Origin of the sequence: Cellulosimicrobium sp. TH-20, from assembly GCF_002105775.1 — a bacterium.
Taxonomy (GTDB): Bacteria; Actinomycetota; Actinomycetes; order Actinomycetales; family Cellulomonadaceae; genus Cellulosimicrobium; species Cellulosimicrobium funkei.
The window spans coordinates 3,723,401-3,838,743 of record NZ_CP020857.1 but is presented as its reverse complement, the minus strand read 5'-3'; the positions used below and the strand labels follow the sequence as shown (position 1 = coordinate 3,838,743).

The window sequence follows — 115,343 nt, the reverse complement described above, 5'->3', positions numbered from 1 at the left end:
TGCGCACGAGCCTCGGGCAGTCGTTCGCGATCCGGCGCCTCGCCGAGCGGTCGGCCCAGGTGCACCGGAAGTTCGAGGCCGTGCTCGTCGTCGAGGCGCGCATGCTCCGCCGCGCCGGTCTCGTGCTCGCCTCGCTGCTCGCGGGCGTGGCCGTGGCGGGTGCCGCGCTCGCCGCGGACGGCGACCTGGGCGTCGACCGGCTCGTCACCCTGTTCCTCGTGACCGCGCTCTTCGTCGGGCAGGTGGACAACCTGGTCCACCACCTCCCGGACATCCAGGAGGGGCTGGGCGCGCTCACGCGCATCCGGCAGATGCTCGCCGTCGAGCCCGAGCCGACGGGCGGGCGCACGCTGCCCGCCGGGCCGGTCGGGATCGAGGTGCGCGACCTGCACTTCTCCTACGCCGAGGGCACGTTCGCGCTCGACGGGGTGGACCTGCACGTGCCCGCGGGGGAGACGGTCGCGCTCGTCGGGCGCACCGGCTCGGGCAAGTCGACCCTCGCGTCGCTGCTCTCGCGCGCGGTCGAGCCGCCGCGCGGCGCCGTGCTCGTCGGCGGCGTGGACGTGCGCGACCTCGACCTCCAGGCGCTGCGCGCGGCGGTCGGCGTCGTCACGCAGCGCACCGAGATCCTCGCGGGCACGCTCGCGGAGAACGTCGCGCTGTTCGCGGACGTCCCGCGGTCCGACGTCGAGGCGGCCGTGCGCGAGCTGCGGCTCGACGACTGGGTCGCGGGCCTGCCCGACGGCCTGGACACCCTGCTCGGTCCCGGCGGGACCTCGCTCTCCGCGGGGGAGGAGCAGCTCGTCGCGTTCGCGCGCCTGCTGGTGCGCGACGTGCAGGTCGTCGTGCTCGACGAGGCGACGGCGCGCATGGACCCGCTCACGGAGGCGCGCGTCGTCGCCGCGTCGGAGCGGCTGCTCGCGGGGCGCACGGGCGTGCTCGTGGCGCACCGGCTCACGACGATCGAGCGGGCCGGGCTGCTGGCCGTCCTCGACCACGGCCGGGTCGTGCAGCAGGGCGAGCGCGCCGCGCTCGCCCACGCCCCCGGTCCCTACCGCGACCTGCTCGTCGCGAGCGTCGCGCAGGACGGCGGACCGCGCGGCGACGACGTCGACGACCTCGCGCCCGGCGACCCGGCGCCCGCCGCGCCCGCGGCCGCGCAGGACGACGCGGGCGCCGAGGGCGAGACGCCCGCGGCCCGCGCCTCCGACGCGGTCGGCGGACGCCGACGGCGCGGCGAGCCGCCGGTCCTCGACGACCCGGGCGACGGGCCGAGCCTCGCGCGCGGCGTCGCGCACGCCCTGTTCGTCCGCCCGGCGTGGGGCGTGGTGGGCGCGGTCCTGTTCCTCGTCACGAGCCTCGTCTCGGCCCAGGGCGCCGTCACCGGCTTCCTCTGGGGACAGGCGGTCCAGGACCTCGGCTCCGGCTTCCCGGCGCGGCAGCTCGTGCCGCTCGCCGTGCTGCTCGTGGTCGCGCCCCTGTGCCTCGCGTGGGCGCTGTACGTCTACCCGCGCTGGTGGGTCGAGGTGCTGCTGCGCGTGCGCATGGCGGTCATGGCGGGCCAGACGCGTCAGCACCGGCTCACGGCCACGCCGCCCGGCGAGGTCGTCGCCCGTGCCATGGACGCCGACCGGTTCGTCCGGTACGCCGACCGCTGGGTCGACTTCGTCAACGGCCTCGTCATCGCGGGCGTCACCGCGCTGCTCAGCCGGTCGTGGCTCGCCGGCGCGGTGCTCCTCGCCGTCATGGTGGTGTCCGCGGCGGCGTCGGCGCTCGGGCGGCCGATCGCCGGGCGGTCGGCGACACGCTCGTCGGCCGCGCGCGCCCGGTTCGGCCGCGCGCTCGTCTCGGCGCTCGACTCCGCGCGGACGGTGAAGCTCGCCGCCCGCACGCCGCAGGTGCACGCGCACCTGCGCGAGGTGGACGCCGGGCGCGTGCGCGCCGCCGTCTTCGAGCACCGCGTGCAGGCCGCGCTCGACGGCGTCCCGCTCGTCATGATCCAGCTCGGCGTCGTCGCGGCGTGGGCCGGGCTGCTCACCGGGACGTGGGACCTCGCGACGGCGCTCCTCGTCGCCAACGCCGTGACCGGCTTCGGCTGGTTCGGGGTCGTCGCGGGCGCCGTCGTGACCGAGGCGCCCGGCACGCGCTCGTGGCAGCGCGCGACGAGCCGGTTCGCCGCCGGGACGGACCTCATGGACCTGCCGCCCGGCGTCGACCTCCTCACCGGCGCCGCCCCCACGCCCGACCCGGGCCCCCGGCGGCCGCTCGAGCGGATCGACCTGGACGGCGTGACGGCGCTGCACGACGACGGCACGATCGGCGTCCAGGACGTCGACCTGTCCGTCGGCCGCGGCGAGCTCGTCCTGCTGCTCGGGCAGGTCGGTGCGGGCAAGTCGAGCCTGCTCTCGGCGCTCGCGGGCCTCATGGAGCACACGGGCCGCATCCGCTGGAACGGCACGGACGTCGTCGACGCCCAGACGTTCCTGCGGCCGGGCCAGGTCGCGCACGTCGCGCAGGTGCCGCGCGTGCTGTCCGGGACGTTCGCGGACAACGTGCGGCTCGGCCACGAGCGCGACGTCCACGGGCCCGTCGCGGCCGCGCGGCTCGAGCGGGACGTCGTCGAGGCGGGCGGGCACGAGGCCCTCGTCGGGCACCGCGGCGTCCGGCTCTCGGGCGGCCAGGTCCAGCGGCTCGCCCTGGCCCGGGCGCTCGCGACCGACGCTGAGCTCCTGCTGGCCGACGACGTCTCCAGCGCGCTCGACGCGGCGACGGAGATCGAGCTGTGGGAGTCGCTGCGCGAGCGGGGCACCACGGTCGTCGGCGCGACGTCCAAGCGCGCCGCGCTCGCCCGGGCCGACCGCGTGGTCGTGCTCGACGAGGGCCGGGTCGCCGCCGTCGGGCCGTGGTCCGAGCTCGCCCCGCGCTGGGGCCATCTCGCGGGCTGACCACCGCGACCTCCCGGACCCGGGGCCGCCCCCGCCAGGACCTCCTGAGCGGGGCGACCCCGGGTTCGTCGTGTCCGGGCAGCGGCGTGGCGCGGCGCGGGCGCGGCGTTTGCCGAACCTTGCTGCAACTTTCTGCAACCAGTACAGTTCGGCTCAGCCGTACGCTGAGAAAGCCGCGGTCGACGTCGCCCGCTGCTGGTCCCGTCGTCCGCGTCCTTGCCGGCACCTGCCTGCTCACGCCTGCGGTCCCGCACCAGCCACCGGACGAGGGAGTCCTCATGACCTCCACGCCGCGACGTCGCCGCGTCCCGCGCACACCGTCGCCCCACCCATCCGACACCACGCCCCGCCGTACGCGCGGGGCCCGCACGACGGCGTCGGTCACCGCCGTCGCGCTCGCCACCTCCGGCCTGGCGGGCGTCACGCTCGCCGCGTTCGCCGCCCCCGCCGCGGGGGCCGACGAGCGCACGCTCGCCCTCGTGGGCGACCTCCAGTCCGAGCTCGGCTGCCCCGCCGACTGGGACCCCGCGTGCGCGGCGACCGAGCTCGCGCCCACCGACGCCGCCGGCGTCTGGTCCGCCGACTTCGAGGTGCCCGCGGGCACCTACGAGTACAAGGTCGCCTACGACGACGCGTGGGACGAGGCGTACGGGCGCGAGGGCGGCCAGGACAACGCGCCCCTCGTGCTCGGCGGCGACGCGACCGTGCGCGTCACGTTCGACGAGTCGACCCACCGCATCGCGCTCACGCCGCTCGGGCTCGCGGGCGGCTACGACGAGGCGCAGGACGCCGACCTCGTGGTGCCCCCCGTGCGCCAGCCCGGGTCGGACGAGCGCTTCTACTTCGTCATGACCGACCGGTTCGCGAACGGCGACCCGTCGAACGACACGGCGGGGCTCGGCGACGACCCGCTCGTCTCCGGGTTCGACCCGACGAACAAGGGCTTCTACCAGGGCGGCGACATCGCGGGCCTGCGGCAGAACCTCGACTACGTCGAGGGCCTCGGCACGACGGCGATCTGGCTCACGCCGTCGTTCAAGAACCAGCCGGTCCAGGGCACGGGCGCCGACGCGTCGGCGGGCTACCACGGCTACTGGATCACCGACTTCACGCAGATCGACCCGCACCTCGGCACGAACGCCGAGCTCGAGGCGCTCATCGACGAGGCGCACGACCGCGGGATCAAGGTCTACTTCGACATCATCACGAACCACACGGCCGACGTGATCGACTACGAGCAGAAGCAGTACTCGTACGTCGACCAGGCCACGTCGCCGTACCGCGACGCCGAGGGCACCGTGTTCGACCCGGCGGACCACGCGGGCACCGGCGACTTCCCGGCGCTGGACGCCGCGACGTCGTTCCCGTACACGCCGGTCGTCCCCGCGGGCAAGGAGGACCTCAAGGTCCCGGCCTGGCTCAACGACCCGACGCTCTACCACAACCGCGGCAACTCGACGTGGACCGGGGAGTCCGTGACGTACGGGGACTTCGACGGCCTCGACGACCTCATGACCGAGCACCCGACGGTCGTCGACGGGTTCGTCGACGTCTACCAGGACTGGATCGACCTCGGCATCGACGGCTTCCGCATCGACACCGTCAAGCACGTGAACTTCGAGTTCTGGGAGACGTGGACCACCGAGGTCCTCGACTACGCGCACGCGCAGGGCAAGGACGACTTCTTCATGTTCGGCGAGGTGTACGACGCCGACGCGGCGAAGCTCTCGCCCTACGTGCGCAAGACGGACATGAGCTCGACGCTGGACTTCACGTTCCAGTCCGCCGCGACGAGCTTCGCGAGCGGCAACAGCGCCAAGGGCCTGGCGTCGCTCTTCGCGAGCGACGACATGTACACGACGCCCACGACCAACGCGCAGGCGCTGCCGACGTTCCTCGGCAACCACGACATGGGCCGCGTCGGGTACATGCTCGCGAGCACCGACGACCCGCTCGCGCGCGACGAGCTCGCGCACGACCTCATGTACCTGACCCGCGGGCAGCCGGTCGTGTACTACGGCGACGAGCAGGGCTTCGCGGGGAAGGGCGGCGACAAGGACGCGCGCCAGACGCTGTTCGCGACCCAGGTCGACGAGTACGCCGACCAGCCGCTCGTCACCGGCGAGCAGGCGGGCAGCGTGGACCGCTTCGGCACCGACGCGCCGCTCTACGCGCACATCGCCGGGCTCGCCGCGCTGCGCGAGGCGCACCCGGCGCTGGCCGACGGCGCCCAGGTGGAGCGCTACGTCGAGAACGGCGCGGGCGTGTACGCGTTCAGCCGCGTCGACCGCGAGGAGAAGGTCGAGCACCTGGTCGCACTGAACAACGCGGCGCAGGAGCGGACGGCGACGTTCACGACCCTCACGCCCGGCGCCTCGTACGAGGTGCTCTACGGCGAGCAGGCCGCCCCCGTCACCGCCGATGCGGACGGCGTCGTCACGCTGACCGTCCCGGCGACGGGCACGGTCGTGCTGCGGGCCGACCGCGAGGTCGGCGCGGACTCGTCGGGCGACATCGCCCTCACCGTGCCGCAGGCCGGGGGAGCGGTCACGGGCGTCGCGCCGGTGACCGCCACCGTCGACCCGGACGCGTGGGCCGAGACGTCGTTCGCGTGGCGCGAGGTCGGGAGCGCCGAGTGGCACCCGCTCGGCACCGCGGAGGACACGGCACCGCGCGTCTTCCACGACGTCGCGGGCCTCGCCGACGGCACGCTCGTCGAGTACCGCGCGGTGACGACCGACGCCGACGGCGACCGTGCCGCCGCGTCCACGTTCGCGAGCGTCGGGGTCGACGTCAGCGGGGTCGTGGGCGAGGAGCCCGAGCCCGAGATCGACCTCGTGACCGTGCCCGGCAGCCACAACGCGGCCATGGGCTGCGCGGGCGACTGGGCCCCGGGCTGCGAGGCCGCGAAGCTCACGAAGCGCGCGGACGGCGTCTACGCGGGCACGTTCGACGTCCCCGCCGGGACGTACGAGTACAAGGTCGCGATCAACGGGTCGTGGACCGTGAACTACGGCGTCGGCGGTGTGCAGGACGGCACCAACGCGACGTACACGACGGCCGGCGGCCCGGTGACGTTCTACTGGGACCCGGTGAGCAAGGACTTCTCGAGCACCGCGCAGGGGCCGATCGTCACGCTCGCGGGCTCGTTCCAGGACCAGGTCGGCTGCCCCGGCTCGTGGGCGCCCGACTGCCTGGCGTCCTGGCTCAAGGACCCGGACGGCGACGGCGTCTACACCTGGTCGACCGACCGCCTCGCGGCCGGCGCGTACGAGGGCAAGGTCGCGCACGGCCTGAGCTGGGCCGAGAACTACGGCGTCGGCGGCGCGCGCGACGGGGCGAACTACCAGTTCTCCGTCGGCGACGGCGAGCTGGTCACGTTCTCCTACGACCTCGCGTCCCACGTCCTGACGATCGACGTCGCGAACCCGCCGCTCCCCGGCACCGGCCAGCAGGCCGCGCACTGGGTGCGCGAGGGCGTCGTCGCCTGGCCGGGCGACCTCGGCACGGGCGACGAGTGGACCCTGTGGTCCGCCCCCGAGGGCGGGCTCTCGGTCACCCCGGGCGGCGCCGACGGCGAGGTGCAGGCCCCGGAGGGCACGGCGTCGTACAGGCTCCAGGTCGACCCGTCGGGCCTGCCCGACGACGTCGCGGCCGAGTTCCCCGCGCTCGCCGGGCACACCGCGCTGCGCGTGCTCGACGACGGCGAGCCGCTCGACCGCGCGGAGGTCGAGGCGGCGCTCACGGGCCAGCTCCTCGTCACCCGGGCCGACGACGGCGCGCTCACGGCCGCGACCGGCGTCCAGGTGCCGGGCGTCGTCGACGACCTGTTCGCCGAGGACGCCGCCGAGCGCGAGCTCGGCGTCTCGTGGCACGCCAACGGCAAGTGGGCGTCGTTCGCGCTGTGGGCGCCGACGGCGAAGGCCGTCTCGGTGCTCGCGTGGCCCGCGGGGGCGTCGCTCGACGACGACCCGCGCCGGTTCGAGGCCGCGCGCCAGGCCGACGGCACGTGGACCCTCGACGGCAAGGCGGCCGACAAGAAGCTCGGCGGCGCGGCCGTCGGCTGGAAGGGCGCGCGCTACCTCTACGAGGTGCAGGTCTACGTCCCGAGCACGGGGAAGGTCGAGACGAACGTCGTCACCGACCCGTACTCGGTGGGCCTGACGCTCGACTCGACCCACTCGGTGGCCGTCGACCTCGACGACCCCGCGTTCCGCCCGAGCGCGTGGGAGGGCACGCCCGCCCCGGTCGTCGAGCGGTCGGTCGACCAGACGATCTACGAGCTCCACGTCCGGGACTTCTCGATCTCCGACGAGACGGTCCCGGCGGAGCGGCGCGGCACGTACCTCGCGTTCGCGGAGAAGGACTCGGCCGGCATGACGCACCTGCGCGAGCTCGCGGACGCGGGCGTCACCACGGTGCACCTGCTCCCGACGTTCGACATCGCGTCGATCCCCGAGGACCGCGAGGCCCAGGCCGCGACCGGCGACCTCACCGGGTTCGCGCCCGACTCGCCCGAGCAGCAGGCCGCCGTCGCGGCGGTGCAGGCGCAGGACGGCTTCAACTGGGGCTACGACCCGTGGCACTTCAGCACGCCCGAGGGGTCGTACGCGGTCGACGCGGACGGCGGCGCGCGCGTGGCCGAGTTCCGCACCATGGTCGGCTCGCTCCACGGTGCCGGGCTGCAGGTCGTGCTCGACCAGGTGTTCAACCACACCGCCGCGAGCGGGCAGGACGCGAAGTCCGTCCTCGACAAGGTCGTGCCGGGCTACTACCACCGGCAGAACCCGACCACCGGCTCCGTCGAGACGAGCACGTGCTGCCAGAACGTCGCGACCGAGCACGCGATGGCGGGCAAGCTCATGGTCGACTCGGTCGTCACGTGGGCGAAGGACTACCGCGTCGACGGGTTCCGCTTCGACCTCATGGGCCACCACTCGAAGCAGAACATGCTCGACGTCCGGGCCGCGCTCGACGAGCTCACGCTCGCCGAGGACGGCGTCGACGGGAAGTCCGTCTACCTGTACGGCGAGGGCTGGGACTTCGGCGAGGTCGCGGGCAACGCGCTGTTCGAGCAGGCCACGCAGGGCCAGCTCGGCGGCACGGGCATCGGGACCTTCTCCGACCGGCTGCGCGACGCCGTGCACGGCGGCTCGCCCGTCGACGGCGCCACGACGTTCACGCAGGGATTCGGCACGGGCCTCGCGACCGACCCGAACGGGCAGCCCGCCCGGGCGGGGGAGCCGGGGACCGTGAACGACGGGTCCGCGGACGAGCTCGCCGACCTCGGTCACCAGACCGACCTCGTGCGCCTCGGCCTCGCGGGCAACCTGCGCGACTACACGCTCGTCACGTCGACGGGCGAGGAGAAGCGCGGCGACGAGATCGACTACCGCGGGGCGCCGGCCGGCTACGCCGACTCGCCCGAGGAGGTCGTGACCTACGTCGACGCGCACGACAACGAGACGCTGTTCGACCTGCTCGCGCTCAAGCTCCCGGCCGACACGCCGATGGACGAGCGCGTGCGCATGAACACGGTCTCGCTCGCGACCGCGGCGCTCTCCCAGACGCCGTCGTTCTGGCACGCGGGCACGGACCTGCTGCGGTCGAAGTCGCTCGACCGCAACAGCTACGACTCGGGCGACTGGTTCAACGCGATCGACTGGACCGGTCAGGACAACGGGTTCGGCAAGGGCCTGCCGATGGCGGCCGACAACGAGGACAAGTGGCCGCTCATGGCCCCGCTCCTCGCGAACCCGGCGCTCAAGCCGTCGCCCGACGACATCGCCACCGCGTCGGCGCAGGCGCAGGACCTCCTGCGCCTGCGGCACTCGACCGGGCTGTTCCGGCTCGGCGACCCGGAGCTCATCCGGGAGAAGGTCACCTTCCCGGGTGCCGGGCCGGACCAGGTCCCGGGCGTCGTCGCGATGGCGGTGGACGACACCGTCGGCACCGACGTCGACCCCGCGCTCGACGGGCTCCTCGCCGTCTTCAACGCCTCCCCGGACGAGGTCACCGTCCCGCTGTCCGCGCTCGCGGGCCGCGAGTACGTGCTCTCGCCCGTGCAGCAGGAGGGGAGCGACGACGTCGTGCGCGGCACCACGTGGGACGCGGCCACCGGCACGGTGACCGTCCCCGGGCGGTCCGTCGCCGTCCTGGTGCAGCCGCAGGCCGGGGCGGAGCTGCCCGTGTCCGTCGACGTGCAGACGCGCTGCCTCGCGGGCAAGGCGTACGTCGCGGTCCGGGCGACGAACGACGGCGCCGTGCCGGTGGACGTCCGGCTCGCCACGCCGTTCGGAGAGAAGGCGGTCGCGGACGTCGCGCCCGGCAAGAACGCCTACCAGTCGTTCGCGACGCGCCAGAAGGCGGTCGCGGCCGGCGAGGCCACGGTGACCGCCACCGCGGTGGTCGACGGCGAGGAGGTCACCTCGACCTTCACCGTCGAGCACGAGGGAGCCACCTGCTCCTGAGCCGACCGCCGAGGTAGGACGACCCGCCGAGGGAGAGCCCTGGTCATCACCAGGGCTCTCCCTCGGCCTACCCGGGGTCTACCTCGGCGCACCCCGGTCGGCGTCGTTGTCTCCCGGGGGGCTGGTGCTAGCGTCGCGAGCCGTGACCACCTCGCCCTCGCCCGCCGTCCGCCCGACGGCGGGTCTCGTCTTCCGTCCGGCCGTCGCCGCCGACCTGCCCCGGGTGGTCGAGCTCATCGCCGACGACGCGATCGCGCGCGCCCGCACCGGCGAGGTCGGCCCGGAGCACGAGGCGGCGTTCGCCGCGATCGACGCGGACCCGAACAACGCCCTGGTGGTCGTGGAGCGCGACGGCGAGGTCGTGGGCACCATGCAGCTCACCGTGGTCCCCGGGATCTCCCGCGGCGGCGCGACGCGGCTGCTGGTCGAGGCCGTCCGTGTCGACCGGCGGCTGCGGGGCCAGGGCGTCGGTCGCGCGATGATGGCGTGGGCGCACGCGTGGGGCGTCGCGCGAGGCTGCGCGCTCGCCCAGCTCACGTCCGACAAGCGACGCACGGACGCCCACCGGTTGTACCGGTCGCTCGGCTACGAGCAGTCGCACGAGGGCTTCAAGCGCCCGCTCCCACCTCGCTAGGCCCGGACCGCCGGCACCGCCGCGGCCACCTCGGTGCACCCGCATGTCGGCAGCCCAGCGTGCGCCTCGCCTGAAAGCGCTCTCAAGCATTCATGTCCTGATCGCTTAGGTGAGATCGAGCGTGTTCGCGCTCACATCCGGGGCATATGTCTGCGCTGTCATAGGACCAAGGTCGCTATTCGATCACAGTTCGCCCTGGCCTTGCGTTCAGGAGTTGACGCCAAGAACACGACGGGCATAGCGTCGGGCCCGCTCGGACGGCGCTGAGGGTGTCCGGGTCCGCGGGGCACAGGTGCCCCGCGCGCTGTCCTCGGCAGGAGGAGGTCCGATGACGGACGAGCGCGTGATCCTCGAGATGCGGGGCATCACCAAGGAGTTCCCGGGCGTGCGCGCCCTCGACGACGTCAACCTGCGCGTCCGCGCAGGGGAGATCCACGCGATCTGCGGGGAGAACGGCGCCGGCAAGTCGACGCTCATGAAGGTGCTCTCGGGCGTGTACCCGCACGGCACGTACACGGGCGACATCTACTACGAGGCCGCCGAGGTCCGGTTCAAGGACATCCGCTCGAGCGAGCAGGCAGGCATCGTCATCATCCACCAGGAGCTTGCGCTCATCCCGGAGCTCTCGATCACCGAGAACATCTTCCTCGGCAACGAGGTCAAGGGGTCGTTCGGGATCGACTGGGGCGTGGCGCGGCGCCGGGCGGAGGAGCTCATGGCGCGCGTCGGGCTCCAGGAGTCGCCGGACGCGCAGATCAAGAACATCGGCGTCGGCAAGCAGCAGCTCGTGGAGATCGCCCGCGCGCTGGCGAAGGACGTGCGGCTGCTCATCCTCGACGAGCCGACGTCCGCGCTCAACGAGGAGGACTCGGAGCACCTGCTGGACCTGCTGCGCGGCCTGCGCGCCAAGGGCATGACGAGCATCATCATCTCGCACAAGCTCAACGAGATCGAGGCGATCGCCGACTCGATCACGATCATCCGCGACGGCCGCTCGATCGAGACGCTCGACGTGAAGGACGACGCCGTCGACGAGGACCGCATCATCCGCGGCATGGTCGGCCGTTCGCTCGAGTCGCGCTTCCCCGACCACACCCCGTCGGTCGGCGAAACCTTCTTCGAGGTCGAGGGGTGGACCGTCGAGCACCCCGAGGTGCCCGGCCGCCTCGTGTGCAAGGGCTCGACCTTCCACGTGCGGAGGGGAGAGATCGTCGGTTTCGCCGGGATCATGGGCGCGGGGCGCACCGAGCTCGCGCGCTCGATCTTCGGGCGCACCTACGGCCGCTACCTCTCCGGCATCGTCCGCATCGACGGGCGAGAGGTCTCCATGCCCACGGTGCTCTCGGCGATCGAGAACCGGATCGCGTACGTCCCCGAGGACCGCAAGTCGCTCGGCCTCAACCTGCTCGACACGATCCTGGGCACGATCCAGTCGGCGAACCTGCCGCGCATCGCGAAGGCCGGCGTCATCGACCGCGACGCGGCGTTCGTCGCGGCGGAGGGCTACCGCAAGGCGTTCTCCATCAAGGCGCCGAGCGTGCACGAGGGTGTCGCGAAGCTCTCCGGCGGCAACCAGCAGAAGGTGCTGCTCGCCAAGTGGATGTACACCGAGCCGGAGCTCCTCATCCTCGACGAGCCGACGCGCGGGATCGACGTCGGCGCCAAGTACGAGATCTACGGGCTCGTCCAGAAGCTCGCGGACGCGGGCCGCGGCGTCGTCGTCATCTCGTCGGAGCTGCCCGAGCTCCTCGGGCTGTGCGACCGCATCTACACCGTGTTCGAGGGGCGCATCACCGGTGAGGTGTCCCGGGCCGACGCGACCCAGGAGGGTCTCATGCGGCTCATGACCGGGACGCAGAGCGACGCGTCCGCCGACGCGGCCTGACCCGGCCGCCCCTCCACCCCCAGCCACCCCGTCTCGACCGAGAAGGAACCACCGACGATGTCGTCCATCAAGCAGCTGCTGAGCGGCGGAGCGCGCCAGTTCGGCATGCTCTTCGCGCTCCTCGCCCTGATCATCTTCTTCCAGATCGCGACCGGGGGGCGCGTCCTCACCCCGAGCAACGCGCAGAACCTGCTCAACGGCAACTCCTACATCCTCATCCTCGCGATCGGCATGGTGCTCGTGATCATCGCGGGCCACATCGACCTGTCCGTCGGGTCGGTCGCGGCGGTGACCGGCATCATCGTCGCCCTCGCGATCCGGGACTGGGGGATCCCGTGGTGGCTCGGCATCCTCCTGGGGCTGTGCGTCGGCGCGGTCATCGGCGCGTGGCAGGGCTTCTGGGTCGCGTACGTCGGCATCCCGGGCTTCATCACGACCCTCGCCGGGATGATGATCTTCCGCGGCCTCAACCAGTACATCGGCAAGTCCAACACCGTCCCCGTCCCGACCGAGATCCAGTGGATCGGCGGCGGCTACCTGCCCGAGTGGGGACCGGGCACCGGCCTCAACAACTCGACGCTCCTGCTCGGCGTCCTCGCGATCGCGGCGGTCGTGTGGTCGGAGCTCCGCCGCCGGGCCAGCGCCCGCAAGCTCGGCGCCGACCCGGTCCCGACGTCGGTCGCCGTGACGCGCGTCGTCCTCTTCAGCGCCGTCATCGCCTACCTCACGTACCTCTACGGCTCGGGCCGCGTCGGGACCTCGATCCCCGTGCCCGCGGTCATCCTGATCCTGCTCGTCATCGTCTACCAGTTCGTCGCGCAGCGGACCGTCGGCGGCCGCCACGTGTACGCCGTCGGCGGCAACCGGGCCGCCGCGGCGCTGTCCGGCGTCGACATCAAGCGCACGAACTTCTTCGTCATGATGAACATGTCGGTCCTCGCGGCGCTCGCGGGCATGATCTTCATCGGCCGCTCGACCGCGTCCGGCCCCTTCGACGGCAACATGTGGGAGCTCGACGCGATCGCGGCCGTCTTCATCGGCGGCGCCGCCGTCTCGGGCGGTGTCGGCACGGTCGTCGGCTCCGTCATCGGCGGGCTCGTCATGGCCGTGCTCAACAACGGCCTGCAGCTCATGGGCATCGGCTCGGACCGCACCCAGATCATCAAGGGCCTCGTGCTCCTCATCGCCGTCGCGTTCGACGTCTACAACAAGGTGCAGGGCCGCCCGTCGATCATCGGGCTGATCTTCCCGTCGCGACGCGACAAGGGCACCGGTGCCGTCACCGGCGCCGACGACCCGCAGCCCGAGGTCCCGGTCGAGGCAGGCGCCACGGCCGCCAAGGGCTGAGCCCTCCCGAACCTTCCCGCACGACCCCCGGACCGCATCCGACGACGGATGCCCGACAGAAAGTGGTACCCATGAAGAAGCTCACCACGACGCTCCTGGCGCTCACCGCCGCGAGCGCGCTCGTGCTCAGCGGCTGCTCCTCCGAGCGCGGGGGCGACAGCGGTGGCGGCGAGACGTCCGGCGGCGGCGAGTCCGCGGCGGCCGGCTTCGAGGAGGGCGCGACGATCGGCGTCGCGCTCCCGCAGAAGACGTCGGAGAACTGGGTCCTCGCCGAGAGCCTGTTCAACGACGGTCTCGAGGAGGCCGGCTTCAAGCCGATCGTCCAGTTCGCCAACGGCGGCGTCTCCGAGCAGCAGAGCCAGATCGACGCGATGGTCGAGCAGGGCGCGAAGGTGATCATCGTCGGCGCGATCGACGGGTCGCAGCTCGGCACCCAGCTCAAGAACGCCAAGGACAACGGCGCGACCGTCATCGCCTACGACCGTCTCGTGAAGAACACGGACGCCGTGGACGAGTACATCGCGTTCGACAACTTCAAGGTCGGCGAGCTCCAGGGCCAGGCTCTGCTCCAGGGCCTCGAGGAGCGCAAGGGCGAGGCGCCGTACAACGTCGAGCTCATCGCCGGCTCGCCCGACGACGCGAACTCGACGCCGTTCTTCGAGGGCGCCATGAGCGTCCTCCAGCCGAAGATCGACGACGGCACGCTCGTCATCCCGTCGGGCCAGACGTCGTTCGAGCAGGTCGCGACGCAGGGCTGGAAGGCCGAGAACGCCCAGAAGCGCATGGACACGGTGCTCTCGGGCAGCTACTCCGACAAGGAGATCGACGGCGTCCTGTCGCCGAACGACACCCTGGCGCGCGCCGCCCTGACGTCGGCGAAGCAGGCCGGCAAGGAGACCCCGGTCATCACCGGCCAGGACTCCGAGGTCGAGTCCGTGAAGTCGATCGTCGCGGGCGAGCAGTACTCGACGATCTACAAGGACACGCGCAAGCTCGTCGAGGAGTCGATCAACGCGGTCACGGCGCTCCAGGCGGGCGACGAGCCGGAGATCAACGACACCGAGTCGTACGACAACGGCGTGAAGGTCGTCCCGGCCTTCCTGCTCGAGCCCGTCATCGTCACGCAGGAGAACGCCGCCGAGGTCTACGCGGGCGACCCCACCCTGGAGGAGCTCACCAAGTGACCCGTTCGCGCTGAGCGACCGGGAGGCGGCGGCGAACCGGCACGCCGCCGCACGACGGCCCCTGTCACGTCCGAGACGTGGCGGGGGCCGTCGTCGTGCCGGGGAGAGCGGCGGGTGCGCGCCCGGGCTGCCGGGAGCGCGCCCGGCGGCTGCTCAGCGGAAGACGACGGTGCGGTGCCCGTCCAGGAGCACGCGGTGCTCCGCGTGCCAGCGGACGGCGCGCGCGAGCGTCTGGCGCTCGACGTCCTCGCCGATCGCCACGAGGTCCTCGACGCGGCGCGAGTGGTCGACGCGCTCGACGTCCTGCTCGATGATCGGGCCCTCGTCGAGGTCGCCCGTCACGTAGTGGGACGTCGCGCCGATGAGCTTGACGCCGCGGTCGTGCGCCTGGGCGTACGGGCGCGCGCCCTTGAAGCTCGGCAGGAACGAGTGGTGGATGTTGATGATGCGTCCCGGCATCTCGCGGCACAGCTCGTCCGAGAGGATCTGCATGTACCGGGCGAGCACGACGAGCTCGACGTCGAGCTTCTCGACGAGCTCGCGCAGGCGCGCCTCGGCGGCGGCCTTCGTGTCCCGCGTGATGGGCACGTGGTGGAAGGGCTTGCCGTAGAACGACGCGATGTCCTCGAGGTCGCGGTGGTTGCCGACGACGCCGACGACCTCGATCGGCATGCCCTGCGAGCGCTCGCGGTACAGGAGGTCGACGAGGCAGTGCGGGGCCTTCGAGACCATGAGCAGGGTGCGCACGCGCCGCCCGACCACGTCGAGCCGCCACGTCATGGCGAACCGTGCCGCGACCTGCTCGACGGCCCGCTCGAGCTCGGCGCGCTCCGCCGCGGCCTCGACCTGGACGCGCATGAAGAAGAGCCCCGAGAGCGGGTCGCCGAACTGCTGCGACTCGGTGATGTTGCCGCCCAGCCGCGCGAGGGCCCCGGCCACGGCGTGCACGATCCCCGGCCCGTCCGGGCACGAGAGCGTGAGGACCCAGTGCGTGGGTTCGCCGGTGGGGGACTGCGCGGTGCGGGTCGCCGTGACGTCGGTGACGTCGGCGCCGCGGGGATCTGTCGTGGACACCCCTCAGAGGGTAGCCGCGCCCGCGCCCGGCAGGGGCCGCGTCCTGCTCGCGGACACGACCGGTGGACGTGCCCGGTCCTGGTGCGCGATGTCTGACACGATGTCCCCATGAACGACGCGCAGATCACGACCCGCCTCGTCACCGACGCGGAGGCCGGTGAGCTCCTGACCCTGCGCCGGGCGGCGTTCGTCACCGAGGCGCAGCTCTACCAGGACCCGAACATCCCGCCGCTGACCCAGACGCTGCACGAGCTGCGCGAGGACCTCGCGCGCGAGGACGTCGTGACGATCGGCGCGTGGCTCGGCCCGCGCCTGGTCGGCTCCGTGCGGGTGGAGATCGAGGACAGCAAGGCGACGCTCGGCCGCCTCGCCGTCGCGCCGGACATGCAGGGCCGCGGCATCGGGACCCAGATGCTCTTCGAGGTGCTGCCGTACCTGCCCGAGCAGACGACGGAGATCTGGGTGTTCACGGGCAAGGACTCGAAGCAGAACCTCGCCATGTACACCAAGCACGGCTACGAGGAGCAGTACGACAAGGCGGCGGGCGACCTCACCTACACCTACCTCCGCCGCATCCTCGGCGAGGCCGAGGCGCGCAACGAGTCGGGCGCCGTCGGGCAGGAGTAGCCCGGGACCGCCCACGGGCCGTGCGCTAGGATCGACGCGTCGCGACTGGCGCCGCCCGGTGGAACTCCGCCCGGGCAGGGTGGATCACCACCGGGGAGCGGCACGCTGTGCAGACGACGGGTCGTTCGCCTGGGCCCCGGGTCACCCCCTGGTGGGGCGTACCCGGCGAGCCGGGAACGTGACCACCGACGACGAACTGCCAGACACCCGCGGAGGAGACGCCATGAGCGCCCAGCCAGCCGACAACGTCCTCGACACCCCGCTCGCCGAGCTCGACCCCGAGATCGCGGCCGTCCTCGACGGGGAGCTCGCGCGCCAGCGCGACACCCTCGAGATGATCGCGTCCGAGAACTTCGTCCCGCGCGCCGTCCTGCAGGCGCAGGGCTCCGTGCTCACCAACAAGTACGCCGAGGGCTACCCGGGCCGCCGCTACTACGGCGGCTGCGAGCAGGTCGACATCGCGGAGAACCTCGCGATCGCCCGCGCCAAGTCGCTGTTCGGCGCGGAGCACGTCAACGTCCAGCCGCACTCGGGCGCCCAGGCGAACGCCGCCGTCCTGCACGCGCTCATCAACAAGGGCGACCGGATCCTCGGCCTCGAGCTGGCGCACGGCGGCCACCTCACGCACGGCATGAAGATCAACTTCTCCGGCAAGCTCTACGACGTCTCCGCCTACGGCGTGGACCCGCAGTCGTACCGCGTCGAGATGGACGAGGTCCGCAAGCAGGCTCTCGAGACCCGTCCCGACGTCATCATCGCCGGCTGGTCCGCGTACCCGCGCCACCTCGACTTCGCGGCGTTCCGCGAGATCGCGGACGAGGCCGGCGCGAAGCTGTGGGTGGACATGGCGCACTTCGCGGGCCTCGTGGCCGCGGGCCTGCACCCGTCCCCGGTGCCGTACGCGGACGTCGTGTCCTCCACGGTCCACAAGACGATCGGCGGCCCGCGCTCCGGCTTCATCCTCAGCAAGGAGGAGTACGCCAAGAAGATCGACTCGGCCGTGTTCCCGGGCCAGCAGGGCGGCCCGCTCATGCACGTCGTCGCGGCCAAGGCCGTGTCGTTCAAGGTCGCGGCCACGGACGGCTTCCGCGACCGCCAGGAGCGCACCCTGCGCGGCGCGAGCATCATCGCGGACCGCCTGACCCAGGCCGACGTCGCCGAGGCCGGCGTCTCGGTCCTCACGGGCGGCACCGACGTCCACCTCGTCCTCGTCGACCTGCGCCACTCGGCGCTCGACGGCCAGCAGGCCGAGGACCTCCTGCACGAGGTCGGCATCACCGTGAACCGCAACGCCGTGCCGTTCGACCCGCGCCCGCCGCGCGTCACGTCCGGCCTGCGCATCGGCACGCCGGCGCTCGCGACCCGCGGCTTCGGCGACGCCGAGTTCACGGAGGTCGCCGAGATCATCGCGACCGCGCTGCGCGAGGGTGCCGCGACCGACGCCGAGGCGCTGCGCGCCCGCGTGCAGAAGCTCACGGCCGACTTCCCGCTGTACCCGGGCCTCCAGCAGTGACCGCCCGGATCCTCGACGGCAAGGCCACCGCCGCCGCGATCAAGGCGGAGCTCAAGGACCGCCTCGCGGTCCTCGCGGGGAAGGGCGTCGTGCCCGGTCTGGGCACGCTCCTCGTCGGCGACGACCCGGGCTCGCAGTGGTACGTCGCGGGCAAGCACCGCGACTGCGCGGAGGTCGGGCTCGCGTCGATCCGGGAGGACCTCCCGGGCGACGCGACGCAGGAGGAGATCGAGGCCGCCGTCCGGCGCCTCAACGACGACCCGGCCTGCACGGGGTACATCGTGCAGCTCCCGCTGCCGCGGGGCATCGACACCAACCGGGTGCTCGAGCTCATCGACCCGGCCAAGGACGCGGACGGGCTGCACCCGACCAACCTCGGCCGGCTCGTGCTGCGCGTCAACGAGGAGGTCACGTCGCCGCTCCCGTGCACGCCGCGCGGGATCATCGAGCTCGTCGAGCGGCACGGGATCTCCCTCGCGGGCAAGGAGGTCGTGGTCGTGGGGCGCGGCGTCACCGTCGGCCGCTCGATCGGCCTGCTGCTCACGCGGCGCGCGGTCAACGCGACCGTGACGCTCACGCACACCGGCACGACGGACCTCCCCGCGCTCGTGCGCCGCGCCGACGTCGTCGTCGCGGCCGCGGGGGTCCGCGGGATCGTCACGCGCGACATGGTGAAGCCGGGCGCCGTCGTGATCGACGTCGGCGTCTCGCGCGAGGTCGACCCGGAGACCGGCAAGAGCCGCGTCGTCGGGGATGCCGCGCCCGACGTCGCCGAGGTCGCGGGCTGGATCTCGCCGAACCCCGGCGGGGTCGGCCCGATGACGCGCGCGATGCTCCTCGCGAACGTCGTCGACGCGGCGGAGCGCGCCTCCGCCTGAGCTCGACGCAGGGCGCGGTCGCGGGTCACCCGCGGCCGCGCCCTGCGGCGTTCCCGGGACGGCGCGCGAGCGCTAGTCTGCGCGGGTGACGGAGCGCATCGCGACGACGGCGGCGTACGCCGTGCAGGGCTTCGGGTTCGCGGTGGTGCTCACGAGCATCCCCGGCTACAAGGACCGGCTCGGCATGGGCGACGACGTCGTGACGCTCGTCGTGCTGGGCGTGTGCGTCCTCGCCGGTCTGGGCAGCGCGCTGTCCGGCGTCGTGGCGGCGCTGCGCGGCGCACGGACCGTGGTGGTCGGTGGCCTGCTGCTCGCCGCAGCGGCGGTGGCGGGGATCGGCCTCGCGCCGTCGTGGCCGGTCTTCTTCGGGGCGATCGGCCTCTACGGGCTCGCGCTCGGCGCCGTCGACGCCGCGATGAACATGCTCGGGATCGACGTCGAGCGCGCGCACGGCCGCAGCCTGCTCGCGTCGTTCTACGCCGCGAACGCGGCCGGGGGAGTGCTCGGCGCGCTCGCGGTCTCGGGCGGCGCGCTGGCCGGTCTCGGCCAGCCGCTCGCGCTCCCGCTCGTGGCGCTGCTCGTCGCCGTGGGCGCGGCCTGGCTCGCCCTGCGCCTGCCCGACGGCGGTCGCCCGGCCCCGGGTGCCGTCGCCCCGGACGCCGTGGTCAGGGATGCCCAGGTCAGGGATGCCGTGGTCGGGGATGCCGGCGTGCGGGACGCCCCGGCCGGTCCGGGCGCCGTGGCGGCGCCCGGACCGGTGACGTGGGTCGCGGCGGGCACGATCGCGCTGCTCGGTGCAGGGATGCTCGCGTTCCCCGTCGCCGACTCCGCGGTGTCGAGCTGGAGCGCGACGTTCCTGCGCGACGTCCTCGCGGCGAGCGCGGCCGCCGCCCCGCTCGGGTACGCGGCGTACCAGGCGGCGCTCATCGTGTCGCGGCTCGTCGGGGACGGTCTCGTCGAGCGCCTCGGCCGGGTCCGGGTCGTGCGGCTGGGCGGCACGCTCGGCGCCCTGGGGTTCGTCGCGGTGGCGGCCGCCCCGGCGTGGCCCGTCGCCGTGCTGGGCCTCGCCGTGACCGGCCTCGGGCTCGGCGTCGTCGCCCCGCTCGCGTTCTCGGCGGTCGGGGACCGGGCCCGGGAGGCGGTCGCGTCGGGCCGGGCGGGAGCGGCGGGGGAGCCCGCCGCCGGGGTCGTGGCGACGGTCACCGACCGTGCGGTCGCGCGGCTCAACGTCTTCACCTACGCGGGCGCCGTGCTCGGCGGCGTCCTCACCGGCGTCTTCGCGACCGCCCACCACCTCCGGGTCGGCTTCGTGGTGCTGGCCGTGCTCGCCGCCGTCTCGGCGGTCCTCGCGAGCGCGTTCCGGCCGGCCCGCGTCGTCGCGGCGCCCGTGAGCGAGGCCACGCCGCCCGCCTGACGCCGGGGCCCGTCGTTGTCGGTGGCGTGTGATGGGATGGCCCGCGTGCTGACCCTCGCCACCGCCAACGTCAACGGAATCCGCGCCGCCTACCGCCGGGGGATGGACGCCTGGATCGCGTCCCGGACGCCCGACGTCCTGCTGCTCCAGGAGGTGCGCGCCCCCGACTCGGTCGTCAACGACCTGCTGGAGGGCTGGCACGTCGCCCACCAGGCGTGCGACATCAAGGGCCGCGCCGGGGTCGCGGTCGCGTCACGCCTGCCCGTGTCCGCGGTCCGCGTCGGCCTCGGGGCCGGCGAGCCCGAGCCGCCGGTCGACACCGGTCGCTGGGTCGAGGCCGACCTGGAGCTGCCCGACGGCGGCCGTCTCACCGTGGTCTCGGCGTACATCCACTCGGGCACCGTGAGCCAGCCGGAGACGATGGTCGCGAAGTACGCCTACCTGGAGAAGGTGACGGCGCGGCTGCGCGAGCTCGCGGCCACGGGCGAGAAGGTCGTCCTGGCGGGCGACCTCAACATCGCGCACCGCAACGTCGACATCAAGAACTGGAAGGGCAACCTCAAGAGCGCGGGGTTCCTCCCCGAGGAGCGCGCCTACGTCGACGTGTGGCTGGACCAGGTCGGGCTCGTGGACCTGGGCCGCGTCCACGGCGGCGAGGGCCCGGGCCCGTTCACCTGGTGGTCCTGGCGCGGGCGCGCGTTCGACAACGACTCGGGCTGGCGCATCGACTACCAGCTCGCGACGCCGTCGCTCGCGGAGCGCGCGGTCAAGGTCGAGGTCGACCGCGCGCCGTCGCACGAGGAGCGCTGGAGCGACCACGCGCCCCTCGTCGTCACCTACGACGTCTGAGCGGGAACGGTCAGGCGACGCGCTCGGCGGGCGCGGACGGCGTCGCGAGCAGGAAGCCCGGGGCGCCGAGCCCTTCGCGCTCGAACGCGGCGCGCACGGCGTCGGCGACGGTCTCGACCTGGTCCGCGCGCACGAGCGCGATGGCGGAGCCGCCGAACCCGCCGCCGGTCATCCGCGCACCGAGGGCGCCCGCGACGCGCGCCGCGTCGACCGCGACGTCGAGCTCGACGCTCGAGACCTCGTAGTCGTCGCGCAGCGACGCGTGCGACGCGTTCATCAGCGGCCCGACGGCGTCCGGCCGGCCCTCGCGCAGGAGCGCCACGAGCGCGCGGACGCGGCCGATCTCGGTGACGACGTGGCGCACGCGGCGGCGCGCGACGTCGTCGGGCAGCGCGTCGAGCGCGCGGGCGAGCGCGGCCGCCGGGTCGTCGCTCGCGTCCACCGCGTCGGCGAGCTCGCGCAGCGAGCCGATCCCGAGCGTGCGGGCGGCGTCCTCGCACGTGGCGCGGCGCTGCGCGTACTGGCCGTCGACGAGCTGGTGCTCCGCACGGGTGTCCACGACGAGCAGGGCGAGGCCCGCGGTGTCGAGGTCGAACGGCACCTGCGTGGCGGACTCGACCGGGTCGAGCCCGGGGCGGCAGTCGAGGAGGAGCGCGTGACCGGCCTGCGCGCGCAGCGCCGCCGACTGGTCCATGCCGCCCGTGGGTGCGCCCGCGATCTCGTTCTCGGCGCGGACGCTCGCGGTGGCGAGGACGGCGCGGCCCGCGTCGGTCGCCGCGAGGCCGAGCCCGGCGACGTCGTCGAGCGCGACGGCGACCGCGCACTCGAGGGCCGCGGACGACGAGAGCCCGGCGCCGAACGGGACGCTCGAGTCGACGGCCGCGTCGAACCCGGGGACGGCGGCGGGGTCCGCGCCCTGGGCGACGAGGTGCTCGCGCAGCGCCCACGCGACGCCCGCGACGTACGAGCCCCAGCCCGCGACCTCGCCCGGGCCGACGTCCTCGAGGCGGGCCGTCCACGTCTCGCCGGGCGCCTGCGCGGACGCGAGGCGGACGAGCGAGTCGGTGCGCGGCCGCAGCGCCACGTAGGTGCGGTGGGGCAGCGCGACCGGCAGGCACAGGCCCGCGTTGTAGTCGGTGTGCTCCCCGATGAGGTTGACGCGCCCGGGCGCGGCCCACACGCGGACCTCCTCGCCGGGCTCGTCCGCGCCGAACGCCTCGGCGAGCACGGCACGGGCGCGCGCGGCGCCGTCGTCGTCCGCCAGCGCGGGCACCCAGCCCCGGGCGGCGCTCGTCGGGGCGAGCTCCTGGAGGCGTGCGGCGATGCGCTCGGGCGTCGTGTCGCTGATCCACGCCCCCATGCCGGACTCCGAGCCCGCGAGGTACTTGAGCTTGCCCGGCGCGCGGAGGACGGAGAACACCTGCAGGTGCAGCCGAGCGAGGGTGACGTCGTCGGTGCCGCCGTCGGCGACCGAGCGGCCCTCGCGGGCCGGGGCCTGGTGCCACGCGGCGATGTACGGCAGGGGGATGGGCTCGCCGTCGGCGGTCTCGAAGAACCGGTCGAGGCGGCGCAGCAGCTCGAGGTAGGCGGTGGCCAGGTCGTCGCGCTCGGCGTCCGTGAGCGCGGGCAGGTCGGGCACGTCGCGCCGCGGCGCGAGGTGGACCTCGACGGGCCAGCGCGCCGCGTAGGGCACGTAGGCGACCCAGTGCTCCGTCTCGAGGACCACGCGGCGGCCGTCCGCGAGCTCGGACTCGAGCACGTCGCGCAGCAGGCTGCGGCCGGTGCGGCGGTGGTGCTCGCGCGCCTGGTCGAGCAGCGTGCGCGTGCGCGGCGTCACGTACGGGTAGCCGTAGATCTGGCCGTGCGGGTGGTGCAGGGTGACGCCGATCTCCTGGCCGCGGTTCTCGAAGCAGAAGACCTGCTCGACCCCGGGCTCGGCGCCGAGCGCGGCGGTGCGGTCCGCCCACGCGTCGATGATCGTGCGCACCCGCTGCGGCGGGAGCGCGCCGAAGGACGTGCGGTGGTCGCTCGAGAAGCACACGACCTCGCACCGGCCCGCCGCCGGGGCGTGGTGCTGGAGCGGCGCGTCCTCGACCACGGCGTCCGGGACGCCCGGCACGCGCTGGAGCGACGGGAAGCGGTTCTCGAAGACGACCACGTCGTAGTCCGTGTCGGGCACCTCTCCGTCCGAGTACGCGCTGCCGGGCCGTGCGGGGCACAGCGGGCACGAGTCCGCGGCGGGCAGGAACGTGCGGTTCATCCGGTGCGCGGCGAGCGGGACCCAGTCGCCGGTGAGCGGGTCCCGGCGCATCTCCGGGCCCACGTACGGGTGCGGGGTCCCGTCGGGGCCCGGCACCGGGGCGAAGCGGTCGGGCAGCGGGCGCGGGTCGTCGAGCCGTCGCGTGCGCTCGCCCGAGACGTACGCGGGGGAGTCGTCGAAGTAGACGAGCTCGCGGCCGTCGGCGAGCCGGGTCGAGGTGCGGCGCAGGTGCGGGTTCATGCGTGCGGTGTTCCGATCGCGGTGCGGTGGGGGAGGCGGGGAGCCGGCGCGGCGGTCGCCGGTCAGGCGACGACGAGCTGCTCGACGAGGTCCTGGACGCGCGCGCGCTCGTCCTCGGCGAGCCCGGCGTCGGTGACGAGGACGTCCACGTCGGCGAACGTCGCGAAGACGCGCAGGCCCGTCGTGTGCCACTTCGTGTGGTCCGCGAGGACGACGGTGCGCCCGGCGGACTCGATGAGCGCGCGGTTCGTCGCGGCCTCGTCGAGGTTCGGCGTCGTGAGCCCGATCTCCGGGTCGACGCCGTGCGCCCCGACGAACGCGAGGTCGACGCGCAGCCCCGACAGCGCGGCCTCGGCGAGCGGGCCGACGAGCGCGTCCGACGGCGTGCGGCTGCCACCGGTGAGGATCGTCTCCAGGCGCGGGTCGTTGGCCCGGTGCAGGATCTCGGCGACCGGGAGGGAGTTCGTCACGACCGTCAGGGGGCGCAGCGCGGGGTCCGCGGCGATGCGGGCGGCGAGCAGGTGGGTCGTCGTGCCGGCGCTCAGCGCGACCGACGCGTTCGCGGTGATGAGGCGGGCGGCGGCCGTCGCGATGGCCTCCTTCTCCGCGGCCTCGCGCGAGCTCTTCGCGGCGAACCCCGGCTCGTGCGCGGTCGTGTGCGGCGCGACGGCGCCGCCGTGCACCTTGCGGACCAGGCCCTGGTCGGCGAGCTCCACCAGGTCGCGGCGGATCGTCATGTCCGACACCCCGAGCTCCCGGGTCAGGTCACCGATGCGGACCGCGCCGTGGTCCCGGATCTCGGCGAGGATGCGCTCCTGGCGCTGTGAGGCGAGCATGCGGACAGTATTGTCCACATCGTCGAGAAATCCAACATGATCAAACACGACCGAACATCGCTCGGCCCGGCGACGAGGCCGGGCCGAGCGGGTCAGTAGCGGATCGCGTCGATCACCTTGACGCGCACCGCGACGAGCGCGGGAAGGAGCCCCGCCAGCGCCCCGATCCCGATGGCCGCGAGCATCCCGGTCACCGCGGCGGAGAACGGGAAGCCGGGCGCGTCCTGGACGGCCGAACCCATGAGCACGTCGAGCGGGACGTTGTGCAGCACGACGATCGCGACCGTCACGCCCAGCACGCCCGCGACGGTCGTCGCGACGACGCTCTCCATCATCACGGAGAAGAAGACGCGCCCGGAGCTCGCGCCGAAGCTGCGGCGGATCCCGATCTCGCGGATCCGGTACCGCACCGTGACGAGCGCGATGTTCACGAGGCCGAGCCCGCCGAGCAGCAGCGCGATCGCGCTCACGCCGAGCACGACCCACCGGATCGCGCCGTCGACGACCGACGCCGACGGCGAGTCGGACCGGTAGACGTCGGCCTGGACGCCCTGGAGCGCGCCCGCCACGTCGCGGCGCACCGTCTCGACGAGCGCGTCCGACAGGTCGTCGGGCACCCACAGCTCGAGCCGGGGCGGCCCCATCATCTCCATCGACTCGGGCGTGACCCACGTCGACTGGGCGTCGACCAGCGCGTACGCGACCGGGTCCATGTCGGGCCAGTCGTCGGGGAAGGCCCCGACGACGGTCGCGACGACCGGGTTGTCCCCGCCGATCGTCACCGTCGGGTGCTCGGCCACGGTCGTCCCGCCGAGCGCGTCGAGGAACGCCTGGTTGACGACGAGCGCCGGCGCGAGGCGGTCCGCGTCCGCCTCGGTGAACCAGCGACCCGACGTCACCTGGAAGCGGTGCATCGTGGCCCAGTCGGGCTCCACCCCGGTCGTGGTGATCTCGCGCGTGCCGTCGGGGAACCGCACCGGTGCGGGCGCGTCGCGCAGCATCGAGGAGTAGCCGATGCCATAGCGGTCGACGATCTCGTCGAACACCTGCTCGTACTCCTCCGACGTGGGCATGACGCTCCCGCCCTCGCCCGTGGGCCATGCCGAGACCTGGAGCGTCGCGGCGCGACCGCCCCAGCGTTCGTTCTGCTCGGCGGAGACCTGGCGCAGCATCTCCCCGGCCGCCGAGATCGCGGTGATCGCGCAGACCGCGACGGCGACGCCGACGAGCGCGAGCAGCACCCGGACCTTGTGGACGCGCAGCTCGTCCCAGGCCTCGAGGAGGGCGCCGACGACGCCGGTCATGCCGTGGCCCCCGCGTCGCGTGCGGTGTCCGGGGTCCCGGCCGCGGTGGCGGCGGACGCGCGAGCGGAGAGTGCGTGAGCGACCCCGACGAGCGGCCGGGCCACGTGCTCGGCCTGGTGGTCGTGGCTCGTCCCGGGGTCGGTCCCGGGATCGTGGTCGGTGCCTGGGGCGCCGAGCGCCCCGAGGGAACCGGCGCTGCGCGCGCTGATGGAGATCGGGGTGAGCACGCCGTCGGCGAGGCGGAACTGGCGGGCGGCGCGCGACGCGACGGCGAGGTCGTGCGTGATCGCGATGAGCGCGGACCCGTTCTCGCCGGCGATGGTGTCGAGCAGGTCCATGACCTCGCTGCCCGTGTCGACGTCGAGCGCCCCCGTGGGCTCGTCCGCGAGGATGACGCGCGGGACGCGCACCAGGGCGCGGGCGATCGCGACGCGCTGCTGCTCGCCGCCCGAGAGCTTCTCCGGGGTCGTGTCGAGCCGGTCGCCGAGGCCGACCCGCTCGAGCATCTGGGCGGCCAGCGTGCGCCGCTGCCAGAACTGCCGTCCGCGCGCGTACAGCAGCGGGGCGACGACGTTCTCGAGCGCGGTACGGCCCTGCAGCAGGTTGAACTGCTGGAAGACGAACCCGAAGTCCGTGCCGCGGCGTCGCGCCCGGGCGCGGCCGGAGAGCCGGCCGATCGGGACGCCGTCGAGCAGGTAGTCCCCGCTCGTCGGGCTGTCGAGCAGGCCGAGGATGTTGAGCAGGGTCGACTTGCCCGTCCCCGAGCGGCCCACGATCGAGACGTGCTCGCCCGCGCCGACCGTGAGGTCGATGCCGCGCAGGATCTCGAGCTCGCGGTCGTCGGGGAGCAGCACCGAGCGGGTGACCCCGCTGAGCTCCAGGAGGCTCATCAGTACGAGGCCTCGCTGTCGTCCATGACCATCATGTCGTCCATGACCGGCATGACGTCCTGGCCCGGCACGAACTCGAGGACCTCGTCGCCCTCGGCGAGGCCCTCGGTCACCTGGACGACCGAGCCGTCGGTGAGACCGAGCGTCACGGCGCGCTCCTCGGGCTCGCCTTCCGCGTCGACGACCCACACCTTGCCCTGCTCGACGCGTCCGAGGACCGCCGTCACGGGCACCACGAGGGCGCCCTCGACGGAGCCGGCGGTGATCTCGAGCTCGGCGGCGAGCCCGGCGAAGACGGTGACGTCGCCCGGGACGGCGCACGTCACGCTCGCGGACGACGCACCGCCCGCCGGGTCGGGTGCGCCCTCCTCGGGCGCGTTCTCGGGGGCGGCGGCGGCGCCCATGCGGAGGTTCGTGCACACGAACGGCGCGGGGCCGCCGGTGACCGTGACGGTCGCCTCGCCGGGGATCTGGAGGAGCCGGAACTGCTGCTCGGCGACCATGCTGGCCGTGACCGAGAGCGTGCCGGGCGAGACGGTCGCGAAGTCCTCGCCGACCGCCACATCCTGGTCCTTGAGCGCGGTGAACGTGGCGACCGTCCCGCCGATGGTGGCCTCGACGGTCTCCCGCGTGACCTTCGGTCGGCGCTCGGTGACCGTGACCTCGCCCGTCTCCGGGTCGGTCTCGGTGAGGGGCTCGCGGGGCTCCTCGAGGGTCACCTCGAGGAGGGGCGCGCCTGCCTCGACCACGTCGCCGGGCTTGGCGAGCACCGCCGTGACCACCCCGCGCTGCGTCACCTTCTGCGGAGCGGCCGGGTCGGCGACGACCTGCCCGGTCAGCTTCACGGTGTTGGTGACGTCTCCCGTGGAGACGGCCACGCGGGGTTCCACGAGCTCGGCCGTGGGGAACGCGGGGTCGGTCGCGGGCTCGGGTGCCGAGCGGAACGCGATCACGGCGAGAAGGGCGGCGATCGCCGCCCAGATGACGATGCGGAGGGCGGGGAAGACGATCCGGCGGGTGATACCCACGTGCGGGCTCCTGGGACGACGGTGGCGGGACGGCGAGCGGGCGCTGCTGGCGGGGCCGACGACGGCCCGGCCCGAGGCTAGGGCGGCGACACGGACGGCGTCGTCATCCCTGGGGAGGAGTTCTGTCGCGGCTTCGTCACCGGCGGGTCACCGACCGGTCAGGTCGACGTGACCACGTGGGACGGGCGTGCGCGCCCGGCGGACAGCAGCGCTCTGCCCGGGCGGCCGGAGCGGCGTCGCAGGTCAGAGGGATCGCGAGCGAGACGAGGGCAGGGCGGAGCGGCGGCGTTGCCACGACACGATCCCCCTCACCGGCCCGACGGCCGTCCCCCGGACGAGATGCGGGCGAGACTATACCGTGGCGCGCGGAAAAGACAGGAAAAGGACGGTGAAAGACCGGCCGACGTCCGGAGGCCGTCGCGTCAGACGACCGTGACCCCGAGCGACCGCCCCGCGAGCCCGCGGGGCCGGCGCGCGAGACCCGCGGCGACGTCGCGCAGCGCGGCGGCGGCGGGGGAGCCCGGGTCGGAGAGCACGACCGGGGTGCCGCCGTCGCCCGCCTCGCGCAGCGACACGTCGAGCGGCACCTGGCCGAGGAGGGGGACGGAGGTCCCCGTGGCGCGCGACAGGTTCGCCGCGACGCGCTCGCCGCCGCCCGCGCCGAACACCTCGAGGCGCGACCCGTCGGGCTGCTCGAGCCACGACATGTTCTCGACCACGCCGACGACGCCCTGCTGGGTCTGCGTCGCGACCGACCCGGCCCGCTCGGCGACCTCCGCGGCGGCGACCTGCGGCGTCGTGACGACGACGATCTCGCTGCCGGGCAGGAGCTGCGCGACCGAGATCGCGATGTCGCCCGTGCCGGGCGGGAGGTCGAGGAGCAGCACGTCGAGGTCGCCCCAGAACACGTCCGCGAGGAACTGCTGGAGCGCGCGGTGCAGCATCGGTCCGCGCCACACGACGGGCTGGCCCGGGGGCACGAACATGCCGATCGAGACGACCTTCACGCCGTGCGCGATCGGCGGCAGGAGCATGTTGTCGACGCGCGTGGGCTGCCGGTCGACGCCCAGCATGCGCGGGATCGAGAACCCGTAGATGTCCGCGTCGACGACGCCGACCTCGAGGCCCTGCGCGGCGAGCGCGACCGCGAGGTTCGCCGTGACCGACGACTTGCCCACCCCGCCCTTGCCCGACGCGATCGCGTACACCTTCGTCAGCGACCCGGGCTTGGCGAAGGGGATCTCGGGCTCGCCCACGCCGCCGCGCAGCATCGTGCGCAGCTCGGCGCGCTGCTCCGCGGTCATGACGCCGAGGTCGACCCGGACGTCCGCCACGCCCTCGACCGCGCGCACCGCGGCGTCGACGTCGCGCGCGAGCGTGTCGCGCATCGGGCACGTGGCGACCGTGAGGTCGACCCCCACCGTCACGACGGCGCCCGGCGCGCCGGGCTCGACGGCGACCGAGCGGATCATGCCGAGGTCCGTGACGGGGCGGCGGATCTCGGGGTCCAGGACCGTGGTGAGGGCCTGCCGGACGGCGTGCTCGAGCGGGTCTGCGGCGGGGTCGGGCATGCCCCCATCGTAGGCGCGGCCGGAGCCCGGTCGGCCGGGTCGGAGGTCCCGGACCGGACGTGAGCCCCGTCGCACGACGAGCGCCGCGGAACGGCGCTACCGTGCACGGATGGACGCCCTGGCCTCCCTCGCGCGGGACAGCGAGCTGTTCGGCGACGCCGTGCGCAGCGCCCCGCCCGACGCGCGCGTGCCCGCGTGCCCCGAGTGGACGGGCGCCGACCTGCTCTACCACCTCGCCGAGGTGCAGGACTTCTGGGCGCGCGTCGTCGGCCCGGCTCCCGGGGAGGGGATGGACGGCGACGAGGTCGAGCCGCTCGCGCGGCCGGCGTCCGACGCCGAGCTGCCCGCGCTGCTCCAGCGCTCGACGAGCCGGCTCGTCGCGGCGCTCACCGGTCGCGACCCCGACGAGCCGTGCTGGTCGTGGCACGACGACGGCCGGCACGTCGGCTGGGTGCTGCGACGCCAGGCGCACGAGGCGCTCGTCCACCGCGCCGACGCGGAGCTCACGGCCGGGCGTCAGGTCACGCCCGCCGACCCGGGCGTCGCGGCGGACGGCGTCGACGAGGTGCTGTCCGTCATGGTGGACGGGGTGCCCGGGTGGGGCGTCTTCACGCCCGACGGCGCGACGGTCTCCGTCGTCGTCGACGGGCCGGGGGAGCGGCCGCGGAGCTGGGAGCTCGCGTTCGGCCGCTTCACGGGGACCGGTCCGGAGTCGGGGACGGCGTACGACCTCGACGTCGCCCAGCTCGTCGACCTGCCCGGCTCGACGACCACGCAGGTGTCCGGCCCGGCCTGGGCGCTCGACCTGTGGCTCTGGGGCCGCGGCCCGGCGGACGGGCTCGTCGTCACGGGCGACCCCGCCCTCGCCGCGCGCCTGCGCCGGGTCGCGGCGGAGGGCACGCAGTAGGGCCCCAGGGTCAGCGGTCGGCGACCTCGTCGTCGGGCTGACGGGCCGTCTTCTCCTCCAGCTCCTCGAGCAGGTTGCGGATCTCGGACCGCACGAAGTCGCGCGTGGCGACCTCGCTCAGCGCGATGCGCAGCGCGGCCATCTCGCGCGCGAGGTACTCGGTGTCCGCGAGGTTGCGCTCCGCGCGCTGACGGTCCTGCTCCGCGGTGACGCGGTCGCGGTCGTCCTGACGGTTCTGGGCGAGCAGGATGAGCGGCGCGGCGTACGACGCCTGGAGCGAGAGCATGAGCGTGAGCGCGGTGAACCCGAACTCGGCGGAGTCGAACCGCAACCCCTCCGGGCCCCACGAGTTCCACGCGATCCACAGCGCGCAGAACACGGTGAGGTAGACGAGGAACCGCGGCGTGCCGAGGAAGCGTGCGATGCCCTCCGTCGAGCGGCCGACGGCGTCCTGGTCGACCTTGACGCGCGGGAAGAAGCTGCGGCGCGCGGTCTTCGGCGTGTCGAGGCGGTCAGCCACGGGCCACCCCCGCGGTGCCCGGCCGTCCGGGCGCGGCGGTGCGCGCGCGCCCGCTCGCGACGGCACGGCGCGCGGCCTCGGTGTCCTCGTCGTCGGTCTCGCGCCAGTCGTCGGGCAGCATGTGGTCGAGCACGTCGTCCACGCTGATCGCGCCGAGCAGGCGTTTCTCCGCGTCGAGCACGGGCACGCACAGCAGGTCGTAGGTCGCGAGGATGCGGGTCACGCGCCCGAGCGGCGCGTCGGGCGTCACGCCCTCGACGTCGGAGTCGAGCACCGAGCCGACGGCCGCGTGCGGGGGCTCGCGCAGCAGGCGCTGGAAGTGCGCGACGCCGAGGAACCGGCCCGTGGGCGTCTCGAGCGGCGGGCGCGCGACGAACACCATCGACGCGAGCGCGGGCGCGAGGTCCTTGCGGCGGATCTGCGCGAGCGCGGTCGCGATGGTGGTCTCCGGGCCGAGCACGACCGGGTCGGACGTCATGAGGCCGCCCGCGGTGTCCTCCGCGTAGGAGAGGAGGCGGCGCACGTCGCGCGCCTCGTCGGGCTCCATGAGCTCGAGGAGCTGGGCGGCCTGGGCCTCGGGGAGCTCGTGCAGGAGGTCGGCCGCGTCGTCGGGCTGCATCGCCTCCAGGACGTCGGCGGCGCGGTCGGTGTCGAGCCCGGAGAGGATCGCGACCTGGTCGTCCTCGGGCAGCTCCTCCAGGACGTCGGCGAGCCGCTCGTTGTCGAGCGCGCCCGCGACCTCGAGCCGGCGCGTGTCGCCGAGGTCGTGGATGACGTCGGCGAGGTCGGCGGGCTTGAGGTCGTCGTACGCGGCGAGGAGCATCGCGGCGCCCTGCGCCTCCGTGCTCCCGGCGAGCCCGGTCACGGCGTCGACGTCGACGACGAGCGCGTCGCCCCGCCGGCGCAGCCCGAGCGTGCCCTTGTGCTGCGCCTGCCGGCGCACGTACAGCTTGGTGACGAGCCAGTCGCCGGTGCGCTGGCGCTCGATCGCGAGGTCCTCGACGGTCGCCGAGCCCGACCCGTCGACGAACTGCACCGTGCGCTCCAGGAGCTCGCTCACGGCGAGCGTCTCCATCGCGCGCTGCTCGAACCGGCGCATGTTGACCAGCCCGGTGGAGATGACCTGCCCCGCGTCGATGCTCGTCACGCGGGTCAGAGGCAGGAAGACCCGACGCCGGCCGGGCACCTCGACGACCAGGCCCACCGCGCGCGGGGCTCCCTTGGGCCGGATGAGCACGACGACGTCCCGCACCCGCCCGACCTGGTCGCCGATGGGGTCGAACACGCTGGTCCCGGCCAGGCGCGCGACGAAGACGGTGGTGGCTGCACTCACGCCGCCAGCCTACGCACGCGCCCCCGTCGCCGCGCTCCGTCCCGGCAGGTGGTGGGCGTCCCGAGCCGTCTCCCGGCCGCCTCCCCGCCGTCGTCGGCCGGTCGGGGCGGGGAGCGGCCCTCGCGCGCTCCGCCCGGGTAGGACAGACTGGGCGAATGAGCATGTCACGCCCGGGTGCCGTCCCCCGTGTCCCCACCCCGCCGCGCGGCGAGGAGGTGGCGTCGTACGCGACCTACCTCGAGGCGCAGAAGGCGGTCGACTTCCTCTCGGACAACAAGTTCGCGGTCGAGCTCGTGACGATCGTCGGCACCGACCTCAAGATGGTCGAGCGCGTGACGGGCCGCCTCACCTACGGTCGCGTCGCGATCGCGGGCGCCGCGTCCGGCGCGTGGTTCGGCCTCTTCGTCGGCCTGCTGCTCTTCATGTTCTCCGGCCAGGGCGGGTTCGTGCTCACCGCCGTCGGGATCGGCGCCGGGTTCGGCCTGCTCTTCTCGGTGCTGTCGTACGCGCTGACGCAGGGCAAGCGCGACTTCACGTCGCAGAGCCAGATCGTCGCCTCGTCCTACGGCATCCTCTGCGCGCCCGAGCGCGCGGGCGAGGCACGCCAGCTCCTGGGCCGCATGCCCGAGGGCGCGGGCGGCGTCCGCGCGCCCGCCGCGCCGGCCAACCCCGGCTGGGGCACCCCCGGCACCACGCCCCCCGCCGCGCCGCCCGCCCCGGCCCCGGAGCCCTCGGCGGGCGTCCCCGCCGCGGCCCCTCCGGCCGCGCCCCCGGCCCGCACGCCCGACCCGCGCTGGACGACGCCGACCGGCGAGCCGCGCTACGGCGCCATGCGCCCGACGTCGGACCAGCCGACCGACGCGCCGGCACCCGACGCGGGCCCCGGGTCGGCGCCCGCCCCCGGCACGCACCCGGACCAGCCCGAGCGCCCTGCCTGACCGAGCAGGCGTCCCCGGACCGGTGGGACGACGAAGGCCGACCGTCGGACGTCGTCGTCCGTCGGCCGGCCCTCGGCGGAAGCGCCGCTAGCGCTTCCGCGACTTCACCGCGGTCTCGGCAGCCCTCTCGCGCTTCTGGGCGCGCTTCTCCTTGATGGACATCGACGCTTCCTTCTTGATGCTCTTCGCCACGTGAGTTCACCTCCCCTCACCGGTGGATGAACGGGCCACCATAGCCCAGTTCCTCCGCCGGTGAGCCGGGCGCGACTCAGCCGCGCAGCCGCGCCATCCAGGCCTCGACGTCCTCGGGCCGACGGGGCAGCGCGGCCGACAGGTTCTCGTTGCCGTCGGCCGTGACGAGGACGTCGTCCTCGATGCGGACGCCGATGCCGCGGTACTCCGCCGGGACGGCCAGGTCGTCCGCCTTGAAGTACAGACCCGGCTCGATCGTGAAGACCATGCCCGGCTCGAGCACCCCGTCGAGGTAGAGCTCGCGCCGCGCCTGCGCGCAGTCGTGCACGTCGAGGCCGAGGTGGTGGCTCGTGCCGTGCACCATCCAGCGGCGGTGCTGCTGCCCCTCGGGCGAGAGCGACTCGGCGGCGCTCACCGGGAGCAGACCCCACTCCTCGAGGCGCGCGGCGATGACCTCCATCGCGGCGGCGTGCACGTCGCGGAAGCGCGCGCCCGGCACCGCGACGGCGAACGCGGCGTCCGCGGCGTCGAGCACGGCCTGGTACACGCGGCGCTGGACGTCGGTGAACTCGCCGTCGACGGGCAGCGTGCGCGTCACGTCGGCCGTGTAGAGCGAGTCGACCTCGACGCCCGCGTCGAGCAGCACGAGCTCGCCGGTCCGCACGACGCCGTCGTTGCGGATCCAGTGCAGCGTCGTCGCGTGCTCGCCGGCTGCGGCGATCGTCTCGTAGCCGACCGTGTTGCCCTCGAGGCGCGCGTGGGCGTCGAACGTCGTCTCGATGACGCGCTCGCCGCGACGGTGCCCGAGGGCGCGCGGCAGGCTCCGCACGACCTCCTCGAAGCCCGCGATCGTCGCCGCGACGGCCTCGCGCATCTGCTCGACCTCGTGCGCGTCCTTGACCAGGCGCAGCTCGGAGACCGCCTCGACGAGCGCGGCGTCCGTGCGGCGGTACGCGGCCTCGGCGCGCGCGAGCCACTCGGCCTCGCTGAGCTGCTGGTCCTCGGCGGCCTCGTCGACGCCCGCCTCCGCGCGGATCGCCTCGACGAGCGCCTCGACGGCCTCGTCCGCGCCCGCGACGACGAGGAGCGTCACCCCGCCGGCGCCGACGTCCTTCGCGAGCGCGTCACGCAGCTCGTCGACGTGCCGCGCCTCCACGCCGGTCGCGGTCGTGACGTCGTCGAGCGACGGACGCGCGCCGACCCAGAACTCGCCGTACCGCGCGTCCGCGTAGAACTCCTCGGTGTCGCGCGCCGCGAGCGGGCGGACGTAGAGCACGGCGTGGTGGTCGGACCCGGCGTCCCCGGTCCCCGGCTCCACGGGGTGCAGCACGAGCACCGCGTCGGGCTCCTGGTCCGTGCCGTAGCCCGTGAGGTGCGCGAACGCCGAGTGCGGGCGGAAGCGGTAGTCCGTGTCGTTCGACCGCGTCTTGAGCGGGCCGGCGGGCACGACGAGGCGCGCGCCCGGGAACCGGGCCGACAGCGCGGCGCGGCGCGCGACGGTGAACGGGGCGGCCGGCAGCGGCTCGACGTCGAGCGCGGCGCGCGGCGCCCAGCCGCTCGTGATGAAGGCCTTGAACGCGTCGGAGTCCGGGCGCTGGGAGCGGTTGCTCCCGCGCGCGGCCAGGTCCTGGGTCTCGCCGGGACCGGCGTGCTCGGTGGCCTGGTCGGGCGTCTCGGACGGGGGCGCGGGCGTGACGGGGGTGGCGTCGGTCATGCCCCCAGTCTCGCACCGCGCACGCGGCCGAAGTCCGCGAGCGCGCGCCCGAGCACGCGGTTGAAGGCCTCGGGAGCCTCGCTGTTGACGTCGTGGCCGGCGCGCGGCACGACGACGAGCGCTGCGTCCGCGGCCGCCGCGAGGTAGCGCTGCTCGTCGAGGCGCATGTGGTCGCGCGCGCCGTTGACGAGCCACACCGGGACGTCGACGTCGCGCACGTGGGCGAGCCACGAGCGGCCCGCGAGCTGGGTGAGCGCGTCGGTGACGACGTGCCAGCCGGGCGCGACCGGCGTCGGGGGCCCGGCGTCGGCCGGCCCGGCCAGCGCGTACGACGACGCGGCACCGCCTGGCAGGCCGCGGCCGCCGCGGGCGATCGTGCCCCACGCGGTCGCGGTCGTGCGCGCGGCCCAGCGCGCGCCGCGTCCGACGGCGCCGCCCCCGGCGACGACGAGGCGCGCGACGTCGCGGTACAGCGCGACGGGCTTGCCCTTGGGGTCGGACGTGCAGGCCGCGGCCACCACGCCCGCGAGGTTCGCGGGACGTCGGGCCGCCCAGGCGATCGACGTGTAGCCGCCGAGCGAGAGGCCGACGAGCGCGACCCGGCGGTCGGGGCCGAACGACGCGGCCGCCTCGTCGAGCACCTCGAAGGAGCGGTCGAGCGTGAAGCGCTCGTGCGCGCGGGCGCCGTGCGCGGGCAGGTCGACCGCGACGGCGTCGTGGCCGAGGGCGCGCACGTGCTCGACCTGGTGGTCCCAGATCGCGCCCGAGGTGCGCATGCCGTGGACGAAGACCACCGCGGGCGGGGCCTGCGTGGGGTCGGGGGACGCCGGCGTCGAGGGGGTCGAGGGGGAGGTCGTCGCGAGGGCTGCCGTGGGGGGCGTCGTGAGGGTCATCGCTCCCGACTCTGGCACCCCAGCCTGGGACGACCGTGGGGAGGGGCCGCGCCCCGTGTGGACATCGTGTGGGGGTCCCGTGCCGCCGCCTCGGTGCGTCGTCACTATCCTGGTCCCGTGCGCATCGACCTCCACACCCACTCGACCGCGTCCGACGGCACGGACGCCCCGGGGGAGGTCGTCGAGGCGGCCGCCGCGGCCGGGCTCGACGTCGTCGCGCTGACCGACCATGACACGACGGCGGGCTGGGCGCAGGCGACGGACGCGGCGCTCGCGCACGGGGTCGCGCTCGTGCGCGGCGCGGAGATCTCGGCCCGCTCCGGCGGCATCAGCGTGCACGTGCTGTCCTACCTGCACGACCCGGCGCACGCCGCCCTCCTCGCCGAGCTGGACCGCACGCGCGACGCGCGCACGAGCCGGGCCCGGCGGATGGTCGACCTCATCGCCGAGGACTACCCGATCACGTGGGAGGATGTGCTCGCCCAGACCGTCGCGGGGACGACGATCGGGCGACCGCACATCGCCGACGCGCTCGTCGCGGCCGGGCTCGCGCCCGACCGCTCCGCCGCGTTCGCGACCATCCTCGCCACGGACACCCCGTACTACGTGCCCCACTACGCGCCCGACGCCGTCGTGGCCGTGCGCGGGATCCGCGCCGCGGGCGGCGTGCCCGTCTTCGCCCACCCGGGCGCGGACGGTCGCGGCCGCGTCGTGGCCGACGCCGTGATCGAGGAGATGGCCGAGGCGGGGCTCGCCGGGCTCGAGGTGTTCCACCGCGACCACGACGAGCGTCAGCGTGCACGGCTCGAGGACCTGGCCCGGACCCTGGGCCTGTTCGTCACCGGGTCGAGCGACTACCACGGGGCCGGCAAACCGAACCGGCTCGGGGAGAACACGACAGCACCGACCGTGCTGGAGCAGATCGAGGAGCTGGGACAGTTGGACGTGATCCGATGATCGGACGATGAGCGAGTTCTTCGACGTCCGGCTCTTCACGGAGGTCTTCGTCACCCTGTTCGTCATCATGGACCCGCCCGGCACGGTGCCGGTGTTCCTGGGCCTGACGAGCGCGATGGGCGCCAAGCAGCGCAACCAGGCGGCGCGCACCGCGATCCTCGTGGCGTTCGGCGTGATCGTCGCGTTCGCGGTGTTCGGCCAGCAGATCCTCAGCTACATGCACATCTCGCTGCCCGCGCTCCAGACGGCGGGCGGCCTGCTGCTGCTCCTCGTGGCGATGGAGCTGCTCACCGGGAAGATGGAGGAGCCGCAGCCGTCGGGCAACAAGGGCGTCAACGTCGCGCTCGTGCCGCTCGGGACGCCGCTGCTCGCCGGCCCGGGCGCGATCGTCGCGACGATGGTCTTCGTGCAGCGCGCGGGGGAGCGCGGCGGGGGCGTCGCCGAGTGGGTCGCCATCGCGGCGGGCGTCGTCGCGGTGCACGTGTGCCTGTGGCTCTCGATGCGCTTCGCGAACGTCATCAACCGCGTCCTCGGCGACTCGGGCACGATCCTCGTGACCCGGATCGCCGGTCTGCTGCTCGCGGCCATCGCCGTGCAGCTCGTCGCCGACGCCGTGATCGAGTTCGTCCAGACCGCCTGACCGCGTCCCGCCGTCGGAGGCGACCGGCGTCCGGGAGCGGGTTCCCGGACGCCGGTCGCGTGCGCGACCGTGACCCGCTCGTCAGGGCCAGTACGCGTCGAAGCTCCGGGAGAACTCCCCGCCGTTGAAGCGGTCCCAGTTGATCGACCACGTCATGAGGCCGCGCAGCCCCGGCCAGCGCCCGTGGGTCCGGTACGACCCGCAGCCCGTGCCCTTCGTGAGGCAGTCCAGGGCCTGGGCGACCTGCGCGGGCGGGGTGTGGCCGTTGCCCGCCTGCGTGCTGGCCGGGAGGCCGATCGCGACCTGCTCGGGGCGCAGCGGGGGGAACATCCGCGTCGTGTCGCGCGCGACCGGGAAGCCGGTGAGCAGCATGTCCGTCAGCGCGACGTGGAAGTCCGCGCCGCCCATCGAGTGGTACTGGTCGTCGAGCCCCATGATCGGCCCCGAGTTGTAGTGCTGGACGTGGAGCAGCGTCAGGTCGTCGCGCAGGGCGTGGATCACCGGCAGGTAGGCGCCGCAGCGCGGGTCCTGGCCGCCCCACGGGCCGGAGCCGTAGAACTGGTAGCCGTTCTGGACGAAGAAGGTCTCCGGCGCCATCGTCAGCACGAAGTCGTCGCCGTACCGCGCCGTGAGCGTCTTGAGCGCGGAGATGAGGTTGACGATCACGGGGGTGGTCGGGGAGCGGAAGTCCGTGTCTCCCGGGTTCAGGTACAGCGAGTGCCCCTCGAAGTCGATGTCGACCCCGTCCAGCCCGTAGGTGTCGATGATCGAGCTCACGGAGGCGACGAACGCGTCCCGCGCGGCGGTCGTCGTGAGCTGGACCTGACCGTTCTGCCCGCCGATCGACAGGAGCACCTTCTTCCCGGCCGCGCGCTTGGCGGCGACGGCGGCCTTGAACTCCGCGACCGACTCCACGTTCGGGCACTCTGCCCGCGGGCAGAGGCTGAACCGGATGTCGCCGGACGTGACGCTCGTCGGCTCGCCGAACGCGAGGTTGATGACGTCCCACGAGTCCGGGACGTCCGCCATCCGGACGTAGCCCGAGCCGTTGGCGAACGACGTGTGCAGGTAGCCGACGAGCGCGTGCGCCGGCAGCCCGGCGCCGGGTCCGCCCCCGGTGCCGCCGGTCGCCGTGGTGACGGCGACGGCGGCGGAGCGGGGCGACTCGCCCGCGCCGTTGGTCGCGGTGACCTGGAAGGAGTAGGCGGTGGCGGCGGTGAGCCCGGAGACGGTGGTGGACGGGGCCGTGGTCGTGGCGACGCGGGTGCCGTCGCGGTAGACGGCGTAGCCGGTGGCGCCGGCGACGGCGCCCCAGGTGAGGGGCACGCTGGTGGCGGTGGGCGTCCCGGCGGTGAGGCCGGTGGGGGTCGCGGGCGGCTGCGCCGTGCCGCCGCCCGGGCCCACGAGACTGACGTCGTCGACGACGTAGGCCGGCTGGCCGTACCAGCCGTGCACGAAGACGGTCGCGGACGTCGCCGTCGCGGTCGTCGTGAAGGTCACGCTGAGCCGCTGCCAGGTCGCGGCCGAGGGCGTCCAGGTGGTGACGTCCTGCGCCGTCGCGCCGCTCGCCCCGAGGTACGCGTAGGAGCCCTGGACCCACGCGCTGAGCGTGTAGGTCGACGAGGGTCGAACGGCGACGGTCTGCGAGCAGCGCGCGGTGTCGGTCCCGGCGGGCGTGCCCCGGAGCGCCCCGCTGCCGGTGCGGACCGGGCTCGTGACCTGCTGCCCCGTGGAGCCGGAGCACGTCCACCCGGACAGTCCGGACTCGAACCCGCCGTTGACGGCGAGCTCGGTGTCCGCGGCCGCGGCGGTCGTCGTGCCGGTGAGGAGTGTCCCGACGAGCGTGGCGGAGGCGACCAGGGCGAGGAGGCTGCGCAGTCGTCGTCGGCGTCGTGACGGGGTGGGGTCCATGGTGGTCTCGCTTTCGTCGTCGAAGGAGCGGTCCTGTCGCAAGGTCCTCGCGGTTGCGCGCGCTGGTCAACCCCCGTACGCGGGACCCCGTACGCCCGTCTCACCACCGAGCCAAACAGGGGATGTTAGGTTCTTTCGGTGAACCAGCCGATCAGTCCTCCCCGCAAGGTGTCGGAGCTCGTCGTCGAACGGCTCATGCAGCGCGTCGAGCGCGGGGAGTGGCCCGTCGGCACCCGCATCCCGCCCGAGCCCGAGCTCGTCGCCGAGCTCGGCGTCGGGCGCAACACGGTGCGCGAGGCCGTGCGCGCGCTCGAGCACGCCGGGATCCTCGAGCCGCGCCGCGGCGACGGCACCTACGTGCGCGCGGCCGACGGGCTCGACGCCGCACTGACCCGGCGGGCCCGGACCACGGACGCGCTCCACGTGCTCGAGGTGCGCGAGATCCTCGAGCGCGGTGCGGCGCGCGCCGCTGCCGGGCGGGCCGACGCCGTCGCCCTCCGCCGCCTCGACGCGGCCCTCGCCGCCCAGGTCGCGGCACGCGACGGGGACGAGCAGGCCTTCCAGGCCGCCGACGTCGCCTTCCACGGCGAGGTCGTGCGCGCCGGGGGCAACCCCCTGCTCGCCGACCTCTACGGAGGCCTCGACCACGCGCTCGTCCGTACGCTCCCGTCCGGCGGGCAGCGTCGGCACCACCGCGACGTCCCCGGTCACGAGGAGGTCGTCGCGGCGATCCGGGCGGCCGACGCCGACGCGGCCGAGGCCGCCGTCGTCGCGACGATCGACGCCGTGCGGGCGCAGCTCGTCGAGGCCGCCGCGGACCGTCCTGGTCGCGCCGACGCCGACGCCGACGAGGTCGAGGCGTGAGCGGGCTGCGCCGTCCGCTGGGGCTGGCCGCCGTCGTCGCGATCGTCCTCGCGGCGCTCAACCTCCGGCCGGCCGTCGTCGCGATCTCGCCCGTGCTCGGCGAGATCCGCACGGACCTGGGCCTCAGCGCGACGGCGGCGGGCGTGCTCACGACGCTTCCTGTCCTCTGCTTCGGGCTCTTCGCGCCGCTCGCGCCCGTGCTCGCGCGGCGCTGGGGGCTCGAGCGCGCGCTCTTCGTGAGCCTCGTCCTGCTGTGCGTCGGCTTCGCGCTGCGCCTCGTGCCCTCGACCGCCGGGCTGTTCGCCGGGACGGTCGTCGCCGGGTGCGCGATCGGGCTCGGGAACGTGCTGCTGCCCGCGCTCATCAAGCGCGACTTCGCCGACCGCATCGGTCTCATGACCGGCCTGTACTCCATGGCGCTCTCCGGCGGGGCGGCGCTCGCGGCGGGCCTGACCCTGCCGGTCGCGTCGGCGGCCGGTCTCGACTGGCGCGGCGCGCTCGCGACCTGGGGCGTCCTCGCCGTGCTCGGGGCGCTCGTGTGGGTGCCGCGCGCGCTGCGGCCCGACCCCGCCGGCACGGTGGCGTTCGGACCCGGCGCGGGGCCGGCCGCCGCGCGGTCGGCGGTGTGGCGCAGCCCGCTCGCCTGGGCTGTCACCGTCGTCATGGGCATGCAGTCGCTGTCGTTCTACGCGGTCAACGCCTGGCTGCCCGAGATCATGGTCGCGCTCGGCCGGACGCCGGAGGTGGGCGGCTGGCTCCTGGCGCTGTGCAACCTCGCGGGGATCGTCGGCTCGTTCGTCACCCCGGTCCTCGCCGGGCGCATGCCGCGCCAGCGCGGCATCGGCCTCGTGCTCGTGGTGCTCGTCGGCTCGGGGCTGCTCGGGCTCGCCGCCGCCCCCGGCGGCGCGGCGCTCTGGGTCGTGCTCGTCGGCCTCGGGCAGGGCGGCGGGATCAGCCTCGCGCTCACCCTCATGGCGCTGCGGGCGCGCGACGCCGCGCACACGTCCGAGCTCTCCGGCATGGCGCAGAGCGCCGGCTACCTGCTCGCCGCGACCGGCCCGCTCGGCCTCGGGCTCGCGCACGACGTCACGGGCACATGGACGGTCCCGCTCCTGCTCCTCGTCGCCGCGGCGGCCGTCCAGGGCGTCGCGGTGTGGTTCGCCGGGCGCGACGCGCACGTGCACTGACCCGGACGCGACGAACCCCGGGCCGCGTCCCCGCGGCCTGGTGACCGTGGGACGCGACCCGGGGTTCGTCGTCGGGCTCGGGAACCGCCGGGAGCGGCTACTCCGCGGGCTGGGCGGTCGCCTCGGCGGCACCGCCCTGCTGCTCGACGGGGCGGCCGCCGCGCGTGCGGCGGCGGCTGCGGGACCGACGGCGGCGCTCGCCGCCCTCGGTCGCCGGGGCGCCCTCGGTCGCCTCGGTGCGCTCACCCTCGGCACGCGCGCCCGTGCGCTCGGTCTCGCCGCGACGCCCGCCGGAGCGGCCCTGGCCGCCGGACCGGCCCCGGTCGCCCTCGGGACGGCCGCGGCCGCCGTCGGACCGGCCGCCCTGGCGCCCGCGCGACCCGCCCGCGGGCGTGTGCCGCTTGCCGGTCTCGCCGAGGTCCTCGATCTCCTCCGCCTCGAGCCCGGCGAGCGTGCGCCGCTCCTTGGGGAGGCGGCCCTTCGTGCCCTCGGGGATGTGCAGGTCGGTGTACAGGTGCGGCGAGCTCGAGTACGTCTCGACCGGCTCGGGGATGCCGAGGTCGAGGGCCTTGTCGATGAGCGACCAGCGGGGGATGTCGTCCCAGTCGACGAACGTCACGGCGGTGCCCTTGTTGCCCGCGCGGCCAGTGCGGCCGGTGCGGTGCAGATACGTCTTCTCGTCCTCGGGGCACTGGTAGTTCACGACGTGCGTGACGTCCTCGACGTCGATGCCGCGTGCCGCGACGTCGGTCGCGACGAGCACGTCGATCTTGCCGTTGCGGAACGCGCGCAGCGCCTGCTCGCGCGCGCCCTGCCCGAGGTCGCCGTGGATCGAGCCGGCGGCGAACCCGCGGTCGACGAGCTCGTCCGCAACCTTCGCGGCGGTCCGCTTGGTCCGGGCGAACACGATGGTGCGCCCGCGGCCCTCGGCCTGGAGGATGCGTGCCAGCATCTCGACCTTGTCCAGCGCGTGCGCGCGGTAGACGACCTGCTCGATGTTCTTGACCGTCTGGCCGCCGTCGTCGGGGTCGTTCGCGCGGATGTGCGTCGGCTGCTTCATGTAGCGGCGCGCCATCGAGACGACGGCGCCCGGCATGGTCGCCGAGAAGAGCATCGTGTGGCGCTGCGCGGGCGTGCGAGCCAAGATCTTCTCGACGTCCGGGAGGAACCCGAGGTCGAGCATCTCGTCCGCCTCGTCGAGGACCACGGTCGCGGCGCGCGTGAGGTTGAGGTGGCCCTGGTTCATCAGGTCGATCATGCGGCCGGGCGTGCCGACGACGACCTCGACGCCGCGCGTCAGCGCCTCGACCTGCGGCTCGTAGGCGCGACCGCCGTAGAGCTGGACGATGCGCACCGAGCGGCGCTTCGAGGCCGTGGTGAGGTCGTTCGCGACCTGGACGGCGAGCTCGCGCGTCGGGACGACGACGAGCGCCTGCGGCTTGCCGGGGGAGGGCAGCTCGTCGAAGCCGGGCTCGCCCGGGGCGACGACGCGGTGCAGCAGCGGCACGCCGAAGCCGAGGGTCTTGCCGGTACCGGTCTTGGCCTGGCCGATGATGTCGTGGCCGGACATGGCGACCGGGAGCGTCATCGCCTGGATGGGGAAGGGCTGGACGATGCCCGCGTCGGAGAGCGCGTCGACGATCTCCTGGCGGACGCCGAAGTCCGCGAAGGTCGTGTTGTCCGCGTGCACGCTGGCGGCGACGGACGTCGCGTCCGCGCTCACGTCCGGCGTCGCGTCGGTGGTGGTGGCGTCTGTGGTGGTCACTGGTGCCTCTGTCTCGTTCGGGCACGCGCGACCGTCGGCGGGCCCGTCGGGGCCCGGAGCCGGGGAGGTTCCCGGTCGCGGTCGTGCGCACCTCGTGGCCGGCAGCCGATCGTGGGATGTCGTGGCCAGGCCCGCGCTGCGGACCGTGCCGTGCCGTCGTCGTACGCGTGACGAGCGTGAGGTCTGGACGACCGGGCAACCGATGTACGTCGGCCATGATATCGGAGAACTATCCTGGCCCGATGAGCGACGCCGAGCACGCGAGCCCCACGACCCTGCCCCCGGCGGACCACACCGACGCGGTGGAGCTGCTCGGCCTCGTCGCGTACACCGAGCTCGCGAGCTTCGGGCGCCTCGCGGGCGACGCCGCGCACGCCCCCACGCTGCGCCAGCGCCAGGCCCTGTCCCGTCTCGCGGCCGCGATGCTCGACCGGCAGGAGCGCGTGCTCGTGCGCGTCGAGGAGCTGGGCGGTGACCCGGCGGACTGCATGACCCCGTTCGACGGCCTGTTCGACGACTTCGACGCGCGCACCAAGCCCAGCACGTGGTGGGAGGGCATCCTCAAGGGCTACGTGGGCCAGGGCGTCGCGGACGACTTCTGCCTCCTCGCTGCCCAGGGTCTCGACGAGCGCTCGCGCGACGTCGTCGTGGAGGCGCTCACGCACGACACCCCCTCGCAGCGCTACGCCCCGGTCATCGCCGAGGTCGCCGCCGAGGACCCGGTGCTCGCGTCGCGCCTCGCGCTGTGGGGGCGGCGTCTCGTCGGCGAGGCGCTCGGCGTCGTCGGCGACGTGCTGTCGCGGCGTCCAGCGCTCGCCCGGCTCGTGGCGGCGGGGGCCGAGCCGGTCGCCGCGGGCGGCGGCAGCGGGCCCGCGCCCGCGACGCAGTCCTGGGTGTTCGCGCGCCTCACGGCGGAGCACTCCCGACGGATGGACCGCCTGGGTCTCGCGGCATGACGAAGCCGCCGCCGCGCCCGGGGGCGCGACGGCGGCACGCGACGCTTGGGTCCCGACGCTCGGGGCCCGACGTTCAGACCTTCAGGCTCAGAGGGAGCCGAAACCGACCCGGCGCTGCTCCTCGGTGCCGATCTCGACGTAGCCGAGCGACGCCGTCGGGACGATCACGCGGCGACCGCGCGAGTCGGTGAGCTCGAGGGCGGGGGCGCCGCCGAGCGCGTCGGCGACCGCGGTGGCCACGGCCTCGGCGGTCAGGTCCGTGTCGACGACGATCTCACGGGCCAGGTTCTGCACACCGATCGTGACTTCCACTCAGCTCTCCTCACAGCGGCTGCGCCAGGCGCAGCGACGACGGGCCTCGGGCCGCCGGTGGGCGTCCCACCGGCGACAACGCGATCGATAGTAGTCAGATTCCCGTCGCCGACCCGTCGGGCGCGCTGAGGGAGCCCGACGGCGGCCGCCGCAGCATGCCGCGCACCCCGCGCCACACGAGGCGCGGCACGAGGCGGGTGACGTCGTCGGCCGTCGCGCCGCCGTCGGGGCGCACGACCTCCGTCGCGGCGGCCCGCCCGACGGCGGTGCACGTCCGCGCGACGACGAGCGCCTCGTCGGCGTCGAGGTCCGTGATGCGCACGAGCACGTCGGCGAACGCGCCGGCGATCGTCGTGTCCGGCGCGAGCACGCGCGCCCGGACGACCGGGTCCCGCATGACGTCGGACTCGAAGAGCAGCGCGGCCGAGCGGCCCGCCGCGCGCGCGTACGCGACGTAGGCCCGCACGATGCCCTCGATCACGGCGAGGCCGTCGACCGCGAGGGCGTCGAGGTCGCCCGCGGGGTTCCCCGGCGCGGGCTCGCGGAACGGGTCCAGCGTCGCGTGCACGGCTCCCACGAGGCGTTCGCCCTGGTCGTCGACGATCGCGAGGTAGAGGTCGAGCTTCGACGGGAAGTGCCGGTACAGCACGGGCTTGCCGACCCCGGCGCGGTCGGCGATGTCGTCCATCGAGATGTGGTGGTAGCCGTGAGAGGCGAAGAGCTCCTCGGCGATCGTGAGGAGCTGCGCGCGGCGCTCGTCGCGCGGCATCCGGGTGCGCAGGCCCGGGGGAGCGGCGGCCGCGCCGCGCGTGCGTCCCTCGGTGGCTCCCATGGGGGGAGGATACGGAAACCGCGGTTCGTGTCGACCTCGCGTCGCGAGGAGTGGGACGATGGGCGGGTGCCCGACAGACATACCCCCCCGAACCGCCTCTCGACCGCCCGTGCCGGGGGTCGCACGACGGGTCTGCGGCACGGCGCCGCGGTCGCCGCGTGCCTCGTCGTCGGCCTCGGCGGCGGTGCGGCGACGGCGGAGGTCTGGGACCTGGGCCGGGCGGCGGGCACCGCGGCTGTTCCCGCCACAGACGTCCGCGCGGAGCCGCCGGCCCCGGAGCGCGACGAGTCGGCGGCCGTGAGCCGGTCGTCCGTCGAGCGCGCGGGCGCCGTCGAGCAGGGCCCGGGCCTCCTCGGCCCGATCGCGCCGCGCCCGGACGCGATCACCGCGCCCGAGCCCACCCCCGCCCCCACGACGACGACGCCCGAGCCCCTCGCGGAGCCGGCACCCGTCGAGACGCCCGAGGCCCCGGTCGCGGAGCCCGGCTCCGGTCTGGTCGGGACGGTCGTCGTCGCGCCGGACCTCGGCGGTTCGCTCGTCGTCGTGCCGGGGGAGAGCCCCGCGCCCGGGACGGGCACCGTCCGCTCCGTCCGGGTCGAGGTCGAGGCCGGGCTGCCCGTCGACGGCGAGGTGTTCGCCGCCGCGGTGCTCGCGACGCTCAACGACCCGCGCGGCTGGTCGGTCCCCGACGGCGTGACGTTCTCGCGGACGGCGGCCGACGACGCGTCCATCCGGGTCGTGCTCGCGAGCCCCGCCACGACCGACCGCCTGTGCGCCCCGCTGGCGACCGAGAGCCGCTACTCGTGCGGCAACTCGGTGACGGGCGCCGCCGTGCTGAACTTCGAGCGGTGGGTGCTCGGGGCGCCCGACTTCGGCGACGACCTCGCCACGTACCGGCAGTACCTCGTCAACCACGAGGTCGGGCACGTGCTCGGCCACGGCCACGAGGACTGCCCCGCGCCGGGCGCCGTCGCCCCGGTCATGGTCCAGCAGTCCATCTCGGCCCAGGGCTGCCTGACCAACGGCTGGCCCGTCCCGTAACCCCCGGCCCCACGGCGCGCGCCCGCGCGGCGGTGTGGGTGGCGCGTGATGGGATCAGGTCCGTGCCCCGGACGACGACCGCCCCCCGCCTCGTCGCGCGGCCTCGCGAGCTCGAGGCCGACGCGGTGCTCGACGACTCCCAGCGCGCGGCGCTCGCCGCCGCGGCCGGCCCCGGGGCCACCCTCGTGGTGGGCGCACCCGGGACGGGCAAGACCCTCGTCGCGCAGGAGGTCGTGCTCGCGGCCCTGCGCGACGGCGTCGCGCCCGAGCGCGTGCTCCTCCTCGCCGCGTCGCGCCGCGCCGCCGCCGCGCTCCGTGACCGCCTGTCGGCCCGTGCGCGCCGCACGGTCGGCGCGCCCCTGGTGCGCACCGCCGCGTCCGCGGCCTTCGCCGTCCTGCGGGAGCGCGCGGCCGCGCTGGGCGAGCCCGTCCCCACGCTGATCTCCGGCCCGGAGCAGGACCTCGTGCTCGCCGAGCTCCTGGAGGGCCACCTCGACGGCGGCCTCGCGCACCTCGGTACCCCGCTCGCCCTGCCCGCGGGCCTGCCCGAGGAGGCGCTCGGCCTCCGGGGGCTGCGCCAGGAGCTCCGCGACCTCCTCATGCGCGCGGCGGAGCGCGGCCTGACCCCGGCCGACCTCGCCGCCCTCGGCGAGCGCTACGACCGCCCGGAGTGGTCGCTCGGCGCCCAGCTCTTCGCGGAGTACCTCGACGTCACCGCCCTGCGCACGGGCACGCCCGACGCCGGGTCGCGGTTCGACCCGGCGATCGTCGTCGACGAGGCCGCGGAGGCCCTGCTCGCCTGGGACGACGAGGTGCCCGACGCCGCCCGGCCGCGCTGGGACCTCGTGGTCGTCGACGACTACCAGGAGGCGACGGTCGCGACCGCGCGCCTCCTGCACGTGCTGCACGACGACGGCGCGCGCCTCGTGCTGCTCGGCGACCCCGACGCCGCGGTGCAGACGTTCCGCGGCGCGAGCCCGGGGCTCGTGGGCCGGGCGTCCGCCCCGGCCCGGCGGGACGGCGCGCGCCGGGGCGAGCTGGGCGCGCGCGTCGCGGTGCTGGGCACCGCCTGGCGCCAGAGCGCGCCGCTGCGCGAGGTGACGCGCCGCGTGACCGCGCAGGTCGGCACCGTCGCCGGGGCGGTGCACCGTGGCGCCGCGCCGCGGGACGCCGACGGGCGCCCGGGCGAGGCTGCCGACGTCGGCCCCGGCGCCCCGCCCGTGCAGGTCGCGGTGCTCTCGGCCGTCGCGCAGGAGGCCGCGTTCGTCGCCCGGGAGCTGCGCGCGGAGCACCTGCTGCACGGCACCCCCTGGCACCGGATGGCCGTCGTCGCGCGCACGGGGACGCGGCTCGCGGCGCTGCGCCGCGAGCTCGTCGCCGCCTCGGTCCCCGTGACGCTGCTCGGCTCCGACGTCCCGCTGCGCGACGAGCCGGCGGTCGCGCCGCTCCTCGCGGCCGTGCGCGTGTGCGTCGCCGACGCGGAGGACCCCGAGGCCCTCGACCCGTTCACCGCGGCGGCGCTGCTCACGTCGCCCGTGGGCGCGCTCGACGTCGTCGCGCTGCGCCGTCTGCGCCGCGCGCTGCGGGCCGAGGAGCTCGAGGGCGGGGGCGGGCGCTCGTCCGACGCGCTGCTCGTCGAGCTGCTCCTCGACCAGGCGCGCGCCGCGACGCTCCCGCCCACGGTGCGTCGCGGGCCGGTCGCGGTCGCCCGGGCGCTCGCGGCGGGGCGGGCTGCGGCGGCGGAGCCCGGCGCGACGGCGCAGACGGTCCTGTGGGCGGTGTGGGCCGCGACCGGTCTCGCGGAGCGCTGGCGCTCGGCGGCGCTCGACGGCGGTCCCGCCGGGGCGCGCGCGGACCGTGACCTCGACGCGGTGCTCGCGCTGTTCCGCGCCGCGGAGACGTTCGTCGACCGCATGCCGGGCGCCCCCGCCGGAGCGTTCGTCGAGTACCTCGCCTCGCAGGACCTGCCCGCCGACTCGCTCGCGGCGAGCGCGAGCGGGGCCGACGCCGTGGCGGCGCTCACCCCCGCCGGTGCTGCCGGGCGCGAGTGGGACGTCGTCGTGGTGGCGGGCGTCCAGGACGGCGTGTGGCCCGACCTCCGGCTGCGCGACTCGCTGCTCGGCTCGCAGGCGCTCGTCGAGCTCCTCGCCGGCCGCGCGCAGGACGCGCACGGGGTCGGCTCGCAGGCGCGCGCCCAGGTGCTCGCGGACGAGCTGCGGGCGTTCGTCGTCGCGACGTCGCGCGCGACGCGTCGCCTCGTCGTGACGGCCGTGCAGGACGCGGAGGAGGCGCCGTCGGTGTTCTGCGACCTCGTCGTGCCGCCGTCGGCACCCGAGGGTCCCGGGGGCACTGACGGCCCGGGAGGCCCGGACGGCGCCGACGGTCCCGGCGGGCGTGGTGGTCCGCAGGACGGGCCGGTCGAGCCCGCCGAGCGGAGGCACGTGCGCGTCGGGGCGCCGCTCGACCTGCGCGGGTTGGTCGCCGCGGCCCGCGGCATCCTCGTCGAGGCGGCGGCGCGCGAGGCCGACGGCGCCGGAGCGTCCGGGCCGGACGAGCGCGCCGTCGCGGCGGCGACGCTCCTGGCGGACCTCGGGGCGCTCGGCGTCGCGGAGGCCCGCCCGGAGACGTGGTACGGCGTGGCGGGCGTGTCGAGCACGGCGCCGCTGCGCGGTGCGGAGGAGACCGTCACGGTGTCGCCCTCGAAGGTCGAGACGGTCTCGACGTGCCCGCTGCGGTGGTCGCTCGAGGCGGCCGGCGGGACGGCGCCCGACGCGACGCACCAGAGCCTCGGCACGCTCGTCCACTCGATCGCCGAGACCCACCCGTCCGGGTCGCTCGCCGAGCTGCGCGCGGAGCTCGACCGCCGGTGGGCGGAGCTCGCGCTGCCCGACGGCTGGCCTGCGCGCCAGCTCCGGCGCCGGGCCGAGCGCATGGTCGAGAAGCTCGCGGCCTACGTCGCGCAGGCGGGCGAGCCGCTCCTCGTCGAGCCGTCGTTCGACGTCACCGTCGGCCGCGCCCGGCTGCGCGGCACGATCGACCGGGTCGAGGCAGCGGGGGAGGGCAAGGTCCGCGTCGTCGACCTCAAGACCGGTCGGCGCACCGCCACGAAGGCGGAGGGCGCGGAGCACCCCCAGCTCGGTGCCTACCAGCTCGCGGTCGAGGCGGGCGCGCTCGACGTGCCGGAGGGCACGCGCAGCGCGGGTGCGCAGCTCGTCTACGTCGGGAGCACCCACGTGGGCCCTGCCGTCGTGGCCCAGCCCGCGCTGGAGCCGGAGCCCGACGGGTCGAGCTGGGCGCGCGACCTCGTGGAGGAGGCCGCCGGCACCATGTCGGCGGCGACGTTCACGGCCCGCCAGAACGGGCTGTGCGAGATGTGCCCCGTGCGCCGGGCGTGCCCGGTGCAGCCCGAGGGCAGGAGGGTGGTGGCGTGAGCAGCGAGCTGTTCGAGCTCCCGGAGGCGGGCGCGAGCGGGCCGACGGTGCGTCTCGTCGCGGCCGACGGCCTCCCGGTCGAGAGCGCCGACGCCCCGGGCGACGGGCACCGGGCGGCGGAGGCGCCGCAGCCGACGCTCTCCGCGACGCGGATCGCCGACCTCCTCGGACGTCCTCGCCCGACCCCGGAGCAGGTCGAGGTGATCGAGGCGCCGCTCGAGCCGACGCTCGTCGTCGCCGGGGCCGGCTCGGGCAAGACGGAGACGATGGCGGCGCGCGTCGTCTGGCTCATCGCGAACGAGCTCGTCCCGCCGGACGCGGTGCTGGGCCTCACGTTCACGCGCAAGGCGGCGGGGGAGCTCGCGGAGCGCGTCCAGGTGCGGCTCGCCCAGCTCGCGCGCGCCCGGGGCGGGGCGGCGTCGGCGCTCTCGCTGCTCGACCGGCCGACCGTCGCGACGTACAACGCGTACGCCGCGTCGCTCGTCGGCGACCACGGGCTGCGCGTCGGCGTCGAGCCGGGGGCCCGCCTCCTCGGCGAGGCGCAGCAGTGGCAGCTCGCGTCCGAGGTCGTGGAGTCGTGGGACGACGACCTGGGCACCGACCGCGCGCTGAGCACGGTCGTCGCGGCGGTACTCGGCCTCTCCGGCGCGCTCGGCGAGCACCTCCTCGACCCCGCCGAGGCGCGGGACCGCCTGGCCGAGATCGTCGAGCAGCTCGACGCGCTCCCGCTCGGGCCGCGGCAGAAGGCCCGGACCAAGGAGGTCGAGAAGCTCGTCGGCGACGTCGCGGAACGGGTCCGCCTGCTCGACGTCGTCGCGGAGTACCGCCGCCGCAAGCGCGCGACCGACTCCCTCGACTTCGGCGACCAGGTCGCGCTCGCGGCGCGGCTCGCGCGCGAGGTGCCCGTGGTGGGGGAGACCGAGCGCGCCCGCTTCCGCGTCGTCCTCCTGGACGAGTACCAGGACACGTCGCACGCGCAGGTCGAGCTCCTCGCGGGGCTGTTCGGCGGCGGGCACCCCGTGACGGCCGTGGGCGACCCGCACCAGTCGATCTACGGGTGGCGCGGCGCGAGCGCGGGCGGCCTCGCGCGGTTCCCCGACCGCTTCCCGCGCGCGGGCGGCGACCGCTCGGCCGTGCGCTTCCTCTCGACGTCGTGGCGCAACGACGCCGCCGTCCTCGCGGCGGCGAACGTCACGGCCGGTCCGCTGCGCGGTGCCGTCGCCGGTGGCCGGGGCGACCGGGTCGAGGTGCCGCCGCTCGCGCTGCGCCCCGGCGCGGGTCCGGGCGCGGTGGCCGCGCACGTGGCGGCGACCGCCGAGGAGGAGGCCGCGGCCGTGGCCGAGCGCGTCGCCGCGCGCTGGCGCCCGGCGAGCGCGCCCGGGGGGCGCGTCACCGCGGCCGTGCTGTGCCGCAAGCGCAGCCAGTTCGCGGCGGTCGAGGTCGCGCTGCGGCGGCGCGGGCTCCCCGTGGAGGTCGTCGGCCTCGGCGGGCTGCTCACGACGCCCGAGGTCGTCGACGTCGTCGCGCTGCTCGAGGCCGTGCACGACCCCTCGCGCGGCGACGCGCTCGTGCGTCTCCTCACCGGGCCCCGGCTCAACCTCGGCGCCGCCGACCTGCACGCGCTCGGGAGCCGCGCGGCGGACCTCGCGCGGCTCGAGGGCGCGCTCGGCTCGCGCCGTCGTGCGCCCGCCGCGGAGGACGCCGAGTCGGGGCTCGTGGTCGTCGAGGGCGACGTGGCTGACCACCGCTCGATCGTCGACGCGCTCGACGACCTCCCGGACCCGGGCGAGCCGGCGGCGGACGGGCGCACGCTCTCCGCGGAGGGCCACGCGCGGCTCTCGGCGCTCTCCCGGACCCTGCGCGCGCTGCGCGGCCTCACCTACCTGTCGCTCCCGGAGCTCGTCGTCGAGGCGGAGCGCGCCCTGGGCCTCGACGTCGAGGCCGTGACGAACGAGGCGCTGCTCGCGTCGCGGCGGCTCGTCGACCCGGAGGCGGTGAGCGACCGGGCCCGCGAGCACCTCGACGCGTTCCGCGACGTCGCCGCGACGTTCACGCAGACGGCGGACGTCGTGACGCTCGGGGCGTTCCTCGCCTGGCTCGGGGTCGCCTCGACCCGGGAGAACGGGCTCGACCTGCCCGTGCGCGAGCCCGACCCGGACGCGGTGCAGGTCATCACCGCGCACGCCGCGAAGGGCCTCGAGTGGGACGTCGTCGTCGTGCCTGGGCTCGTGGACGGCGTGTTCCCGACCACTGCGCAGTCGTCGTCGGGGGTGCGCGCGGACAGCGGCTGGCTCACCGACGTGAGCCAGCTCCCGTACCCGCTGCGCGGCGACGCCGCCGACCTACCGGAGTTCCGCTTCGACCTCGCCGCGGACACGAAGGAGCTCGTGGCGCGGCGCGACGAGTTCCGCGCGGCGAGCGGGGAGCACCAGCTCGCCGAGGAGCGACGGCTCGCCTACGTGGCCTTCACGCGCGCGCGGCGCGAGCTGTACCTCACGGCGTCCTGGTGGCAGACGGGGTCGCGCCCGCGCGCGCTGTCGCCGTTCCTCGTCGAGCTCGTCGAGGCGGGGGTCGTGACGGCCGACGGGTGGTCGGCACCTCCCGGCCCCGACGACTCCAACCCGCTCGAGGACGTCGAGGTGACCGGGACGTGGCCCGTGCCCGACGACGCTCCCGGCGGGTCTGCGCGGTCCGTCCTGCGGGACACCGCGGCGGCCGTCGAGCGTGCGGCGGCCGAGCGTGCGGCAGCCGAGCGTGACGCGGCGGGACGTGACGCGGCGGGACGCGGCGCGGCGGACCGTGTCGCGCCCGCCGGGGCCGGGACGGTCGACGCCCTGCCCGGGCAGGGGGGCGTGGACGGCACGGGCGGCCCCGCCGGGCTCACGGCGCCCTCCGGGGTCCTCGTCGACGCCGAGGGGCGTGACCTCGTCGCGCTCGCGCGCGTCCTGCTCGCGGAGCGCGCCGAGCGTTCGGGCCGGGAGGTCGAGCTGCCGGCGCACGTCTCGGCGTCGAGCCTCGTGCGGCTCGCGGCGGACCGCGACGAGTACGCGCTCCACCTGCGCCGCCCGGTCCCGGTCGAGCCCACGGTCCACGCGCGCCGGGGCACCCGGTTCCACCTGTGGGCCGAGCGGTACTTCACGACGTCGTCCTTGCTCGACGTCGAGGACCTCCCCGGGGCGGACGACGACGACCTCGACCCCGACGCCGACCTCGAGACGCTCCAGCGGACGTTCCTGGCCTCGGAGTGGGCTACGCGCACGCCGGTCGCGGTCGAGGTCGACGTCGAGACGCCCGTCGGGTCGACGGTCCTGCGGTCGCGCATCGACGCGGTGTTCCCCGAGCTCCCGGAGCACGCGGGCGGCGCCCACGACGCCGTCGTGGTCGTCGACTGGAAGACGGGGCGTGCGCCGTCCGACCCGGAGGCGCGCAGCGTGCGCGAGGTGCAGCTCGCGGTCTACCGGCTCGCGTGGTCGCGCTGGACGGGGGTGCCGCTGGAGCAGGTGAACGCCGCGTTCTACTACGTCGCGTCCGACGAGACCGTGCGTCCGCGCCGCCTGCTGAGCGAGGCCGAGATCGAGGCGCTGCTGGTCGCCGACTGAGCCGGCGACGCCTCAGTCGTCGGCGTCCTGCGTCGCCTCGTCGAGGTCGGCCAGCATGTCGAGGGCGTCGGCGACCACGTCGTCGAGCCCGTTGCGCACGCCGTGCAGGAGCCAGCGCGCGAGCGCGAGCTCGCCGACGAGGAGCGCACGGTCCAGCAGGTGCTTGTCGGTGAGCTCGGTGCGGCGCAGCTGGTACGCCTCCATGATCGAGTCGACGGCCTCGGGCGGTGCCGAGACGAGCAGCCACGCGAGGTCGTCGGCGGGGTCCGCGACGCGCGCGCTCGCCCAGTCCGTCACAGCGACGACGCGTCCGCGGGCAACGAGCACCTGCTCCGGGCCCAGGTCGCCGTGCACGACGACCGGCTGGAACCGCCACAGCGAGACGTCCTCGAGCGCGGTCTCCCAGCGGCGCAGGAGCGTCGGCGGGACCTTGCCCGTGGCCGCGGCCTCGTCGAGCTCCGCCATGCGGCGCGCGCGGTACTCCTCGACCTCGTAGCCCGGCAGGCCGGCGTCGTCGACGATCGTGCGCGGCAGCTCGTGGACCGACGCGAGCACGCGGCCCAGGTCGGCCGCGAGGCCCGGTCCGGGCCGCAGGCTGTCGACGTCGAGCGGCTCGCCCTCGAGCGCCGGGTGCACGACGGCCCGCCCGCCCTCGGGTAGGAGCGCGGTGCCGCTGACGCGCGGCACGGCGAACGACAGCACCCCCGACTCGGCGTAGTGCTGCAACGAGCCCAGCAGCTCCGCCTCGGCCTCGAGCGCGGCGCCGGCCTGGAGGCTGCGGGGTGCGCGCACGGTCCAGCGGGCGCCGTCGGCGTCGGTGACGACGGCGGTGTCGTAGTCGCCCGGGTCCTCGACGGGTCGCGCGCTGCGGGCGTCCAGGCCGGGCACGGCGGCGGTCGCGAGCGCGGCGAGGGTCAACGGAGAGCGAGGCACGCGACCACGGTAGTCGGTCCCCGCACGCGCCCGGTCGACCCACGCCGTCCGACGCCGCACCCCGCCCGGCGGCGCCCGCGCAGGCGGGTGGCCCGGCCGGGGGTGGCCTACGGTCGGGGGGTGAGCACCCCTGCCGCCCGGCCGTCGTCGGGCACGAGCGACCCCGCCGCGGCCCCGGACCGACCCACGACCACGTCGACCGGCACCCCGACCGACACCGGGACCGGCACGGTCCCCGGGCCGGGCGCCCTGCCGCGCACCCCGCTGGACCACCTCCCGCTGCCGCTCGACGGCGCGTTCGTCGACCGCGCGGAGCACCGCCGCGCGGAGCCGGACCTCGTGCGCACGCTGCGGTCGCAGCCGACGACGCGCGTCCTGCTGGTCCACCGCGGCCGGCTCGCGCTCGGCGGCCCGGGCGCGGCGGACGGCGTCGCCCTCCTGGACCCGGCCGAGCTGCGCGACGTCGACCCGGCGACCGACGACGACCAGGGCCGCTGGCTCTTCCTCGGCGAGGGCGACGGCACGGCGTACCTCGCGCTCGTCCTGCCCGACGACGCCGACGCCGAGGAGGTCGACATCGAGGGCGTGGACGCCTCCGAGCCGTTCGCCGTGCTCGCGCGCGAGCGGACGTGGTCGGGGCTGCGGGACCTCGTCGGCGAGGTCGCGGCGCCCGTCGCGGGGCTCGCGACGGAGGCCGTCGCGCTCGCGGCGTGGCACGCGAACCACCCGCGGTGCCCGCGCTGCGGCGGCCGGACGACCGTCGAGAAGGGCGGCTGGACGCGCCGCTGCGTGGCCCAGGGCGTCGAGCTGTACCCGCGCACGGACCCGGCGGTCATCATGACGGTCGTGCACGGCGAGGGGTCCGACGAGCGCCTGCTGCTGGGGCACGCGGCGCACTGGCCGGAGCGGCGGTTCTCGACCCTCGCGGGCTACGTCGAGCCCGGGGAGTCGCTCGAGAACGCGGTGCGGCGGGAGGTCGCGGAGGAGGCGGGCGTCGTCGTCGGCGACGTGGCCTACCGGGGGAGCCAGCCGTGGCCGTTCCCCGCCTCGCTCATGCTCGGGTTCTCGGCGCGCGCGCTGACGACCGAGCTGCACGTGGACGGCGTCGAGCTCACCGACGCGCGCTGGTTCACGCGGGCCGAGCTCGCCGACGCCGTCCGGTCGGGCGAGGTGCTGCTGCCGGGCCGGTCGTCGATCGCGCGGGCGCTCGTCGAGGACTGGTTCGGCGCGCGCCTCGCCGACGACTGACAGCGGCTCAGGGCCGCTCAGAGCGGCGGGCGGCGAGGGGCGGCGCGACGCACCGCCGTCGGACGACCCCTGCTCGGGGACGCGGAAGGGCCCGGTCCGGACGTCCGGACCGGGCCCTCCCACGACCGCGTCAGGCGGCGAGGCGCTTCTTGACCTCCGCGAGGGACGGGTTCGTCGCGGCGGAGCCGTCCGGGAAGACGACGGTCGGCACGGTGCGGTTGCCGTCGTTGACGGACTCCACGAACTCAGCGGTGCCGGGCGTCTCCTCGATGTTGACCTCGGTGTACCCGATGCCCTCGGCGTCGAGCTGCGTCTTGAGGCGGCGGCAGTACCCGCACCAGGTCGTCGAGTACATGACGATCGAACCGGCGTCGGGAAGGGTCGGGGCGGTGCTCATCGAGGGCTCTCCTGCTGCGGTTCCGGGCGGCGCGTGCCGCGGGCGGTCGGGTCGTGACGGTAACACCGAGGGAGCGCGGGCTGTTCCCCGCCCGCGTGTCACCGGGGGCTGCGAGAATCGCGGGTGATGTCCACGCCACCGGTCTCACGCCCGCTCGCCCACCGCTCCGCCGACGAGATCCTCGACGCGCTCGACCCCGACCAGCGCGACGTCGCGGTCGCGCTGCGCGGACCCGTGTGCGTGCTCGCCGGCGCGGGGACGGGCAAGACGCGCGCGATCACGCACCGCATCGCGTACGGGGTCCGCACGGGCGTGTACGTGCCGACGAGCGTGCTCGCCGTGACGTTCACGGCTCGCGCGGCGGGCGAGATGCGCACGCGGCTGCGCGAGCTCGGCGCGACGGGCGTCCAGGCGCGCACGTTCCACGCGGCCGCGCTGCGCCAGCTCGGCTACTTCTGGCCCAAGGTCGTCGGCGGGGCGCCGCCGCGCATCCTCGAGCACAAGGCGCCCGTCGTCGCGGAGTCGGCGCGGCGGCTCGGCGTCGGGGTGGACCGCGTCGCGGTGCGGGACCTGTCGTCCGAGATCGAGTGGGCCAAGGTCTCGCTCGTCACCGCCGACGACTACGTCCGGGCGTGCGAGGCGATCGACCGCGAGCCCCCGGCCGGCTACGACCACCAGACCGTCGCGCGCCTCCTCACGGCCTACGAGGACGTGAAGACCGAGCGGTCGGTCATCGACTTCGAGGACGTGCTCCTCATGCTCGGCGACATGCTCGCGACGCAGGGCACGGTGGCCGACGAGGTGCGGCGCCAGTACCGCCACTTCGTCGTCGACGAGTACCAGGACGTCTCGCCCCTGCAGCAGTTCGTGCTCGACCAGTGGCTCGGGGGGCGCGACGAGCTGTGCGTCGTCGGCGACCCGTCGCAGACGATCTACTCGTTCACCGGCGCGACGCCGCACCACCTCCTCACGTTCTCGCGCACGCACCCCAAGGCCCAGGTGATCCGCCTGGTGCGCGACTACCGCTCGACGCCGCAGGTGGTGAACCTCGCGAACCAGCTCCTCGCGCGCGCGGGCCGCGCGGGCGGCGCCCACCAGGCGCTCGAGCTCGTCGCCCAGCGGCCGGCCGGGCCGCCCGTCGCCTTCACCGCGTACGACGACGACGAGGCCGAGGCGAGCGGGATCGCGCAGCGGATCGGGCGGCTCCTCGCCGCGGGCACGCGCGCGAGCGAGATCGCGGTGCTCTACCGGACCAACGCGCAGTCCGAGGCCTTCGAGTCGGCGCTCGCCGACGCGGGCATCGGCTACCTCGTGCGGGGCGGGGAGCGCTTCTTCCAGCGTAAGGAGGTCCGCGACGCGATCGTCCTGCTGCGCGGGGCGGCCCGCTCCGCCGACCCGGACGTCCCCATGCCGGAGACGGTGCGCGACGTCCTGGCCGCCGCGGGCTGGGCCCCCGCGCCGCCGGCCGCGCGCGGCGCGGCGCGGGAGCGCTGGGAGTCCACGCAGGCTCTCGTCGCGCTCGCCGACGACGTCGCCGGGCTCGCCGCGGCGTCCGACGCCCCGGCCCCGACCGTCGCGACCTTCGTCGCCGAGCTCGACGAGCGCGCCGCGGCCCAGCACGCCCCGACGGTCGAGGGAGTGACCCTGGCGTCGCTGCACGCGGCGAAGGGCCTGGAGTGGGACGCCGTCTTCCTCGCCGGGATGAGCGAGGGGCTCATGCCGATCTCCCTCGCGGAGACAGACGAGGCGGTCGCGGAGGAGCGCCGGCTGCTCTACGTCGGCATCACGCGGGCACGCGAGCACCTCGAGCTCTCGTTCGCGCGCTCGCGCAACCCCGGCGGCCGGGCGACGCGCCGGCGCACGCGGTTCCTCGACGGGCTCTGGCCCGACGAGCCGGGCGTGCGCGGGACGCGACGTGCGCGCGCGGGGCAGTCCAAGGTCCGGCTCACGGGGGAGTACGACCAGGCGCTGTTCGAGGAACTGCGCGAGTGGCGTCGCCAGGTCGCGCAGGAGACGGACAAGCCGGCGTTCACCGTGCTCGTGGACTCGGCGCTCGCGGCCGTCGCCGAGACGCGGCCGACGAGCCAGGCCGACCTCGCACGCATCAACGGTCTGGGGCCCGCGAAGATCGAGCGGTACGGGGCCACGATCCTCGAGATCGTGCGCCGCGCGGAGGGCTGACGAGCCCCCGTCCGTGCCTCTCGACGAGGGCCGGGTGAACTCGTCGAAGAATTTCTCGTAAATAAGTTGTGCCTCCTGTGAGGGGCGGCATATGGTCGACGAGTCCTGTTGGGAAGGGGCGCGCCGAGAGGCGGGCGCCTGATGGAGAGAGGGGGTGGGAGAGCTGATGAACAACCAGATCGCTATGGCGAACCTGCTGGATCACGCGTCCGCGTACACGGGCACGCCAGGAGAGCTCCGTCCGCGTGCCATCGCGCACCGCGGCGGCACCTTCATCGCCCGCCCCGCTCCCGACTCCGCCCCCAGGACGAACCCGGTCTGACCGACCGGAACCTTCCAGGCCGCGGAGTCCCTCTAGGACCCGCGGCCTTCGTGTTCTCCGAGCACGTCCGCCGATGAGGATCACCGGCCCCACCCGTCTCCACGAGACGGGGCCGCTGTCCTCAGGGTCCTGTGACGACGACGTTCACACCCACGACAGGACATCACTGGAGGACATCGTGCGGCTCACCGCGCTGCTCGACAACATCACCGCTCAGGGGGGATCCGGCCCCTGGGTCCCTCACCAACCGCTGGCCACGCCGCTCGGCGAGAACGACTCCGCGGAGTTCGACCGCCTTCTCGCGGGCCTGCTGCCCTGCCGCACCAACGACCCGGAGCTCTGGTTCGCCGAGCGCACCGCCGAGGTCGAGGAGGCCAAGGCCCTGTGCCGCACCTGCCCGCTCGTCGAGGGCTGCCTCGCCGGTGCGGTCGAGCGTCGCGAGCCCTGGGGCGTCTGGGGCGGCGAGGTCTTCGTGGACGGCGTCGTGGTCGCGCGCAAGCGCGGCCGCGGCCGTCCGAGCAAGGCCGAGGTGCTCGCCCGCGAGGCCGAGCGCCAGGCCCAGGAGGCCGCACGGACCGAGGCGTCAGTCGGCGCCTCGACGGCGGCCTGACATGGGCAGCGGCGCCCCGTCCGGGGGCGTGCGCGCCAGCTCGCCGCACCCGCAGCGCGGGTGGCGGCTCGACCCGCGCAGCCGCGGCACGGCATCGGGAGCAGGAATCTCGATGCAGGCCGTGGCTGCGCGGGGCACCAGCCCGTCCAGGGCTGCCAGGACCTGACCGAGCGCGACGGCCGCGGCCGACGCCGCGAGCAGCGTCTCCTCGCTCCGGTGCGCGGACGCCTCGCGCAGCTGTCGAGCGACCTGCGGCCAGCAGGGGTCCACGTCCGCGCGGTGCAGGTCCGCGCACGTCAGGCACGGGTCGAGCCCCGGCCGGACGAACGGCCCGACCACGACGTCGGCCTCGCGCACCACGACAGACAGGTGCGCGACCCCCGCACCCACCAACCTCCGGACCCGGACCGGGTCCGCGGCTCCGTGCTCGACCACGACGACGACGTCGGGCGCGGGGGCCCGCGCCTCCTCCGGCGTGACCGGGGTCGAGGTCGTCACGACGCCCGGAGCGACCTCCTCGACGATCCGCCGCACCGCGCCCTCGCGCGGCGACCCGACGTCCCGCAGCCGGTACGCCCCGCCCCCGACGTCCGTCGCGAGCACCGTGCCCGGGTCGTCGAGCACGAGCACGCCCACCCCCGCGGTCGCGAGGTGGACGGCGAGCGCGGCACCCACCCGGCCGAGCCCGACGATCCCGACCGTCGCCCGGGCGCGCGCCGCGAGGACGCGGTGCCCCGCGCCGTCGGGCAGCAGCGCCGACAGCACCGCGAGGTCCGCCGCGCCGTGGCCCGGGGCGGGCGACGCCGGCCGACGCCGGCGCGCCGCCACGAGGAGGTGCGCCTCGTCGAGCAGGCGGACGAGCGCGGCGCGGCGCGTGCGCTGCGCCGGGGAGCCCGGGACGTCGGGTGCGTCGCCGCGCCGCGCGGGCCCGGCGAGCGCGCGGAGCCAGCGCTCCTCGTCGGCGTCGAGCCCGGTGAGCCGCACCGACCACCGGGGGTCGGAGCCGACCTGCACCTCGCCGGGGCCCCGCCGCAGGAGCGGCGCCTCGGGTCGCAGCACGCGTCGTCGCTGCACGGCTCCTCCGTCCGTTCGTCGTCCGGGCGCCCGACCGGCCGCCCGCCGTCAGCCTGGCACGGCCCCGAGGCGCGCCGACGGTTGTCCACAGGCTCTTCGCGATGGTCCCGCGGGGAGGATTTCTTTGCCGTCGCCACAGGTCTCCACGTCGTCCGCTCGACCGAACGTCGCGGGAGAGCGCGCCACTCCGGGCGTGCCCCTGCCATTTCGTGGCGAGAACCACTACGGTCTGAGGCGTGGTCCGGGAGACGATCGTGGAGGTTCGGCGCAGCCGCCGACGCAAGAGCACGGTGAGCGCCTACCGCGACGGCGAGCGCACGATCGTCGCGATCCCGGCGCGGTTCACGCGCGCGCAGGAGCGCGAGTGGGTCCAGCGCATGCTCGACCGCCTCGCCGACTCCGAGCGTCGGCGGCGGCCGTCGGACGCCGAGCTGGCGCGCCGCGCCGTCGAGCTGTCCGACAAGTACCTGGACGGCCGCGCCCGCCCCACGAGCGTGCGGTGGGCGGGGAACCAGGACCGCCGCTGGGGCTCGTGCACGCTCATCGACGGCACGATCCGCATCTCGACGCGCGTCCGGGGGATGCCGTCCTGGGTCCTCGACTACGTGCTCCTGCACGAGCTCGCGCACCTGCTCCACGCCGGCCACGGCCCGGGGTTCTGGAAGCTCCTCGAGGCCTACCCGCGTACCGAGCGGGCACGAGGATTCCTGGAGGGCGTGTCGTTCTCGCGCGACGCGGACCTCGAGCCGGACGACGCGGACCTCGAGCCGGGCGACGTCGAGGCGGGGGACGGCGCCGCGGAAACCGCGGCACCGCCCGCGGACGCCGGGAACTGACGCCCAGGTCAGGTCAGCGCGGCGCGCCGCCCTGGCCGGTCGCCTCGCCCGTCCCGCCGTCGTCCGTCGGTCCGGCCGCGTCCGGGTCGTCCGCGGACCCGTCGGCGACCGGGGCGTCGTCGTCCGAGCCGTCGGCCGTCGCCTGCGCCGACTCGGTGGTGGGCGATCCCTCCGCGGCGCGGAAGATCTCCTCGAGCGCGCGGTCGACGTCGGCCTCCTCCGCACGGGTCGCGGCGCGCCGGCCCTCGTAGCCGGACGGGTCGTCGAGGTCGGTCCCGTCGGGGAGCAGGTCGGGGTGGTCCCACACCGCGTCGCGCGCACCCGCGCCGGACTGCGCCGCGATGAGCGCCCACAGGGCGGCCGCGTCGCGCGAGCGCCGCGGGCGCAGCTCGAGGCCGACGAGCGTCGCGAACGTGTGCTCCGCGGGCCCGCCCGCCGCCCGACGACGGCGCAGCATCTCGCGCAGCGGGACGGCGTGGGGCAGGTGGGGGAGCGCGGCGACGGCGGTCACCTCGTCGACCCAGCCCTCGACGAGCGCGAGCGTCGTCTCGAGGCGCAGCAGGGTCGCCTGCTGCTCGGGCGTGTTCTGCAGGCCGAAGACGCCGCCCGACAGCGCGCGCTGGAGCGCGTCGGTGTCCGCGAGGTCGACGTCCGCGAGCTGCGACTCGAGCGCGGAGAGGTCGATGGTGATGCCGCGCGCGTAGGCGTCGACGAGCCCGCGCAGGTGCCCGCGCAGCCACGACACGTGCGTGAACAGGCGCGCGTGGGCGGCCTCGCGCAGGGCGAGGAAGAGGCGGACCTCCTCGGCGGGGGCGTCGAGGCCCTCGGCGAACGCCGCGACGTTCGTGGGCAGGAGGACCGTCGCGGGCCGGTCGAGCAGCGGCAGCCCGACGTCGGTCGCGCCGAAGACCTCGCGCGAGAGCGTCCCGGCGGCCTGGCCCACCTGCATGCCGAACACCGCGGAGCCGAGGCGCCGCATGAGCGCGGCCGGGTCGCCCGCGGGCAGCCCGAGCGCACCGGCCGGCACGCCTGGCAGGGTGAACCCGACGCCCGGCAGGGCGGAGGTGTCGTCCCCCATGCCCTCGGGGAGCTGGTCGCGCAGGACCGTGGCGAGCGCGTCCGCGACGGACGCGGCGACCGGGGCGACGAGCTCGTTCCACGCGGGGAGCGTGTGCTCGACCCACTCGGACCGGCTCCACGCCTGGCTCTTCCCGCCCGACGGCGGCAGGTCGGTGACGGCGTCGAGCCAGAGCTCGGCGACGGACAGCGCCTCGGTGACCGCGCGCTGCTGCGCCGGCGAGATCGACGGGTCGCCCTCGGCGACGGCGACCTGGCGCGCGACGTCGTGCGAGACGTCGGTGTTGACCGGGCCGTCGCTCGGCGTCGAGAGCATGCGCTGCACCTGCGCGAGGACGTGCTGGAAGAGCTGCGGGTCGGCCGCGCCGCCCGCGGCGAGCGCCTGCGGGTCGAGCCCGCGGGCACGCAGCTCGCGCAGCGCCTCGTCGGCGTCGGGCCCGAGCATCGAGCGGAGCAGCTCCTCGAACCGCGGGTCGAAGGGCGTGTCGTCGTCCGGTCCGGGCGTGCGGTCGGGGGGAAGGCTGCTCATGGCGACTCCTCACGGTAGCGTCGGTGATCACCGTAACCACGATCGAGCGCCGAGAACGGGGGCTGGGCCATGTCCGAGGGCCGGGTTCGCTCACGGCGCAGCGAGGCGCTCCCCGCGGCGGGCGAGCCCCCGGCCGGTCCGGGGGAGGACCCCACGGCGAGCGCGGTGACCGCCCCGGCGGACGAGGTCGCCGACCCTCACCCGGTGGTGGTCGTCGGCGTCGGGCAGGTCGCGGACGCGGTGCGCGCGGGCCTGGGCGCCGCCGAGGCGTCGCCCGTGGACGCGCTCGTCTGGCCCGCCGGGGCGCGACGGCTCGTCGTGGTCGCTCCCGCGGGGGAGTTCGGGACGCCGCGCGCCCGGACGGACGCGGAGCAGCGCGCGCGCCTCGCGCTCCTGGGCCGTCGTGCGGGGGAGGCGGCGGTCGCGGCCGGGATCGAGCACGTCGTCGCCGTGTCGTCGGCCGCGGTGCACGGCGCGTCGCCCGAGCGGGGCGTGATCGACGACGACGACCCCGTGGCCGCCGACGACGGGCCCGGCTTCGCGGGCGACCTCGTCGCGTTCGAGGACGCGCTGCGCGACGCGCTCGACGGGGTGCCGCTCGCGCTCGTGCGGCCGGCGGTCGTCGTCGGGCCGGGCGTGGACACCGTGCTCACGCGGCACTTCGAGGCCCCGCGCCTGCTCACGGTGCGCGGCGGCGGCCGCACGTGGCAGCTCGTGCACGTCGACGACGTGGTGGGCGCGGTGCGCGTCGCGCTGGACCAGGGTCTCGTCGGCGGACTGACGGCCGGGCCGGTGCGCGACGGCGAGCCCGACGCGCTCGACTCGGAGACGGTGGCCGCGGCGGCCGGGATGCGCACGGTCCAGCTCCCGCCCGCGACGGCGTTCGGCACCGCCGAGCGGCTGCACCGGGTCGGTGCGCTCCCGTCCCCGGCGAACGACCTCGCGTTCGTCGTGCACCCGTGGTCGGTCTCGGCGCGGCGCCTGCACGACGCCGGGTGGCGCCCGGAGTGGTCGGGCGCCGCGGCGCTCGAGGTGCTCCTGGCCGAGGTGCGCGGCCGCACGGGTGTCGGGGGCCGCCGGTTCGGCGGCCGGGACGCCGCGGCGCTCGGCGCGGCCGGGGCGGCCGTCGCGGTCCTGGGCACGGCCGCCGTCTGGCGGCAGGCCCGCTCGCGCCGCCCGTAGGGGCGGCTCCCGGGCGGTGTCCCCGCCGTCGGCAGGGAGATCCCAGCAACCTCGGGGATGATGTCCCGGTGAGCGACGCCCCCTCCTTCGACGCCCTCCTCACCGAGGACGAGCACGACCCGCCGCCCGTGACCCGGCGGTCGCTGACGTTCGGCATCTCCCTGCTCGCGACGACGCTGCTCGTCGCGGGCCTCGCGATCCTGCCCGCGCCGTACGCGGTGCGGTCGCCGGGCCCGACGGAGGACACGCTCGGCCAGCAGGACGGCACGCCCCTCATCTCGATCACGGGCGCCGAGACGTACGACTCGACGGGCGAGCTGCTCCTGACGACCGTGTCCGTCGCCGGCGGCCCGGGCTACCCGGTGAACCTCGGCCAGGTGGTGCAGGGCTGGTTCGACCGGTCGCGCAGCGTGCGCCCGGTCGAGGAGGTCTTCCCGACGGGCCGCACCAAGGAGGAGACCGAGCAGCAGGGCCAGGCCGAGATGATCAGCTCGCAGGAGAACGCGACGGTCGCCGCCCTCACCGAGCTGGGGTACGACGTGCCCGCGACGCTCACGGTCGAGGGGACGGTGCCGGACAGCGGGTCCGACGGCGTCGTCGAGCCGGGCGACGTCATCGTCGCGCTCGACGGCGCGCCCGTGCGGACGTACCAGGACCTCATCGACGGGCTGGCCGCGGTCGACCCGGGCGACGACGTGACGCTGCGCGTGCAGCGCGACGGCGCGGAGACGGACCTCACGGTCGCGACGACCGACGGCGGCGACACCGCGCTGCTCGGTGTGTTCATCGACCCCGCGTTCGACTTCCCCGTCGACGTCGAGATCCAGATCGAGGACATCGGCGGCCCGAGCGCGGGCACGATGTTCGCGCTCGGGATCGTCGACCAGCTCACGCCCGAGGACGAGGCGAACGGCGTCGTCATCGCGGGCACGGGCACCATGAGCGTCGAGGGCGACGTGGGGCCGATCGGCGGCATCCAGCAGAAGCTCTACGGCGCGCTGCGCGACGGCGCGACGTGGTTCCTCGCCCCGCAGGCCAACTGCCCCGAGGTCGTGGGGAACGTGCCCGACGGCCTGCACGTGGCGGCGGTCTCCACGCTCGCCGACGCGCGCGCGGCGATGGAGGCCATCGGCGCGGGCGAGGGCGACTCGCTGCCCACGTGCGAGGCGCGCGGCTGACGACGCCGCGCGCCGTCAGTCCTCGAGCGTCGCGCGCAGCGCCTCGACCAGCCCCGGCACGAGGTCCGGTCCGCCCGCGACGTCCGTCGCCGAGTCGTGGGCGCGCGAGCGGACGGCGCACCACGTGGTGCCGTCGCGCAGCACGCCGACGGCGAGGCGCACGTCCTGCCGGTCAGGGTGGTTCGTGAGGTAGTCGAGCGCGGCGTCCGGGTCGTCGGGGACGCCCTCCTCGGCGGCCGGCGGCAGCACGATCCGCTCGACGACGAGCGCGGCGCCGTCGACCGTCGCCGGCCACGCGACGCGGGCGAGCCCGTCCTCGAGGTCGCCGTCCACGGCGAAGCCCTCCTGCTCGATCGACAGCAGGTGGTGCGGGTCCGCCTCGGCCGCGGCCACGACGTCGGGCGGGAGCCGGTCGGCGAGCGTCGGGTCGGCGCCGAGGGCGCCCGCGGTCCCGACGAGCGCGAACAGCCGGGGCGGGACGTCCCAGCCCGCGTCGGCCGCGTGCGACTCGATCTCGTGCACCGCGAGCGCGAGGGCGTGCTGCGGGGTGGGGCCGCCGGGCGCGACCGGGTCGGGACCGGCGTCGGGTCCGGGCGCGGGGGTGGTGGCGTCGGGACCGGGGGCGGCGTCGTCAGGCTGGGGCATGACCCCATCGTCCCTCATCGGCGCCGCCCCGCGCCGCCGCGGGCCGGGTGCCGGCCGTCCCCCACGAGGCGCCGGACCGTGGGAACCTTGGGGGAGGACCGGGCGTTGACCCCGGTGCACGCCCGAGCCACGACCGAAGAGGTATACCCACCGTGTCATTCGCCGCAGCGCCCCGCCGGCCGTCCTCCGGGGGGCGGCCCGCCCGGCGCCGGAGCCCGATCGGGATCGCGATCGCCGTCGTCGGCGCCCTCGTCGTCCTCCTGCTCCTGCTCGCCCAGTTCTGGACCGAGGTGCTGTGGTTCCAGCAGCTCGACTTCGCGAACGTCCTGTGGACCCAGTGGGGCACGCGCATCGCGCTGTTCGTCGCGGGCTTCCTCGTCATGGGCGGGCTCGTCTTCCTGTCGTTCTCGCTCGCGTACCGGTCGCGGCCCATCTACGCGCCGTCCACCCCCGAGCAGGCGACCCTCGACCAGTACCGCGAGGCGATCGAGCCGCTGCGCAAGGTCGTCATGATCGTGGCCCCGGCGCTCGTCGGCTTCTTCGCCGGCGCGGCGGCGTCCTCGCAGTGGCAGACGGTCCTCCTCGCGCTGAACTCGGTCCCGTTCGGCACGACGGACCCGCAGTGGGGCATCGACCTGTCCTTCTACGTCTTCACGCTGCCCGCCCTCCGGTTCGTCGTGAGCTTCCTCATGGCGGTCGTCATCATCGCGGGCATCGCCGCGGTCGCGACGCACTACCTCTACGGCGGCCTGCGGATCGGCGGCGGCTCCGACGCGGGCCCGCGCACGACGACCGCCGCGCGTGTCCAGCTCTCGGTGATCGCGGCGCTGCTGCTCGTCCTCATCGGCGCGAACTACTGGCTCGACCGGTACTCGATCCTCACGTCGGGCGGCGCGAAGTTCGACGGCGCGTCGTACGCGGACGTGCACGCGGTGATCCCGTCCAAGGCGATCCTCACGGTCGTCGCGCTCTTCGTCGCGGCCCTGTTCGTGGTGACCGCGGTGCGCGGCAACTGGCGCCTGCCCGCCATCGGGGTGGGCCTCATGGTGGTCTCCGCCATCGCGATCGGCGGGATCTACCCGGCCGTCGTCCAGCGCTTCCAGGTCACGCCGAACGCGCAGGACTTCGAGGAGGAGTACATCCAGCGCAACATCGACGCGACGAAGGCTGCCTACGGCATCGACAACGTCGAGACCGAGCAGTACAACGCCAAGACCGAGGCCGAGGCCGGCGCGCTGCGCGAGGACGCGGACACGACGGCGTCGATCCGCCTCCTGGACCCGGAGATCGTCAGCCCGTCGTTCAGCCAGCTCCAGCAGAACAAGCAGTACTACCAGTTCTCGAGCTCGCTGTCGGTGGACCGCTACACGATCGACGACGAGAGCCGCGACACCGTCATCGCCGTGCGCGAGCTCAACCAGGACGGACTCGGCGCCGACCAGCGCAACTGGGTCAACGACCACACCGTCTACACGCACGGCTTCGGCGTCGTGGCGGCGTACGGCAACCAGATCGGCCCCGACGGCCGCCCGGCGTTCTACGAGGGCTCGATCCCGTCGACGGGTGCGTTCACGGACGCCGGCGGCTACGAGCCGCGCATCTACTTCTCGCCCGAGGCGCCCGAGTACTCGATCGTCGGCGCGCCCGAGGGTCGTGAGCCGTGGGAGCTCGACTACCCCGTGGACGACGCGGGCGGCCAGGTCAACAACACGTTCCCCACGGACGAGGTCGCGGCCGGGCCGAGCGTCGGGTCGTTCGTCAACAAGGTGCTCTACGCCCTGAAGTTCGGGTCCGAGCAGATCCTGTTCTCCGACCGCGTGACGGACGAGTCGCAGATCCTCTACGACCGCAGCCCGCGCGACCGCGTCGCGAAGGTCGCGCCGTACCTCACGCTCGACGGGCGCGTGTACCCGGCGGTCGTCGACGGTCGCGTGAAGTGGATCGTGGACGGCTACACGACGTCGAACGCCTACCCGTACTCCACGTCCGAGTCGCTCGAGGACTCGACGCGCGACTCGCTCGTCGCGGCCAACTCGGTCGAGGCGCTCGCCCCGCAGCAGGTGAACTACATCCGCAACTCGGTCAAGGCGACGGTCGACGCGTACGACGGCTCCGTCGACCTCTACGCGTGGGACACGGAGGACCCGGTCCTCCAGGCGTGGTCGAACGTCTTCCCGAGCTCCGTGCAGCCGCTGTCCGAGATCTCGGGCGACCTCATGAGCCACCTGCGCTACCCCGAGGACCTGTTCAAGGTGCAGCGCACGCTCCTCGCGAGCTACCACGTGGACGACGCGAACGAGTTCTTCTCGGGCCAGGACTTCTGGCGCAGCCCGGAGGACCCGACGGCGAGCGGGAACAACAAGCCGCTCCAGCCGCCGTACTACCTCACGCTGCAGATGCCGAGCCAGGAGGCGCCGACCTTCTCGCTCATGTCGACGTACATCCCGGGCGGTGGCTCGGACCGCAACATCCTCACCGGCTTCCTCGCGGTGGACGCGGAACCGGGCAGCGAGGCCGGCGTGCGGTCGGAGGACTACGGCACGCTGCGGCTCCTCGAGCTGCCGCGCAACGCGACGGTGCCCGGACCGGGCCAGGTGCAGAACAACTTCAACACCGACCCCACGGCGGCCGACGGCCTGCTGGCGCTGCGCCGCGGTGACTCGACGGTCATCAACGGCAACCTGCTGACGCTGCCGGTCGGTGGCGGCCTGCTCTACGTCCAGCCGGTGTACGTGCAGTCGACCGAGGGCACGCGGTTCCCGCTGCTGCGCAAGGTGCTCGTCTCCTTCGGTGACGAGATCGGCTTCGCCGACACGCTCGACGAGGCGCTGGACCAGGTGTTCGGCGGCGACTCCGGCGCGAACGCCGGTGACGCGGACGGCGGCGTCGAGACCGAGGTCCCGGACCAGCCGGCCGACGGCGAGTCGCCGGACGCGGGCACGACCGACCCGGGCACGACCGACCCCGGCACCGAGCCCCCGGCGACCGAGGAGCCGGCCCCGCCGGCCGACGGCGGCACGGTCGACGGCGGCGCGCGCGCCGAGCTCGACCAGGCGCTGCGCCAGGCGCAGCAGGCCATCGAGGACGGCCAGGCGGCGCTCGCCGAGGGCGACTTCGCGGCCTACGGCGAGGCGCAGGACCGCTTGCAGCAGGCGCTCGAGTCGGCCCTCGCGGCCGAGCAGGCGCTCGACACCGAGTCGTCGGCGGGCTGACGCACCGGTCGCGCGAGCGACGCAGCGCCACGGACGGGCGGGGACACCAGCGGGTGTCCCCGCCCGTCCGTCGTCTGCGGCCGTCCGGGACGGAGTTGTCATTTCTCGCCCCGGGCGGGAGGATCGCTCCTCGTGACTTCTGCAACGGTTTGCAGCAACGCTTTCAGCGCGGCGAGCGACGAGACCACGACCGTGCCGGCGGTGCGGCTGCACCACACCTCCGGCGCCGAGCTCGTGGTCACGCTGCGTGGCGCCGCCGTCCTCGCGTGGCGCGCCCCCTGGCGCGGCGCCGACGGCGTCAAGCGCGTCGAGGACCTCGTCGACGGGTACGCCGACGAGGCGGAGGTCGCCGCGCACGACGCCGCGCGGTCGGCGCTCATGGCGCCGTTCGTCAACCGCCTCGCGGGCGGGGAGTACGTGTTCGACGGCGTCCGGCACCACGTGCCCCCGGTGCTCCCCTGGGAGCCGCTCACCATGCACGGGTTCGCGCGCACGCTCGACTGGACGGTCGTCGAGGACGCGGGGGAGGGCGGGGTCGCCGCGCGCGACACGGCGGCCGCCGACGGGGCGGAGCGGGAGTCCGTGACGCTCCGGACGGTCGTCCACGCCGACGCGCACGCGGGCTACCCGTTCGCGCTCGTGCTGGAGGTCCGGTACGTCCTCGGCGCCGGCTCCCTCGACGTCACGCTGTGCGCCCGCAACGTCGGGACGACGGCGGCCCCCGTCTCGCTCGGCTGGCACCCCTACCTCCGGGTCCCCGGGCACGGCACGGTCGACGCGTTGGAGCTCACGGTGCCGGCCCGTCGCGCCGTCGTGACCGACGGCGGGATGCTCCCGCTCGCGGGGGAGGCCGCGTTCGGGGCGATCGACGGCGTCGGTCCGCTCCCGCTCGCGGGCACGAGCCTCGACCACGCGTTCGCCGACCTCCGGGCCGACGCCGACGGCCGCGCGCGCACGGTCGTGCGCGACCCCGCCACGGGGCAGGGGCTCGCCGTCTGGCAGGAGCGTGGCCTCGTGCACGTCTACACGGGCGACGGTCTGGCGCGGCGGGGCCGCGCCGCCATCGCGGTCGAGCCGGTGGAGACCCTGACCGACGCGTTCAACCGTCCCGACTGCGCCGCCGACGTGCGGCTCGAGCCGGGGGCTGTCCGCGAGTTCGGCTTCGGGGTCGAGGTCCTGGCGTGACCCACGTCTCGTCCACCCGATTTGGCCTGGTCCGGAACCTCACGTAGAGTAGTGATCACCGACGCGGGGTGGAGCAGCTCGGTAGCTCGCTGGGCTCATAACCCAGAGGTCGCAGGTTCAAATCCTGCCCCCGCTACTCCTGAGAGGCCCTCGGTCAGCAGAAATGCTGACCGAGGGCCTCTCGCTTTGTCCCGTGCGCGGCGGGTGTCCTCGTGCTGTGACGCGCCCCACCCGGCCGAGGCGCGGGCGGGGGAAGCCCGGCCCACGGCCCGGCGTTATCGTCAGTGGCCGGCGCCCACCACTCCCGCGGGCGCCCGACACCCGGAAGGTCACCATGCGCCGTCTGCGTCCCCGTCCCGCCGTCCTAACCGCCGTCACGGCGGTCGCCGCGCTCACGCTGGCGGCCTGTTCGTCGGGTGCCGACGACGGCGGCGACGCCGCGAGCCCGAGCGAGAGCGCGTCGGGCGACGCGCAGTGCGAGCCCGGTGCGCTCCCGACGCTCACCGACGGCGTGCTGACCGTCGGTGCGGGCGAGCCGTACTCCCCGTGGTACGTGGGGGAGCAGGACTCGGGCGAGGGCTTCGAGTCGGCTCTGATCTACGCCGTCGCGGACCGCCTGGGCTACGCGGCGGACGACGTGGTGTGGGAGACGGTGACGTTCGAGCAGATCATCAGCCCGGCCGTGAAGCCGTTCGACGTGGCGGCGTACCAGACGTCGATCACGGACGAGCGCAAGCAGGCCGTCGACTTCTCGAGCCCGTACCTCACGACGCGCCAGGGCGTCATCGTCATGGAGGACGGCCCGTACGCGGGCGCGACGACGCTGGCCGAGCTCGACGGCGCGCGCATCGGGGTCACCGCCGCCCAGACCAGCCTCACGCTCGCGGAGGCCGCGTGGGGCGAGGACGCCGACATCTCGCCGTACAGCGCTGCGGGCGACGGCATGCAGGCGCTGCAGTCCGGAACGATCGACGCGATGGTCATGGACGTCGACCAGGGGGTCGCCGCCTCGACCGAGTACTTCCCGGACTCCGTCGTCATCGGCACCCTGCCGGACGAGGGCGTCGTCGAGCAGTACGGCCTCGTGCTGGACCTCGGCTCGGAGCTCACGGACTGCGTGTCGCAGGCCGTCGACGACCTGGAGGCGGACGGCACGCTCGCCGAGCTGCGCACGACGTGGCTCAAGTCGGACGACATCCCCGTCATCCAGTGACCCGGCCATGACCGTGCCCGACGACGCGCGCCCGCCCGGAGGCGTCGGGTCGCCCGACGCCGTTCCGGCCGCCGCGTGGTCGCCGTCGCCGCTCGCGCTCGACCGGGCTGCGTTCCGGCGTGCGCAGCGGCGGCGCTCGCTCCTGGTCGCGCTCGTGAGCACGGTGCTCGTCGTCGCGGCGGTCGTGCTCGTCGTCGTGAACGCACCGGGCTGGGAGCGCGCGCGGACCGCGTTCTTCGATCCGGCGATGGCGTGGGAGTCGCTGCCCGCGATCCTCGAGGGCCTGTGGCTCAACCTGCGCGTGTGGGTCGTCGCGGGCGTCGTCGGCACGGTGCTCGGGCTCGGCCTCGCGGTCGCGCGCACGAGCCGTATCCCGGCGCTGTTCCCGCTGCGCGCGTTCGCGACGGTGTACGTCGACCTGTTCCGCGGCGTGCCGCTCCTGCTCGTGCTGCTGCTCGTCGGGTTCGGGCTGCCGGCGTTGCGGCTGGAGTGGCTGCCGACGTCGGGCGCGTTCCTCGGCGCGCTCGCGATCGTCCTCACGTACACCGCGTACCTCGCGGAGGTGTTCCGCGCGGGCATCGAGTCGGTGCACCCGTCGCAGGTCGCGGCGGCGCGCTCGCTCGGCCTCACGCGCGCGCAGACGACGCGGCGCGTCGTGCTGCCGCAGGCGGTGCGCAACGTCACCGCGCCGCTCGCGAACAACCTCGTCTCGCTGCAGAAGGACTCGGGCCTCATCTCCGTCCTCGGCGCCGTCGACGCGATCCGCGCCGCGCAGATCGCGACGACGGGCAGCTACAACTTCACGCCCTACGTCGTCGCGGGGATCCTGTTCTTCCTCGTGTCGTTCCCGCTGACGCGCGCGGTCGACGCGTACCAGGCGCGCCGCGGCTGGGGCCGGTCGCTCGCGACGGTGAGCGGAGCGGGGGACATCCGATGAGCGCGTCCGCGACGTCCGGCGCGATCCCCCAGGACGCGCGTCACCTGCTGTCCCTGCGGGGCGTGCGCAAGACGTACCCGGCTGCGGGCGCCCCGGGCGGGCGGCGGGTCGTGCTCGACGGCATCGACCTCGACGTCGACGCCCACCGGTGCGTCGTGCTCGTCGGGTCGTCCGGCTCGGGCAAGTCGACGCTGCTGCGCGTCGTCAACCTGCTCGACGAGGTCGACGACGGCCAGATCCTGCTCGACGGCGAGGACGTCGCCGACCCGCGCCTCGACGCGAACCGCGTGCGGGCGCGCATGGGCATGGTCTTCCAGGCGTACAACCTCTTCCCGCACCTCACGGTGCTCGACAACGTGACCCTCGCACCCCGGCTCGTGCACCGGCGCTCGCGCGACGAGGCCGAGGCGGCAGCGGTCGAGATGCTGGGTCGCGTCGGGCTCGGGCACAAGGTGACGTCCTATCCCGACCAGCTTTCGGGCGGCGAGCAGCAGCGGGCGGCGATCGCGCGCGCCCTCGTCAACGGCCCCGAGCTGCTCCTGCTCGACGAGGTGACGTCCGCGCTCGACCCCGAGCTCGTGGGCGAGGTGCTCGACCTGCTCGCCGAGCTGCGCGCGGAGGGCCGCACGATGCTCGTCGCGACGCACGAGATGGGGTTCGCGCGCCGCGTCGCCGACGAGGTCTGCTTCCTCCACGAGGGTCGCGTCCACGAGCGCGGCACGCCCGAGCAGGTGCTCGGCGACCCGCAGCGCGAGCGGACCCGCGCGTTCCTGCGCCGTCTGCACGTCTGACCGCGCCCTCGGGACCGCGCCGAGCAACGCCCGACCCGGCCCGGACCCCGGTCAGCCTCGCAGCACGAGCACGACCGTGGCAGCGACCGACGCGCAGGCGACGAGGACGTACGGCCACGTCCACGTGCGCTGCCCGGCGACACGCAGCACCACGGCCACCGCGAGCGCGGCCAGGGCGAGCACGGGACCGTCGACGAGCGGGGCCAGGTCGACCGAGACGCGCAGGGTCTCCAGGAGCTGTGGCGGCAGGGGGACGAACGGTTGGCTCTGGCGGGCCGCGCCGTCGGGGACGAGCCACAGCGTGCGCAGGACCGCCAGGACCGCGAGGACGCGCGGAAGAGCCCGCAGGAGCGCGCCGCCGACCCGGGAACGGTCCTGGGACGACGACGCGGCAGGTCGGGCGGGCCGTGCGGACCGCGTGGCCGACGCCGAGGCCGCCTCCTGGTGCGGCGCCGTCGCGGCCGCGGACGGGCCGACGGCGCGCGGGGCCGGGGTGCTCGTGACCGCCGCACCGACGATCCGTGGCCGGGCGGACCCCGGACGCGCGGAGGGCGACGACGGCGTCGGGCCGAGGTGCTGGACGGGGCTCCGGCGCGGCGGGACCGACGGCGGGACCGGCCGGCCGACCTGCGTGGCGACGAGGTCGGGGGAGTCCATGACGCGGGTCCGTCCGACCGCAGCCGCAGCCGCAGCCGGAGCCGGCTCCGGCCGGGGTCGCGCCGACGGACCGCGGCCCAGCGTGGAGACCCGCTGCACGGGCACCGGCCAGGGACGCGGGTCCGGGGAGCCGGACGCCGGCACCGGGACGGGGCCGTCGGTCCGCGACCGCGAGCCCCGGGCCACGGGCTCGGCGCCGGAGCCCGGCACGGGGAGCATCGGGTGCGTCGGGCGACGGTACTCGCGCCACCCGCGCAGGGTGTCGGCGTGGCCCGCGGGCGGTGCCGCGGCCTGCCACCGCATCGCCTGCCAGAGCCAGTCCTTGAGCTCCGCCGGGGTCCGGCCGTCGGCCACGTGCGCGCCGATGCTCGCGACGTGGTCCGCGATGACCTCGGCGGCCGCGCCGTCGAACCCGTCGCCGTGCACCTCGGCCAGCACGCTCATCAGCGTCGCGTCGTAGACCAGGGCGTGCCACGGCTCCCGGACGCGGGCCGCGCCGGCCGCCCTGCCGACCGGCGAGACCTCCGTCGCCCGCTCGGCCCGGACGGGTGCGCCGGTGGCGGCGGCCAGCCCGGCGACGGGGCCCAGCGCGCGCTCGGCCGCGGTGGCGCCGTCGGCCACGATCCGTGACGTGAGGAGCAGGGTGTCGTCGGGGGAATCCCCGGCGAGCCGGGCGCGCAGCACCGCGACGACGCTCTCGAGCGCGGGGCGGTGGTTCGGCTGGTAGCGGGTCGCCGACAGGATGAGGTCCTGCAGGTGGGGGTCGATCTCGGGCAGCTCGGCCGGGGACGGGGCCGGTTCCGTCCCGGCCGGCACCCCGACCAGGTCGTCCGGGACCTCCCGCACGAGGTCGGCGGCCTCGAGGTCGCGGCCGAGGAAGTTGAGGTCCGCCGGCACGACCCCCGTGGTGGCGAAGATCAGGAGCAGGCCGAGCGCGTACACGTCCGAGCGGGGGTGCACGCGGCGGGCGAACAGCTCCGGCGCCATGTACGCGAGCGTCCCGACGGGTTGGGTGGACGTCGCCGTGTCGAACAGCTTGGCGATGCCAAGGTCGATGAGGACCGCCCGGTCGCCGTCGACCATGATGTTGGCGGGCTTCAGGTCGCGGTGCACGCAGTGCTGCTCCTGCAGCACGAGCAGGGCCTCCGCGACGTGCGAGGCCAGCCGCAGCGCCTGGCGTCCGTCCAGCGGGCCCGACGCGCGGACCTGCTCGCGCAGCGTGGTGCCGGGGACCAGCTCCATGGCGAACCACGGCTGGTCGTCGTCCAGGCCCGAGCGCACGAACGCGGGGAAGCCGCGCCCGCCCACGGCCTCCAGCAGCCTCGCCTCCTGCGCGAAGCGCTCGCGGGAACCCTCTTGGAGACCCGTGAGCACCTTCACGGCGACCTCCGCGCCGTCCGCGTCCGTCGCGCGGTAGACGTGCGCGAACCCGCCGTGCCCGAGCACGTCGCCGAGGGTGAACGGGCCCTTGCGGTCACCGCTCGCCGGCACCTGGCGGACGGGCCGGCGGGGCAGCGGCGCGGGGCCCGGCCCGGCGTCCGGATCGGCGGCAGGTCGGACGGGGACGTCGGTCGCCACCGCGAGGGCGGGCTGCTCGGGGCCGGGCATGGGCGCAACGTTACAAGCGCGCCGCTCCGGGACGGAGCAGACAACTCCGACGGCCCGGGCCGCGAGCGGCGCGTCGACCTGGGAGGCTGGACGTCATGGTCAACCGTCTCGCCGCCGCCGTGAGCCCGTACCTGCGCCAGCACGCCGGCAACCCGGTCGACTGGTACCCGTGGGGCGCCGAGGCGTTCGCGGAGGCGCGCCGCCGGGACGTGCCGGTCATGGTCTCGGTCGGGTACGCCACGTGCCACTGGTGCCACGTCATGGCGCGCGAGAGCTTCTCGGACCCGGACATCGGTGCGCTCCTCGCGCGCGGGTTCGTCGCGGTGAAGGTCGACCGCGAGGAGCACCCCGACGTCGACGCGAGCCTCCTCGCCGCGGCGAGCGCGTTCACCCCGGACCTGGGGTGGCCGCTCACGGTGTTCACCACGCCCGACGGCGCCCCGTTCTACGCGGGCACGTACTGGCCGCCCGTCCCCGTCGCCGGGCGACCCGCGTTCCGGGACGTGCTCGACGCCGTCGCGCAGGCCTGGGAGCAGCGGCGCGACCAGGCGGTCGAGACGGGGGACGCGATCCGCGCGGCGCTGCGCGACGCGGCGGCGGGCCGGAGGACGGGCGTGCCGCGCGCGGCCGCGACGGCGGTCGACGGCTCGGGGGCGTCCGCCGGCGCGGACGCCGGGCCGGTCGCGGACCTGGCCGAGCACGCCCGCCGGGTCGTCGAGCGGCTGGAGGCGGCGGAGGACCGCGTGCACGGCGGCTTCGGGGGCGCCCCCAAGTTCCCCGTCGCCCCGACGCTCGAGCTCCTGCTCGACGTCGCGGCGTCGTCCGTCGTCGACCCGGAGGTCGCGCGGCGCGCGCTCGTCCTGGCGGGGCGCACGGTCGACGCGATGGCGGCGAGCCCGCTGCGCGACGTCGACGGCGGCTTCTTCCGGTACGCGACCCGGCCGGACTGGTCGGAGCCGCACTACGAGCGGATGCTCTACGACAACGCGCAGCTGCTCTCGGCCGCGACGACGCTCGCGGTGCTGCGCCGGACCGGGCCCGTGGACGGACCGCTGCGCACTCCCGCCGAGGCGCCCGGCACGCCCGACCCGGGCGAGGCCACGGCGGAGGTGGCGGGCGACGTCGGGCGCTTCCTCCTGCGCGTGCTGCGCCTGGCCGACGGCGCCTTCGCGAGCGCGCAGGACTCGGAGTCCGTCGTCGACGGCGAGCGCGTCGAGGGCGGGTACTACCTGCTCCCGCCGGGCGAGCGCGCGCACCACGAGCCGCCCCCGCTCGACACGAAGGTGCTCACCGGGTGGAACGGGCTCGCGATCGAGGCGCTCGCCCGCGCCGGGCACCACCTCGGCCTGCCCGACCTCACGGACGCCGCGCGCGCGGCCGCCGACCGGCTGCTCGCGACCCACGTCCGGGCCGACGGGTCGCTCGTGCGCGCGTCGGAGGGCGGCGTCGCCTCGGACGCCGTCGCGACGCTGGAGGACCACGGCGCGCTCGCGACGGCGCTCCTCGTGCTCGGGGGCCTGACCGGGGAGGCGCGGTACGTGCGCGAGGGCCTGCGCCTCGTCGACGCGACGGTCGGCCCGGACGGCGACCTCACGCCCCCGCAGGGCACGGACCCGGTGCTCACCGACCTGGGGCTGGCCGCCGGTGCGGCGGCCGACCCGTCGGAGGGCGCGGTGCCCTCGGGCACGACGGCGGCCGCCCGGGCCGCTCTGCTCGCCCACCTCGCGACGGGCGAGCCGCGGTACCGGGACGCGGCGCTCGCGCACGCCGCCGCGGCCGCCGCGGCGAGCGAGCACCCGCTCGGCGCGGCGGGGGTGCTGCGCGTCGCCGTCGGGCTCGCGGAGCCGCCCCACCAGCTCGTGGTCGTCGCCGACGCCGACCGGCGCGAGGGGTTCCTCGCCGCCGCGCGCGACTGGTACCACCCGGGCGCGCTGCTGCTCGCCGCGACGCCCGACGCCGCCGCGACCCTCGCCGCCGACGGCGTCGCCCTGCTCGCCGACCGCGGGCCGGGCGCCTACCTCTGCGCGGACTTCGTGTGCCGGCTCCCGGTGCACGACCCCGCGGCGCTGCGGGACCAGCTCGGCGCCCGGACTCGCTGAGACCGGGGGTGCAGCGCACTCCCCGCGGTCGCATGATGGGAGGACGGTGCGGCACGAGGAGGAGCCATGAGGGCATCGGTCGGGGACAGGATCGTGACCGCCTCGGGCGTCGTCGGCGGGGCGGTGCGCGACGGGGTCGTGGTCGAGCTGCGGCACGAGGACGGCTCGCCGCCGTACCTCGTCGAGTGGGCCGACACGGGCGAGCGGACCCTCGTCTACCCGGGGTCGGACAGCTACGTCGAGCACGTCCCGGGAGCGGAGACGGGCGACGGCACGGACACCACGAAGGTGTGGCGCGTGCAGGTGAGCGTCGTCGAGTCGGAGGGCCGGACGACGGCGGAGGCGGTCCTCGTCGCGGAGACGCCGGAGCACGTGCGGACCGTCGGGCGGGCGCGGCGCGACCCGCACGACCGCGACGTCCCGCTCATCGGCGACGAGATCGCCGTCGGGCGGGCGCTGCGCCGGCTCGCGGACCGGCTGCTGGACGACGCCGAGTCGGACATCGCGTCGTCGACGGGCGCCCCGGCGCACGTGCACCAGTGACGCGCCCGGGGGAGGGCGCGGCGCCCGGTGCCGCGGACGCCGCCGTGCGAGCGCGCGTGCACGGGCGCGTGCAGGGCGTCGGCTTCCGCTGGGCGACGCGCGAGCGGCTCGCCAGGCTCGGCCTCGACGGCACCGCGACCAACCGGCCCGACGGCACCGTCGAGGTCGTCGCGTCCGGGGCGCCGGATGCCGTCGACCGCCTCGTCGCCTGGCTGCGCGACGGCCCCACGCCGGGCGACGTCACGCACGTCGACGTCGAGCGGGCGCACGCCTCCTGAGGACGCGCCCCGGCGCTCCCGGGGTCCCCGGCGCGACCGGCGGCGGGCTCAGCCGTCCGCGCGTGCCAGCACGGACTCCCAGTGCCAGGGCTCGGGCACGCGCCCGTCGGGCTCGGCGAAGTCGGGGTGCGTCCAGCCGTAGGTCTCGGCGTGCTGCTTGAGCCACTCGTACTGCGGGGTGCCGAACGCCTGGACGCCGCCGCCCAGGTCGACGGCGAACCCCAGCCCGTGGTTCGAGCACCCGGGCGGCGCCGCGATGGGCGACGACGGGTCGTACAGGCCCTGCTGCTCCTCGAACGTCCGGTAGGAGGAGTTGACCGTCAGGTGCACGCCGAACCGCTCGACGTACGCGGCGTCGAGGGCGACGAGCCCGTCCAGCACGTCGGCGCGCACACGGTCGGTGGGGGACCACGGGATCGGCGCGAGGGCGGAGTCGGGCACGCGGCCGCTGTCGGGGTCCCACACCTGGTCCGGTGCCGGGCACGAGACGGCGTCCTGCGCGACCGACGTCTCCTCGGTCGACGCGCTCACGACCCCGAGGCCCGCGCCCAGGTCGAGCACCGCCTGCTCGAGCGTCGAGAGGTCGTCGCCCGCGAGCCCCGCGTCGGCGGCGGCGTCGGCCGCGGCCGCGGTGTCCAGCGCGTCGCGCAGCCGGGCGCGGACCGCCTCGTCGGCACCGAGCCCCTCCGTGGCGGCGTAGATCTTCTCGCCGAGCTCGCGGGCGGTCGCGAGGCTCGCGCGCGCCGCGGTCACCTCGTCGCGCGCGTGGTCGAGCATCGAGGCGTGCACGGCGTCCGAGGCCGACACGAGCGACCGGTCCGCCGCGTCCGTGCCCGTGGTCATCCGGTCGAGGAACGGCGCCGCGAGCAGGGCGCGGGCGTCGTCCACCTCGGTCGTCAGCGCGGTCCGCACCGCCGGGTCCGCGACCTTCCCGTCCGACGCCGCGAGCAGGTCCTCGGCGGTCGCGGCCCGGTCGGCCAGCGCGTCGTACTCGGTGTCCCGGTACCAGGCGAACGCGCCGCCGCCCCCGCCCAGCACGAGCACGAGCGCCACGACGGCCGCGATCCACGCAGCCCGGTGCCGACGCTGAGCGCGCGCGTGCCGACGCTCCCGGCCGCCCGGCGGGTGGTCCGCGGGGCCGGCGGGCGGGGCGGTGCTCGTGGCGGTCACACCGCCAGAACCTACGGCACGACGACGGCCCTCCCGGACGGATCCGGGGGTGCGCACGGACACGCTCACGGCTTGCTCACGAACCCCGACCGGTCCGTGCGTCGGCAGGCGCCGTCGTGCATCAGCCGGGGCGCGACGACCCTCCCCAGATGGTGTCCCCGACGCGCCGCCGGGGGCGGATCGGGGAGGGACCATGAAGCGGCTGGTGCTGTGCTGCGACGGCACGTGGAACTCGCCGGTGAACGCGAGCGTGTCGAACATCGAGAAGATCGCGCGCTCGGTCCGCACCGGGATCGGACCGGACGGCGTCCAGCAGATGGTGTTCTCCGTCGAGGGCGTCGGGGCGCAGGGCTACCTCGTCGACCGGCTCCTCGGCGGGGCGTTCGGCTACGGCCTGACGCGCAACGTCGTCGCGGGGTACCGCCACCTCGCGCTCAACTACGAGCCCGGCGACGAGATCTACGTGTTCGGGTTCAGCCGCGGGGCGTACACCGCGCGCAGCGTGGTCGGGATGGTCGCGACCGTCGGCCTGCTCACCCAGGACGCGCTCGCGCGCGACCACCTGTGCGAGGCAGAGGAGGTCTATCGCGACCGCGACCCCGCCCGCCGCGCCGACCGTGCCCGCACGTTCCGCGCCGCGTACTGCCACGACCACGTGCCGGTCGCGTTCCTCGGGGTGTTCGACACGGTCGGCGCGCTCGGCGTGCCGGGCCTGTCGCGCCGCCGGAGCCGGTTCCACGACCTGCGCCTGTCGACCGACGTGCGGTGCGCCCGCCAGGCGCTCGCCATCGACGACCGCCGCATCACCTTCGAGCCGTGCCTCTGGGACGTGCCCGTGGCCATGGCGCCCCGGGTCAAGCAGGTCTGGTTCCCCGGCGGGCACAGCGACGTCGGCGGCGGCGCGCGGGCGCGCGCCCTCTCGGACACCGCGCTGCTGTGGATGCTCGGCGAAGCCGTCGCGCGCGGTCTCGTCGTCGACGAGGAGCGGCTGCGCGCGTAGCTCCACCGGGACGACGAGCTCGTCTGCCGCGTCCGCCCCGGGCTGCTGTTCGGCGCGCTCAACCTCGTCAAGCGCCTGCACCACCGCCCGCGCTTCCGCGGCGCGCTGCGCGTCCTCGCGGGCGTGCCCACCCCGCCCGAGACCGTCGACGCCGTCTACCTCGCCGAGACGGCGGTGACGCTCAGCGCCGACCCCGCGTCGGTCTACGCGCGCCACGCGCGGAACCTCGGCTGGTGGCGCGACAGCGCGGGCCCGGACCTCGCGCGTCTCGTGGAGCCCGTGCCGGGCGCGGCCCAGGAGACCCGGCCGCTCGCGCTCGCCTGACCGCGGGCGCCGCGCCCGTGCCATGCTGGGCAGCGTGAGCGAGCAGACCCCCGACCGCGTCCCGGCCGAGCAGCTCGTCCCCGCCGACGCGCACGTCCTCGGGGACCCTGCCGCGCCTGTCACCATCGTCGAGTTCGGCGACCTCGAGTGCCCGTACTGCGCCGCCGCCGCCCCGGTGCTGCGGCAGGTCGTCGAGTCCTCCGGCGGCCGGGTGCGGCTCGTGTTCCGCCACTTCCCGCTGTTCGAGATCCACCCGCACGCGCTGTCGGCCGCGCTCGCCGTCGAGGCGGCCGCCGCGCAGGGCCGGTTCTGGGAGATGCAGGCTGCGCTGTTCGCGCACCAGGACCAGCTCGGCGAGGCCGGGCTCGCCGAGCGGGCCGAGGAGCTCGGGCTCGACGGCGCGTCGGTCGTCGGGGACGCGGCCCAGCAGTACGCCGCGCCGGTGCAGCGCGACTACGCCGACGCGCTCGCGGTCGGCGTGCAGGGCACGCCGACGCTCTTCGTCGAGGGCGTCCGCTACCGCGGGCGCGTCACCGCGGAGGGCTTGCGGGCCGCGATCACCGCCGCGGCGCGGCCGTAGGCGCTCGCGGGGCCGGGCGCCCGGGCGGCGCCCCCACTCACCCGTGCGGTGCCGTGCCGTGTGCTCCCACGCGCCGCCCGGTCACGTGGTCGCGGGCGGGTGCCAGGGGAGCGGCGGGAGCTCGGGCGGCGGACCGTCCGCGCCGGGCGAGCACAGGGGCCAGCGCTCGCCGAAGAGCCGGAGCGCCACGGACCCGAGCACGGCGGCGACGAGCGAGCCCGCGAGGATGCCGATCTTGGCCTGCTCGACGAGCGCCTCGTCGTCGAACGCCAGCTCGGCGATGAAGAGCGAGATGGTGAACCCGATGCCGGCGAGGATCGCCCCGCCGAGCAGGTGGGAGTACCGCACGCGCCCCGGCAGGTCGCCGAGGCCGAGGCGCAGGGCCAAGGTCGCGGCCCCGAAGATGCCGACGGCGTTGCCCACGACCAGCGCGACGGCGACGCCGATCGTCACGGGCGACGTGGCCGCCGCGCGCAGCGACTCGCCGTCGAGCTGCACGCCCGCGTTCGCGAGGCCGAAGACGGGCACGACGACGTACGCGCTCCACGGGTGCAGCACGCGCTGGAGGCGCTCGCTCGTGGGCACGGCCGCGCGCGCGGCGAGCTCGGTGAGGTGCTCGCGCTCCGCCGTCGTCTCCTGCGCGAGCCGCTTGGCGTACTTCGGCACGACGGCGACGTCCACGGGCCGCGACGAGCGCGACGGTACGAGCAGGCCCACGAGCACGCCCGCGAGCGTCGCGTGCACGCCCGACGCGTAGACCGCGCCCCACAGCGCGATCCCGGCGAGCGCGTACGGCGCGAGGCGCCAGACGCCGAGCCAGCGCAGCACGAGGATCACGACGACGAGCACGGCGGCGACGAGGAGGCCCGGGAGCCAGAGGTCGTCGGTGTAGAAGAGCGCCATGACGGTGATCGCGCCGATGTCGTCGACGACGGCGAGCGTGAGGAGGAAGAGCCGGAGCTGGTCGGGGCAGCGCGGCCCGAAGAGCGCGAGGATGCCGACGAGGAACGCGGTGTCCGTCGACATGACGATGCCCCAGCCGTGCTGCGCGGGGGACCCCACGTTGAACGCGAGGTAGATCAGCGCGGGCACGGCGAGGCCGCCCAGCGCGCCCAGCGCGGGGACGGCGACGGTGCGGCGGTTGCGGAGCTCGCCGCTCGTGACCTCGCGGTTGATCTCGAGGCCGATGACGAGGAAGAACACGGCCATCGCGGCGTCGTTGACCCAGTGGTGCAGGTCCATCTCGAACGTCCACGGCCCGACGCGCCAGCCCGCCTCCGTGGACCAGAGCGCGTCGTAGGCGCCGGACCACGCGGAGTTCGCCCACACGAGCGCGACGACCGTGGCGGCGAGGAGCAGGACGGCGCCGCCCGCCTCGGTCGCGAGGAACGAGCGGAGCGACGGCGCCACGGGGCGGAGCTGGAAGCGCAGCGGCGGGCCCGGTCGGGCGGGGACGCGGACGACGGGGAGGGACGACGGCGGAGCGGGCTCGGTCACTGGGCCTCCGGGTGGGTCGGGACGGGGCGACGCCCGGGGCGTCGGACCTGCGCTGGGACAACTCTTCCGGGCGGCAGATCCTTCCGCAACAGTCCTCGCGGGGGCGCTCCGGGCGAGGACCCCCGGTGACCTCGTCCATATCGTGGAAAAGTTCTTCCGAAACTCTTGTGGCGTCCGTCACGCGCTGCTAGCGTCGAGCGTGCCAACGGCGGGCCCGGGCCGAGCGACACGCTCGGTGGTCGACACGTTCGATCCGACACCGGCAGCTACCTACCAGGCGGACGTGACAACTCGCCTGCAGCGGCCCGCCGGCCGCCTCCTCCCGGCTCACCGACGAGCCCGGACGCCGGAGGCGGAGCATCCGGCGTCGCTGCCCGAACCGTGGAGACTCACCATGGACACTCTTGTCGTGGACACCGCACACCTGGACCGAGCCGTCGCCCTCGCGGTCGACAGCGTCGCGCACGCCGGAGGACCCTTCGGCGCCGTCGTCGTCACCGCCGACGGGCAGGTGTTCGAGGGCAACAACCGGGTCACGCAGGACAACGACCCGACCGCGCACGCCGAGGTCACCGCGATCCGGCGCGCGTGCGCCGCGCTCGGCACCTTCGACCTCACGGGCGCGACGCTCTACTCGAGCTGCGAGCCGTGCCCCATGTGCCTCGCGTCCGCCCTCTGGGCGCGCGTGCACGCCGTCCACTACGCCGCCGACCGGTACGACGCCGCGCGCGCCGGCTTCGACGACGCCGCCTTCTACGACTTCTTCGACGCCGACCCGGCCGACCGGGTCATGCAGGTCGTGCACGAGCGCACGGCCACCGCCACCGCGCCGTTCGACGCCTGGCGCGCCCTCGAGTCCCGGGTCGAGTACTGACCGGCCGCGCGGCCGACCGGTACCTCAGGAAAGGGCACAAGGACGTGACTCTCCTCGGCATGCGGCGGGAGACCGCCGGGAACGACGACGCACGCGGTACCGGACCGGCCACCGGCCGGCTCGACCGCTTCTTCCGGATCACCGAGCGCGGCTCGACCACCGGGCGCGAGCTCCGCGGCGGGCTGGTGACCTTCTTCGCGATGGCGTACATCGTCATCCTCAACCCCCTCATCCTCGGCGGGACGAGCGCCGAGAACGCGCCCGTCGACGTCGCGGGCGGGTGGCTCCAGACGGCGCAGGTCGGCGCGATGACCGGCCTCGCCGCCGGAGGTCTGACCATCCTGTTCGGGCTCGTCGCGAACCTCCCGTTCGCGCTCGCGGCCGGGCTGGGCATCAACTCGTTCCTCGCCGTCGCCGTGATCGGCGACGTCACGTGGCCCGAGGCGATGGGGCTCGTGCTCGTCAACGGCCTGCTCATCGTGCTGCTCGCCGTGACGGGCGCCCGGTCGGCGATCTTCAACGCCGTCCCGCGCCAGCTCAAGGCGGCGATCACGGTCGGCATCGGTCTCTTCATCGCGTTCATCGGGTTCGTCGACGCCGGGTTCGTCACGCGCACCCCGGGCGGGCCGCCGGTCCAGCTCGGCGACGGCGGGTCGATCACCTCGGTCCCGACGCTCGTGTTCGTCGTCGGGCTGCTCACCATGGGCGTCCTCGTGGCGCGCAAGGTCAAGGGCGGGCTGCTCATCGGGCTCGTCGCGACGACCGTCGTCGCGATCGTCGCCGAGTCCGTGCTGCACCTCGGCCCGGCGTCGGAGACGAACCCCGGCGGCTGGCACCTCACCGTGCCCGCCCTGCCGAGCTCGCTCGTCTCGGTGCCCGACCTCAGCCTGTTCGGGCAGCTCTCGTTCGGCGCGTTCGACCGGATCGGGGCGCTCGCGGCGACGATGCTCGTGTTCACGCTGTTCTTCACGAACTTCTTCGACGCGATGGGCACGATGACGGGGCTCGCCAAGCAGGGCGGCCTCGCCGACGCGGACGGCAACTTCCCGCGCATCAAGTCGGCGCTCGTCGTCGAGGGCGTGGGGGCGGTCGTGGGCGGCGCGACGTCGTCGTCGTCGAACACGGTGTTCGTCGACTCGGCGGCGGGCGTGGGCGAGGGGGCGCGGACGGGCCTCGCCTCGGTCGTCACGGGCGGGCTCTTCCTCGTCGCGATGTTCCTCACGCCGCTCACGGCGGTGGTGCCGATCGAGGTCGCGAGCGCGGTGCTCGTCGTCGTGGGCGCGATGATGATGGGCCAGATCAAGGAGATCGACCTCACCGACTTCACGGTGACGCTGCCGGTGTTCCTCACGATCGTGACGATGCCGCTCACGTACTCGATCGCGAACGGCATCGGCATCGGGTTCGTCACGTGGGTCCTGCTGCGGACCGCGTGCGGGAGGGCGCGCGACGTCCACCCGCTGCTGTGGGTGGTCGCGGCCGGGTTCGTCGTGTACTTCGTGCGCGGTCCGCTCACCGCGGCCGTGGGAGGCTGAGCCTCGACATCGACCGCACGGCCGACGGGTCGCCCGCTCCTGGGGGTGGCCCGTCGGCGTGCGGGGAGCGGGAAGGGCGAGGCATGGCAAGAACAGCACGGGTGAGCGTCGACGAGCACCGCGCGGACGTCGCGGCCCTCCTCGCACCCCTCGTGGACGCGGCCCGACGCCGCACCCGCACCGAGGACGTCGACCTCGCCGACGCGCTCGGCCGGGTCCTCGCGGGCGACCTCGTCGCGCCCGTCGCCGTCCCGCTGTTCCGCAACGCGCAGATGGACGGGTACGCCGTCCGCGCCGCGGACGTCGCCGACGCGCGGGCGGACGCGCCCGTCCGGCTGGCCGTGGTCGCCGAGATCGCGGCGGCGCCGGGCGTCCCGCCGCGGCTCGCGCCGGGCACGGCTGCCCGCATCATGACGGGCGCGCCCGTGCCCGAGGGGGCGGACGCCGTCGTGCCCGTCGAGGACACCGCGACCGGGACGTTCGCCCGCACGCCCGCGGGCACGGCGCGCGCGGGCGTCACCGACCCGGCGGCCGGACAGGCCTCCACGACGCCGACCGACCCGGAGCCCGTCGAGGTCCGGGTGCCGCGGGCCGCGGGGGACTTCGTGCGCGAGGCGGGCTCCGACGTCCGCCCGGGCGACGTCCTGCTGACCGACGGGACCGTCCTCGCGCCGCACCACCTCGCGGCCGCCGCGGCGTGCGGGGTCGGGCGCGTCCGGGTCGTCGCGCGGCCGCGGGTCGCGGTCCTGTCGACGGGGTCGGAGCTCGTCGGCCCGGAGGAGGCCCCGGGGCCCGGGCAGGTCTTCGACGCCAACGCCGACGCGCTCGGCGCCGCCGTGCGGCGCGCGGGGGGCGACGTGGTGCTCACGGCCCGCTGTGGCGACGACGCCGAGCGGTTCGCCGCCGTGCTCGCCGAGGCTGCGGCGGTCGCGGACCTTGTCGTGACGTCGGGAGGCGTGTCGCAGGGCGCGTACGAGGTGGTCAAGGACGTCCTCGGCGGCGGTGCGTCGTCGGACGTGACGTTCCGCTCCGTCGCGATGCAGCCGGGCGGGCCGCAGGGGTTCGGCACCGTGGACGGGACGCCCGTGCTCACCTTCCCGGGCAACCCGGTGAGCGCGCAGGTGTCGTTCGCGATGTTCCTGCGCGAGCCGCTCGAGCGGGCCGCCGGGCTGCCCGGCGCCGAGCGCGTGCGCACGGCGGTGCTCGCCGAGCCGCTGACGTCGCCCACGGGCAAGCGGCAGCTCCTGCGGGGCGCGACGGGTCCGGGGGGCACGGTGCGCGTCGTCGGGGGAGCGGGCTCCCATCTCGTCGCGTCGATGGCGCGCGCGGACGTGCTCGTGGACGTCCCGGCCGACGTGACAGAGTGGGCCGCCGGGACCGAGGTGGAGGTGCGGGAGCTGTGACGCAGACGACGGACGGCGGCGCGCCGCCCACAGACCCGAGCCGCGTGACGACGGACGTCCTCGACGACGCCGTGTCGCGCGCCGTCGAGGACGCCGTCGGGGGTCCCGAGTGCGGGGCCGTCGTGACGTTCCGCGGCGTGGTCCGCGACGTCGACGGCGGCCGGGGCGTGACGCGGCTCGACTACGAGGCGCACCCCGACGCCACGGCCGTGATCCGGCGCTGCGTCGCGGACGTGGCGGCCGAGACGGGGCTGCGGGTCGCCGCGGTCCACCGGTACGGCAGCCTGGGGATCGGCGACGTCGCGCTCGTCGCGGCGGCCGCCGCGGGCCACCGCCGGGAGGCGTTCGAGGCCTGCTCGCTGCTCGTCGAGCGCATCAAGGCCGAGGTGCCGATCTGGAAGCGCCAGCACTTCGACGACGGCGTCTCGGAGTGGGTCGGGCTGTAGGACGCGTCCCTGGACCGCCCGCGAGACGACGAGAGGCGAGAAGTGGCCCCCGGCCGGAGCCGGGGAGGGGCCACTTCTCGCCTCTCGTGAGTTCTTCTGATCCGCCGGGCGACGACGATGTCGGGCGGGGACCCGGCCGTGCGGGCCGGGAGGGGGAGAGTCGGGTCAGCGCTCGGCGGGGCGGTTGTCGAGCAGCATGCCGATGCCGAGGCCGACGGCGGTGCCGAGGACGAGGCCGAACCAGCTGAGCACGACGACCCCGACGACGGCGCCGACGGCCGCGCCCAGGACGCTCTTGGTGCCGGCCTTCCAGGCGGCGGACCGCTCGTCGGTGCGGTAGATCGGGAGCGCGGACGCGCTGTTGTCCGGGGTCGTCGAGGACGCGCCGGAGATCGAGGAGGATGGGCGGTTGGTGGGTGCAGGAGAGATCGTCGTCACGACATCCATGGTAGGAAGAGACGGCGGCTCTGACCTGGGCTGATGCCCTGAGGTGACCGGCTTCACCCTATGATCTGCGCCACCGCCGGGCGCCCGCCTCAGCCGCCGATCGCGCCCATGCTGCGGGTCGTCGCCGCGAAGGCGTCGGCGGCGAGCGTCGGGGCGTCGCTGCCGTGCGCGAGCGGCTTGCGCCACATCGCGCCCTGCCACGCGCGGGCGAGGGCGTCGTCGCGCTCGTCCTCGGCGAGCTCCGCCGAGCGCAGGATCGCGCGCAGGTCGGTCTCGTCGTCGCCGAACAGGCACGAGCGCACGGTGCCCTCGGCGGTGAGCCGGGTGCGGTCGCACGCGCCGCAGAACGAGCGCGTGACGGAGGCGATGACGCCGACCGTCTGCGGCCCGCCGTCCACGAGCCACTCCTCGGCGGGCGCCGACGGGTCGTCGCGCCCGACCTCGAGCAGGTCGAAGCGGGTGCCCAGCACGGCCAGGAGGTCCGTGGCCGACACGAGGTCGTCGCGCGTCCAGCGCCCGTCGGCGTCGAGCGGCATCTGCTCGATGAACCGCAGGTGGCAGCCGTGCTCGACGGCCCACGCGAGGAGGTCGGCCGCGCCCGCCAGCGTCTCGGGCATGAGGACCGCGTTGAGCTTCACCGGGGCGAGGCCGGCGTCGAGCGCGGCGCGGATCCCGGCGAGCACGTCGGGGAGGCGGTCGCGCCGCGTGAGGCGCGCGAAGTGCGCGCGGTCGACCGAGTCGAGGGAGATGTTCACGCGGTCGAGCCCGGCGTCGACGAGCCCGCGGACGCGCTTGTCGAGGCCGATCGCGTTGGTCGTCAGCGAGAGGGACACGCCCGGCGCGGCGGCGCGCGCGGCGCGCAGGATGTCGGCGAGGTCGTTCCGCAGGAGCGGCTCGCCGCCGGTGAACCGGACGTCGGTGATGCCGAGCCGCTCCACCGCGACCCGTACGACCCGGCCGATCTCGTCGGGCGTGAGCAGGTCCTCGCGGGGGATCGCGGGCAGCCCTTCGGCGGGCATGCAGTACGTGCACCGCAGCGAGCACTTCTCGGTGATGGAGACGCGCAGGTCGCGTGCCACGCGGCCGTACCGGTCGACGAGCGCGTCGGTCGCCGGGCGGGCCGGGTCCAGGTCGTCCGGAGCGCCGGAGGGCACGGCGGACCGCACCCTGGGCATCCCGAGCGAGACGGCGGTCATGGGCCGATCGTAGTCGTCCGTCCCGCCGGGCCGGTGACCTGCGCCTCATCGCGTGCTAGCGTGGAGTCCGTTGAGTGGAACTGTAGTTCCATCAGACGGAACTCTCTCCCATGAGTCGGAGGGGGTCCACAGCGGATTCAAGCCCTGTGTTTCGGCCGCGTCACAGGGGACGCGGGCCAGGACACGCAGGGGACTCACCGCAAGGGTTCACTGGAAGGACGCCGGTACGCCGGCACCCTGCGGAAGCGAGGCCACGATGCTCCACATCGTCGACCGGCTCGCCCCCTGGCTCGGTCCGGGGCAGCCGCCCTTCGCCGTGGCGACGGTGGTCGCCGCGTCGGGGTCCGTGCCGCGCCCGGTCGGCACCGCGATGGCGGTCCGCGCCGACGGCGCCGTGCTCGGCAGCCTGTCCGGCGGGTGCGTCGAGGGCGCCGTCCACGCCGCGGCGCTCGACGCGATCGCGTCCGGCACGAGCCACCGCGAGACGTTCGGGTACAGCGACGACGACGCGTTCGCCGTCGGGCTGAGCTGCGGCGGGACGCTCGACGTCCACGTCCAGCCCGTGCTCCCGGACGACGACGCGACGCGCGCCCTGCACGCGCTCGCTGCGCGAGCCGAGCCCGCCCCGCCCGTGGCGCTCGTCCGCCGCATCGACGGCGGCGCGCGCACGGCCGTCGTCGTGGACGACCCGGGCGCCACCGACGAGGCGGCGGTCGCCCGGGCGCTGCGCGGCCTCGTCGGGCCCGACAGCCTGACCGCCGCCGCGGCGCAGGTCGTGGCGGTGCTGCGCGCGGGCGGCACGGCGACCGTGCACGCGGCGCACGGCGGCCCGGGCGCGTCGCCGTCGGCGGGGCGCGCCGCCGCACCGGCTCCGGCAGGGGGAGCCGCCGGCGACGCGTGCGACGCGGCCGAGCCCGTCACGCTGCTCGTCGAGACGCGGCTGCCCGCGCCGCGGTTCCTCGTGTGCGGGGCCAACGACTTCGCGGGCGCGCTCGTGCGGCACGTCCGGCTCCTCGGCTACCGCGTGACGCTCGTCGACGCGCGCGAGGTGTTCGCCGACCCGCGCCGCTTCCCCGAGGCGGAGGTCGTCGTCGAGTGGCCCGACCGCTACCTCGCCGGCGAGGCCGCCGCGGGCCGGCTCGACGCACGGACCGCCGTCGCCGTCCTCACGCACGACGCGAAGTTCGACGTGCCGCTCCTGCGGCTCGCGCTGGACCTGCCGCTCGCGTACGTCGGCGCGATGGGCTCGCGCCGCTCGCACGCCCAGCGCGTCGCCGCGCTGCGCGCCGAGGGCGTGGGCGAGGCCGCGCTCGCGCGCCTGCGGTCGCCCATCGGGCTCGACCTCGGCGCCGTCACGCCCGAGGAGGTCGCCGTCTCCATCACCGCGGAGCTCGTCGCCGCCCGGCACGGGCGCTCCGCCGTCGTCCCGCTCAGCAGCAGCTCGGGCCCGCTCCACGCGGAGCCCGCCGCACGACCGGACGGTGCACCGACGCACCGCCCCCACCCCGAGGAGGCCCCCTGATGGACCTGGGCACCGTCACCGACCTCGTCCCGACCGCCGACCCCGCCGACTGGCGCGAGGGCGACGCGTGGCTCGCGGGCGGGACCGTCCTGTTCTCCTACGGCAGCGAGACGCTCCGGCGCCTGCTCGACCTGACGAGCGCGGGGTGGCCCGCGCTGACCGTCACCGACGAGGGCCTCGAGATCGCCGCGACGTGCACCGTCGCCGAGCTGTGGGCGTTCGAGGAGAGCGCGCAGGCCGCGCCCGTGCGCGACCGGTGGCGCGCGCTGGACCTCGTGCGCCCGTGCTGCGACAGCTTCGTCGCGTCGTTCAAGATCTGGAACACGTCGACCGTCGGGGGCAACGTCTGCACGTCCCTGCCGGCCGGGCCGATGATCTCGCTCACCGCGGCGCTCGACGGCGTCGCGGAGGTCTGGGGGCCGGGCGGTACCCGGCGGGAGCAGCCCGTCGTCGACCTCGTCACGGGCGAGCTGCGCAACACGCTCGCGCCCGGGGAGCTCCTGCGCGCGATCCGTCTGCCGGACCACGCGCTGCGGTCGCGCACGGCGTTCCGCCGCCTGTCGCTGTCGAACCTCGGGCGCTCCGGCGTGCTGCTCGTGGGTCGGGTCGACCCGCCCGACGCCGGGGGCGCCTTCGTCCTCACGGTCACCGCCTCGACGCGCCGGCCCGTGCAGCTCCGTTTCGCGGCGGACGCGCTGCCCACCGCCGCCGACCTCGTCGCCACGCTCGACGCCGCGATCCCCGCCGACCTCTACCACGACGACATCCACGGGCTGCCCGAGTGGCGCCGGGACATGACCTACCGCCTCGGCGAGCAGATCCGCGCGGAGCTCGTCGACGGCACGACCTCGGACGGAGGCCTCCGATGACGACGACGCCCGCCCCGCACCCGGCCCCGCCGGTGACGATCGACGGCCGCACCGCCCGCACCGAGCCCCGCGCGGGCCAGTGCCTGCGCACGTACCTGCGCGAGCAGGGCGCGCTCGGCGTGAAGAAGGGGTGCGACGGCGGCGACTGCGGCGCGTGCACCGTGCACGTCGACGGCGTCCCGGTGCACTCGTGCGTCTACCCCGCGCGGCGCGCGGCGGGCCACGAGGTGACGACGATCGAGGGGCTCGCGGCGACGTCGTGCCCGGGCGGTGCCGGGGACGAGGCGGCGGGCGCGTGCGACCACGACCCCCACGGCCCGCAGGACGCGCTGCACCCGGTGCAGCAGCAGTTCCTCGACGCGCAGGGCTTCCAGTGCGGGTTCTGCACCGCCGGGATGATCATGACCGCCGCGACGTTCGACGACGCGCAGCGCGAGAACCTGCCGCGCAACCTCAAGGGCAACCTGTGCCGCTGCACGGGGTACCGCGCGATCGAGGACGCGGTCCTGGGGCGCGGCGACACGACCGGGACCGCGCCGGGCACGGGCGAGCGTGCGCCGTCGGGCGGCGACCGGGCCTCTACCTCGCCGGACCGGGGCTCTACCTCGGCGGACCACGGCGCTACCTCGCCGGACCGGGGCTCTACCTCGGCGGAGCAGGGCTCTGGCGAGGCGGGCCGGGCGTTCGGGCGCGACGTGCCCGCGCCGGCGGGCCGGGGGATCGTCACCGGGACGGTGCGGTACACGCTCGACGTGGACCCGGCGGACTACCCGGGCCTGCTCCACCTCAAGCTCGTGCGGTCCCCGCACGCGCACGCGCGCGTGCTCGCGATCGACACGACGGACGCGCTCGCGGTGCCCGGCGTGCACGCCGTCCTCACGCACGAGGACGCGCCCGCGACGCGGTTCTCGACCGCGCAGCACGAGCTGTTCACCGACGACCCCGACGACACGCGGATCCTCGACGACGTCGTGCGGCACGTCGGCCAGCGGGTCGCGGCCGTCGTCGCCGAGACCGTCGCCGCCGCCGAGGAGGGGGTGCGTCGGGTCCGCGTCGAGTACGCGCCGCTGCCCGCCGTCGTCGACCCGGAGGAGGCCATGGCCGCGGGGGCGCCGCTCGTGCACCCCGAGCTCGACGCCGCCGCCGCGCGCGTCTCGCGGCCGGAGGCGAACGTCGTCGCCGAGGTGCACAGCGAGCTCGGCGACGTCGAGCGCGGGCTCGCGGAGGCCGACGTCGTGCACGAGGCCACGTACCGCACCCACCGCGTGCAGCACGCCGCGCTCGAGACGCACTGCGCCGTCGCGTCGCTCGACGACGACGGGCGGCTCGTCGTGCGGTCGTCCACGCAGGTCCCGTTCCTCGCGCGCCGCCACCTGGCGCGCGTCCTTGACCTCGACCCGGAGCGCGTGCGCGTGCACTGCGAGCGCGTCGGCGGCGGGTTCGGCGGCAAGCAGGAGGTGCTCACGGAGGACGTCGTCGCGCTCGCGACGCTGCGGCTCGGCCGGCCCGTGCAGCTCGAGCTCACGCGCCGCGAGCAGTTCGTCGGCACGACGACGCGCCACCCGTTCCGCATCCGCGTGCGCGCGGGCGCGCGCCGCGACGGCACTCTCACGGCGCTGCACCTCGACGTCCTCAGCAACACCGGGGCGTACGGGAACCACGGCCCGGGCGTCATGTTCCACGGGTGCGGCGAGTCCCTCGCCGTCTACCGGTGCGACAACAAGAAGGTCGACGCCCACTGCGTCTACACGAACACCATGCCCGCGGGCGCGTTCCGCGGGTACGGGCTGTCGCAGATGATCTTCGCGATCGAGTCCGCGGTCGACGAGCTCGCGCGGCAGCTCGGGATGGACCCGGTCGAGCTGCGGCGCCGCAACGTCGTGCGCGACGGCGACCCCATGCTCTCCACGCACCCGACGCCCGAGGAGGACGTGCTCTACGGCAGCTACGGGCTCGACCAGTGCCTCGACCTGGCCGCCGACGCGCTCGCGCGCGGCCGGGCGCGCGACGTCGCCGCGTACGGCGCGGGCGCCGGGTCGGGGCCGGACGCCCTCCCGGACCTCGGCCCGGAGTGGGGCGTCGGGGAGGGGACGGCGCTGTCCATGATCGACACCGTCCCGCCCCGCGGACACTACTCCCACGCGCGCGTGCGGCTGCGGCCGGACGGGGTCGTCGAGGCCGAGGTCGGGACCGCCGAGTTCGGCAACGGCACGACGACCGTCCACGCCCAGCTCGTCGCGAGCGCGCTGGGGCAGGACGCCGCCGACGTCGTCGTGCGGCAGTCCGACACCGACCTCGTCGAGCACGACACCGGCGCGTTCGGCTCCACCGGCACGGTCGTCGCGGGCAAGGCGTCGCTCGCCGCCGCGCAGGACCTGGCCGAGGCGGTGCTCAAGGTCGCGGCCGGGGTCGCGGGCGCGGCGCCCGGCGACTGCCGGCTCGTGCCCGGCGGCGTCGACTGCGCCGGGACGGTGCTGCCGCTGGCCGACGTCGCGCGCGCCGCCGACGACGCCGGGATCGCGCTCGTCGCCGAGGGCCGCTGGGGCGGCACCCCGCGCTCGGTCGCGTTCAACGTCCACGGCTTCCGCGTCGCGGTGCACCGCGGGACGGGGGAGATCCGCATCCTCCAGTCCGTCCAGGCCGCCGACGCCGGGGAGGTCGTCAACCCGCGCCAGTGCCGCGGCCAGGTCGAGGGCGGCATCGCGCAGGCCCTCGGCGCGGCGCTCTACGAGAACGTGGTGGTCGACGAGACGGGCCGCGTGACGACCGACATCTTCCGCCAGTACCACCTGCCCACGTTCGCGGACACCCCGCGCAGCGAGGTCTACTTCGCGCGGACGTCGGACACCGTGGGCCCGATGGGCGCGAAGTCGATGAGCGAGAGCCCGTTCAACCCCGTCGCGCCCGCGCTCGCCAACGCGATCCGCGCCGCGACGGGCGTGCGGTTCACCGAGCTCCCGCTCGCGCGCGACCGGGTCTACCTGGGCATCAAGGCCGCCACCTCCGCCCGCTGAGCGCGGGAAGCAGTCCCGTCCGACGCCGGTCGGCGCGACTGCTTCCCGCACTCAGCGGGGCGTGGGGTCGTCCAGGAGGTCGAGGTCGGCCGCGGTGTCGAGGTCGCGGCCGTCGCCCGCGTGGTCGACGACGTCGACCAGGTCGGCGTGGGCACGCAGGAAGCCGCGTGCTCCGTGGTCGCCGCGGGCGCTCGCGGCCGCGGGCCGCGCGAGCGCGGCGTCGAGGACGAGCGGGTGCGCCCACCGAGGGCGGCCCGTCCCCACAGCGTCCTCCGCCGCGTCCTCCGCGGCGCCCCCGGCGAGCCACCGCGATGCGGTCACGCGACCGGGGCGGTGCGCGGCGAGGAGGTGCGCGACGTCGTCGGGCCCGACGCCGGGCTGGTCCACGTGCGCGACGACGACCCGGGCGGGGCCGAGACCGAGAGCGGCGGCGACGCCGACGCGCAGGGACGACGCCATCCCGGTGGCCCAGTCGGGGTTGTCGACGACGCGCACCCCGGGCCCGTCGAGCGACGACTCGGCCCGCACGCGCGCGGCCTCGGCGCCGAGCACCACGACGACGGCGTCGCACCCGCCCGTGAGCAGGACCCTCGTCGCGTGCTCGACGAGCGTCCCGCCGCGGTGGGGGAGCAGCGCCTTGGGGCCGCGGCCGAGGCGCGTCCCCGCGCCGGCGGCGAGCAGGACCGCGACGGCGGGCGCGGCAGCCGTCGGCGGGCCCGACGGTGGCGAGGTGGGCACCCGGCCAGGGTAGGTCGCCGCGCCGCGCGCGCGTCGTGGCCACCAGTGGGTTTTACCCGTCCTTGGCCATTTCATCGGCAGACGGGGATGCCGCTATGCTCGGCGCGCCGGGGCGACGCGGCGGGTCGCGGACCTGCTCGCTGGCGACCGTCCCGCACGACGAGCGAAGGAGTCCGGATGAGCTTCATGGAGAAGCTGCGCGGCCAGCTGATCGACATCGTCGAGTTCCTCGACGAGAGCCGGGACACGATCGTCTGGCGCTTCCCGCGCCAGGGCAACGAGATCAAGAACCAGGCGAAGCTCGTCGTGCGCGAGGGGCAGAGCGCCGTCTTCGTCAGCGAGGGCCGGCTCGCCGACGTGTTCGGGCCGGGCACGTACACGCTCGAGACCCAGAACCTGCCGATCCTGTCGACGCTGCAGGGCTGGAAGCACGGGTTCAGCTCACCGTTCAAGGCGGAGGTCTACTTCGTCACGACGCGCCAGCTCACCGACCTCACGTGGGGCACGCAGAACCCGGTGATCCTGCGCGACCCGGAGCTCGGCGCGGTGCGGCTGCGCGCGTTCGGCACGTACGCGCTGCAGGTCGTGGACCCGGCGGCGCTGCTGCGCCAGCTCGTGGGCACCGACCCGCAGTTCCGCACCGACGAGATCGGCGACTACTTCCGCCGCCTCGTGGTCGGCCAGCTCGGGCCGGCGCTCGCGGAGACCGGCGTCGCGGCGGTCGACCTCGCCGCGAACCAGGGCCAGATCGCCACGCGCCTCGCGGGCCAGCTCTCGGAGGACCTCTCGGAGTACGGCATCGCCGTCCGGCGCTTCGTCCTCGAGAACGTCTCCTTCCCGCCCGAGGTCGAGGCGGCGCTCGACAAGCGGACCCAGATGGCCGTCGTCGGGAACCTCGACCAGTACACGAGGTTCCAGGCGGCGAACGCGATCGAGACCGCGGCGGGGAACCCCGGCGGGGCGGGCGACGGCCTGGGCCTCGGTGCGGGGATGGGCTTCGGGGCCGCGATGGGGCAGCAGCTCGCGCAGTCGCTCGGGACGCCGTCGGCCCCGCAGGCTCCGGCGGCGCCCGCCGGTCCGCCGCCGCTGCCCGCCGCGGAGTCGCCCTGGTACTGGGCCGCGGACGGCGCGCAGGCGGGTCCCGGCACGGCGGCGGACCTCGCGGGCCACGTCCGGTCCGGGGCCCTGACGCGCGGTTCGCTCGTCTGGCAGCAGGGCATGGACGCGTGGACGCCCGCCGGGCAGGTACCCGCGCTCGCGTCGCTGTTCGCCGCGACCCCGCCACCGCTGCCGCCGACGGGCACCCCGACCGGCACCTCCAGCGACCCGGCGGCGGGCTGACGGTGAGCGACATCCCGGGCGAGCTGGTCCGCACGCGCTGCGACGCGTGCGGGTCGCAGCTCGCGTACGCGCCGGGCACGCAGCACCTGCGCTGCGTCGCGTGCGGCGGCACGGTCGACATCGTGCACGCCGCGGGCGACGCCGTCGACGAGCACTCCTTCGACGCGTGGGCCGCGGCCCAGGGCGGCGTGCGCGCCGGGATCCTCGACGCGCGCACCCTCGTGTGCGACGGCTGCGGCGCGACGACGCAGGGCACGGACCTGTCCGTCGCGTGCCGCTTCTGCGGGGGCCACCTCGTCGTGGCGGGCGAGGCGGACGGGCTCGTGCAGCCGGAGGCGGTCGTGCCGTTCGGCGTCGAGCAGGCGCAGGCGCGCGAGGCGTTCCGGCGGTGGGTCCGCTCGCGCTGGTTCGCGCCGGGCGAGCTGAAGAAGGTGGGGGACACCGAGTCGCTGCACGGCTCGTACGTGCCGCACTGGACGTTCGACGCGCGCACGTCGTCCGCGTACACGGGGCAGCGGGGCGACGCGTACTACGTCACCGTGAAGCAGGGGGACCAGGAGCGCCAGGAGCGGCGCGTGAGCTGGACGCACGTCGCGGGGCACGTCGCGCGCGACTTCGACGACGTGCTCGTGCCCGCGTCGTCCCAGGTCGCCGAGCGCGACCTCGCCCGGCTCGGGCCGTGGCCGCTCGCGCAGGCCGTGCCGTTCCGCGCCGAGTACCTCGCCGGGTTCGCCGCGGCGCGCTACGAGGTCGAGCCGCCCGTCGGGCTCGAGCGGGCGCAGCAGAAGATGGCCCCGGTGATCCGGAGGGACGTCGAGCGCGACATCGGCGGCGACGAGCAGCGCGTGGGGTCGGTCCGCACCGCCTACGCCGACGTGATGTTCAAGCTCGTGCTCCTGCCGCTGTGGGTCGCGACGTACGTGTACGCGGGCAGGCAGTGGCAGGTCATGGTCAACGCGAACACGGGACAGGTGGTCGGACGACGCCCCTACAGCGTCGGCAAGATCGTGCTCGCCGTCGTGGCTGGCCTGCTCGTGGTCGCCGCGCTCGTCTGGTGGTACGTGCGCTCGCAGACGTGAGCGGTCAGTCCCGGCGCGCGTCGTACGCGCGCTGGGACGCCGACACCTCGTCGACCGCGCCCTCGAGGACGTCGATGAGCCCCGAGAGGCTGTCCGCGACGCGGCGCCCGAGGTCGGTGAGGGAGTACTCGACGTGGGGCGGGATGCTCGCCCGCACCTCGCGCACGACGATGCCGTCGCGCTCGAGCGACTGGAGGGTCTGCGCGAGCATCTTCTCGCTGACCCCGTCGATGCGGCGGCGGAGCGCGTTGAAGCGCACCGCGCCGTCGCGCAGGCCCGCGACCGTGAGCACGCCCCAGCGCCCGGTCACGGCCTCGAGCACGTGGCGCGAGGTGCAGCCGCGCTGGAAGACGTCGGCCACCATCGCGTCGGTGGGTCCGGTGTCCTCCGCGGGGCGGGCGTCGGTCGTCATCGCCCCAGGATACGGCGCGCCCGCTCGGACAGCACTGTGAGATAGAACGCACTCTCTACTTGTTGGCACTTACGAAAAGTAAGCGCATCCTGGTGGTCGTGCGGCCGACCGGCCGCGCTCCCCGCACTCGAAGGAGCCCGCGCATGTCCATCGCCGTCACCGGAGCCAGCGGCCACCTCGGCCGCCTCGTCGTCGAGTCCCTCCTCGCCCGCGGGGCCGACGCGTCCCAGGTCGTCGCGCTCGCGCGCACGACCGCCAAGGTCGCGGACCTCGCCGACCGCGGCGTCGAGGTCCGCGAGACCGACTACGCACGGCCCGAGACGCTCGCCCCGGCGCTCGCCGGGGTGGACGTCCTCGTGCTCGTCTCCGGCTCCGAGGTGGGGCAGCGCGTCGAGCAGCACCGCAACGTCGTCGACGCCGCACGGGCCGCCGGGGTCGCGCGCGTGATCTACACGAGCGCCCCGCACGCGACGACGTCCGCGCTCGTGCTCGCACCCGAGCACAAGGCGACCGAGGAGCTCCTCGCCGCCTCGGGCCTCGCCACGACGGTGCTGCGCAACAACTGGTACACCGAGAACTACGTCGGCGACGTGCTCGGCGCGCGCGAGTCCGGCGAGATCGTCGCGAGCGTGGGCGACGGCCGCGTCGCGAGCGCGAGCCGCGCGGACTTCGCCGAGGCGGCGGCCGTCGTCGCGCTCGCCGCGCACGAGGACGCGTCCGCGCACGCGGGCGCCGTGTACGAGCTGAGCGGCGACGTCGCGTGGACGTACGACGACCTGGCTGCCGCGGCCGCCGAGGTGCTCGGGCGCCCCGTCGTCTACCGGCGCGTGTCGCCCGACGAGCACCGCGCGCTCCTGCTGGGCGCCGGCCTGGACGAGGGGACGGCGGGGTTCGTCGTCGCGCTGGACGGCAACATCCGCGACGGCCTCCTCGCCGAGGTCACCGAGGACCTGCGCCGGCTCCTGGGCCGCCCGACGACGCCGCTCGTCGACGGGCTGCGCGTCGCCGTCGCGCAGGGCTGAGCCGGGCGGCGCGGCCGTCCGGGCGACCGGGCGGCCGCGCGACGGCGTCCGTCAGTGGGACGCCTTGACGACGAGCACGGGGACGGGCGAGTCCAGCAGGACGCGCTGCGTGGTGCTGCCGAGCAGGAACTTGCCGACGGGTGAGCGCTTGCGCGCCCCCACGACGACGAGGTCGGGGGTCGTGCGCTCGGCCTCGTCGATGATCGCCTCGGCCGGGTCGCGGTGCTCGGGGCGGTACGACACCTCGGGGCGCGCGACCTGGGCCGGGAGCGTGTCGAGCAGGTGCGCGAGGCTCGCGGGGACGCCCGCGTCGGCGTCCTGCGGCGTGAGCACGAGGACCGCGAGCGCGGTCGAGCGGTGGACCGCCTCGGCGACGGCCGCCCGGAATGCGGTCTCGCCCTGCGGGGAGTCGTTGTACGCCACGAGGACGGTCATCGCGCAGGCCCTTCCGTCATTCCTTCGTGCTGCGGTTGAACTCTCTCACAGCGCGGCGTCCGTCGCCGGTCGGCGGGTCGCCCCGTCGCCGGAGCCGCGGAGCGCGGCGTCGGGCACCGCCAGGGTCGGGGGCAGCAGGGGCGGCACGACCTCCCGCAGGACCGCCTCGATCTCCCGCCGTCGTCGGGGGCCGAGCCGCTCGGCGGGCGCCGTGACGCTCACGGCGGCGACCGGCTGCCCGGCGCGCAGGACCGGGACGGCGACGCAGCTGATGCCCGGCTCGTTCTCCTCCGTCTCCGTGGCGAACCCCGTCGCGCGCGTGGCCTCGCACGTCGCCCTCAGCGCGGCGGGCGTGACGGGGTGGTCCTCGGGCGCGGCGGCGGCGTACCAGGCGAGCGCGCCGTCGTCGAGGGTCTGCTGGGAGAGCAGCGCGCGCCCGAGCGCGGTGGTCGCCGCGGGGCGGCGGCGCCCGACGGCCGACCAGACGCGGACGGCGCGCGCCGGCTCGACCTTGTCGAGGTAGACGATCTCGGTCCCGGCGAGGGTACCGAGGTGCACGAGCTCGTCGGTCGCGCGGCACACGGCGACGAGCACCGGGTGCAGGAGCGCGGGGAGGTTCTCCTCGCCGAGGTAGACCGTCGCGAGCGCCGTCGCCGCGGGGCCGAGGCGGTAGTCGCCGGTCGTCGCGTCCTGCTCGGCGTACCCGCGGAACCGCAGGGCCGCGAGCGTGCGGTGCAGCGACGCCTTGTGCAGCCCGAGCGAGCGCGCGAGGTCCCCGAGCGCGACGCCCTCGGGGCCGGCCGCGGCGAGCGCCTCGAGCGCGACGAGGGCCTTGTCGACGCTGCCGAGCGGGCTCTCGGCCGACCCCGGGGTGCCCGACGGCGCACGGCCGGCTTCCGCCATGGTGACTCCTTCGCCTAGAGTACGTTCCGTAGTGAACAACAGGTGTTCACCATAGCGAAACGGAGCCTGGATGTCACCCCTGGGACCCCTGGAGAGGATCGCCCGCGCCCGCGTCGTGCCGGTCGTCGTGGTCGACGACGCGGCGCAGGGCGTCCTCGTCGCGAGCGCGCTGCGCGACGGCGGCCTGCCCGTCGCCGAGGTCACGTTCCGGACCGCCGGGGCGCGCGCGGCGATCGAGGCGATCGCGCGCGAGGTGCCCGACGTGCTGGTCGGGGCGGGCACCGTCGTCACGGCCGCCCAGGTCGACGAGGCCGTCGACGCCGGGGCGCGGTTCCTCGTCTCGCCCGGCCTCTCCGCCGCGGTCGTGCGTCGCGCCCAGGAGCTCGGCGTGCCCGTCGTCCCCGGCGTCGCGACGCCGTCGGACGTCATCGCCGCGCTCGACCTCGGCCTCGACGTCGTCAAGCTGTTCCCCGCGAACATCGTCGGCGGGCCGGCCGCGGTCAAGGCGTTCTCCGCGCCGTTCCCCGGCCTGCGGTTCGTGCCGACCGGCGGCGTGAGCGCCGCCAACCTGCTCGACTACCTCGCCCTGCCCGCCGTGCTCGCCGCCGGCGGCTCCTGGATGGTCGACGCCGCGCTCGTGCGCGCGGGCGACACCGCCGAGATCGCGCGCCGCACGCGCGAGGCCGTCGCGCTCGCCGCGACCGCCCCCCACCCCGCCGAAGGAGCCTGACCCATGACCGACACGACCACCGCCCGCGCCCCGCTCGCCGTCCGCCCCGCGGCCGACTGCGCCTACGACGTCGTCGCGCTCGGCGAGGTCATGCTGCGCCTCGACCCGGGGGAGCGCCGCATCAAGACGGCCCGCCGCTTCGACGTGTGGGAGGGCGGCGGCGAGTACAACGTCGCGCGCGGCCTGCGCCGTGCGTTCGGCCTGCGCGGCGCGGTCGTCACCGCGCTCGCGGACAACGAGGTCGGGCGCCTCGTCGAGGACCTCATGCTCACGGGCGGCCTCGACACGCGCTGGGTCCGGTGGCGCGAGGACGACGGCATCGGCCGCACGGTGCGCAACGGGCTCAACTTCACGGAGCGCGGCTTCGGGGTGCGCGGCGCGGTCGGCGTCTCCGACCGCGGCAACACCGCGATCGCCCAGCTCCGGCCCGACGACGTCGACTGGGACGCCGTGTTCGGCAGCGGCGTCCGGTGGTTCCACACCGGGGGGATCTTCGCCGCGCTGTCGGAGTCGTCCGCCGACGTCGCGGAGGCGGCGATGGCCGCCGCCCGCCGTCACGGCACGGTCGTCTCCTACGACCTCAACTACCGCCCCTCGCTGTGGAAGGGCATCGGCGGCGTCGAGCGCGCGCAGGAGGTGAACCGCCGCCTCGCGCGGTACGTCGACGTGATGATCGGCAACGAGGAGGACTTCACCGCGTCGCTCGGGTTCGAGGTCGAGGGCGTCGACGAGAACCTCACCGACCTCGACACGTCCGCGTTCCGCGCGATGATCACGCGCGCGGCCGAGGAGTACCCGAACTTCCAGGTCGTCGCGACGACGCTGCGCGGGGTGCGGACCGCGACGGTCAACGACTGGGGCGCGATCGCGTGGTCGCGCGTGCAGGGCTTCGCCGAGGCGACGCACCGCCCCGGCCTGGAGATCCTCGACCGCGTGGGTGGCGGCGACTCGTTCGCCTCGGGCCTCGCGTACGGGCTCATGGAGCTCGGCTCGATCCAGGAGGCCGTCGAGTACGGCGCGGCGCACGGGGCGCTCGCGATGACGACCCCCGGCGACACGTCGACGGCGTCCCTCGCCGAGGTCCGCAAGCTCGCGTCGGGCGGCAGCGCGCGCGTGCAGCGCTGACCCGTCGACCTCCCGTCTCCCGCCGTGCCGGGCCGCACGTCCAGGGTTAGTGTGGGCGCGCTGTCAGCGGGAGGCGGGAGGTACGGCGTGGCTGGTGGGGCCTTCGTGCCCGGGCTGCCCCGCCGCGGCGCCGAGGAACCGCCGGACCTGGGTCGAGCCCTGGAGCACGCGCGCATCCTCCGCGCGGCGGGAGACCCGGCCGGTGCCGCCCAGGTCCTGGACCGGGCCTTCGCCGCCGAGGGCGTGCGGACCCGCACCGTCGCCGAGCGCGTCCGGTTCCGCGCCCTGGTGCTCCGTGCCGACCTCGCGCTGGCCCTGCACGACGACGCGGCCGCCGCACGGTTCCTCGAGGGCGTGGAGTGGTTCCGCGCCGGGGCCGACTTCCTCCCGCGCGTGGCCGACGCGCTCGCCGCCCTCGACGACGAGGTGCTCCTCGCCGACGAGCTGCGCGACCGCCTCGCGAGCGAGCGCCGCACGGGCTGAGCCGCACCGGCAGCCTGCCCGGCCGGGAACCGCTCACGCCGGAGCCGCGTTGGACTGCGCAGTACCGGTGCGGGCGCCGACCGCGCCCGGCCCATCTCGCGAGGAGGCAGACATGCTGTGCCCCACCGACCAGACCGTGCTCGTCATGACCGAGCGCAAGGGCGTGGAGATCGACTACTGCCCCACGTGCCGCGGCGTGTGGCTCGACCGCGGCGAGCTGGACAAGATCATCGACCGCTCGGTGGAGAGCGAGATCGCCGCCGAGGCCGCGGGGCCGGCCGCCGCCGTGCCGCCCGCACCTGCCGCGCCCGCCCCGACGTCGTACCCGCCGGCCGCCGCCGTGGACTACGGCAGCCCCGCCCCGCGCTCCGGGGAGCGGTACGGCGACCGCCGCGAGGACGACCGCGACCGCTACCGCGAGGACCGGTACCGCGACGACCGGTACGACGAGCGCTCGCGCGACGACCGGTACCGCGACGACCGGGACCGCCGGTACGACGGCCGCGACGGCTACGACCCCCGCTACCGCAAGCGCAAGAAGAAGGAGTCGTGGCTCGAGGACCTCTTCGACTTCTGACGCGCCCCGTGGTCGACTGTCCCGCGTGACCGTCCTCGACTCGTTCTCGCTCGTCGGCCGCACGGCCCTGCTCACCGGCGGCAGCCGCGGCATCGGGCGCGCCGTCGCCCGTGCGCTCGGCGAGGCGGGGGCCCGCGTCGCGGTCACGGCGACCACCGCGGCGGCGGCCGACGAGGCCGCCGCCGCGCTCCGGGACGCGGGCACCGACGCCCGCGGCTACGTGCTCGACGTCACCGACCGCGAGCAGGTGGACGACGTCGTCGCGCGCGCCGCCGCCGACCTCGGCACGGTCGACCTGCTCGTCAACAACGCGGGCGTGTCGATCGGCGGCGCGGCCCTCGAGATCGGCGACGACGTGTGGCACCGCACGCTCGCCACCAACCTCGACGGCGTCTGGTACTGCTCGCGCGCCGTCGCCCGGGAGCTCGTCGCGCAGGGCCGGCCGGGGACGATCGTCAACGTCGGCTCGATGTCCGCGTCGATCGTCAACCGGCCCCGCTGGCAGCCCGCGTACCTCGCGTCCAAGGCGGCGGTGCACCAGCTCACCAAGGGCCTCGCCGCCGAGTGGGCGCCGCACGGCATCCGCGTGAACGCGGTGGCGCCCGGGTACGTGCGCACCGAGGCGTCGCCGGTGGACCGGCCGGAGTACCACGACGACTGCGTCGCGCCCGCCGCGATGCAGCGCTGGGCGGAGCCGGAGGAGATCGGGCCGCCCGTCGTCTTCCTCGCGAGCGCGGCGTCGAGCTTCATGACGGGCGCCGTCGTCACGGTCGACGGCGGCTACACGCTGTTCTGACCGGGCGGGGCGGCCCCGTCGGGCGCTCCGGGCTGGACGACGGGCGCCTGCCGGGCGGGTGCCGCCCCGGGTCGTGCGCCGGGCTAGGCTCGGTCCCCGTGCGCGCAGTCCTGAGCAGGTGGGTCGACCCCTTCGTCGTGACGCTGCTCGTGGTGCTCGTGCTCGGGCTCGTCGTGCCCGTGGGACCGGGCGCGCAGCGCGTGGTCGACGCCGCCGCGGACGTCGCGGTCACCGTCCTCTTCCTCGTCTACGGCATGCGCCTGTCCACGCGGGAGGTCTGGGCCGGGCTGCGCAACTGGCGCCTGCAGGGCGGGATCCTCGCCGCGACGTACGTCGTCTTCCCGGTGCTGGGGCTCGTTACCGCGTGGGCGATCGAGCCGCTCGTCGGGGCGCCGCTCGCGGCCGGCATGCTCTACCTGTCGCTGCTCCCGTCGACCGTGCAGTCGTCCGTGGCGTTCACGTCCGTCGCGCGCGGCAACGTCGCCGGGGCGATCTGCGGCGCGACGGTGTCGAACGTCGCGGGCATGGTGATCACCCCGCTGCTCGTGCTGTGGCTCATGACGGGGACCGGCGGGGGAGCCGACGGGCCCACGGGCGGGCTCGGCGGCCTGCGCACCGTGCTGCTCCAGCTGCTGCTGCCGTTCGTCGTCGGGCAGCTCCTCCAGCCGTGGGCGGGGGACTGGGTCCGGGCGCGGCGCTGGCTGACGCTCGGCGTCGACCGCGGCACGATCCTCGTCGTGGTGTTCGGCGCGGTCGCGGCGGCGTCGTCGGCGGGCGTGTGGTCGAGCGTGTCCGGGTGGTCGATCGTCGCGCTGCTCGTCGTGAGCGCGATCGTCCTCGCCGTGATGCTCGCGGCCACGTGGTGGGGCGGCGCGGCGCTGGGGCTCTCGACCGAGGACCGGGTCGCCCTGCTCATGTGCGGGTCGAAGAAGTCGCTCGCGACGGGCCTGCCCATGGCGAGCGTCCTGTTCCCCGTCGCGGTCGCCGGCGTCGTCGCCGTGCCGGTGATCGTCTTCCACCAGCTCCAGCTCGTCATCTGCGCCGTCCTGGCGCGACGCCTGGCCCTCCGAGACTGACGCGCCCGAACCGACTGACGCCGACCATGCGGAGGCGTCCCGTCGTGGCGGCCGGGCGGGCGACGACCGCATGCTCGGCGGGTTTGGGCGGGTCTCCCGTCAGCCGCGGGCCGCGACCTGCTCGCGGACCTGGCGCTTGGCGCGCGTGAGCATGCCGTTCATCCCGCCGATGCGCAGCGGGCTCACCGCGCGCGTCAGGCCGATCGACATCGGGAAGTCGTCGGGCACGTCGAGCACCTCCTGCACCGTCAGGCCCGAGAGACCCTGCGCGAGGATCGACGCGAAGCCGCGCGTCGTCGGGGCCTCGGCCGGGGCGGTCGCGTAGAAGTGCACGACGCCCGCGTCGTCGACCTCCGCGAAGGCCCGCACCGGCGACTGGCACTCCTCGATCCGCTCCAGCAGGCCGGGCGCGCTCGCGTAGCGCTCGGGGAGGTCGGGCAGCTCGTTCGCGAACTCGAGCAGCAGCTGGAGGCGCTCGCGCTCCGGCATCGCGAGGAAGTCCTCGCGGATCTCCGCGAGCGTCGCGGGCAGGTCGGGCGAAGCGTCGGAGGGGGAGCTCATGGGGGCGATCCTCGCATCGGGGCCGGGGCGGCGGGACGGCAGTCCCACCGTGCGGAACGCTCCGCGGACGCGTCGTATGCCCGCGGCACGCCGACGGCGCGCGGCCCGTCGTGAAGGACGGGCCGCGCGCCGTCGGGCACGCTCGCGCGGGACGCGGGTCAGTTGAGCGACGCCGGGGCCTCGCCGGGCTCCTCGCCCTTGACGATCGGCACGCGCACGGCGTTGCCCCACTCGGTCCACGAGCCGTCGTAGTTGCGGACCTTGTCGAAGCCGAGCAGGTACGTGAGTGCGAACCACGTGTGGCTCGACCGCTCGCCGATGCGGCAGTACGTGACGACCTCGTCGTCCGTCGCGAGGCCGAGGCCGCCCTCCTGGTAGATCGCCTCGAGCTGCTCGCGCGACTTGTAGGTGCCGTCCTCCGCGACCGCCGTCGCCCACGGCACGTTGCGCGCCGTCGGGATGTGCCCGCCGCGCAGCACGCCCTCCTCCGGGTAGTCGGGGATGTGCAGGCGCTCGCCGGTGTACTCCTGCGGGGAGCGGATGTCGACGAGCGGCCCGTTGCCGATGTGCGCGAGGACGTCCTCCTTGAACGCGCGGATCGTCACGTCGTCGCGCTCGACGACCGGGTACTCGACCGCGACCGGCTCGGGGACGTCCGTCGTGACCTCGCGGCCCTCGGCGATCCACTTGCCGCGGCCGCCGTCGAGCAGGCGCACGTCCTCGTGGCCGAACAGCGTGAAGACCCACGCCGCGTAGGCCGCCCACCAGTTGTTCTTGTCGCCGTAGACGACGATCGTCGTGTCGCGCGCGATGCCCTTGCTGCCGAGGAGCTGGGCGAAGCCCTTGCCGTCGATGTAGTCGCGCGTGTCCGGGTCGTTGAGGTCGGTGTGCCAGTCGATCTTCACCGCGCCGGGGATGTGCCCGGTCTCGTAGAGCAGCACGTCCTCGTCGGACTCGACGACGACGACGCCCGGCTCGCCCAGGTGCTCGGCGAGCCAGTCGGTGCTCACGAGGCGGTCGGGGTGGGCGTACTGCGTGATCTTCTCGCTGGTGTCGAGCGGTGCGGGCATGGTGTCCTCCGGGCGCGTGGTGGGCGTTCGCTCGTCAGGCTAGGTCGGCCGTCCGCATCACGGAAGGCGGACGACGCATGCTGAGACGGTGTAAACGCACGCTGCGGACGCTCGCTCCGGGAGCCACACTGGACGCGTGACCGCGACCGTCCCGGAGCGCGTGCGGCGCGCCGTCGAGCTGCTCGACCTCCGCGGCGACGAGGCCGTGCTCGAGATCGGACCCGGCCCGGGGGCCGCCGCCGAGCTCGTGCTCGCCACCCACCCCGGCGTGCGGTACGTCGCGCTCGACCGGTCCGCCACGGCGGTCGCCCGCACGACGGCGCGCAACCGGGTCGCTGTCGACGACGGCCGCCTCGTCGTGCGGCGCGGGGAGCTCGCGGCGACCGGCGGTCCGGACGTCCCCGGCGGCCCGTTCGACGTCGCGTTCGCGGTGGACGTCAACGTCTTCTGGACGCGCGTGGCCCACGCCGAGGCGAGCGCCCTCGCCGCGCTGCTCGTCCCGGGCGGAGCGATCTGGCTCGTCCATCAGACGCCCGACGGCGCCGACGACCGGGTCCGCGACTGCGTCCGCGCGTCGCTCGACGTCCCCGCGCTGGGCCCGGTGACGGTCGTGCGTGACGGGGTGCTCGCCGTCGGCGCGCGCCGGGTGGCCGATCCGCCCGGATGACGGGCGGTCAGCCCAAGAGCTCGCGCGCCGCGTCGCCGAGCGCCCGGTCGAGCAGCTTGAGGCCGAGGTCGAGCTCCTCCTCGCTCACGGTGAGCGGGGGCGCGATGCGGAACACGCCACCCATGCCGCGGAGCTGCACGACGTTCATGTGGAGCCCGAGCTCGAGCGCACGCCGCGTGACGAGCGCGCCGAGGGCGTCGGCGCCCTCCTTCGTCTCGCGGTCGAGCACGAGCTCGATGCCCTGGAGCAGCCCGCGCCCGCGGACGTCGCCGATCGTCGCGTGGCGGTCCTGGAGGTCGAGCAGCCCGGCGCGCAGGCGGTCGCCGAGCACCCGGACGCGGGCATCCATCCGCTCGGCCTGGAGCACGTCGAGCACGGTGGTGCCGACCGCCGCGACGAGCGGGTCCGAGACGTGCGTCGTGAAGAAGAGGAAGCCGCGCTCGTGCGCGCGGGCCTCGATCTCGGCGCTCGTGACGACCGCGGCGAGCGGGAGCCCGGCACCGAGGGTCTTGGAGAGGGTGAGGATGTCCGGCACCACGGGCTCCTCGCCGTCGCGCCCTTCGAACGCGTACCAGGAACCCGTGCGGCACAGCGCCGTCTGCGCCTCGTCGAGGATCAGGAGCATCCCGCGCTCGTGGCACTTGTCGCGCAGCGCCGCGAGGTAGCCCGGTGGGAGCTCGACGATCCCGCCCGAGCTGAGGATCGGCTCGACGAGGCATGCCGCGAGGCTGCCGGTCGACTGCACGTCGACGAGGTCGAACGCGAGGTCGAGCTGGCGGCGCCAGTCGTGCGTGCCGTCGGGCGCGACGTGGTCGGGCCGGTACGCGTTGGGCACGGGGATGACGAGGTTGCCGGGCGCCGTCGGGCCGTAGCCGCGGCGGCCCGCGCTGTACGTCGCGGCGGCCGCGGCGTGCGTCATGCCGTGCCACGACCCGGCGAGCGAGACGACCTCGTGCCGCCCCGTGACGAGCTTCGCCATCCGGATCGCGGCCTCGTTCGACTCGGCCCCGGTGGTCAGCAGGAGCACCTTCTCGAGCGGGTAGGGCAGCGTGTCCGCGAGCCGGCGCGCGAGGTCGACGACCGGGCGCGACAGCATCCCGGAGAACAGGTGGTCGAGCGTCCCGACCTGGCGGCGCACCGTCTCGACGATCGCCGGGTGGCTGTGCCCGAGGATCGCGCTCATCTGCCCGGACGTGAAGTCGAGGACCCGGCGCCCGTCCGCCGTCGTGACGAAGCTGCCCGCCGCGCTCTCGACGATCTCCGGCGTGAACGGCCCGCCGTACCGCACGAGGTGACGGTCGGCGTCGGCCCAGAACCGCGCGGCGTCGTCCGCGGCGGCCCGGCCCCCACCGGGGGACGGGGCGGACGGCGGGGCGGGCGCGGGGGAGGGCGGGAACGTCATCCTCGGAGCGTAGGGATGCACGGCTGTGCGCGTACAGCGCGAGTCTGCGTACAGTCTGTGCGAAGAACCCGCACAGAGAGGAGTGCGCACTTGCTCAACGCGGCCCGGCTGCAGATCCTCGCGCGGCTCGAGAGCCTCGGGACCGTGCGCGCCGTCGGGGCCTCGCTCCACCTGAGCCCGTCGGCCGTCTCCGCGCAGCTCGCCGCGCTCGAGGCCGAGACCGGCGCACGCCTCCTGGAGCGCACGGGCCGACGCGTCCGCCTCACGCCTGCCGGCCGCACGCTCGCGCGGCACGCGCGCGTCATCCTCGACCAGATGGCGCTCGCCGAGGCCGAGCTCGCCCATCCCGACGGCGAGCCGGCCGGCGTCGTGCGGGTCGCCGCGTTCTCGAGCGCGGTGCGCGCGCTCGTCATCCCGCTCGCGGCGCGGCTCGCCGTCGAGCACCCGCGCGTCGAGGTGGAGGTCGACGAGCTCGACCCGCGCGAGAGCGGGCCCGCGCTCCGGCGGGGGGACGTCGACGTCGCGGTGACCGCTGACCTGCTCGACGGCGCGCTGCTCGCCGGGCCCGACGTCGCGACCGTCCCGCTGCTCGAGGACCCGGTCGTGCTCGTCACGGCGCGCGGCGACCAGGCCCCCGGCGAGCCGGCCGACCTCGCGCGCCTCGCCGACGCGCCGTGGGCGGCCGACCTTCCCGGGCGCTACCTGTCCACGCTCGTCGAGAGCGCGTGCCGCGAGGCCGGCTTCGAGCCGCGCGTCGTCGCCCGGCTGCCCAGCTACGAGCTGCTGCTCGCGCACGTCGAGGCCGGGCTGTCCGTCGCGCTGCTGCCGGGTCTCGCCGTCGACCCGCGGTACGCCGTCGACGCCCGCCCGCTCCGCGTGCCCCGGACCCGCCCGGTGTACGCGGCCGTGCGCCGCGGGTCACCGCCGACCGCCGCGACCACCGTCGTCCTCGGCACCCTGCGCCGCGTCGCGCGCGAGGTCGCCGGTCCCGGGCCTGCCGGCACCGGCTGACGCCCGCTCGCGCCGGATCCCGCGCGACCTACACTGGCCCCAGCACCGCACGACGACGTGGAGGTCCCGTGCCGCGCACTCCCGCACCGCCGCCCCGCTCCGAGGAGCACCCGCGCCGCCCCGACGCGCGCCGCGACCCGCGCTCCGTGCGCGCCGCCTACCGCTCGTTCCTCGACCACGGCGTCCTCCCGCGCGGCGTCCACCCGCTCGTCGCCGACTCGTGGCGCCGGTCCGTGCACAGCGGCGTCGACCCGGAGGCGCCCCGCACCGACTCGGGCCTCGCCCACGACGACCTCGTCGCCTACCGCGAGGCGCACCCGCTCGCGGGCGTCATGCCGGTCGTGCGCGAGCTCGTCGTGGACGCCGCCGCCGACGACGGCCTCGTCGTCGCCGTGTCCGACGACGCGGGCCGCCTCCTGTGGGTCGAGGGCGACCGGGCGCTGCGCGACGCCGTCGACCGGGTCGGGTTCGTCGAGGGGTCGGTCTGGCGCGAGGAACGGGTCGGGACGAACGCGCCCGGCACCGCGCTCGCGACGCGCAGCCCGGTCCAGGTCCTCGGCGCCGAGCACTTCTCCCGGCCCGTGCAGGCGTTCAGCTGCACGGCCGTGCCCGTCCACGACCCCGCGAGCGGGCGCGTCCTCGGGGTCCTCGACGTGACGGGGCGCCAGTCCGCCGCGTCGGGCGTCGTGCTGTCGCTCGTGCGCGCGACGGTGCTGAGCCTCGAGCGCGAGCTCGCCCAGCGCGCTGCGGCGACGGGTCCCGACGACGGCCCGGGCCGGCTCCCGGGACCTCCCCGCGACGGCGCGCCCGAGCTGCTCGTGCTCGGCACGGCGCCCGTGCTGCGCTCGCCGGACGGTCTCGACCACCGCCTCTCGCTGCGGCACGCCGAGATCCTCGTGCTCCTCGCGACGCACCCCCGCGGGCTGTCCGCCGACGAGCTCGCCGTCCTGCTGCACCCCGGCGAGCTCTCCGACGTGACCGTCCGCGCCGAGGTGTCGCGCCTGCGGCGCGTCGCGGGCGCGCTCCTCGCGGGATCGCGCCCCTACCGGCTCGCGCGACCCCTGCGGACCGACGCCGACGTCGTGCGGGACCACCTCGCGGTGGGCGACGTCCGCGGCGCCGTCGCCGCCTACCGCGCGCCGCTCCTGCCGCGCTCGGGCGCGCCTGCCGTCGAGCACCTGCGCGCCGAGCTCGCGGCCGAGCTGCGCACCGCCGTCGTAGCCGCGGGCGGCGCCGACGTGCTCGACGCGTGGACGCGCACCGACGACGGCGCCGAGGACCACGCCGCGTGGACGCGGCTGCAGCGCGTCACGGACCACGGCAGCCCGCTGTGGCTGCGCGCCCGCGCCCACCTCGACCTGCTCGACGACGAGCTCGCCTGAGGTCGGGCAGGGGCCGCCCGCTGCAACGGTCCTGCAACCCTGCGCCGCCTACCGTCGGCCGCACGGCGCGACGAGGCGCCGGGCCGCGCACCGCCGTCGGACGCTCCCCGCCCGACGGCGACCTCCCCCAGGGCGCGGCGAGGACCAGCACTGCGAGTCAGCACTGCGAGGAGGCAGACGATGACGGTCTACGCAGCCCCCGGCACGGACGGGGCGATCGCCGAGTACAAGGCCCGGTACGACCACTGGATCGGCGGCGAGTACGTCGCGCCGGCCGGCGGGCAGTACTTCGAGAACCCGAGCCCCGTGACGGGCCGGACCTTCACCGAGGTCGCGCGCGGCACCGCCGACGACATCGAGCGCGCGCTCGACGCCGCGCACGGCGCAGCCCGGTCGTGGGGCCGCACGAGCGCGACCGAGCGCGCCAACGTCCTCAACAAGATCGCCGACCGCATGGAGGAGAACCTCGAGCGGATCGCCGTCGCCGAGTCGTGGGAGAACGGCAAGCCCGTCCGCGAGACGCTCGCCGCCGACATCCCGCTCGCGATCGACCACTTCCGCTACTTCGCGGGCGCGATCCGCGCGCAGGAGGGGTCGATCTCCGAGATCGACGAGGACACCATCGCGTACCACTTCCACGAGCCGCTCGGCGTCGTCGGCCAGATCATCCCGTGGAACTTCCCGATCCTCATGGCCGTGTGGAAGCTCGCCCCGGCGCTCGCGGCGGGCAACTGCGTCGTGCTCAAGCCCGCCGAGCAGACCCCCGCGTCGATCCTCTTCCTCATGGACATCGTCGGGGACCTGCTGCCGCCCGGGGTGGTGAACGTCGTGAACGGGTTCGGCGTCGAGGCGGGCAAGCCGCTCGCGTCCAGCCCCCGCATCCGCAAGATCGCGTTCACGGGTGAGACGACGACCGGCCGCCTGATCATGCAGTACGCGAGCCAGAACATCATCCCGGTCACGCTCGAGCTCGGCGGCAAGTCGCCGAACATCTTCTTCTCCGACGTCGCCGACGCGCGCGACGACTTCTACGACAAGGCTCTCGAGGGGTTCACGATGTTCGCCCTCAACCAGGGCGAGGTGTGCACGTGCCCGTCGCGCGCCCTCATCCAGTCGTCCATCTACGACACGTTCCTCGGCGACGCGATCGAGCGCACGAAGGCGGTGCGGCAGGGCAACCCGCTCGACACCGAGACGATGATCGGCGCGCAGGCGTCGAACGACCAGCTCGAGAAGATCCTGTCGTACATCGAGATCGGCAAGGCCGAGGGCGCGAAGGTGCTCACGGGCGGGTCGCGCGCCGAGCTCGGCGGCGACCTCGCGGGCGGGTACTACGTGACGCCCACGATCTTCGAGGGCAAGAACTCGATGCGGATCTTCCAGGAGGAGATCTTCGGGCCCGTCGTCGCGGTGACCGACTTCTCCGACTTCGACGACGCCATGACGATCGCCAACGACACCCTGTACGGGCTCGGGGCCGGCGTCTGGTCGCGGTCGGGCAACACCGCCTACCGCGCGGGCCGCACCATCGAGGCCGGGCGCGTGTGGACGAACTGCTACCACGCGTACCCCGCCGCCGCCGCGTTCGGCGGCTACAAGGGCTCCGGCGTCGGCCGCGAGAACCACAAGATGATGCTCGACCACTACCAGCAGACGAAGAACCTCCTCGTCTCCTACTCGGCCCAGAAGCTCGGCTTCTTCTAGCCCAACCCCACCCGCCCTGCCCGCCCTACCGACCACGGGCTCGGCTCCCCCCGGGGCCGCCGAGCAGGTGGTCTTGGCTCGTCCGGCCGTCCGGACGGACCACGACCACCTGCTCGCGGCGCCGGGATCGCCTGGTCGGCCGACACCTGGAGAGTTTCGTGGTCGACGACGTTTCCTCGGTCCGCCCGGTTGGCGCGACACCCGCGCGCGTCGCGCTCACCGACGACGCCGCGGCGCTGCTCGCGCGGCTGCGGACGGTCCACGGCGAGCTCATGTTCCACCAGTCCGGCGGGTGCTGCGACGGGTCGTCGCCCATGTGCTACCCGCAGGGCGAATTCCTGCTCGGCGACGCCGACGTGCACCTCGGTGACCTCGTCGTCGACGCGCCCGGTCGCACGGACGGTCCCGGCGCGGACGGCCCCGCCGGGGCGGACGGCCCCGCCGGGGCGGACGGCGCGGCGGGCCGGTTCGTCGTGCCCGTCTGGATGAGCCGCGCACAGTTCGAGTACTGGAAGCACACCCACCTGACGATCGACGTCGTGCCCGGCCGCGGCGCCGGGTTCAGCGTGGAGGCGCCCGAGGGCGTGCGTTTCATCATCCGGTCGCGCCTGCTCACCGACGACGAGTGGGCGGCGCTCGACGTGGCCTAGGCTGACCTCACCGACGGGCTCCACGACGGGCCCGACGGCGGGCCCTACGGGGCCCCGACGGCCCGGAGAGGAGGCGGTGCGATGAACGACCTGCTCGTCGTGGCGCGCGACCTCGCCTCCGCGCTCACGCTCCTGCTCGGCACGTCGACCCTCACGGCCACGCTCTTCCTCCTCGGCGCCACCGCCCTCGTCGCGGCCGTGGCTGCCGTGGCCGCGCGCTGGGGCGCACCCCTCGCGCTCGGTGTGGCGGCTCGCCCCGCGGGCCGCCTGCGCGACACGGTCGACGTCGGTCCCGCCGTCACGCAGAGCGACCCGGACGCCCCGGGTCGTGCCCGACCCCGGGCTCCCGGCCGACTCCTCGGCTGATCACCCGGCCGAGGGGCCCCACCCGCACCCGCGTCGCTGCGCGGCGTGCTGCTGCCTGCCCACCGCAGGGTGATCGGCGAACGCGTACCCCGCACGTTCGACCGAGGACACCACCATGAACCTGCTCGACCTCCCGCTCGTCTCCACCGTGCTCGACGCCGCGTACCGCGCGCTGATGGGCCTGTCCGACCTGCTCGAACCCCTCGCGGGCGGCGCCGCGGCCGCGGCGGCCGTCGTCCTGCTGACGCTCGCCGTGCGCGCCCTGCTCGTCCCCGTCGGCGTGTCGCAGGCGAAGGCGGAGCGCGACCGCGCGCGTCTCGCACCGCGGCTCGCCGAGCTCCAGCGTCGGCACCGGAACGACCCCGAGCGGCTGCGGCGCGCAACCGTGGAGCTCTACACCCGCGAGGGCACGACGCCGCTCGCGGGGTGCCTCCCGATGCTGGCCCAGGCGCCCGTGGTCGGGGTGGTCTACGCGCTGTTCCTGCACGCGGAGATCGCCGGCCACAGCAACGCGCTGCTCGGCCACACCCTGTTCGGCGCGCCCCTGGGCTCGAGCCTCGTCGGCGGGCTCGGGGCGGGTGGTGTGCCGACCGTGGTCGTGGCCGGCGTGGTCGTGCTCGCGATCGCCCTCGTCGGCGAGCTCACGCGCCGCGCCTCCCTGCCCGGCGGTCGGCTCGCGCTGCCCCGGACGACGCCCGGTGCCGACACCGGGCCGAGCATGTCCGGTGCGGCGGTGCTCTCCGGCCCGGGCCTGCAGAACGCGCTCGGTGCCCTGCAGTTCGTCACCGCCGTGATCGCCTGCTTCGTGCCCCTCGCCGCGGGCCTGTACCTGCTGGTGACGGTGACGTGGACCCTCGGGCAGCGCCTCGTCCTGCGCCGCCGGTACCCGCTCGTCGCGACGGCGTAGCGGAGGCCGCGGGGCTGTCCAGCGGACCGTCGGCCGCGCGAGAGTGTCGGGGTAGGGCCGACCTGTCGCCCTTGCGCGAGGCCGTCAGCGCGCTCCCCGCAGCCCCGGGGCGGCCTGGGGGCGGGCCGCGGCCCGCCCGCGGGTCACAGCGCCGCGAACCGGCCGACGGCGACGAACACCGCGAGGGCGAGCAGCACCACGTTCGCCGGGACGGCCTTCGCCTCGCCGAGGCGCCGGTGCAGGGGGATCGCGCCGACCTGCGTGAGCGCGAGCCCGACCGCGGCGACGGGGGTGAGCACCGGCGCGACGCCGAGCGCCCAGGGCAGGATCACTCCGACGGCGCCGGCCACCTCGAGCCACCCGATGGCGCGCACGCCCGCCGCGCGCTCGGGCGTGACCCACCGCATCTGCTCCTGGAGCACGGGGATCGGGCGCAGCGCCTTCATGAGCCCGGCGCCGAGGAAGGCGGCGGCGAGCAGACCGGAGGCGATCCACAGGGCGACGTTCATGCGTGAGTCCTTCGAGAGGAGGCGGCGACGGCCCAGGATGGCCGGTCACTCTTTGTGCCTGGGCACATGATGGGTAACCATGAGCACCGGTACAAAAGGCACACCGGTGTGCGTGAGGCACACGGAGCAGCACCCGGAGAAGACGGAGACACCCATGACGACGACGCCCAGCACGGACGTGCCGGTGGTGCGCGAGCTCGCCGAGCGCCACGGCATCCCGGTCGACCGCGGCTGCGCCGCGGCGGAGGCGACGAGCGAGGTGCGCTCGGTCCTCGACCGGGTGGGCGACAAGTGGAGCGTCCTCATCCTGGGGATGCTCTCCGCCGGCCCGCAGCGCTTCACCGAGCTGCTCCACGGGATCGACGGGATCTCCCAGCGCATGCTCACCCTCAACCTGCGCCAGCTCGAGCGGGACGGCCTCGTGAGCCGCACCGTGCACGCCGTCGTGCCGCCGCGCGTCGACTACGCGCTCACAGGGCTCGGCGAGACGCTGCTGCCGCCCGTGCTCGCGCTGGTCGAATGGGCGCTCGCCCACACGCGCACCATCCGCGAGAACCGAGACGTGTTCGACGCGCGGCGCCCCGCGGGCTGACGGGGCCGTCCTACCCGCGGGGGACCGAGCGGGTCGGACGCAGGGCGGTCAGCCCGCGAGCGGGTCGGCCGCGCGCAGGTACCAGGGCTCGTACCGCTCCAGCGAGAGCGTCCAGAGGCCGGGGGCGCCCGCCGGCACCGCGAGGCACACGTTGCCGGTCACGGTGTCGCCCGAGCCGATGAGGCCCGTGCTCACGAGCGCGTGCGGCACCGCGCCGCACCCGCTCTCGGCGTGGACGCCGTCGTCGCCGAC

The 115,343-nt window shown here is 75.3% G+C and carries 96 protein-coding genes, 1 tRNA gene, 2 pseudogenes and 1 riboswitch (2 of these 100 running past the window's edge); of the genes and pseudogenes, 64 read left to right on the top strand and 35 right to left on the bottom strand.

Going from position 1 to position 115,343, the window contains the following annotated elements:
- The 6 genes from B8281_RS17110 to B8281_RS17085 all read left to right on the top strand — a co-directional run.
- Positions 1–2,945, top strand: partial view of an ABC transporter ATP-binding protein gene (locus tag B8281_RS17110; protein WP_085388357.1) — the 3' portion only. 682 nt of this gene lie to the left of the window's left edge; 2,945 of the gene's 3,627 nt are visible here — the last part of the coding sequence; its start codon lies off the left edge, out of view; its stop codon occupies positions 2,943–2,945.
- Positions 2,946–3,223: 278 nt separating this feature from the next.
- Positions 3,224–9,415 (top strand): pullulanase-type alpha-1,6-glucosidase, encoded by a 6,192-nt coding sequence (gene pulA / locus B8281_RS17105; protein WP_085388356.1) that lies wholly within the window; start codon positions 3,224–3,226, stop codon positions 9,413–9,415.
- A gap of 142 nt (positions 9,416–9,557) precedes the next feature.
- Positions 9,558–10,049: a GNAT family N-acetyltransferase gene (locus tag B8281_RS17100; protein WP_085388355.1), complete on the top strand. Its 492-nt coding sequence runs from the start codon at positions 9,558–9,560 to the stop codon at positions 10,047–10,049.
- 328 nt (positions 10,050–10,377) lie between these two features.
- Complete coding sequence (mmsA, locus tag B8281_RS17095; RefSeq protein WP_085388354.1) at positions 10,378–11,934, top strand: multiple monosaccharide ABC transporter ATP-binding protein; 1,557 nt, start codon at positions 10,378–10,380, stop codon at positions 11,932–11,934.
- Between the two features lie 57 nt (positions 11,935–11,991).
- The gene (mmsB, locus tag B8281_RS17090; RefSeq protein WP_051027756.1) at positions 11,992–13,281 is read left to right on the top strand and encodes a multiple monosaccharide ABC transporter permease; all 1,290 of its coding nucleotides are present in this window, start codon (positions 11,992–11,994) and stop codon (positions 13,279–13,281) included.
- Between the two features lie 71 nt (positions 13,282–13,352).
- Positions 13,353–14,465, top strand: coding sequence for a sugar-binding protein (locus tag B8281_RS17085; protein WP_043652781.1), 1,113 nt, complete (start codon positions 13,353–13,355; stop codon positions 14,463–14,465).
- Between the two features lie 153 nt (positions 14,466–14,618).
- On the opposite strand, the gene purU is transcribed toward B8281_RS17085, so the two are convergent.
- On the bottom strand, positions 14,619–15,416 hold the full coding sequence (purU, locus tag B8281_RS17080; protein WP_232322813.1) for a formyltetrahydrofolate deformylase: 798 nt from the start codon (positions 15,414–15,416) through the stop codon (positions 14,619–14,621).
- A 231-nt stretch (positions 15,417–15,647) separates the two neighbouring features.
- Between purU and B8281_RS17075 the strand changes: the two genes are divergently transcribed.
- The 5 genes from B8281_RS17075 (at position 15,648) to B8281_RS17055 (ending at position 20,820) form a co-directional block, all read left to right on the top strand.
- On the top strand, positions 15,648–16,166 hold the full coding sequence (locus tag B8281_RS17075; protein WP_043652776.1) for a GNAT family N-acetyltransferase: 519 nt from the start codon (positions 15,648–15,650) through the stop codon (positions 16,164–16,166).
- A gap of 31 nt (positions 16,167–16,197) precedes the next feature.
- A riboswitch (ZMP/ZTP riboswitch) is annotated at positions 16,198–16,308 on the top strand.
- A gap of 81 nt (positions 16,309–16,389) precedes the next feature.
- A complete protein-coding gene (gene glyA / locus B8281_RS17070; RefSeq protein ID WP_085388352.1) occupies positions 16,390–17,679 on the top strand; it encodes a serine hydroxymethyltransferase in 1,290 nt (429 codons plus the stop codon).
- Positions 17,676–18,557: a bifunctional methylenetetrahydrofolate dehydrogenase/methenyltetrahydrofolate cyclohydrolase gene (locus B8281_RS17065; protein ID WP_043652770.1), complete on the top strand. Its 882-nt coding sequence runs from the start codon at positions 17,676–17,678 to the stop codon at positions 18,555–18,557. The genes glyA and B8281_RS17065 overlap by 4 nt, the downstream gene beginning before the upstream one ends.
- A gap of 85 nt (positions 18,558–18,642) precedes the next feature.
- Positions 18,643–19,971 carry an MFS transporter gene (locus tag B8281_RS17060; RefSeq protein WP_085388351.1) on the top strand — a complete coding sequence of 443 codons (1,329 nt, stop codon included), beginning with the start codon at positions 18,643–18,645 and terminating at the stop codon, positions 19,969–19,971.
- 45 nt (positions 19,972–20,016) lie between these two features.
- On the top strand, positions 20,017–20,820 hold the full coding sequence (locus B8281_RS17055; RefSeq protein WP_083385320.1) for an exodeoxyribonuclease III: 804 nt from the start codon (positions 20,017–20,019) through the stop codon (positions 20,818–20,820).
- 10 nt (positions 20,821–20,830) lie between these two features.
- On the opposite strand, the gene galK is transcribed toward B8281_RS17055, so the two are convergent.
- The 7 genes and pseudogenes from galK to B8281_RS17025 form a co-directional block, all read right to left on the bottom strand.
- Positions 20,831–22,093 (bottom strand): galactokinase, encoded by a 1,263-nt coding sequence (gene galK, locus B8281_RS19575; RefSeq protein WP_369824978.1) that lies wholly within the window; start codon positions 22,091–22,093, stop codon positions 20,831–20,833.
- Positions 22,094–22,117: 24 nt separating this feature from the next.
- A pseudogene (galT, locus tag B8281_RS19900) lies at positions 22,118–23,320 on the bottom strand (galactose-1-phosphate uridylyltransferase); the annotation flags it as partial.
- Between the two features lie 62 nt (positions 23,321–23,382).
- Positions 23,383–24,156, bottom strand: coding sequence for a DeoR/GlpR family DNA-binding transcription regulator (locus B8281_RS17045; protein WP_031315539.1), 774 nt, complete (start codon positions 24,154–24,156; stop codon positions 23,383–23,385).
- 92 nt (positions 24,157–24,248) lie between these two features.
- Positions 24,249–25,460, bottom strand: a complete 1,212-nt coding sequence (locus B8281_RS17040; protein WP_043652762.1) for an ABC transporter permease — start codon at positions 25,458–25,460, stop codon at positions 24,249–24,251.
- The gene (locus B8281_RS17035) at positions 25,457–26,350 is read right to left on the bottom strand and encodes an ABC transporter ATP-binding protein (protein WP_081599852.1); all 894 of its coding nucleotides are present in this window, start codon (positions 26,348–26,350) and stop codon (positions 25,457–25,459) included. Before B8281_RS17035 ends, B8281_RS17040 begins: the two co-directional genes overlap by 4 nt.
- Positions 26,350–27,378: an efflux RND transporter periplasmic adaptor subunit gene (locus B8281_RS17030; protein WP_085388349.1), complete on the bottom strand. Its 1,029-nt coding sequence runs from the start codon at positions 27,376–27,378 to the stop codon at positions 26,350–26,352. The genes B8281_RS17035 and B8281_RS17030 overlap by 1 nt, the downstream gene beginning before the upstream one ends.
- Positions 27,379–27,800: 422 nt before the next feature.
- Positions 27,801–28,949, bottom strand: a complete 1,149-nt coding sequence (locus B8281_RS17025) for an Mrp/NBP35 family ATP-binding protein (protein WP_085388348.1) — start codon at positions 28,947–28,949, stop codon at positions 27,801–27,803.
- Between the two features lie 109 nt (positions 28,950–29,058).
- Here B8281_RS17025 and B8281_RS17020 point away from each other — a divergent pair, with 109 nt between their 5' ends.
- Complete coding sequence (locus B8281_RS17020; RefSeq protein WP_085388347.1) at positions 29,059–29,856, top strand: maleylpyruvate isomerase N-terminal domain-containing protein; 798 nt, start codon at positions 29,059–29,061, stop codon at positions 29,854–29,856.
- 10 nt (positions 29,857–29,866) lie between these two features.
- Here the strand turns inward: B8281_RS17020 and B8281_RS17015 are convergent, their stop codons facing one another.
- A complete protein-coding gene (locus B8281_RS17015) occupies positions 29,867–30,376 on the bottom strand; it encodes a DUF1003 domain-containing protein (RefSeq protein ID WP_085388831.1) in 510 nt (169 codons plus the stop codon).
- Entirely contained in the window at positions 30,369–31,709 is a 1,341-nt protein-coding gene (locus B8281_RS17010) for a magnesium transporter MgtE N-terminal domain-containing protein (protein ID WP_085388346.1), read from the bottom strand. The genes B8281_RS17015 and B8281_RS17010 overlap by 8 nt, the downstream gene beginning before the upstream one ends.
- 155 nt (positions 31,710–31,864) lie before the next feature.
- Here B8281_RS17010 and B8281_RS17005 point away from each other — a divergent pair, with 155 nt between their 5' ends.
- Positions 31,865–32,647, top strand: a complete 783-nt coding sequence (locus B8281_RS17005; protein ID WP_085388345.1) for a general stress protein — start codon at positions 31,865–31,867, stop codon at positions 32,645–32,647.
- A gap of 268 nt (positions 32,648–32,915) precedes the next feature.
- Here B8281_RS17005 and B8281_RS17000 read toward each other — a convergent pair whose 3' ends face one another.
- Both B8281_RS17000 and B8281_RS16995 read right to left on the bottom strand, forming a co-directional pair.
- Positions 32,916–34,553: an aminopeptidase P family protein gene (locus B8281_RS17000; protein WP_085388344.1), complete on the bottom strand. Its 1,638-nt coding sequence runs from the start codon at positions 34,551–34,553 to the stop codon at positions 32,916–32,918.
- A complete protein-coding gene (locus tag B8281_RS16995; RefSeq protein ID WP_085388343.1) occupies positions 34,550–35,446 on the bottom strand; it encodes an alpha/beta fold hydrolase in 897 nt (298 codons plus the stop codon). The genes B8281_RS17000 and B8281_RS16995 overlap by 4 nt, the downstream gene beginning before the upstream one ends.
- 117 nt (positions 35,447–35,563) lie before the next feature.
- Between B8281_RS16995 and B8281_RS16990 the strand changes: the two genes are divergently transcribed.
- Positions 35,564–36,403, top strand: coding sequence for a PHP domain-containing protein (locus B8281_RS16990; RefSeq protein WP_085388342.1), 840 nt, complete (start codon positions 35,564–35,566; stop codon positions 36,401–36,403).
- Positions 36,404–36,410: 7 nt separating this feature from the next.
- Entirely contained in the window at positions 36,411–37,043 is a 633-nt protein-coding gene (locus B8281_RS16985) for a MarC family protein (protein ID WP_021482981.1), read from the top strand.
- Between the two features lie 81 nt (positions 37,044–37,124).
- On the opposite strand, the gene B8281_RS16980 is transcribed toward B8281_RS16985, so the two are convergent.
- Positions 37,125–38,954 (bottom strand): chitinase, encoded by a 1,830-nt coding sequence (locus B8281_RS16980; protein WP_085388341.1) that lies wholly within the window; start codon positions 38,952–38,954, stop codon positions 37,125–37,127.
- A 138-nt stretch (positions 38,955–39,092) separates the two neighbouring features.
- On the opposite strand from B8281_RS16980, the gene B8281_RS16975 reads away from it, so the two are divergent.
- Both B8281_RS16975 and B8281_RS16970 read left to right on the top strand, forming a co-directional pair.
- The gene (locus tag B8281_RS16975; protein WP_085388340.1) at positions 39,093–39,818 is read left to right on the top strand and encodes a FadR/GntR family transcriptional regulator; all 726 of its coding nucleotides are present in this window, start codon (positions 39,093–39,095) and stop codon (positions 39,816–39,818) included.
- Entirely contained in the window at positions 39,815–41,005 is a 1,191-nt protein-coding gene (locus tag B8281_RS16970) for an MFS transporter (RefSeq protein WP_085388339.1), read from the top strand. The genes B8281_RS16975 and B8281_RS16970 overlap by 4 nt, the downstream gene beginning before the upstream one ends.
- A gap of 97 nt (positions 41,006–41,102) precedes the next feature.
- On the opposite strand, the gene B8281_RS16965 is transcribed toward B8281_RS16970, so the two are convergent.
- Positions 41,103–42,770 (bottom strand): DEAD/DEAH box helicase, encoded by a 1,668-nt coding sequence (locus tag B8281_RS16965; protein WP_085388338.1) that lies wholly within the window; start codon positions 42,768–42,770, stop codon positions 41,103–41,105.
- 242 nt (positions 42,771–43,012) lie between these two features.
- Here B8281_RS16965 and B8281_RS16960 point away from each other — a divergent pair, with 242 nt between their 5' ends.
- Positions 43,013–43,726 carry a ferritin-like fold-containing protein gene (locus tag B8281_RS16960; protein WP_051028611.1) on the top strand — a complete coding sequence of 238 codons (714 nt, stop codon included), beginning with the start codon at positions 43,013–43,015 and terminating at the stop codon, positions 43,724–43,726.
- 87 nt (positions 43,727–43,813) lie between these two features.
- On the opposite strand, the gene B8281_RS16955 is transcribed toward B8281_RS16960, so the two are convergent.
- Together B8281_RS16955 and B8281_RS16950 are read right to left on the bottom strand one after the other, a co-directional pair.
- Complete coding sequence (locus B8281_RS16955; protein ID WP_034654117.1) at positions 43,814–44,038, bottom strand: DUF3107 domain-containing protein; 225 nt, start codon at positions 44,036–44,038, stop codon at positions 43,814–43,816.
- A 94-nt stretch (positions 44,039–44,132) separates the two neighbouring features.
- Complete coding sequence (locus B8281_RS16950) at positions 44,133–44,870, bottom strand: TetR/AcrR family transcriptional regulator (protein WP_085388337.1); 738 nt, start codon at positions 44,868–44,870, stop codon at positions 44,133–44,135.
- A gap of 66 nt (positions 44,871–44,936) precedes the next feature.
- On the opposite strand from B8281_RS16950, the gene B8281_RS16945 reads away from it, so the two are divergent.
- The 3 genes from B8281_RS16945 to B8281_RS16935 all read left to right on the top strand — a co-directional run bounded on the left by B8281_RS16945 (position 44,937) and on the right by B8281_RS16935 (position 52,941).
- Complete coding sequence (locus tag B8281_RS16945) at positions 44,937–45,911, top strand: DUF3152 domain-containing protein (protein WP_085388336.1); 975 nt, start codon at positions 44,937–44,939, stop codon at positions 45,909–45,911.
- Positions 45,912–45,973: 62 nt separating this feature from the next.
- Positions 45,974–49,342, top strand: a complete 3,369-nt coding sequence (locus B8281_RS16940; protein WP_085388335.1) for a UrvD/REP family ATP-dependent DNA helicase — start codon at positions 45,974–45,976, stop codon at positions 49,340–49,342.
- Positions 49,339–52,941: a UvrD-helicase domain-containing protein gene (locus B8281_RS16935; protein ID WP_369824907.1), complete on the top strand. Its 3,603-nt coding sequence runs from the start codon at positions 49,339–49,341 to the stop codon at positions 52,939–52,941. Before B8281_RS16940 ends, B8281_RS16935 begins: the two co-directional genes overlap by 4 nt.
- Before the next feature lie 12 nt (positions 52,942–52,953).
- Here B8281_RS16935 and B8281_RS16930 read toward each other — a convergent pair whose 3' ends face one another.
- The gene (locus B8281_RS16930; RefSeq protein ID WP_085388334.1) at positions 52,954–53,874 is read right to left on the bottom strand and encodes a phosphotransferase; all 921 of its coding nucleotides are present in this window, start codon (positions 53,872–53,874) and stop codon (positions 52,954–52,956) included.
- Between the two features lie 120 nt (positions 53,875–53,994).
- On the opposite strand from B8281_RS16930, the gene nudC reads away from it, so the two are divergent.
- Positions 53,995–55,122 (top strand): NAD(+) diphosphatase, encoded by a 1,128-nt coding sequence (gene nudC / locus B8281_RS16925; protein WP_232322608.1) that lies wholly within the window; start codon positions 53,995–53,997, stop codon positions 55,120–55,122.
- A gap of 130 nt (positions 55,123–55,252) precedes the next feature.
- On the opposite strand, the gene B8281_RS16920 is transcribed toward nudC, so the two are convergent.
- The gene (locus tag B8281_RS16920) at positions 55,253–55,519 is read right to left on the bottom strand and encodes a mycoredoxin (RefSeq protein ID WP_085388333.1); all 267 of its coding nucleotides are present in this window, start codon (positions 55,517–55,519) and stop codon (positions 55,253–55,255) included.
- Between the two features lie 126 nt (positions 55,520–55,645).
- Here B8281_RS16920 and B8281_RS16915 point away from each other — a divergent pair, with 126 nt between their 5' ends.
- The 3 genes and pseudogenes from B8281_RS16915 to B8281_RS16910 all read left to right on the top strand — a co-directional run.
- Complete coding sequence (locus tag B8281_RS16915) at positions 55,646–57,700, top strand: ATP-dependent helicase (protein ID WP_085388332.1); 2,055 nt, start codon at positions 55,646–55,648, stop codon at positions 57,698–57,700.
- A 166-nt stretch (positions 57,701–57,866) separates the two neighbouring features.
- Positions 57,867–58,022, top strand: a complete 156-nt coding sequence (locus tag B8281_RS19345) for a hypothetical protein (protein WP_157446666.1) — start codon at positions 57,867–57,869, stop codon at positions 58,020–58,022.
- A 250-nt stretch (positions 58,023–58,272) separates the two neighbouring features.
- Positions 58,273–58,560, top strand: a pseudogene (locus tag B8281_RS16910) (WhiB family transcriptional regulator); the annotation flags it as partial.
- A 45-nt stretch (positions 58,561–58,605) separates the two neighbouring features.
- On the opposite strand, the gene B8281_RS16905 reads toward B8281_RS16910, so the two are convergent.
- Positions 58,606–59,706 (bottom strand): ThiF family adenylyltransferase, encoded by a 1,101-nt coding sequence (locus tag B8281_RS16905; protein WP_085388331.1) that lies wholly within the window; start codon positions 59,704–59,706, stop codon positions 58,606–58,608.
- Between the two features lie 236 nt (positions 59,707–59,942).
- On the opposite strand from B8281_RS16905, the gene B8281_RS16900 reads away from it, so the two are divergent.
- Positions 59,943–60,542 carry a YgjP-like metallopeptidase domain-containing protein gene (locus tag B8281_RS16900; protein ID WP_232322607.1) on the top strand — a complete coding sequence of 200 codons (600 nt, stop codon included), beginning with the start codon at positions 59,943–59,945 and terminating at the stop codon, positions 60,540–60,542.
- A gap of 13 nt (positions 60,543–60,555) precedes the next feature.
- On the opposite strand, the gene B8281_RS16895 is transcribed toward B8281_RS16900, so the two are convergent.
- Positions 60,556–62,148, bottom strand: coding sequence for a zinc-dependent metalloprotease (locus B8281_RS16895; protein ID WP_085388330.1), 1,593 nt, complete (start codon positions 62,146–62,148; stop codon positions 60,556–60,558).
- Between the two features lie 69 nt (positions 62,149–62,217).
- Between B8281_RS16895 and B8281_RS16890 the strand changes: the two genes are divergently transcribed.
- Together B8281_RS16890 and B8281_RS16885 are read left to right on the top strand one after the other, a co-directional pair.
- Positions 62,218–63,330 (top strand): NAD-dependent epimerase/dehydratase family protein, encoded by a 1,113-nt coding sequence (locus B8281_RS16890; RefSeq protein ID WP_157446665.1) that lies wholly within the window; start codon positions 62,218–62,220, stop codon positions 63,328–63,330.
- A 68-nt stretch (positions 63,331–63,398) separates the two neighbouring features.
- Entirely contained in the window at positions 63,399–64,508 is a 1,110-nt protein-coding gene (locus B8281_RS16885) for a PDZ domain-containing protein (protein ID WP_061266919.1), read from the top strand.
- Between the two features lie 15 nt (positions 64,509–64,523).
- On the opposite strand, the gene B8281_RS16880 is transcribed toward B8281_RS16885, so the two are convergent.
- Positions 64,524–65,153: a PPA1309 family protein gene (locus B8281_RS16880; protein ID WP_232322606.1), complete on the bottom strand. Its 630-nt coding sequence runs from the start codon at positions 65,151–65,153 to the stop codon at positions 64,524–64,526.
- A 152-nt stretch (positions 65,154–65,305) separates the two neighbouring features.
- On the opposite strand from B8281_RS16880, the gene B8281_RS16875 reads away from it, so the two are divergent.
- The 6 genes from B8281_RS16875 to B8281_RS16850 all read left to right on the top strand — a co-directional run bounded on the left by B8281_RS16875 (position 65,306) and on the right by B8281_RS16850 (position 72,491).
- Positions 65,306–68,365: a UPF0182 family protein gene (locus B8281_RS16875; protein WP_085388329.1), complete on the top strand. Its 3,060-nt coding sequence runs from the start codon at positions 65,306–65,308 to the stop codon at positions 68,363–68,365.
- 132 nt (positions 68,366–68,497) lie between these two features.
- Positions 68,498–69,550 carry an aldose 1-epimerase gene (locus tag B8281_RS16870; protein WP_085388328.1) on the top strand — a complete coding sequence of 351 codons (1,053 nt, stop codon included), beginning with the start codon at positions 68,498–68,500 and terminating at the stop codon, positions 69,548–69,550.
- A gap of 62 nt (positions 69,551–69,612) precedes the next feature.
- Positions 69,613–69,686 (top strand) — tRNA-Met (locus tag B8281_RS16865).
- A gap of 198 nt (positions 69,687–69,884) precedes the next feature.
- The gene (locus B8281_RS16860) at positions 69,885–70,763 is read left to right on the top strand and encodes an ABC transporter substrate-binding protein (protein WP_198163088.1); all 879 of its coding nucleotides are present in this window, start codon (positions 69,885–69,887) and stop codon (positions 70,761–70,763) included.
- A 7-nt stretch (positions 70,764–70,770) separates the two neighbouring features.
- Positions 70,771–71,700, top strand: a complete 930-nt coding sequence (locus tag B8281_RS16855; RefSeq protein ID WP_085388326.1) for an amino acid ABC transporter permease — start codon at positions 70,771–70,773, stop codon at positions 71,698–71,700.
- Positions 71,697–72,491 carry an amino acid ABC transporter ATP-binding protein gene (locus B8281_RS16850; protein WP_085388325.1) on the top strand — a complete coding sequence of 265 codons (795 nt, stop codon included), beginning with the start codon at positions 71,697–71,699 and terminating at the stop codon, positions 72,489–72,491. Before B8281_RS16855 ends, B8281_RS16850 begins: the two co-directional genes overlap by 4 nt.
- Positions 72,492–72,542: 51 nt before the next feature.
- Here B8281_RS16850 and B8281_RS16845 read toward each other — a convergent pair whose 3' ends face one another.
- Positions 72,543–74,756, bottom strand: a complete 2,214-nt coding sequence (locus tag B8281_RS16845; RefSeq protein ID WP_085388324.1) for a serine/threonine-protein kinase — start codon at positions 74,754–74,756, stop codon at positions 72,543–72,545.
- A gap of 95 nt (positions 74,757–74,851) precedes the next feature.
- On the opposite strand from B8281_RS16845, the gene B8281_RS16840 reads away from it, so the two are divergent.
- The 3 genes from B8281_RS16840 to B8281_RS16830 all read left to right on the top strand — a co-directional run bounded on the left by B8281_RS16840 (position 74,852) and on the right by B8281_RS16830 (position 77,676).
- Complete coding sequence (locus B8281_RS16840; RefSeq protein WP_085388323.1) at positions 74,852–76,855, top strand: thioredoxin domain-containing protein; 2,004 nt, start codon at positions 74,852–74,854, stop codon at positions 76,853–76,855.
- A 66-nt stretch (positions 76,856–76,921) separates the two neighbouring features.
- The gene (locus tag B8281_RS16835; RefSeq protein WP_061266925.1) at positions 76,922–77,398 is read left to right on the top strand and encodes a dsRBD fold-containing protein; all 477 of its coding nucleotides are present in this window, start codon (positions 76,922–76,924) and stop codon (positions 77,396–77,398) included.
- Positions 77,395–77,676, top strand: a complete 282-nt coding sequence (locus tag B8281_RS16830; RefSeq protein ID WP_085388322.1) for an acylphosphatase — start codon at positions 77,395–77,397, stop codon at positions 77,674–77,676. Before B8281_RS16835 ends, B8281_RS16830 begins: the two co-directional genes overlap by 4 nt.
- Positions 77,677–77,724: 48 nt before the next feature.
- Here B8281_RS16830 and B8281_RS16825 read toward each other — a convergent pair whose 3' ends face one another.
- Positions 77,725–78,846, bottom strand: a complete 1,122-nt coding sequence (locus tag B8281_RS16825) for a M15 family metallopeptidase (protein WP_157446664.1) — start codon at positions 78,844–78,846, stop codon at positions 77,725–77,727.
- 193 nt (positions 78,847–79,039) lie between these two features.
- Between B8281_RS16825 and B8281_RS16820 the strand changes: the two genes are divergently transcribed.
- From B8281_RS16820 to B8281_RS16810, 3 genes are all read left to right on the top strand, one after another.
- Entirely contained in the window at positions 79,040–79,846 is an 807-nt protein-coding gene (locus B8281_RS16820) for a DUF2235 domain-containing protein (RefSeq protein WP_085388828.1), read from the top strand.
- Between the two features lie 123 nt (positions 79,847–79,969).
- The gene (locus B8281_RS16815; RefSeq protein ID WP_085388320.1) at positions 79,970–80,170 is read left to right on the top strand and encodes a hypothetical protein; all 201 of its coding nucleotides are present in this window, start codon (positions 79,970–79,972) and stop codon (positions 80,168–80,170) included.
- 34 nt (positions 80,171–80,204) lie between these two features.
- Positions 80,205–80,750 (top strand): DsbA family protein, encoded by a 546-nt coding sequence (locus tag B8281_RS16810; protein ID WP_232322605.1) that lies wholly within the window; start codon positions 80,205–80,207, stop codon positions 80,748–80,750.
- A gap of 81 nt (positions 80,751–80,831) precedes the next feature.
- Here B8281_RS16810 and nhaA read toward each other — a convergent pair whose 3' ends face one another.
- Positions 80,832–82,247 (bottom strand): Na+/H+ antiporter NhaA, encoded by a 1,416-nt coding sequence (gene nhaA, locus B8281_RS16805; protein WP_085388318.1) that lies wholly within the window; start codon positions 82,245–82,247, stop codon positions 80,832–80,834.
- 394 nt (positions 82,248–82,641) lie between these two features.
- On the opposite strand from nhaA, the gene B8281_RS16800 reads away from it, so the two are divergent.
- The 4 genes from B8281_RS16800 to B8281_RS16785 all read left to right on the top strand — a co-directional run bounded on the left by B8281_RS16800 (position 82,642) and on the right by B8281_RS16785 (position 86,505).
- A complete protein-coding gene (locus tag B8281_RS16800) occupies positions 82,642–83,121 on the top strand; it encodes a nucleoside deaminase (protein ID WP_021482997.1) in 480 nt (159 codons plus the stop codon).
- Positions 83,122–83,180: 59 nt separating this feature from the next.
- On the top strand, positions 83,181–84,656 hold the full coding sequence (locus B8281_RS16795; protein WP_085388317.1) for an NCS2 family permease: 1,476 nt from the start codon (positions 83,181–83,183) through the stop codon (positions 84,654–84,656).
- Between the two features lie 101 nt (positions 84,657–84,757).
- Positions 84,758–86,059 carry a gephyrin-like molybdotransferase Glp gene (gene glp, locus B8281_RS16790; protein ID WP_232322604.1) on the top strand — a complete coding sequence of 434 codons (1,302 nt, stop codon included), beginning with the start codon at positions 84,758–84,760 and terminating at the stop codon, positions 86,057–86,059.
- Positions 86,056–86,505: a molybdenum cofactor biosynthesis protein MoaE gene (locus tag B8281_RS16785; RefSeq protein WP_082774251.1), complete on the top strand. Its 450-nt coding sequence runs from the start codon at positions 86,056–86,058 to the stop codon at positions 86,503–86,505. Before glp ends, B8281_RS16785 begins: the two co-directional genes overlap by 4 nt.
- Positions 86,506–86,670: 165 nt before the next feature.
- Here B8281_RS16785 and B8281_RS16780 read toward each other — a convergent pair whose 3' ends face one another.
- The gene (locus B8281_RS16780; RefSeq protein WP_043660040.1) at positions 86,671–86,943 is read right to left on the bottom strand and encodes a hypothetical protein; all 273 of its coding nucleotides are present in this window, start codon (positions 86,941–86,943) and stop codon (positions 86,671–86,673) included.
- A gap of 98 nt (positions 86,944–87,041) precedes the next feature.
- On the bottom strand, positions 87,042–88,148 hold the full coding sequence (gene moaA / locus B8281_RS16775; protein ID WP_085388315.1) for a GTP 3',8-cyclase MoaA: 1,107 nt from the start codon (positions 88,146–88,148) through the stop codon (positions 87,042–87,044).
- Positions 88,149–88,404: 256 nt separating this feature from the next.
- Between moaA and B8281_RS16770 the strand changes: the two genes are divergently transcribed.
- Genes B8281_RS16770 through B8281_RS16760 form a run of 3 tightly spaced genes read left to right on the top strand, consistent with a single transcriptional unit; the run spans position 88,405 to position 93,553 of the window.
- Entirely contained in the window at positions 88,405–89,670 is a 1,266-nt protein-coding gene (locus tag B8281_RS16770) for an XdhC family protein (protein ID WP_085388314.1), read from the top strand.
- Positions 89,670–90,539: a xanthine dehydrogenase family protein subunit M gene (locus B8281_RS16765; protein ID WP_043659903.1), complete on the top strand. Its 870-nt coding sequence runs from the start codon at positions 89,670–89,672 to the stop codon at positions 90,537–90,539. The genes B8281_RS16770 and B8281_RS16765 overlap by 1 nt, the downstream gene beginning before the upstream one ends.
- Positions 90,536–93,553 carry a molybdopterin-dependent oxidoreductase gene (locus tag B8281_RS16760; protein ID WP_085388313.1) on the top strand — a complete coding sequence of 1,006 codons (3,018 nt, stop codon included), beginning with the start codon at positions 90,536–90,538 and terminating at the stop codon, positions 93,551–93,553. Before B8281_RS16765 ends, B8281_RS16760 begins: the two co-directional genes overlap by 4 nt.
- A gap of 51 nt (positions 93,554–93,604) precedes the next feature.
- Here B8281_RS16760 and B8281_RS16755 read toward each other — a convergent pair whose 3' ends face one another.
- Positions 93,605–94,291, bottom strand: a complete 687-nt coding sequence (locus tag B8281_RS16755; protein ID WP_232322603.1) for an NTP transferase domain-containing protein — start codon at positions 94,289–94,291, stop codon at positions 93,605–93,607.
- Between the two features lie 177 nt (positions 94,292–94,468).
- Between B8281_RS16755 and B8281_RS16750 the strand changes: the two genes are divergently transcribed.
- Both B8281_RS16750 and B8281_RS16745 read left to right on the top strand, forming a co-directional pair.
- Positions 94,469–95,632: an SPFH domain-containing protein gene (locus B8281_RS16750; RefSeq protein WP_085388311.1), complete on the top strand. Its 1,164-nt coding sequence runs from the start codon at positions 94,469–94,471 to the stop codon at positions 95,630–95,632.
- 2 nt (positions 95,633–95,634) lie between these two features.
- The gene (locus B8281_RS16745; protein WP_085388827.1) at positions 95,635–96,711 is read left to right on the top strand and encodes a hypothetical protein; all 1,077 of its coding nucleotides are present in this window, start codon (positions 95,635–95,637) and stop codon (positions 96,709–96,711) included.
- Positions 96,712–96,715: 4 nt separating this feature from the next.
- Here the strand turns inward: B8281_RS16745 and B8281_RS16740 are convergent, their stop codons facing one another.
- Positions 96,716–97,123: a helix-turn-helix domain-containing protein gene (locus B8281_RS16740; RefSeq protein ID WP_031316645.1), complete on the bottom strand. Its 408-nt coding sequence runs from the start codon at positions 97,121–97,123 to the stop codon at positions 96,716–96,718.
- A gap of 143 nt (positions 97,124–97,266) precedes the next feature.
- Here B8281_RS16740 and B8281_RS16735 point away from each other — a divergent pair, with 143 nt between their 5' ends.
- A complete protein-coding gene (locus B8281_RS16735) occupies positions 97,267–98,145 on the top strand; it encodes an SDR family oxidoreductase (protein ID WP_085388310.1) in 879 nt (292 codons plus the stop codon).
- A 51-nt stretch (positions 98,146–98,196) separates the two neighbouring features.
- Here B8281_RS16735 and B8281_RS16730 read toward each other — a convergent pair whose 3' ends face one another.
- Entirely contained in the window at positions 98,197–98,580 is a 384-nt protein-coding gene (locus tag B8281_RS16730) for a universal stress protein (RefSeq protein WP_034653722.1), read from the bottom strand.
- A 45-nt stretch (positions 98,581–98,625) separates the two neighbouring features.
- Positions 98,626–99,483, bottom strand: coding sequence for an IclR family transcriptional regulator (locus B8281_RS16725; protein WP_085388309.1), 858 nt, complete (start codon positions 99,481–99,483; stop codon positions 98,626–98,628).
- 70 nt (positions 99,484–99,553) lie between these two features.
- Between B8281_RS16725 and eda the strand changes: the two genes are divergently transcribed.
- The 6 genes from eda to B8281_RS16695 all read left to right on the top strand — a co-directional run bounded on the left by eda (position 99,554) and on the right by B8281_RS16695 (position 104,270).
- Positions 99,554–100,213 (top strand): bifunctional 4-hydroxy-2-oxoglutarate aldolase/2-dehydro-3-deoxy-phosphogluconate aldolase, encoded by a 660-nt coding sequence (eda, locus tag B8281_RS16720; protein WP_085388308.1) that lies wholly within the window; start codon positions 99,554–99,556, stop codon positions 100,211–100,213.
- A gap of 3 nt (positions 100,214–100,216) precedes the next feature.
- Complete coding sequence (locus B8281_RS16715; protein ID WP_085388307.1) at positions 100,217–101,338, top strand: sugar kinase; 1,122 nt, start codon at positions 100,217–100,219, stop codon at positions 101,336–101,338.
- 87 nt (positions 101,339–101,425) lie between these two features.
- Positions 101,426–101,821 carry a hypothetical protein gene (locus B8281_RS16710; RefSeq protein ID WP_157446663.1) on the top strand — a complete coding sequence of 132 codons (396 nt, stop codon included), beginning with the start codon at positions 101,426–101,428 and terminating at the stop codon, positions 101,819–101,821.
- A gap of 112 nt (positions 101,822–101,933) precedes the next feature.
- On the top strand, positions 101,934–102,398 hold the full coding sequence (locus B8281_RS16705; protein ID WP_085388305.1) for a zf-TFIIB domain-containing protein: 465 nt from the start codon (positions 101,934–101,936) through the stop codon (positions 102,396–102,398).
- A gap of 25 nt (positions 102,399–102,423) precedes the next feature.
- Positions 102,424–103,194 (top strand): SDR family NAD(P)-dependent oxidoreductase, encoded by a 771-nt coding sequence (locus tag B8281_RS16700; protein WP_085388304.1) that lies wholly within the window; start codon positions 102,424–102,426, stop codon positions 103,192–103,194.
- A 98-nt stretch (positions 103,195–103,292) separates the two neighbouring features.
- A complete protein-coding gene (locus B8281_RS16695; RefSeq protein ID WP_085388303.1) occupies positions 103,293–104,270 on the top strand; it encodes a bile acid:sodium symporter family protein in 978 nt (325 codons plus the stop codon).
- Between the two features lie 99 nt (positions 104,271–104,369).
- Here the strand turns inward: B8281_RS16695 and B8281_RS16690 are convergent, their stop codons facing one another.
- The gene (locus B8281_RS16690; RefSeq protein ID WP_021482841.1) at positions 104,370–104,831 is read right to left on the bottom strand and encodes a SufE family protein; all 462 of its coding nucleotides are present in this window, start codon (positions 104,829–104,831) and stop codon (positions 104,370–104,372) included.
- 158 nt (positions 104,832–104,989) lie between these two features.
- Complete coding sequence (locus B8281_RS16685; protein WP_021483735.1) at positions 104,990–105,901, bottom strand: sulfurtransferase; 912 nt, start codon at positions 105,899–105,901, stop codon at positions 104,990–104,992.
- 136 nt (positions 105,902–106,037) lie between these two features.
- Here B8281_RS16685 and B8281_RS16680 point away from each other — a divergent pair, with 136 nt between their 5' ends.
- On the top strand, positions 106,038–106,568 hold the full coding sequence (locus B8281_RS16680) for a cyclopropane-fatty-acyl-phospholipid synthase family protein (protein ID WP_085388302.1): 531 nt from the start codon (positions 106,038–106,040) through the stop codon (positions 106,566–106,568).
- A 7-nt stretch (positions 106,569–106,575) separates the two neighbouring features.
- On the opposite strand, the gene B8281_RS16675 is transcribed toward B8281_RS16680, so the two are convergent.
- On the bottom strand, positions 106,576–107,970 hold the full coding sequence (locus tag B8281_RS16675; RefSeq protein WP_085388301.1) for an aspartate aminotransferase family protein: 1,395 nt from the start codon (positions 107,968–107,970) through the stop codon (positions 106,576–106,578).
- Between the two features lie 90 nt (positions 107,971–108,060).
- Here B8281_RS16675 and B8281_RS16670 point away from each other — a divergent pair, with 90 nt between their 5' ends.
- The 6 genes from B8281_RS16670 (at position 108,061) to B8281_RS16645 (ending at position 113,990) form a co-directional block, all read left to right on the top strand.
- On the top strand, positions 108,061–108,981 hold the full coding sequence (locus B8281_RS16670; RefSeq protein WP_085388300.1) for a LysR family transcriptional regulator: 921 nt from the start codon (positions 108,061–108,063) through the stop codon (positions 108,979–108,981).
- A 68-nt stretch (positions 108,982–109,049) separates the two neighbouring features.
- Complete coding sequence (locus B8281_RS16665; protein WP_085388299.1) at positions 109,050–110,363, top strand: GAF domain-containing protein; 1,314 nt, start codon at positions 109,050–109,052, stop codon at positions 110,361–110,363.
- Between the two features lie 180 nt (positions 110,364–110,543).
- Complete coding sequence (locus B8281_RS16660) at positions 110,544–112,067, top strand: aldehyde dehydrogenase family protein (protein ID WP_085388298.1); 1,524 nt, start codon at positions 110,544–110,546, stop codon at positions 112,065–112,067.
- 158 nt (positions 112,068–112,225) lie between these two features.
- Positions 112,226–112,717: a DUF779 domain-containing protein gene (locus tag B8281_RS16655; RefSeq protein ID WP_085388297.1), complete on the top strand. Its 492-nt coding sequence runs from the start codon at positions 112,226–112,228 to the stop codon at positions 112,715–112,717.
- An 81-nt stretch (positions 112,718–112,798) separates the two neighbouring features.
- Positions 112,799–113,083 carry a DUF6412 domain-containing protein gene (locus tag B8281_RS16650; protein ID WP_034653680.1) on the top strand — a complete coding sequence of 95 codons (285 nt, stop codon included), beginning with the start codon at positions 112,799–112,801 and terminating at the stop codon, positions 113,081–113,083.
- Between the two features lie 115 nt (positions 113,084–113,198).
- Positions 113,199–113,990, top strand: a complete 792-nt coding sequence (locus B8281_RS16645; protein ID WP_043654817.1) for a membrane protein insertase YidC — start codon at positions 113,199–113,201, stop codon at positions 113,988–113,990.
- A 143-nt stretch (positions 113,991–114,133) separates the two neighbouring features.
- On the opposite strand, the gene B8281_RS16640 is transcribed toward B8281_RS16645, so the two are convergent.
- Positions 114,134–114,499 (bottom strand): DoxX family protein, encoded by a 366-nt coding sequence (locus tag B8281_RS16640; protein ID WP_085388296.1) that lies wholly within the window; start codon positions 114,497–114,499, stop codon positions 114,134–114,136.
- Between the two features lie 154 nt (positions 114,500–114,653).
- On the opposite strand from B8281_RS16640, the gene B8281_RS16635 reads away from it, so the two are divergent.
- Positions 114,654–115,091 carry a helix-turn-helix domain-containing protein gene (locus B8281_RS16635; RefSeq protein WP_081600010.1) on the top strand — a complete coding sequence of 146 codons (438 nt, stop codon included), beginning with the start codon at positions 114,654–114,656 and terminating at the stop codon, positions 115,089–115,091.
- A gap of 48 nt (positions 115,092–115,139) precedes the next feature.
- On the opposite strand, the gene B8281_RS16630 is transcribed toward B8281_RS16635, so the two are convergent.
- A protein-coding gene (locus B8281_RS16630; RefSeq protein ID WP_137280196.1) for a hypothetical protein crosses the window boundary here: on the bottom strand, positions 115,140–115,343 show its 3' end. 660 nt of this gene lie beyond the right edge of the window; the window shows 204 of its 864 coding nt (coding positions 661–864); its start codon lies beyond the right edge, outside the window — the gene reads right to left on this strand; its stop codon occupies positions 115,140–115,142.

Bases quoted from the DNA above. Each gene is read 5' to 3' on its own strand.
- pulA (WP_085388356.1), top strand. From the start codon at position 3,224: ATGACCTCCACGCCGCGACGTCGCCGCGTCCCGCGCACACCGTCGCCC.
- mmsA (WP_085388354.1), top strand. From the start codon at position 10,378: ATGACGGACGAGCGCGTGATCCTCGAGATGCGGGGCATCACCAAGGAG.
- mmsB (WP_051027756.1), top strand. From the start codon at position 11,992: ATGTCGTCCATCAAGCAGCTGCTGAGCGGCGGAGCGCGCCAGTTCGGC.
- B8281_RS17085 (WP_043652781.1), top strand. From the start codon at position 13,353: ATGAAGAAGCTCACCACGACGCTCCTGGCGCTCACCGCCGCGAGCGCG.
- B8281_RS17075 (WP_043652776.1), top strand. From the start codon at position 15,648: ATGAACGACGCGCAGATCACGACCCGCCTCGTCACCGACGCGGAGGCC.
- glyA (WP_085388352.1), top strand. From the start codon at position 16,390: ATGAGCGCCCAGCCAGCCGACAACGTCCTCGACACCCCGCTCGCCGAG.
- B8281_RS17045 (WP_031315539.1), bottom strand. From the start codon at position 24,156: ATGCTCGCCTCACAGCGCCAGGAGCGCATCCTCGCCGAGATCCGGGAC.
- B8281_RS17040 (WP_043652762.1), bottom strand. From the start codon at position 25,460: ATGACCGGCGTCGTCGGCGCCCTCCTCGAGGCCTGGGACGAGCTGCGC.
- B8281_RS17035 (WP_081599852.1), bottom strand. From the start codon at position 26,350: ATGAGCCTCCTGGAGCTCAGCGGGGTCACCCGCTCGGTGCTGCTCCCC.
- B8281_RS17025 (WP_085388348.1), bottom strand. From the start codon at position 28,949: ATGCCCGACCCCGCCGCAGACCCGCTCGAGCACGCCGTCCGGCAGGCC.
- B8281_RS17020 (WP_085388347.1), top strand. From the start codon at position 29,059: ATGGACGCCCTGGCCTCCCTCGCGCGGGACAGCGAGCTGTTCGGCGAC.
- B8281_RS17005 (WP_085388345.1), top strand. From the start codon at position 31,865: ATGAGCATGTCACGCCCGGGTGCCGTCCCCCGTGTCCCCACCCCGCCG.
- B8281_RS17000 (WP_085388344.1), bottom strand. From the start codon at position 34,553: ATGACCGACGCCACCCCCGTCACGCCCGCGCCCCCGTCCGAGACGCCC.
- B8281_RS16995 (WP_085388343.1), bottom strand. From the start codon at position 35,446: ATGACCCTCACGACGCCCCCCACGGCAGCCCTCGCGACGACCTCCCCC.
- B8281_RS16985 (WP_021482981.1), top strand. From the start codon at position 36,411: ATGAGCGAGTTCTTCGACGTCCGGCTCTTCACGGAGGTCTTCGTCACC.
- B8281_RS16980 (WP_085388341.1), bottom strand. From the start codon at position 38,954: ATGGACCCCACCCCGTCACGACGCCGACGACGACTGCGCAGCCTCCTC.
- B8281_RS16960 (WP_051028611.1), top strand. From the start codon at position 43,013: ATGAGCGACGCCGAGCACGCGAGCCCCACGACCCTGCCCCCGGCGGAC.
- B8281_RS16950 (WP_085388337.1), bottom strand. From the start codon at position 44,870: ATGGGAGCCACCGAGGGACGCACGCGCGGCGCGGCCGCCGCTCCCCCG.
- B8281_RS16920 (WP_085388333.1), bottom strand. From the start codon at position 55,519: ATGAGCACCGCCCCGACCCTTCCCGACGCCGGTTCGATCGTCATGTAC.
- B8281_RS16915 (WP_085388332.1), top strand. From the start codon at position 55,646: ATGTCCACGCCACCGGTCTCACGCCCGCTCGCCCACCGCTCCGCCGAC.
- B8281_RS19345 (WP_157446666.1), top strand. From the start codon at position 57,867: ATGAACAACCAGATCGCTATGGCGAACCTGCTGGATCACGCGTCCGCG.
- B8281_RS16895 (WP_085388330.1), bottom strand. From the start codon at position 62,148: ATGAGCAGCCTTCCCCCCGACCGCACGCCCGGACCGGACGACGACACG.
- B8281_RS16890 (WP_157446665.1), top strand. From the start codon at position 62,218: ATGTCCGAGGGCCGGGTTCGCTCACGGCGCAGCGAGGCGCTCCCCGCG.
- B8281_RS16880 (WP_232322606.1), bottom strand. From the start codon at position 65,153: ATGCCCCAGCCTGACGACGCCGCCCCCGGTCCCGACGCCACCACCCCC.
- B8281_RS16860 (WP_198163088.1), top strand. From the start codon at position 69,885: ATGCGCCGTCTGCGTCCCCGTCCCGCCGTCCTAACCGCCGTCACGGCG.
- B8281_RS16855 (WP_085388326.1), top strand. From the start codon at position 70,771: ATGACCGTGCCCGACGACGCGCGCCCGCCCGGAGGCGTCGGGTCGCCC.
- B8281_RS16850 (WP_085388325.1), top strand. From the start codon at position 71,697: ATGAGCGCGTCCGCGACGTCCGGCGCGATCCCCCAGGACGCGCGTCAC.
- B8281_RS16845 (WP_085388324.1), bottom strand. From the start codon at position 74,756: ATGCCCGGCCCCGAGCAGCCCGCCCTCGCGGTGGCGACCGACGTCCCC.
- B8281_RS16840 (WP_085388323.1), top strand. From the start codon at position 74,852: ATGGTCAACCGTCTCGCCGCCGCCGTGAGCCCGTACCTGCGCCAGCAC.
- B8281_RS16835 (WP_061266925.1), top strand. From the start codon at position 76,922: ATGAGGGCATCGGTCGGGGACAGGATCGTGACCGCCTCGGGCGTCGTC.
- B8281_RS16820 (WP_085388828.1), top strand. From the start codon at position 79,040: ATGAAGCGGCTGGTGCTGTGCTGCGACGGCACGTGGAACTCGCCGGTG.
- B8281_RS16800 (WP_021482997.1), top strand. From the start codon at position 82,642: ATGGACACTCTTGTCGTGGACACCGCACACCTGGACCGAGCCGTCGCC.
- B8281_RS16795 (WP_085388317.1), top strand. From the start codon at position 83,181: ATGCGGCGGGAGACCGCCGGGAACGACGACGCACGCGGTACCGGACCG.
- moaA (WP_085388315.1), bottom strand. From the start codon at position 88,148: ATGACCGCCGTCTCGCTCGGGATGCCCAGGGTGCGGTCCGCCGTGCCC.
- B8281_RS16770 (WP_085388314.1), top strand. From the start codon at position 88,405: ATGCTCCACATCGTCGACCGGCTCGCCCCCTGGCTCGGTCCGGGGCAG.
- B8281_RS16765 (WP_043659903.1), top strand. From the start codon at position 89,670: ATGGACCTGGGCACCGTCACCGACCTCGTCCCGACCGCCGACCCCGCC.
- B8281_RS16760 (WP_085388313.1), top strand. From the start codon at position 90,536: ATGACGACGACGCCCGCCCCGCACCCGGCCCCGCCGGTGACGATCGAC.
- B8281_RS16750 (WP_085388311.1), top strand. From the start codon at position 94,469: ATGAGCTTCATGGAGAAGCTGCGCGGCCAGCTGATCGACATCGTCGAG.
- B8281_RS16740 (WP_031316645.1), bottom strand. From the start codon at position 97,123: ATGACGACCGACGCCCGCCCCGCGGAGGACACCGGACCCACCGACGCG.
- B8281_RS16735 (WP_085388310.1), top strand. From the start codon at position 97,267: ATGTCCATCGCCGTCACCGGAGCCAGCGGCCACCTCGGCCGCCTCGTC.
- B8281_RS16730 (WP_034653722.1), bottom strand. From the start codon at position 98,580: ATGACCGTCCTCGTGGCGTACAACGACTCCCCGCAGGGCGAGACCGCA.
- B8281_RS16725 (WP_085388309.1), bottom strand. From the start codon at position 99,483: ATGGCGGAAGCCGGCCGTGCGCCGTCGGGCACCCCGGGGTCGGCCGAG.
- eda (WP_085388308.1), top strand. From the start codon at position 99,554: ATGTCACCCCTGGGACCCCTGGAGAGGATCGCCCGCGCCCGCGTCGTG.
- B8281_RS16715 (WP_085388307.1), top strand. From the start codon at position 100,217: ATGACCGACACGACCACCGCCCGCGCCCCGCTCGCCGTCCGCCCCGCG.
- B8281_RS16705 (WP_085388305.1), top strand. From the start codon at position 101,934: ATGCTGTGCCCCACCGACCAGACCGTGCTCGTCATGACCGAGCGCAAG.
- B8281_RS16690 (WP_021482841.1), bottom strand. From the start codon at position 104,831: ATGAGCTCCCCCTCCGACGCTTCGCCCGACCTGCCCGCGACGCTCGCG.
- B8281_RS16685 (WP_021483735.1), bottom strand. From the start codon at position 105,901: ATGCCCGCACCGCTCGACACCAGCGAGAAGATCACGCAGTACGCCCAC.
- B8281_RS16675 (WP_085388301.1), bottom strand. From the start codon at position 107,970: ATGACGTTCCCGCCCTCCCCCGCGCCCGCCCCGCCGTCCGCCCCGTCC.
- B8281_RS16660 (WP_085388298.1), top strand. From the start codon at position 110,544: ATGACGGTCTACGCAGCCCCCGGCACGGACGGGGCGATCGCCGAGTAC.
- B8281_RS16650 (WP_034653680.1), top strand. From the start codon at position 112,799: ATGAACGACCTGCTCGTCGTGGCGCGCGACCTCGCCTCCGCGCTCACG.
- B8281_RS16645 (WP_043654817.1), top strand. From the start codon at position 113,199: ATGAACCTGCTCGACCTCCCGCTCGTCTCCACCGTGCTCGACGCCGCG.
- B8281_RS16640 (WP_085388296.1), bottom strand. From the start codon at position 114,499: ATGAACGTCGCCCTGTGGATCGCCTCCGGTCTGCTCGCCGCCGCCTTC.
- B8281_RS16635 (WP_081600010.1), top strand. From the start codon at position 114,654: ATGACGACGACGCCCAGCACGGACGTGCCGGTGGTGCGCGAGCTCGCC.